This window comes from [Clostridium] symbiosum, from assembly GCA_036419695.1.
Lineage (GTDB): Bacteria > Bacillota > Clostridia > Lachnospirales > Lachnospiraceae > Otoolea > Otoolea symbiosa_A.
This window is the reverse complement of sequence record CP143946.1, coordinates 4,498,228-4,613,570: the sequence shown is the minus strand read 5'-3', so window position 1 is coordinate 4,613,570 and position 115,343 is coordinate 4,498,228. Positions and strand designations below refer to the sequence as shown.

The 115,343-nt window shown below is 46.1% G+C and carries 93 protein-coding genes and 1 pseudogene (2 of these 94 only partly in view); 67 read left to right on the top strand and 27 right to left on the bottom strand.

The window, feature by feature from the left end:
• From V3C10_20620 to V3C10_20570, 11 genes are all read left to right on the top strand, one after another.
• Positions 1-256 carry the 3' end of a peptidylprolyl isomerase gene (locus tag V3C10_20620; GenBank protein WVP61681.1) on the top strand. It extends 263 nt beyond the left edge of the window, so the window shows 256 of its 519 coding nt (coding positions 264-519); the start codon falls outside the window, past its left edge; the stop codon is at positions 254-256.
• Positions 257-283: 27 nt separating this feature from the next.
• A complete protein-coding gene (locus tag V3C10_20615; GenBank protein ID WVP61680.1) occupies positions 284-970 on the top strand; it encodes a GNAT family N-acetyltransferase in 687 nt (228 codons plus the stop codon).
• Between the two features lie 132 nt (positions 971-1,102).
• Complete coding sequence (locus V3C10_20610; GenBank protein WVP61679.1) at positions 1,103-1,783, top strand: YesL family protein; 681 nt, start codon at positions 1,103-1,105, stop codon at positions 1,781-1,783.
• Positions 1,784-2,933: 1,150 nt separating this feature from the next.
• Positions 2,934-3,824, top strand: a complete 891-nt coding sequence (gene ispE / locus V3C10_20605; GenBank protein WVP61678.1) for a 4-(cytidine 5'-diphospho)-2-C-methyl-D-erythritol kinase — start codon at positions 2,934-2,936, stop codon at positions 3,822-3,824.
• A gap of 21 nt (positions 3,825-3,845) precedes the next feature.
• Complete coding sequence (locus V3C10_20600) at positions 3,846-4,526, top strand: GntR family transcriptional regulator (protein ID WVP61677.1); 681 nt, start codon at positions 3,846-3,848, stop codon at positions 4,524-4,526.
• On the top strand, positions 4,523-5,749 hold the full coding sequence (locus tag V3C10_20595) for an aldo/keto reductase (protein ID WVP61676.1): 1,227 nt from the start codon (positions 4,523-4,525) through the stop codon (positions 5,747-5,749). Before V3C10_20600 ends, V3C10_20595 begins: the two co-directional genes overlap by 4 nt.
• 415 nt (positions 5,750-6,164) lie before the next feature.
• Complete coding sequence (locus V3C10_20590) at positions 6,165-6,812, top strand: TetR/AcrR family transcriptional regulator (GenBank protein ID WVP61675.1); 648 nt, start codon at positions 6,165-6,167, stop codon at positions 6,810-6,812.
• A 171-nt stretch (positions 6,813-6,983) separates the two neighbouring features.
• Positions 6,984-8,129, top strand: a complete 1,146-nt coding sequence (locus V3C10_20585) for an efflux RND transporter periplasmic adaptor subunit (GenBank protein WVP61674.1) — start codon at positions 6,984-6,986, stop codon at positions 8,127-8,129.
• Between the two features lie 12 nt (positions 8,130-8,141).
• The gene (locus V3C10_20580) at positions 8,142-11,189 is read left to right on the top strand and encodes an efflux RND transporter permease subunit (protein ID WVP61673.1); all 3,048 of its coding nucleotides are present in this window, start codon (positions 8,142-8,144) and stop codon (positions 11,187-11,189) included.
• A gap of 120 nt (positions 11,190-11,309) precedes the next feature.
• Positions 11,310-12,470: a TolC family protein gene (locus V3C10_20575; GenBank protein ID WVP61672.1), complete on the top strand. Its 1,161-nt coding sequence runs from the start codon at positions 11,310-11,312 to the stop codon at positions 12,468-12,470.
• 24 nt (positions 12,471-12,494) lie between these two features.
• On the top strand, positions 12,495-13,805 hold the full coding sequence (locus tag V3C10_20570) for a TolC family protein (GenBank protein ID WVP61671.1): 1,311 nt from the start codon (positions 12,495-12,497) through the stop codon (positions 13,803-13,805).
• A gap of 53 nt (positions 13,806-13,858) precedes the next feature.
• Here the strand turns inward: V3C10_20570 and V3C10_20565 are convergent, their stop codons facing one another.
• A complete protein-coding gene (locus V3C10_20565; protein WVP61670.1) occupies positions 13,859-14,689 on the bottom strand; it encodes a stage II sporulation protein R in 831 nt (276 codons plus the stop codon).
• 199 nt (positions 14,690-14,888) lie between these two features.
• Here V3C10_20565 and V3C10_20560 point away from each other — a divergent pair, with 199 nt between their 5' ends.
• From V3C10_20560 to V3C10_20450, 23 genes are all read left to right on the top strand, one after another.
• Positions 14,889-15,953: a D-alanine--D-alanine ligase family protein gene (locus V3C10_20560; protein WVP61669.1), complete on the top strand. Its 1,065-nt coding sequence runs from the start codon at positions 14,889-14,891 to the stop codon at positions 15,951-15,953.
• 248 nt (positions 15,954-16,201) lie between these two features.
• Positions 16,202-17,203, top strand: a complete 1,002-nt coding sequence (gene murI, locus V3C10_20555) for a glutamate racemase (protein WVP61668.1) — start codon at positions 16,202-16,204, stop codon at positions 17,201-17,203.
• 1 nt (position 17,204) lies between these two features.
• Entirely contained in the window at positions 17,205-17,651 is a 447-nt protein-coding gene (locus tag V3C10_20550) for a DUF1934 domain-containing protein (protein ID WVP61667.1), read from the top strand.
• 489 nt (positions 17,652-18,140) lie between these two features.
• On the top strand, positions 18,141-18,722 hold the full coding sequence (loaP, locus tag V3C10_20545; GenBank protein ID WVP61666.1) for an antiterminator LoaP: 582 nt from the start codon (positions 18,141-18,143) through the stop codon (positions 18,720-18,722).
• A 135-nt stretch (positions 18,723-18,857) separates the two neighbouring features.
• Entirely contained in the window at positions 18,858-20,000 is a 1,143-nt protein-coding gene (locus tag V3C10_20540) for an aminotransferase class I/II-fold pyridoxal phosphate-dependent enzyme (protein ID WVP61665.1), read from the top strand.
• Positions 20,001-20,054: 54 nt separating this feature from the next.
• Positions 20,055-20,720 carry a sugar transferase gene (locus tag V3C10_20535; protein WVP61664.1) on the top strand — a complete coding sequence of 222 codons (666 nt, stop codon included), beginning with the start codon at positions 20,055-20,057 and terminating at the stop codon, positions 20,718-20,720.
• Positions 20,717-21,895 (top strand): pyridoxal-dependent decarboxylase, encoded by a 1,179-nt coding sequence (locus V3C10_20530; protein ID WVP61663.1) that lies wholly within the window; start codon positions 20,717-20,719, stop codon positions 21,893-21,895. The genes V3C10_20535 and V3C10_20530 overlap by 4 nt, the downstream gene beginning before the upstream one ends.
• On the top strand, positions 21,855-22,880 hold the full coding sequence (locus V3C10_20525; GenBank protein WVP61662.1) for an ATP-grasp domain-containing protein: 1,026 nt from the start codon (positions 21,855-21,857) through the stop codon (positions 22,878-22,880). The genes V3C10_20530 and V3C10_20525 overlap by 41 nt, the downstream gene beginning before the upstream one ends.
• On the top strand, positions 22,880-24,088 hold the full coding sequence (locus V3C10_20520; protein WVP61661.1) for a glycosyltransferase family 4 protein: 1,209 nt from the start codon (positions 22,880-22,882) through the stop codon (positions 24,086-24,088). Before V3C10_20525 ends, V3C10_20520 begins: the two co-directional genes overlap by 1 nt.
• A 110-nt stretch (positions 24,089-24,198) precedes the next feature.
• Positions 24,199-25,101 carry a LicD family protein gene (locus V3C10_20515; GenBank protein WVP61660.1) on the top strand — a complete coding sequence of 301 codons (903 nt, stop codon included), beginning with the start codon at positions 24,199-24,201 and terminating at the stop codon, positions 25,099-25,101.
• Between the two features lie 96 nt (positions 25,102-25,197).
• On the top strand, positions 25,198-25,920 hold the full coding sequence (locus V3C10_20510) for an IspD/TarI family cytidylyltransferase (protein ID WVP61659.1): 723 nt from the start codon (positions 25,198-25,200) through the stop codon (positions 25,918-25,920).
• On the top strand, positions 25,914-27,272 hold the full coding sequence (locus tag V3C10_20505) for an O-antigen ligase family protein (GenBank protein ID WVP61658.1): 1,359 nt from the start codon (positions 25,914-25,916) through the stop codon (positions 27,270-27,272). The genes V3C10_20510 and V3C10_20505 overlap by 7 nt, the downstream gene beginning before the upstream one ends.
• 3 nt (positions 27,273-27,275) lie before the next feature.
• Positions 27,276-28,082, top strand: a complete 807-nt coding sequence (locus V3C10_20500) for a hypothetical protein (protein WVP61657.1) — start codon at positions 27,276-27,278, stop codon at positions 28,080-28,082.
• A gap of 9 nt (positions 28,083-28,091) precedes the next feature.
• Complete coding sequence (locus V3C10_20495; protein ID WVP61656.1) at positions 28,092-29,660, top strand: lipid II flippase MurJ; 1,569 nt, start codon at positions 28,092-28,094, stop codon at positions 29,658-29,660.
• A 4-nt stretch (positions 29,661-29,664) separates the two neighbouring features.
• A complete protein-coding gene (locus V3C10_20490; protein WVP61655.1) occupies positions 29,665-30,738 on the top strand; it encodes an NAD(P)-dependent oxidoreductase in 1,074 nt (357 codons plus the stop codon).
• Positions 30,735-31,772 (top strand): acyltransferase, encoded by a 1,038-nt coding sequence (locus V3C10_20485; protein ID WVP61654.1) that lies wholly within the window; start codon positions 30,735-30,737, stop codon positions 31,770-31,772. Before V3C10_20490 ends, V3C10_20485 begins: the two co-directional genes overlap by 4 nt.
• 84 nt (positions 31,773-31,856) lie before the next feature.
• The gene (gene gmd / locus V3C10_20480; protein ID WVP61653.1) at positions 31,857-32,897 is read left to right on the top strand and encodes a GDP-mannose 4,6-dehydratase; all 1,041 of its coding nucleotides are present in this window, start codon (positions 31,857-31,859) and stop codon (positions 32,895-32,897) included.
• A 36-nt stretch (positions 32,898-32,933) separates the two neighbouring features.
• Positions 32,934-33,875 (top strand): GDP-L-fucose synthase, encoded by a 942-nt coding sequence (locus V3C10_20475; GenBank protein ID WVP61652.1) that lies wholly within the window; start codon positions 32,934-32,936, stop codon positions 33,873-33,875.
• Between the two features lie 14 nt (positions 33,876-33,889).
• Positions 33,890-35,059, top strand: a complete 1,170-nt coding sequence (locus V3C10_20470) for a DegT/DnrJ/EryC1/StrS family aminotransferase (GenBank protein ID WVP61651.1) — start codon at positions 33,890-33,892, stop codon at positions 35,057-35,059.
• Between the two features lie 103 nt (positions 35,060-35,162).
• Positions 35,163-36,479 (top strand): sugar phosphate nucleotidyltransferase, encoded by a 1,317-nt coding sequence (locus V3C10_20465; protein WVP61650.1) that lies wholly within the window; start codon positions 35,163-35,165, stop codon positions 36,477-36,479.
• Positions 36,448-37,473 (top strand): type I phosphomannose isomerase catalytic subunit, encoded by a 1,026-nt coding sequence (locus V3C10_20460; GenBank protein ID WVP61649.1) that lies wholly within the window; start codon positions 36,448-36,450, stop codon positions 37,471-37,473. The genes V3C10_20465 and V3C10_20460 overlap by 32 nt, the downstream gene beginning before the upstream one ends.
• A 59-nt stretch (positions 37,474-37,532) precedes the next feature.
• Positions 37,533-39,236 carry a phospho-sugar mutase gene (locus V3C10_20455; protein ID WVP61648.1) on the top strand — a complete coding sequence of 568 codons (1,704 nt, stop codon included), beginning with the start codon at positions 37,533-37,535 and terminating at the stop codon, positions 39,234-39,236.
• 667 nt (positions 39,237-39,903) lie between these two features.
• Positions 39,904-41,541, top strand: coding sequence for an O-antigen ligase family protein (locus tag V3C10_20450; GenBank protein WVP61647.1), 1,638 nt, complete (start codon positions 39,904-39,906; stop codon positions 41,539-41,541).
• Positions 41,542-41,928: 387 nt separating this feature from the next.
• Here V3C10_20450 and V3C10_20445 read toward each other — a convergent pair whose 3' ends face one another.
• The 3 genes from V3C10_20445 to hisD are packed head-to-tail and all read right to left on the bottom strand — an operon-like array spanning position 41,929 to position 45,909.
• Positions 41,929-43,356, bottom strand: a complete 1,428-nt coding sequence (locus V3C10_20445) for an MFS transporter (protein WVP61646.1) — start codon at positions 43,354-43,356, stop codon at positions 41,929-41,931.
• A 29-nt stretch (positions 43,357-43,385) separates the two neighbouring features.
• On the bottom strand, positions 43,386-44,579 hold the full coding sequence (locus V3C10_20440) for a M20 family metallopeptidase (GenBank protein WVP61645.1): 1,194 nt from the start codon (positions 44,577-44,579) through the stop codon (positions 43,386-43,388).
• Positions 44,580-44,637: 58 nt separating this feature from the next.
• Complete coding sequence (hisD, locus tag V3C10_20435) at positions 44,638-45,909, bottom strand: histidinol dehydrogenase (GenBank protein ID WVP61644.1); 1,272 nt, start codon at positions 45,907-45,909, stop codon at positions 44,638-44,640.
• A 291-nt stretch (positions 45,910-46,200) separates the two neighbouring features.
• Here hisD and V3C10_20430 point away from each other — a divergent pair, with 291 nt between their 5' ends.
• On the top strand, positions 46,201-47,436 hold the full coding sequence (locus V3C10_20430) for a MerR family transcriptional regulator (protein WVP61643.1): 1,236 nt from the start codon (positions 46,201-46,203) through the stop codon (positions 47,434-47,436).
• A gap of 509 nt (positions 47,437-47,945) precedes the next feature.
• Here the strand turns inward: V3C10_20430 and V3C10_20425 are convergent.
• The 3 genes and pseudogenes from V3C10_20425 to V3C10_20415 form a co-directional block, all read right to left on the bottom strand.
• Entirely contained in the window at positions 47,946-48,263 is a 318-nt protein-coding gene (locus V3C10_20425) for a hypothetical protein (protein WVP61642.1), read from the bottom strand.
• Positions 48,264-48,283: 20 nt separating this feature from the next.
• Positions 48,284-49,825 (bottom strand): aromatic amino acid ammonia-lyase, encoded by a 1,542-nt coding sequence (locus V3C10_20420; GenBank protein ID WVP61641.1) that lies wholly within the window; start codon positions 49,823-49,825, stop codon positions 48,284-48,286.
• 30 nt (positions 49,826-49,855) lie between these two features.
• Positions 49,856-51,265: pseudogene (locus V3C10_20415) on the bottom strand (BCCT family transporter).
• Between the two features lie 12 nt (positions 51,266-51,277).
• On the opposite strand from V3C10_20415, the gene V3C10_20410 reads away from it, so the two are divergent.
• The gene (locus V3C10_20410) at positions 51,278-51,919 is read left to right on the top strand and encodes a sigma 54-interacting transcriptional regulator (protein WVP61640.1); all 642 of its coding nucleotides are present in this window, start codon (positions 51,278-51,280) and stop codon (positions 51,917-51,919) included.
• A gap of 69 nt (positions 51,920-51,988) precedes the next feature.
• Here V3C10_20410 and V3C10_20405 read toward each other — a convergent pair whose 3' ends face one another.
• The 3 genes from V3C10_20405 to V3C10_20395 all read right to left on the bottom strand — a co-directional run bounded on the left by V3C10_20405 (position 51,989) and on the right by V3C10_20395 (position 54,393).
• Positions 51,989-52,447, bottom strand: coding sequence for a hypothetical protein (locus V3C10_20405; GenBank protein ID WVP61639.1), 459 nt, complete (start codon positions 52,445-52,447; stop codon positions 51,989-51,991).
• 259 nt (positions 52,448-52,706) lie between these two features.
• Positions 52,707-53,498: a hypothetical protein gene (locus V3C10_20400; GenBank protein WVP61638.1), complete on the bottom strand. Its 792-nt coding sequence runs from the start codon at positions 53,496-53,498 to the stop codon at positions 52,707-52,709.
• Positions 53,488-54,393 carry a LysR family transcriptional regulator gene (locus tag V3C10_20395; GenBank protein WVP61637.1) on the bottom strand — a complete coding sequence of 302 codons (906 nt, stop codon included), beginning with the start codon at positions 54,391-54,393 and terminating at the stop codon, positions 53,488-53,490. Before V3C10_20395 ends, V3C10_20400 begins: the two co-directional genes overlap by 11 nt.
• Positions 54,394-54,656: 263 nt before the next feature.
• Between V3C10_20395 and V3C10_20390 the strand changes: the two genes are divergently transcribed.
• Genes V3C10_20390 through V3C10_20375 form a run of 4 tightly spaced genes read left to right on the top strand, consistent with a single transcriptional unit; the run spans position 54,657 to position 58,849 of the window.
• The gene (locus tag V3C10_20390; GenBank protein ID WVP61636.1) at positions 54,657-55,154 is read left to right on the top strand and encodes a TRAP transporter small permease; all 498 of its coding nucleotides are present in this window, start codon (positions 54,657-54,659) and stop codon (positions 55,152-55,154) included.
• Positions 55,154-56,437, top strand: a complete 1,284-nt coding sequence (locus tag V3C10_20385) for a TRAP transporter large permease (protein ID WVP61635.1) — start codon at positions 55,154-55,156, stop codon at positions 56,435-56,437. The genes V3C10_20390 and V3C10_20385 overlap by 1 nt, the downstream gene beginning before the upstream one ends.
• A 55-nt stretch (positions 56,438-56,492) precedes the next feature.
• Positions 56,493-57,653, top strand: coding sequence for a TRAP transporter substrate-binding protein (locus tag V3C10_20380; protein ID WVP61634.1), 1,161 nt, complete (start codon positions 56,493-56,495; stop codon positions 57,651-57,653).
• Positions 57,654-57,691: 38 nt separating this feature from the next.
• Positions 57,692-58,849 carry an enolase C-terminal domain-like protein gene (locus V3C10_20375; GenBank protein ID WVP61633.1) on the top strand — a complete coding sequence of 386 codons (1,158 nt, stop codon included), beginning with the start codon at positions 57,692-57,694 and terminating at the stop codon, positions 58,847-58,849.
• Positions 58,850-58,980: 131 nt separating this feature from the next.
• On the opposite strand, the gene V3C10_20370 is transcribed toward V3C10_20375, so the two are convergent.
• Together V3C10_20370 and V3C10_20365 are read right to left on the bottom strand one after the other, a co-directional pair.
• A complete protein-coding gene (locus V3C10_20370) occupies positions 58,981-60,546 on the bottom strand; it encodes an aromatic amino acid ammonia-lyase (protein WVP61632.1) in 1,566 nt (521 codons plus the stop codon).
• Positions 60,547-60,686: 140 nt separating this feature from the next.
• The gene (locus V3C10_20365) at positions 60,687-62,096 is read right to left on the bottom strand and encodes a sodium:solute symporter family protein (protein ID WVP61631.1); all 1,410 of its coding nucleotides are present in this window, start codon (positions 62,094-62,096) and stop codon (positions 60,687-60,689) included.
• 459 nt (positions 62,097-62,555) lie between these two features.
• Here V3C10_20365 and V3C10_20360 point away from each other — a divergent pair, with 459 nt between their 5' ends.
• The 9 genes from V3C10_20360 (at position 62,556) to rpoC (ending at position 79,779) form a co-directional block, all read left to right on the top strand.
• Positions 62,556-64,244 (top strand): sigma 54-interacting transcriptional regulator, encoded by a 1,689-nt coding sequence (locus tag V3C10_20360; protein ID WVP61630.1) that lies wholly within the window; start codon positions 62,556-62,558, stop codon positions 64,242-64,244.
• Between the two features lie 298 nt (positions 64,245-64,542).
• On the top strand, positions 64,543-65,385 hold the full coding sequence (locus V3C10_20355) for a MurR/RpiR family transcriptional regulator (GenBank protein ID WVP61629.1): 843 nt from the start codon (positions 64,543-64,545) through the stop codon (positions 65,383-65,385).
• Between the two features lie 292 nt (positions 65,386-65,677).
• The gene (locus tag V3C10_20350) at positions 65,678-66,979 is read left to right on the top strand and encodes a Na+/H+ antiporter NhaC family protein (protein ID WVP61628.1); all 1,302 of its coding nucleotides are present in this window, start codon (positions 65,678-65,680) and stop codon (positions 66,977-66,979) included.
• A gap of 240 nt (positions 66,980-67,219) precedes the next feature.
• Entirely contained in the window at positions 67,220-68,038 is an 819-nt protein-coding gene (locus V3C10_20345; protein ID WVP61627.1) for a carbon-nitrogen family hydrolase, read from the top strand.
• Positions 68,038-68,811: a serine hydrolase gene (locus V3C10_20340; GenBank protein WVP61626.1), complete on the top strand. Its 774-nt coding sequence runs from the start codon at positions 68,038-68,040 to the stop codon at positions 68,809-68,811. Before V3C10_20345 ends, V3C10_20340 begins: the two co-directional genes overlap by 1 nt.
• A gap of 214 nt (positions 68,812-69,025) precedes the next feature.
• Positions 69,026-70,123 carry an enolase C-terminal domain-like protein gene (locus V3C10_20335; protein WVP61625.1) on the top strand — a complete coding sequence of 366 codons (1,098 nt, stop codon included), beginning with the start codon at positions 69,026-69,028 and terminating at the stop codon, positions 70,121-70,123.
• Positions 70,104-71,282, top strand: a complete 1,179-nt coding sequence (locus V3C10_20330; protein WVP61624.1) for a M20 family metallopeptidase — start codon at positions 70,104-70,106, stop codon at positions 71,280-71,282. The genes V3C10_20335 and V3C10_20330 overlap by 20 nt, the downstream gene beginning before the upstream one ends.
• A 963-nt stretch (positions 71,283-72,245) precedes the next feature.
• A complete protein-coding gene (locus V3C10_20325; protein ID WVP61623.1) occupies positions 72,246-76,115 on the top strand; it encodes a DNA-directed RNA polymerase subunit beta in 3,870 nt (1,289 codons plus the stop codon).
• A gap of 19 nt (positions 76,116-76,134) precedes the next feature.
• Positions 76,135-79,779 carry a DNA-directed RNA polymerase subunit beta' gene (rpoC, locus tag V3C10_20320; protein ID WVP61622.1) on the top strand — a complete coding sequence of 1,215 codons (3,645 nt, stop codon included), beginning with the start codon at positions 76,135-76,137 and terminating at the stop codon, positions 79,777-79,779.
• 100 nt (positions 79,780-79,879) lie between these two features.
• Here the strand turns inward: rpoC and V3C10_20315 are convergent, their stop codons facing one another.
• A complete protein-coding gene (locus V3C10_20315; GenBank protein WVP61621.1) occupies positions 79,880-80,371 on the bottom strand; it encodes a DUF6773 family protein in 492 nt (163 codons plus the stop codon).
• A 174-nt stretch (positions 80,372-80,545) separates the two neighbouring features.
• Here V3C10_20315 and V3C10_20310 point away from each other — a divergent pair, with 174 nt between their 5' ends.
• A complete protein-coding gene (locus tag V3C10_20310; GenBank protein WVP61620.1) occupies positions 80,546-81,022 on the top strand; it encodes a hypothetical protein in 477 nt (158 codons plus the stop codon).
• A 94-nt stretch (positions 81,023-81,116) separates the two neighbouring features.
• Here V3C10_20310 and V3C10_20305 read toward each other — a convergent pair whose 3' ends face one another.
• From V3C10_20305 to asrA, 7 genes are all read right to left on the bottom strand, one after another.
• Entirely contained in the window at positions 81,117-81,965 is an 849-nt protein-coding gene (locus V3C10_20305) for a DMT family transporter (GenBank protein ID WVP61619.1), read from the bottom strand.
• 33 nt (positions 81,966-81,998) lie between these two features.
• Complete coding sequence (gene nhaC / locus V3C10_20300) at positions 81,999-83,405, bottom strand: Na+/H+ antiporter NhaC (GenBank protein WVP61618.1); 1,407 nt, start codon at positions 83,403-83,405, stop codon at positions 81,999-82,001.
• A gap of 36 nt (positions 83,406-83,441) precedes the next feature.
• Positions 83,442-84,167 carry a gamma-glutamyl-gamma-aminobutyrate hydrolase family protein gene (locus tag V3C10_20295; protein ID WVP61617.1) on the bottom strand — a complete coding sequence of 242 codons (726 nt, stop codon included), beginning with the start codon at positions 84,165-84,167 and terminating at the stop codon, positions 83,442-83,444.
• 301 nt (positions 84,168-84,468) lie between these two features.
• A complete protein-coding gene (locus V3C10_20290) occupies positions 84,469-86,484 on the bottom strand; it encodes a sigma 54-interacting transcriptional regulator (protein WVP61616.1) in 2,016 nt (671 codons plus the stop codon).
• 331 nt (positions 86,485-86,815) lie between these two features.
• A complete protein-coding gene (gene asrC, locus V3C10_20285; protein WVP61615.1) occupies positions 86,816-87,838 on the bottom strand; it encodes a sulfite reductase subunit C in 1,023 nt (340 codons plus the stop codon).
• 13 nt (positions 87,839-87,851) lie between these two features.
• Positions 87,852-88,652 carry an anaerobic sulfite reductase subunit AsrB gene (gene asrB / locus V3C10_20280; protein WVP61614.1) on the bottom strand — a complete coding sequence of 267 codons (801 nt, stop codon included), beginning with the start codon at positions 88,650-88,652 and terminating at the stop codon, positions 87,852-87,854.
• Entirely contained in the window at positions 88,645-89,703 is a 1,059-nt protein-coding gene (gene asrA / locus V3C10_20275; GenBank protein WVP61613.1) for an anaerobic sulfite reductase subunit AsrA, read from the bottom strand. Before asrA ends, asrB begins: the two co-directional genes overlap by 8 nt.
• A gap of 189 nt (positions 89,704-89,892) precedes the next feature.
• Here asrA and V3C10_20270 point away from each other — a divergent pair, with 189 nt between their 5' ends.
• The 11 genes from V3C10_20270 to V3C10_20220 all read left to right on the top strand — a co-directional run bounded on the left by V3C10_20270 (position 89,893) and on the right by V3C10_20220 (position 100,602).
• Positions 89,893-90,774: a LysR family transcriptional regulator gene (locus V3C10_20270; GenBank protein ID WVP61612.1), complete on the top strand. Its 882-nt coding sequence runs from the start codon at positions 89,893-89,895 to the stop codon at positions 90,772-90,774.
• A 145-nt stretch (positions 90,775-90,919) separates the two neighbouring features.
• Positions 90,920-92,035 (top strand): N-acetylmuramoyl-L-alanine amidase, encoded by a 1,116-nt coding sequence (locus V3C10_20265; protein WVP61611.1) that lies wholly within the window; start codon positions 90,920-90,922, stop codon positions 92,033-92,035.
• A 407-nt stretch (positions 92,036-92,442) separates the two neighbouring features.
• Positions 92,443-93,105, top strand: a complete 663-nt coding sequence (locus V3C10_20260) for a F0F1 ATP synthase subunit A (GenBank protein ID WVP64675.1) — start codon at positions 92,443-92,445, stop codon at positions 93,103-93,105.
• A gap of 51 nt (positions 93,106-93,156) precedes the next feature.
• Positions 93,157-93,381, top strand: coding sequence for an ATP synthase F0 subunit C (gene atpE / locus V3C10_20255; GenBank protein ID WVP61610.1), 225 nt, complete (start codon positions 93,157-93,159; stop codon positions 93,379-93,381).
• 22 nt (positions 93,382-93,403) lie between these two features.
• On the top strand, positions 93,404-93,922 hold the full coding sequence (gene atpF, locus V3C10_20250) for a F0F1 ATP synthase subunit B (protein WVP61609.1): 519 nt from the start codon (positions 93,404-93,406) through the stop codon (positions 93,920-93,922).
• A 5-nt stretch (positions 93,923-93,927) separates the two neighbouring features.
• The gene (gene atpH, locus V3C10_20245; GenBank protein ID WVP61608.1) at positions 93,928-94,431 is read left to right on the top strand and encodes an ATP synthase F1 subunit delta; all 504 of its coding nucleotides are present in this window, start codon (positions 93,928-93,930) and stop codon (positions 94,429-94,431) included.
• A gap of 5 nt (positions 94,432-94,436) precedes the next feature.
• Entirely contained in the window at positions 94,437-95,948 is a 1,512-nt protein-coding gene (atpA, locus tag V3C10_20240) for a F0F1 ATP synthase subunit alpha (GenBank protein ID WVP61607.1), read from the top strand.
• Between the two features lie 5 nt (positions 95,949-95,953).
• Positions 95,954-96,853, top strand: a complete 900-nt coding sequence (gene atpG, locus V3C10_20235) for an ATP synthase F1 subunit gamma (protein WVP61606.1) — start codon at positions 95,954-95,956, stop codon at positions 96,851-96,853.
• A gap of 2 nt (positions 96,854-96,855) precedes the next feature.
• Positions 96,856-98,256 carry a F0F1 ATP synthase subunit beta gene (atpD, locus tag V3C10_20230; protein WVP61605.1) on the top strand — a complete coding sequence of 467 codons (1,401 nt, stop codon included), beginning with the start codon at positions 96,856-96,858 and terminating at the stop codon, positions 98,254-98,256.
• Positions 98,257-98,258: 2 nt separating this feature from the next.
• Entirely contained in the window at positions 98,259-98,675 is a 417-nt protein-coding gene (atpC, locus tag V3C10_20225) for an ATP synthase F1 subunit epsilon (protein WVP61604.1), read from the top strand.
• A gap of 289 nt (positions 98,676-98,964) precedes the next feature.
• Positions 98,965-100,602, top strand: a complete 1,638-nt coding sequence (locus tag V3C10_20220; protein ID WVP61603.1) for a diguanylate cyclase — start codon at positions 98,965-98,967, stop codon at positions 100,600-100,602.
• Between the two features lie 134 nt (positions 100,603-100,736).
• On the opposite strand, the gene V3C10_20215 is transcribed toward V3C10_20220, so the two are convergent.
• The gene (locus V3C10_20215; protein ID WVP61602.1) at positions 100,737-101,840 is read right to left on the bottom strand and encodes an Mbeg1-like protein; all 1,104 of its coding nucleotides are present in this window, start codon (positions 101,838-101,840) and stop codon (positions 100,737-100,739) included.
• A 59-nt stretch (positions 101,841-101,899) separates the two neighbouring features.
• Positions 101,900-103,417: a BCCT family transporter gene (locus V3C10_20210; GenBank protein ID WVP61601.1), complete on the bottom strand. Its 1,518-nt coding sequence runs from the start codon at positions 103,415-103,417 to the stop codon at positions 101,900-101,902.
• Positions 103,418-103,599: 182 nt separating this feature from the next.
• On the opposite strand from V3C10_20210, the gene V3C10_20205 reads away from it, so the two are divergent.
• Positions 103,600-103,725, top strand: a complete 126-nt coding sequence (locus V3C10_20205) for a hypothetical protein (GenBank protein ID WVP61600.1) — start codon at positions 103,600-103,602, stop codon at positions 103,723-103,725.
• An 831-nt stretch (positions 103,726-104,556) separates the two neighbouring features.
• Entirely contained in the window at positions 104,557-105,309 is a 753-nt protein-coding gene (locus V3C10_20200) for a DeoR/GlpR family DNA-binding transcription regulator (GenBank protein ID WVP61599.1), read from the top strand.
• A 96-nt stretch (positions 105,310-105,405) separates the two neighbouring features.
• On the opposite strand, the gene V3C10_20195 is transcribed toward V3C10_20200, so the two are convergent.
• On the bottom strand, positions 105,406-106,299 hold the full coding sequence (locus V3C10_20195) for a glycyl-radical enzyme activating protein (protein WVP61598.1): 894 nt from the start codon (positions 106,297-106,299) through the stop codon (positions 105,406-105,408).
• Positions 106,300-106,634: 335 nt separating this feature from the next.
• Between V3C10_20195 and V3C10_20190 the strand changes: the two genes are divergently transcribed.
• From V3C10_20190 to V3C10_20180, 3 genes are all read left to right on the top strand, one after another.
• The gene (locus tag V3C10_20190; GenBank protein WVP61597.1) at positions 106,635-109,052 is read left to right on the top strand and encodes a glycyl radical protein; all 2,418 of its coding nucleotides are present in this window, start codon (positions 106,635-106,637) and stop codon (positions 109,050-109,052) included.
• A gap of 223 nt (positions 109,053-109,275) precedes the next feature.
• On the top strand, positions 109,276-109,953 hold the full coding sequence (locus tag V3C10_20185) for a fructose-6-phosphate aldolase (GenBank protein WVP61596.1): 678 nt from the start codon (positions 109,276-109,278) through the stop codon (positions 109,951-109,953).
• Positions 109,954-110,021: 68 nt separating this feature from the next.
• Positions 110,022-110,942, top strand: a complete 921-nt coding sequence (locus V3C10_20180) for an ROK family protein (GenBank protein ID WVP61595.1) — start codon at positions 110,022-110,024, stop codon at positions 110,940-110,942.
• Between the two features lie 63 nt (positions 110,943-111,005).
• Here V3C10_20180 and V3C10_20175 read toward each other — a convergent pair whose 3' ends face one another.
• From V3C10_20175 to V3C10_20160, 4 genes are all read right to left on the bottom strand, one after another.
• Complete coding sequence (locus tag V3C10_20175; GenBank protein WVP61594.1) at positions 111,006-111,455, bottom strand: hypothetical protein; 450 nt, start codon at positions 111,453-111,455, stop codon at positions 111,006-111,008.
• A gap of 28 nt (positions 111,456-111,483) precedes the next feature.
• Positions 111,484-112,347, bottom strand: a complete 864-nt coding sequence (locus tag V3C10_20170; GenBank protein WVP61593.1) for a hypothetical protein — start codon at positions 112,345-112,347, stop codon at positions 111,484-111,486.
• Positions 112,348-112,397: 50 nt separating this feature from the next.
• The gene (locus tag V3C10_20165) at positions 112,398-113,132 is read right to left on the bottom strand and encodes a DUF4825 domain-containing protein (protein WVP61592.1); all 735 of its coding nucleotides are present in this window, start codon (positions 113,130-113,132) and stop codon (positions 112,398-112,400) included.
• Between the two features lie 149 nt (positions 113,133-113,281).
• Entirely contained in the window at positions 113,282-114,202 is a 921-nt protein-coding gene (locus V3C10_20160) for a LysR family transcriptional regulator (GenBank protein ID WVP61591.1), read from the bottom strand.
• 216 nt (positions 114,203-114,418) lie between these two features.
• Between V3C10_20160 and V3C10_20155 the strand changes: the two genes are divergently transcribed.
• Positions 114,419-115,343, top strand: partial view of a TRAP transporter substrate-binding protein gene (locus V3C10_20155; protein ID WVP61590.1) — the 5' portion only. 167 nt of this gene lie beyond the right edge of the window; 925 of the gene's 1,092 nt are visible here — the first part of the coding sequence; it begins with the start codon at positions 114,419-114,421; the stop codon falls past the right edge of the window.

The following is a 115,343-nucleotide window of genomic DNA, read 5'->3' as shown; positions in this document are numbered from 1 at the left end:
AAAAGGCGTGCTGTCCATGGCAAGATCAATGGCTCCGGATTCAGCAGGTTCCCAGTTCTTCATCATGCATGACGACGCTCCGCACCTGGACGGTTCCTATGCAGCTTTCGGGAAAGTGACGGAAGGCCTTGATATTGTGGACAAAATTGCCGGAATGAAGACAGACTGGAACGACAGACCGATGAAAGAGCAGAAGATCAAGACAATGACGGTAGAAACATTTGGCCAGGAGTATCCGGAACCGGAGAAATGCTAAACCGGCTTTTCTGAAAAAGATAAGAGTATGACAATTATAAAGGAAGTTACAGTAGAAGGGAAACAATACCCGGTCACTGTTTCGGACGAGAACGAGGCTCTTCTGGCCGCAGCAGCGGCAGGAAGAGCCATTGTTGGAATATGGGATCCGGAACGTGGAGGTTCGGGGGCAGGATTTGACGCCTGCCTGTATCTGATCGGTGAACCCGGCGCGGCGGATGAAATGCTTTTAGAGCGCGCGGTAAGGAGGAATGCCGGGCTGCCGTGGGTTATCGCAGAGACGGACAGACTGCTCATACGGGAATTTACCTTAGAAGATCCGCTGGAACCGGAATCCCCGTACGACGGAGGAGGAGTATTTTCCGATCGGATTCTGAGAGAAAATTATATAGCCGGACAGTACCGCTTTCATGAATGCGGCCTGTGGGCGCTGGTGGAAAGACAAAGCGGAGCCGTCATCGGCAAGGCCGGTATCACGGATGGGGAACTGGGATATCATATCTATGGGCCGTTCCGGTCTCAGGGATACGCCCTGGAGGCCTGCGGCGCAATTATCGGATATGCCCGGGAAGTGTTGGGGCTGAGGCGGCTGGTGGTAAAAACCGGGAGTGAAAATAAGGCGTCGGCCAACCTGGCGCAGAAACTGGGATTTACGTTATCCGGAAGTACTGCGGAAGCGGAGGAAGGACTTCTGGTTTTTGATAAGTATCTTTGAGAACGTTAGGAAAAGGACTTTGAGAACTTTGAGCATAGATCTCTGAGAACATTTAGAAATACACAGAAAAATCCGGGTTTCTGGAGTAACTGGGAAGAAAGGCATTTTTTATAGAGAGAAAGGCAATTTACAATGGCATCCAAACTGTTCGATTATGACAATCCCTTCTTCATGCTGATGTCGAGGGTCTGGGATTTAATGATATTGAATTTTCTTGCGGTCCTGTTCTGTCTTCCGGTCATAACGGCCGGGGCGTCAGTGACGGCGTTATATTATGTTACCCTGAAAATGGCGGAGGATCGGGAATCCCATATATACCGGAGTTTTCTCAAGGCATTCAAAGACAATTTCTTACAGTCCACAGCCATTAATATTATACTCTGGCTGATAGGGGCTGTGCTCATGGTAGACTTCTGGTACGTCGTCCTTGGTGGGACAGGACTGCCGGTAAACCCGTCCACCGGTTTTGCTGGTTCAGGGGCCGCTCTGTCGGGAATCTTCTCAACAGGCAGCCCGGTGCGTCTGGCAATGGCGGTGATATTCCTGGCTCTGCTCGTGATGTACATGTTTACATCACTGTACGTATACGCCGTCCAGGCCCGGTTCGTTAATCCTGTACATCGGACGATCAGCAACGCCTTTATGATGTCGGTGCGCCATCTGCCGTCAACGGTATTGATGGTAATCCTAAATGCGGCATTTTTCTATGTTGCGGTTAATTATGCATCCTGGCTGGCCTTCTGGGCGCTTTCCGGGCCGCTTTATATCAATTCGGTCCTGCTTTGCAGGGTGTTCAAGAGGTATATGGTTTAGTTGGGATGGGGCGCTTTTGGCAGGAGCGCTCCGGGGGCGAGTTCTTCTGGGGTTTCAGTCCCGGTGGGGAGATAGTCGCAGGGGGAATCCGGGGGAAAAAATTCCTGCGGGGACCCGCTCCCGCTAGTGGAATGCGCAGCGGATGCTAGCTTCGTGGGAAACCTCAGCAAGCACCGGCGGATTCCAATGTCCCCTTCGGAAAGTTTTCCCCCTCCTTCCCCCCGGGGAAGGTTGCCGGCGGGACTGAAACCCGGAAGAGATCGCTGCCGCCCGCCATCCTGCCGCCGCTGTTTACCACCTTCGCCAAGTGCGGACCGGCGTATTGCCGCGGTTCTAAATGGTTTAGAATGCGCTTTTTTAATGACTGGCAGGGTAATTCTGTATCTTAGATATTGCTGTTTGATATGCGTACCAATAGAGCCAGAAACCGCAGCTTACAACTGCGGTTTCACATTATAACCAGAAGACCAGAAGATATAGTTAAATAACAAATTCAGTTCCTATTTTATATCCGTTAATTGAAAATATGCATTTTCGGAAAATCCTAATGATTGCTACAATACCTTTTCCGGAAAAGTATAGTGGCCGCGACAATACCTCTGCCCATTGAAAACAGAGGGATGCTCCTCTGATGCCGTCAGAGAACGGGATGGCCGATCACCTACGCGTCTTCAGCCCCGGCGTAAACCTTCCCGTGGGGAATCCGGGAGAAAAAGATTCCGGAGGGAACCTGGGAGTTCATTGGTACTTACCGAGGTTTTTTCGAGGTTAGTACCACTATGTACTCCAAAGAGCGCAAGCGTTTCCCGTAGGAACTTTTTCTGCCCGGATTCCCCACCCGCGACAACCTAAAATCCGGGACTGAAGATCCATACCCTCCCCTCCCCATCCCCTCTGCCCCCATCAGCCTCCCCATTTTTCAACTAAATGCAGATTCACACAAAAATACCAAGGAATACTATTGTATTTTGTATGTACGACGTATATAATATATTGTATACAAAATAATGCACGGATACAATCCACCTGATGCACCGTTTGAATTGTAATTACAGTTCACACCGGATGTTTCCCGCGGAGCGTTGTTACTGGGCACAGAGTGAACGGTAACGAATTGTATCCATCTATACCACAGACCGGAGGAATAGGAATGATAAAGCACCTGGGGCTTAAAGCCTATGGTAAGATTAATCTGGGGCTCGACGTGGTCAGGAAGAGGGAAGACGGTTACCACGAAGTGCGGATGATTATGCAGACGGTGCGCGTATACGACAAGATCGACTTAGAGCGCAGCGATCAGCCTGGAATCAGGCTGGAAACGAACCTTTACTACCTGCCTGACAACGAAAACAACCTGGGATACAGGGCGGCGAAGCTTCTGATGGATGAGTTTGGGGTCACCGAGGGAGTGGAGATTAAGATGAAGAAATTCATCCCTGTGGCGGCCGGCATGGCGGGCGGCAGCAGCGATGCGGCGGCGGTTATGTTTGGAATTAACAAGATGTTCTCACTTGGGCTTACGATGGAAGAACTGATGGAGCGGGGCGTTAAACTGGGAGCGGACGTGCCCTACTGTATTATGAGAGGCACGGCTCTTTCGGAAGGAATTGGGGAAATTCTGACGCCGCTGCCACCGATGCCGCAGTGTCAGATTCTGATTGCTAAGCCGCCAATCAGCGTTTCTACAAAATTTGTTTACGAAAACCTGAATTTACCTTCGCTTCCCCGGGATGCACACCCGGATATTGACAGAATTGCGAAGGCCATATCATCCAGAGATTTTTACGGGATTGCGGAGAATCTGGGAAACATATTGGAGACGGTGACGATTCCGGCCCACCCGATTATCCGTGAAATCAAGGAAAAGATGATGGAACTGGGAGCTGTGAATGCCCTGATGAGCGGGAGCGGCCCAACGGTGTTTGGACTGTTTGTAAATCCGGCTGCCGCCCAGGATGCATATGAGGAGATGCGCTACGGAAGCGGAAGCAATCTTGTAAAGCAGGTATATCTGACCAGCTTCTATAATGTTACAAAATAATTTAGGACAGGGGAATTATTTATGGGAAACGATTTTGAAGTAAATATGAATGAGTACCTCCCGCTCAGGGATGTCGTATTCAACACACTCCGGCAGGCCATTTTGAAAGGGGAACTGGCTCCGGGAGAAAGACTGATGGAAATACAGCTTGCAGAAAAGCTGGGAGTAAGCAGAACCCCAATCCGTGAGGCCATCAGAAAGCTGGAACTGGAGGGCCTGGTGCTGATGATCCCCCGTAAGGGAGCCGAGGTGGCCAAAATCTCCGAAAAGAGCTTAAAGGATGTTTTAGAGGTGAGACGTTCCCTGGAGGAACTGGCCATTGAACTGGCCTGCCAGAGAATGACGGACGCCGATCTGCTGGAGATGGAGAAGGCGGAAAAGGTGTTTCAGGACGCCGTTGACAATGGAAATGCCATGGAGATTGCCGAGACGGATGAGGCATACCATGATGTAATTTATAATTGCACCAGAAATACAAGGCTGGTACAGATTTTAAACAACCTGCGGGAGCAGATGTACCGTTTCCGTCTGGAATATATTAAGGATGAGGACAAGAGGCAGATTCTTCTGATTGAACACGAGAAGATTTTAAAAGCGCTCAGGAACAGGCATGTGGCCGAGGCCAGGGCGGCTGTGCGCGAACATATTGACAACCAGGAAATTACGGTTCTTAAGAATATAAAGGAGCAGGAAGAAGAATGACATTTAAAGAGTTATATTTGTCGGGCCAGATAGAGTTTGAAGAGATCGACCGCCATATTTCCAGATGGAACAATTCCGATGACGAGAGGACGCTGGCCAAATACCTCGGGCTCAACGCAGAGGAGGAGGACGTTTGGATCGAGGAAAGCGATGAGGCGCTCCAGGACATGCTGGATTCTTATGAAAAAGTCGCCGGAACTCCGGTGACGCTCGGGAGAACCGGAATTATCGTCAATAAGAACGGCTTTGGCGCTCTTCCGATGCAGAGAGTGTCGGTGGAGGCAGCCGGCAGCCTGCTTAAGAAAGCTTATGCAGCCGGAATCCGTTTCTTTGATACGGCGAGGGATTACACCGACAGCGAGGAAAAAATCGGATATGCGCTGAGTGACGTGAGGGAAAAAATTTATATTGCTACAAAGACATCGGCGAAAACAGTGGAGAAATTCTGGGCCGATCTTGAAACAAGTTTACATAATTTAAAAACAGACTATGTGGATATTTACCAGTTCCACAATCCTGCGTTCTGTCCGAAGCCGGGGGACGGCAGCGGCCTCTATGAAGCGATGCTGGAGGCAAAGGCTCAGGGGAAGATCCGGTATATCGGTATCACAAACCACAGAATGGCCGTGGCTGAAGAGGCGGTGGAATCGGGGCTATACGATACGCTGCAGTTCCCGTTTAACTATCTTTCCACAGAGAGGGAAATTGCACTGGCGGATGCCTGCCTGAAGCAGAATGTGGGCTTTATTGCCATGAAGGGCCTTTCCGGCGGACTTATTACCGATTCAGCCGTGATTTATGCGTGGATGCTCAACTATGAAAATGTACTTCCTATCTGGGGCGTGCAGCGGGAGAGTGAGCTGGACGAGTTCGTCAGCTATATTGGTAATCCCCCCGAACTGACGGAGGAGAGAAAGGCAGTGATTGAGAAAGACAGGAATGAGCTGGCTGGATCCTTCTGCCGCGCCTGCGGTTACTGTCTGCCGTGCCCGGCCGGAATTGAGATCAATATGTGTGCCAGGATGTCACTTCTTTTAAGACGCATGCCGCCGGAAGAATTTCTGACTGAAGAGGGGCAGGCAAAGATGAAGAAGATTGAGGACTGCATCCATTGCGGACAATGTAAGTCCAAATGTCCGTATGGACTTGACACACCCACCCTTTTGGAGGATAATTACAAAGATTATCAGGAAGTTCTGGCTGGAAAGTCGGTGAAAAACTGAGGATATACCTGCATTTGTACGCCTGACGGAGAATGATCGTTACAATAAAGTTAAAATTGTATAAACTTTTCATAAGCCTATTGACAAGGTGACAGGCTGTCACTATAATAAATGACAGCCTGTCACCTTTTTTAATTCATAGGAAATTATGTCCTAAGAATCGAAAAACGCTCCGCGGGGATGCACATGCCGCACAGAGGTAAATAGTTGCAGAAGCAGCCGCGCGGCAGCGCAGGAATCCCGAGGGCGGGATTCCTGGTTCCTGAGTGGCAATGCAAAGCTTGCGGAGGGTATGTTTTATTACTGCCGGCCATCTGCTGGTAAATACTACCGCTGGTAAAATTTACAGCATTGTGTTATTTTTACGCAGGGTGACGGCAGACGTTGAAAATATGAATATCAGGGGGGAAGGTTTATGCCAACAGAACGGTTTTACAGGCTCCCGGACGAGAAAAAGAGAATTATCTGCAGCGCAGCGGTAAAAGAGTTTGCGCGTGTTCCGGTTGATAAGGTGTCTATCAACCAGATTATCAAGGAAGCGGAGATCTCCAGGGGAAGTTTCTATACATATTTTGAAGATAAATGGGATCTTCTGGGCTGTATCTTTGAGGACAGCCAGAACAGGCTCAGGGAATTCTGCAGGGAAGCGCTGACGGAGTCGGATGGAGATATCTGGAAGATGCTTGAGAAACTGCTGCTGAAAACGCTTGACTATTGTTCCGGAAAAGAGCAGTTCGCATTTATCAAAAGCGTGATGTGCCACACGGGTTCGGAAGAGATCTTAAAGGGCTTTTCGGAAAGAATCAACAATGCATACGGGCATAAAAATGAAGAAATCGAGCATTGGATTTACGAAAACACTGACAAACGGCTTATGGCAGCCAGGGATTATGAAGAATTCCACTGCTTTTTCCAGCTTGCGATGTTCAATATCGCCATGGAAATAAAGTCTTATTTTGAAGAAGTGCCGGTGGAAAGGATTAAGGAGCGTTTTGCCATCAAACTGCAGATTCTGAAATACGGGATATGCAACAGCGGCTCGGAAGGACGGGCGGGGAATTGATGGAAAAAAGATAAACAGCCGGACGCCCGCTTTTTATAGTCATAGAAATCATAGAATACCAATAATTATATAATTTGGAACACCATAGAATTTTGAAACAGAGATTTTAGCAATCAAAGATTCAGAACAAAAATTTTGAAACAAAGAAAGAGGACGAAACAGGAGGACAACATGAAGAAAAAAAGTGTAATCATTACAGCCGTAGTGATTGTGGCAGCAGCGGCAATTATCGTGCCCAGGTTCTTAAAGCCGAAGGAGCAGGTGGTGGCAGCATCCATTCCACTGGTTTCCATACAGAAGCCTGAGATTGGAAATATTGAGCTGTTTACCGGGTTAACCGGTACCGTAGAACCATCTGACATCGTATATATTATACCGAAGGTAGCCGGAGAGGTCACCGATGTCTATGTAAAGGCAGGAGATTATGTGGAGGAAGGACAGAAATTGCTCCATATCGACACCAAACAGGTGGATGGCGCAAAGATCCAGCTGGATACCGCGTCGGTATCTCTCCAGGATGCCAATACAAATCTTCAGAGGATGAGCGTCCTGCTTCAGAGCGGCGATATTTCCCAGCAGCAGTATGAGCAGGTGCAGAGCAGTGCGAAGCTGGCAAAGCTTCAGTATGATGCGGCAAAGCTGGCCTATGACAACCAGATTGAATTCAGCACCATCACGGCCCCTATCGGAGGTCTTGTAGAAAGTTTTAATGTGGAAGTGCATGACAATGTGGCACAGTCCAATGTTCTCTGTGTTATTTCCGGAGAAGGCACAAAAGCGGTATCCTTTAATGTTACCGAGCGTGTTGTAAACGGCCTGAGCATGGGTGATCCAATCAGAGTAGAGAAAAACGGCAGTGAATACCACGGCGTGATCACGGAAATCAGTTCCATGGTAGATGCATCCACAGGCCTTTTCAAGGTAAAAGCATCCCTGGAAGGAGCCGATGCCCTGGCCACGGGAGCGCAGGTAAAACTTTATGTGACATCCAGCAAGGCCGAGAATGTCATGATGGTTCCGACCGACGCCATTTATTATCAGGGCGGAAATGCCATGGTTTATACATATAAAGATAACGCGGTACATGAAGTGCCGGTGGAAGTGGGCATCTACGATGCGGATAAAACAGAGATTACGGACGGCCTTACTGCGGAAGATGATGTAATTGTTACATGGAGTTCCGAGCTGTTTGAAGGTTCACAGGTAGATATCCTGGGAGAGACAGCCGGAGCGGATACTGCCGGCGAAGCAGACGGCGCATCAACAGACACGACAGAAAACACGACAGAAAACACGACAGAAGCAGATGCGAAATAAGGAGGCCATTAAATGGGATTAACAAGAAGCGTCCTGAAACGCCCGGTCACAACGATCCTGGCAGTTCTTTGTCTGATCGTATTTGGTATTTCATCCGTTTTTTCATCAAAACTGGAGCTGACTCCGGAGATGGAAATGCCGATGGTGGTAGTATTTGCTGTTTATCCGGGGGCCAACCCGGAGGACGTTGACCAACTGGTTACCAAACCGATAGAAGATGAGATTGGAACACTGAACGGCATTAAATCCGTAAACAGCTATTCCAATGAAAATATGTCCATGGTCCTTTTGCAGTATGAATACGGCACGGATATGGATAAAGCGTACTCCGACTTAAAGAAAAAGACGGATGCCATGAAGAACAGCCTGCCGGACGATGTGGATACCCCGACAATCATGGAGTTCAATATCAACGACCAGGCAACCATGTATCTGGCCGTCAACAATGACAAGGCAGATAACCTTTATAACTATGTGGACGAGAAAATCGTTCCCGAGATTGAGAAAATTTCTTCCGTTGCCAGCGTGGACATCAGCGGCGGACGTGAAGAGTACATCAAGGTGGAAGTGATTCCGGAGAAGCTCAAACAGTATCACCTGAACATAAATTCCCTGGTTACGGCCGTAGCATCCGCCAACCTGGCATATCCGGCCGGAAGCACCGAGGTGGGAAGTCAGAGCCTTTCCGTCACCACGGGTGTGGATTTTAAAGATATGGAGAGCCTGAAACGGATCCCGATCACACTTGGTAACGGCAATACCATTTACCTTGAAGATGTGGCGAACATCAACTCCACACTTAAGGACGCGGCCGGTATCGGACGCTATAACGGTAAGGATACCATTGCCCTTGGCGTAAAAAAACAGCAGAAAAGTTCGGCGATGGAGGTATCCAAAGCAGTTAACAGAACAATTTCTCATTTAACTGAAGTAAACCCAGACCTTGAAATCGTTGTAGTAAATGACAACAGTGATCAGATCAACAGTTCGCTGATCAGCGTGCTGCAGACGATGATAGCGGCAGTCATCATTTCCATGGTGATTATTTTCCTGTTCTTCGGAGACCTGAAGGCGTCCCTGATCGTAGGTACGTCCATTCCCGTGTCAATCCTGGCGGCTCTCGTCATGATGAGGGTAATGGGATTTTCGCTCAACGTTATCACGCTGGGCAGCCTGGTGCTGGGCGTCGGTATGATGGTAGATAACTCCATCGTAGTTTTGGAGAGCTGTTTCCGTTCAACAAAGGGAAAAGGATTCAACGAATTCCACAAGGCGGCCCTGGAAGGCAGCAGCATTGTGATTCAGTCCATCATCGGTTCGACGGCCACAACCTGCGTTGTATTCCTGCCGCTGGCATTCCTGTCCGGTATGACGGGACAGATGTTTAAACCGCTTGGCTTTACGATTGTATTCTGTATGGTTGCATCCCTGATTTCCGCTATGACCATCGTGCCGTTGTGCTACACGATGTACCGGCCGAAGGAACGAAATAACGCACCTCTTTCCGGTCTCGTGGAGAAGATGCAGAATGGATACAGAAACATCATGAAATCGCTTCTTCCGAAGAAGAAAACGGTTATGTTTACGACAGTCGGCTTGCTGGTTATTTCCATTTTTCTTGCAACCCAGCTTAAAATGGAGCTGATGCCTGCTAACGACCAGGGTACCGTCTCCATAACGGTAGAACTTAGGCCGGGGTTGGGAATTGAGAAGGCCAATGAAATACTGACCAAAGTGGAAGATTACGTCTCCAAAGACGAGGATGTGGAGTCCTACATGCTCTCCTACGGAAGCAGCGGACTCAGTATTGGAGGAGGTTCGTCGGCATCCCTGACAGCCTACTTAAAAGATGACAGAAAACGGACTACGAATGAGGTGGTGGATGAGTGGAGACCGGTTCTTACCATGATTCCGGACACCAATATTACACTGTCCTCCCAGAGCGCAATGAGCATGATGGGCGGTGGAAATGACGGAGTAGAGTATATTCTGCAGAGTACCCAGTATGACGAGTTGAAAGAGGCGTCGGATAAGATTGTCCAGGCGCTGAAGCACCGCTCCGAAGTTACAAGAATCCATTCATCCCTGGAAAACTCCGCGCCGGTAGTAAAGATTGATGTGGATCCGCTGAAGGCGGCGGCCGAGGGACTGACCCCTGCACAGGTGGGCGGTACGGTCAATCTGATGCTGAGCGGCAAGGAAGCCACCACGCTGGATGTGGACGGCGGCGAGATCAGTGTCATGGTGGAGTATCCCGACGGGGAATACGATGCCATCGACCAGGTAAAGGGTATCGTGTTAGACACACCGACAGGCGGTTCCGTAGCCCTGACCGACATTGCCGATATATATTTTAAAGACAGCCCGCAGAACATTATCAGAAGCGATAAAGAGTATCAGGTAACAATTACAGGCGATTTTGTAAAGGGAATTGCCAAAGATGATCAGGATGCACTTGAAACCACGATTTATAAAGAGGTGGTGCTTCCAAACATGTCCGAGAGCATTACAAGAGCCCAGAACAGCATGGATGAAGCGATGGCGGAAGAATTCTCCGCACTGGCAGGTGCGATTGCCCTTGCTATCTTCCTGATTTTCGTAGTTATGGCGGCCCAGTTTGAGTCACCGAAGTTCTCAATCATGGTTATGACGACAATCCCGTTCAGCCTGATTGGTTCATTCGGCCTCATGTTCCTGGCCGATGCGACCATCAGTATGCCGTCCCTTCTGGGATTCCTGATGCTGGTCGGTACGGTTGTTAACAACGGTATTCTCTATGTGGATACGGCCAACCAGTACAGAAGCGATATGGATCGTGATACGGCCCTGATTGAAGCCGGAGCGACAAGGCTCCGTCCTATCCTCATGACAACTCTGACGACCGTTGTAGCCATGATTCCTATGGCTCTTGCAATCGGTGACAGCGGTGAGATGATGCAGGGCATGGCCCTTGTAAATGTGGGCGGCCTGATGGCATCCACGACATTATCCCTTTTAATGCTGCCGATTTACTACACTCTGATGAACAGAGGCCACAGGGAAGAATTGGATGTGGATTAATGGTAAATGTGTGGTAAAATGGTAGCGTGGTAAGATGTTAGACTGCAGCCGCCCCTGTCGGGACGGCTGCACACAGATGGAAACCGTGGACAAAAAAGCTGCGGAGGTGAAAAAATATAAATGAAAAGAAGACGGAAACAGATAGCTGTAACGGCTCTTGCAGCCCTGACGGCAATATCTTTAACCGTTCCCGCTTATGCGGCTGCGGGGCCCTCGGGCCAGACCACTTACATAAACGGCGCAGGAGCCGGAGCAGAAGATACGGTTCTGGATTACAACGATATTGACAACAGGATTGCGAATTACAACGTGAATTACAAGCAGCTAAACTCCACTCTTGTAAACAGTTCGCAGTCACTGGATGCGGCGAGAGAGCTGAGAGAGGATGCGTCTGAGCTGATGGACGAGGCGGCCGAGCTGCGTTCCGACGGTCTGAATGAGACCAGCCGGGAATTGTACAACAGCTATAAAGAGACTGCCAAGGAACTCCGCAAGCAGGCTCAGAAGCTCACGAATGAAGAACTCAGTAAATCGGCCCAGAAAACGCTGAGGCAGATGAAGAGCAAGCTGGTGGCGTCGACGCAGCAGCTTATGATCCAGTACAGCGAGACGCTGGCCAAACAGGAGCTGATGAATAAGCAGATTGAGCTTGCGCAGGCGAATCTGGATGCGGCAAACAGGATGGCCGGAATGGGTATGAAATCGACCCAGGATATCCAGTCGGCCCAGGAGACGCTAAAACAGGTGGAGAGCGGCGCGGCCCAGCTGAAATACGGCCTCGATAATATGAGGCAGAACCTTCTGCTCCTGACCGGATGGAACCATGATTCAACGCCTGAGATAAGGCCGGTGCCTTCCGCTGATTTGGCAAGGATCGACCAGATGAACCCGCAGAACGATCTCAGCGCGGCGGTCGGAGCCAATTACGATCTGCAGGCGGTAAAGAGCGCTTCCGCTACCGGCTCATCGGCCAGGAACGTGAAGAAGAGAAACGTTGCCCAGTCCCAGCAGGATGTGGCATCCACTCTGCAGAGCCTCTATAATACAGTGATTTCCAAGCGCCAGTCCTACGAGGCGGCCCTCTCCGAGTACGGAGCGGCAGAGCAGAAAATGCAGGCGGCAGACAGAAAATATTCCCTGGGAATGATGGGAAAACTTGAATATCTGAGCGCCCAGGCGGAATACCTTACTTCAAAATCGAACAAAGAAATTGCAGACATAGAGTTATTTTCAGCCATGGAGAAGTATGATTGGGCGGTAAAAGGCCTGATCATGTCTTAAGGGAAGCGCAGAAGGAGAGTAGAAATGAAGCACAATAAGAAGGTCCTTTGTTATAAAAAAGCCCTTTGCAACAAAAAAGTTCTTTCGATACTGGCGGCAGTCTCACTGGCCGTAATGTCGCCGCTGCAGGTAATGGCGGAAAATCCGGAATTTGCCCATGACGAAGCGACCTGGGCCAGGCTCAGGGACAACGTGATGGAGTATGACGAACTTCAGATGCTGGTGGAGGAATATAACCCTACCTATATGAACAACCAGGTTTCCTATAAGGATTCCAAGACAAAAGACGATGCGGAAACCGTAAGACAGGATTTAAAAGATGCGGCCGACGATTTATCCAGCCAGGCGGAAGATATGAGGGATACGGCGGATTCCCTTCTGGATTTGGCAAATTCTCTTCAGTACATGTCCAAAGATCAGGCCGACGCCGTTCTCAAGCAGGCGGGAATCAGCAGTATCAACAGTCTGATGTCGTCCTACAATGCCATGTATATGGGCGCCGCCATGATGGATAACAGCGCTCTGAAGCAGAACATTTCGGCAGACAGCACTTACGACGACGATGAATCCAGGAAACTTAAATATTTAAAAACACAGAACGGCCTTATCATGTCGGTACAGACCATGTTCGCTTCCTACAATCAGATGAAAAGCAGCCTGGATGTCATCCAGAAAAACATCGAGATTATGGAAGCCGTGCAGCGTTCCACAGAAACAAGAGCCGGACTCGGTATGGCAACGCAGGCGGATATCCTGACGGCGAAGAAAAATGTACAGTCGCTCCAGTCCACCTACACCCAGACCCGCAGTTCTTTGGATTCAGTGAAACAGAGTCTCTGCATCGCTACCGGCTGGCAGTTTAATGCCGACCCGGATATCAGGGAAGTTCCGCCTATCGATATGAACAGAATCGCCGCCCTTAATCTGGAAGCAGACAAAAAGACGGCGCTGGAAAACAACTATGATTTAAGATACGACAACAAGATCTTAAAGAACATGACCGAAGGTTCCACAGACAAAAAGAACATGGAGCGGACGATCAAAAACCTGGAAGAGACAATCGGAGCCACAATGGTAAATCTCTATAATGATATTTACCAGAAGCAGACGGCTCTGGAGCTTGCAGACGCGGCTCTGGCGACCGAGACTACCGCCATGAATGCAATGGAGAGAAAGTACCAGCTTGGAATGGCAAGCCAGCTGGAATACCTCCAGGAGCAGGCGGCCTTCCTCGGCAAACAGATTGACCGCCAGACGGCAGAGATATCCCTGTTCCAGGCGCTTGAGACATATGACTGGGCGCTTAAGGGGATGATGTCGGGCGCCGGGCAATAGCCGGGAACCGGAGATGAAAATGGACACCGGTTTAAGCTTAAAGTAATGGATACTTAATTTCGCGATAACAGCTCCGCAAGGCGGAAACGGACGCGGACAGTGACTTCTGGTTCTGAAGAAGTTTCTGTCTGCGTTTTTTTGCCTGCGTCTGTCTGAGCTTTTTGGCCTGAAACGCTTACGGAATTTTTATCCGGGGGATTTGGGCTGGAGGCGTTCGTGTCGGAGGGCTTCGTCTCCCCGAAGACTACGCGGCGGTGTTTCATTAAGTCTCGGTAATCGTTTTCAGTCAGAAGATTTCTAAGCTCTTCTTTTGAAGAATCAGGTACCTCGCAGACGGATGCCTGTGAAAAACACAGCGGCGGATAGAGGACGCACCACCAGTTTTTTCCGCTGCCATTTCCCAGGAGGACGCGGACGGCGTCATATGTTCCGCAGGGAAATGTAACGTCACCGTAGATTTTGGTTGGAAAATAACACTGTTCGATCCGTATGTCCGCGGAATAATTAAAACCTTTGGAGAACATATAGGATTCGGCGGTATTTTCCAGCTCGGTTTTATGCTCATTTATATAAGAGATAAGCTCCTCTTTGGAGAGTTCCTCATTTTCCAAATCCTCGTACATGGTATCGATGAGAAGCTGTTTTACCTCTAATTTTAGATTCTGATCCGCTTCACTGTTGCTGTTGGCCAGCACATGAAAACGGAGAATCTGCGGCGCCAGCTCGCCGGAAAGCGTCTCCTCCGCCGTCCGCGCACAGTTCAGGGCGACGGGCACCGAAGCCAGCAGGGCGAGGGAAAGAGAGGCACTGAAAAGAAGGGCAAGTTTTTTTAGATTCCTTTTCTGTAATTGATTCATATAATATGTAATATGTGGGTGTGACATTGGGTTACCTCCTTGAGTGATATTTCAGTTACTGCTTTATTTCTTACAATTTATTTCATATTTCTATCTTACTTATCCCAAGTATTGACAGTTGTGATATAATCTAAACAGTTTGAAACGATATCCGGAAAAACGGAAGATAAGGTGAAGCGATCAACGATATCCGGCAGAATTCAACAGAAAGGCAGATCAAATAATTATGAAAAAAAGAATTCTTGTTATTTTCGGCGGACAGTCCTCGGAGCATATAGTTTCCTGCATGTCCGCAGTAAATGTAATCAACAATATAGACAGAGATACATATGAGGTTCTTATCGTGGGAATCACGGAAGAAGGGCGCTGGCTCCTGGTAGATTCGGTGGAGGCTATTAAGGATGAGAGCTGGAGAAACGGAACCGTGCAGGCTATCCTTTCACCGGATGCCACGGAGAAATCCGTGATTGTCATGGATGGAAGCAAAATAGAGAAGATAAAGGTAGACGGAGCATTTCCGGTTCTCCACGGCCTGTATGGGGAGGACGGAACGATCCAGGGGCTTTTTGAGCTGGTACAGCTCCCCTATGTAGGCTGCGGGGTGCTGGCATCCGCTGTTTCGATGGATAAATTCTTTACAAAAATCATTGCGGACCGGGTTGGTGTCCGTCAGGCGGCATATGAGCCGGTTATGAAAGAAGAGATTGCAGATGCAGAGGGAATGGAGGATGCCGTCAAGAGGGTGGAAACCCGTTTTTCCTATCCTGTATTCATCAAACCGTCCAATGCCGGTTCTTCCCGGGGTGTATCCAAGGCGGAGAACAGAGAACAACTTGAAAAGGGACTTGTGGAGGCAGCCCTTCATGACAGGAAAATTCTTGTGGAAGAGACGATTGTCGGCCATGAGATAGAGTGTGCAGTTTTTGGAAATGGCAAAGAACCGGTGATTGCATCCGGTGTCGGCGAAGTCCTGGCTGCCGCAGAATTCTATGATTTTGAGGCCAAATATTTTAATGCGGAGTCCAGAACCGTTGTAAATCCGGAGCTTCCTGGTGACAGCGCCGAGAGAGTCAGAAAGGCAGCGGTTGAGATTTTTAAGGCAGTCGATGGCTATGGTCTGGCCAGAGTGGATTTCTTCGTGACGGCCGACGGGGATGTTGTATTCAATGAAATCAACACAATGCCGGGATTTACGGCCATCAGCATGTATCCAATGCTGTTTGAGGCAGCGGGAATCAGCAAGACAGAGCTGGTTGGAAAGCTGATTGAGCATGGGCTTAAACGGTTTTAGTCTTGTAATAGGGCCTTGGGTTCGGCTCTAAGGGGAAGATGGCGGACAGTATGGTAATTCTGGGGGATGTCGGTTTGGGGAGTTGATTCAGGGGATGTCAGGGTGGAAAACTTATCTGGGAATGACAGGTTGGAAAACTTATTAGGGAATGTTAGGTTGGAAATCTCATCCTGAAAGCATCGCTTTGAGAATTTCATCCGGGGAACATTCCCCGGGGATGTCTGCCAGGACAAAAATGGAGGATATATATGGATAGAAATGCACCAATTGGAGTCTTTGATTCCGGTGTGGGCGGCCTTACTGTGATGAGGGAGATTATGCGCCAGATGCCGGATGAGAGGATTGTATATTTTGGAGATACGGCCAGGGTGCCTTATGGAAATAAATCGAAAGAGACGGTGATCCGCTATTCACAGCAGATTATCCGCTTTTTGCAGACCAAGGATGTAAAGGCGATTGTTATTGCCTGCAACACCGCGTCTGCCTGTGCCCTGGAGGCCGTGGAGAAGAGTCTGGACATCCCGATCATCGGAGTGATTTCCGCCGGCTCCAGAGCCGCCGTGGAAGCCACCAGAAATGGGAAAATCGGCATTATCGGAACAGAGGCCACGATTCGCAGCGGCGTATATTCCGAAGAAATGAAACGTTTGAGGGAAGATATAGAAGTGACGGGAAAACCCTGTCCTCTTTTCGTGCCATTAGTGGAAGAGGGACTGCTTCACGATTCCGTAACGGATGAGATTGCCTCCCGCTATCTGGCGTGTCTTAAAGGAAAGTATATAGACACACTGGTGATGGGCTGCACACATTATCCGCTTCTGCGATCCACATTCAAACGCCTGATGGGTGACGATGTTACACTGGTCAATCCGGCCTATGAGACGGCTGTGGAGTTGAGAGAACTTTTGGAAAAGAATGAGATGACGTGTACTGGGGAGAGTTTTGGAGATGGGAATGGTGAAGATGGAAGTAGCGGACATGGTGGCTTTGAGCATGGAAGCTGTGGACATGGAGGAAGTAAGCAGGGGAATTGTGGACATGGCGGCAGTGAGCAGGGGAGTTGTGGGCACGGTGACTGTGAACACGGGGGCAGTGAACAAGGCTGTCATGCACATGGGGCTGGGGAAAAACACAGAGATCAGTATCAGTTCTTTGTAAGTGACCTGGCCGAGAAATTCACGAATTTCGCAACATCAATTCTTCCGAAAGAGGTCAAAGAGACAAAAAAGATCAATATTGAGGAGTACTGATATGACAAAGGATGTACTTGTAAGCATCAGCGGAGCCCATATGGTGGACGGCGAAAGCGACGATGTATCCGTAATTACGGCGGGCACCTATTATCTGAAAAATGGGAAACACTATATTCTCTATGACGAGCTGATCGAGGGCGTAGAGGGAGCTATCCGCAACACGATCAAGGTTGGCGACGGGACGGTAGAGATAATCAAAAACGGAAGCGCCCGCTCCCACATGGTATTTGAGAAAGAAAAGACAAATGTCTGCTGTTACGCAATGCCGTTTGGACAGATGATGGTCGGAGTGAATACGGACGATATTGTAATAGAAGAAAGTCCGGATCGGCTGCTGGTGGAGATTGAGTATTCGCTGGAAGTGAATTACGAAACGGTTTCGCAGTGCCATATTGTGATTGATATACGGTCGAAGGCGAAGGCGGATTTGAGGCTTGGGGAATAGGTGTCTTGTAGGGAAAGAAGCGGTAAATACTGGGATTCAAGAAAAAATAAGAAAATATTAGGAATAACTTACTGTTAGAATGGGAGGGGGAATATTGACCTCCCATAAAATTGGTGTTATAATTTACGAAACTCAGAAGATTCTATAATATCGTATCGAAAGATGTCGCTTAATATATCTGTTAAGCGGCATACGTTTGAACAGCATTTGAAATTGAAATGCAGGATGCAGTTTCAGCATGGATGTTCAGCACGAATGCGGCTAGATTAATGAAGATACATCTTTTTGAGAATACAGGATTATAGGCAGATGACGTGAAGCATTGGCACACAGATTCCGGGCTATATGGTAATAGGGGATAACAACGGCAGTTGCACGCGCAATTTGTATTTTGCATTGCGTGCAAATGGCGAAGCTTACCCTATTTTACCCAAAATGAAACAACAGCTCTGGACGCTTCCGCTTGTGCGGGAAGGAAAAACGACAGATATGTGGTATGTAATACAAGTCCAGGGGGGACAGGAGGAGAAGACGGCGGAGCTGATCAAAAAGCAATTGACGCTCTGTGATGACAGCTTGAGGGAATGCTTTATACCGAAGAAAGAACGGGTGAAAAAATTTAAGGGGCGCTGGCAGCAGGTGGAAGAACTTTTATTTCCAGGATATGTGTTTGCCGATTCAGGGAATGCGGAGGAGCTGTACAGGCGGCTGAAGCAGGTTAGCAGATTGACGAAAGTTCTGCAGGACGGGAACTTTCTTTTTTTGTCCCTTTCAGAGGATGAAGAGCAGAGAATTAAAGCAATTGGGGACTGCCGCCATGTGACCAGGGTGTCTAAAGTCCAGGTTGTTGGGGGAGAGTACAGCGGTAAGATTGATGGAATTGACAGAGGAAAGAATGTAGTTGTCCGGGATGGGCCTCTGAAGGGGCTGGAAGGGCATGTGACCAAAGTGAATCTGCATAAGCGTGAGGTTACGGTTCAAATGCCATTTGCGGGGAGAATGATGGATGTGAAGCTTGGGATTGAACTGGTGGAGATTGAGAAGCCCACACGAGAAGAAATAAATAATTAAATATATTAAAATAAATGGATACGAAAGGCTGACCGGCATGCAATGTGCATGGGGGAGGCCTTTTTTCTATGAATTAAATAATAAAAATAGATTAATAAAACGAATGTGATGGTATTAAGGAAGAGAGGGTGAAGGATGGGAAAGCAAAAAAGAATATTTTTATCCAGTCCGACAATGAATGGGCATGAAATGGAGTATATCCAGGAGGCCTTTGATACAAACTGGGTGGCGCCCCTTGGAAAAAATGTTGATGAATTTGAAAATGAACTTGCGGCATATGTCGCCTCAAAGCATGCAGCAGCATTAAGCGCCGGGACGGCAGCACTGCATCTTGCAGTCAAGCTGGCAGGAATAGGGCCAGGGGATGTGGTACTTTCATCTTCTCTTACATTTGCCGCAACCTGTAATCCTGTTACCTATGAAGGAGGAAAGCTGGTTTTTATCGACGCGGAAAAGGATACATGGAATATGTCGCCCGAAGCGCTGGAAGAAGGCTTTCGGAAATATCCTGAAACAAAAGCCGTATTGCTGGCTCATCTTTACGGTACACCTGCTAAAATGGATGAGATTATGGGTATCTGTGAGAAACATGGCGTGCCGTTGATTGAAGATGCGGCGGAAGCGCTCGGCAGTACATATAAAGGAAGAGGATGCGGTACTTTTGGAAAGTACGGCATTTTTTCATTTAACGGAAATAAGATAATTACGACCTCCGGCGGCGGAATGCTGGTGTCAGATAGTGAAAAGGACATAATAAAGGCCAGATTCTGGGCAACACAGGCCAGAGAAGCAGCAAGGCATTATGAACATAAAGAGATAGGATACAATTACCGGATGAGTAATATCGTCGCCGGAATCGGCCGCGGGCAGCTGCTGACCTTAGATAAATATAAGGAGAAGAAGCAGCATATTTACCGAAGATATCAGGAGGCTTTTGCGGATATACCAGAGATTCGGATGAATCCATTGAATCCCGACGGTGAGGCTAATAACTGGCTGTCATGCATTACCCTGGAACCGGAATGTATCCAGAGGGGAATATCGCCGCTTGTTATTATGGAGGCGTTGGAAAAGGAAAATATTGAAAGCAGGCCGATTTGGAAACCGATGGATTTACAGCCGGTTTATCAGGAAAATGATTTTATACAGGTGGAGAGTTTCAATGGTAAGTCGATTGGCCAGGATATTTTTGACAGAGGGGTATGCTTGCCCAGCGATGTGAAAAATACGGATGAGGATATGGAACGGGTTATTGGAATCGTTAGAGAATGCTTTTAATTATTGTTTTGATTTGGAAAAGTGATTTTCGAATTAGATGTTCTGGAGGAATAGATGAAAAAGAGAAGAAACAAAAGAAAGCTACAAAAAACATGCTTTTTTTATAAAAAATATGGAAAAAGACTTATGGATATCATTCTTTCGTTTCTCGGAATAATTGTTCTATCGCCAATTATGCTGATAACGGCGTTTTTGGTCAGAATGAGGCTGGGAAGTCCTGTTATATTTCGCCAGAAGCGCCCAGGAAAAAATGAAAATATTTTTGAAATGTACAAATTCAGAACGATGACGGATACAAAAGATCAAGACGGAAATCTATTGCCGGACGATGTAAGACTGACAAGCTTTGGAAAGAAGCTAAGATCGGCCAGTATAGACGAGCTTCCGGAATTGTTTAATATTTTGAAAGGGGATATGAGTGTAGTGGGGCCACGACCGTTATTGGTAGAGTACTTACCTTTATACAATGAGGAACAGAAGCATAGGCATGATGTGAAACCGGGGCTTACAGGACTGGCACAAGTTAAGGGTAGGAATGCAATTAGCTGGGAAGAACGTTTTCGGTGGGACGTGTCTTATGTTCGCAAACTATCATTACGGATGGACCTGTTTATCCTTTTTGAATCAGTGAGGGTTGTTTTAAAACAGGAGGGGATCCATTCAGAGACAAGTGAGACAATGGAAGATTTTAAAGGATCATATAAGGAGAAGCTTTCGTGAAAACACCATACTATGTAATACATAAAAAGGAAATGGAACAGAATTTGGGAAGTTTGAAAAAAGCTTTAGACAAATATTGGATGAAGTCTATGATTGGTTACTCGTTTAAAACAAATTCACTTCCGTGGATAATTACTTTCATGAAATACCATGGTTCTTTAGCCGAAGTGGTATCAGAGGATGAATATGCACTTGCAAAAAAACTTGGGTATCGGGTCGATGAGATTATATATAATGGACTGGCTAAGAGCAAAAAAACATTTATTGAGGCTGTGAAAGGAGGGGCAATAGTAAATATTGATTCAAAGAGAGAACTTGAATGGTTAGTCGAGGCCGGATCTTCTCCCAATTATAATATTGGATTGAGGGTTAATTTTAATATAGAAAGTGAATGTATTGGAGAAACACAGTGCGGTAGTGAAGACGGAAGATTTGGCTTTTGCTATGAAAATGGAGAATTAGAACAGGCACTCATATACATGAATGATAGAAAAATTTCTGTTTCGGGACTCCACTTGCATTGTAGTTCCAAGACGAGAAGTCTTAATATTTATGCAGCTATTGTCAAAAAAACAGTCGATGTAATTAAAAAGTATAACTTAAAATTGAATTTTATAGATGTAGGAGGTGGATTTTTTGGTGGTCTTCCAGGAAAGCCGTCATTTGATGACTACTTAAAAGTAATATCGGAAGGCTTTTCGCCATTTGTGGATATAGAAGAAACGCTTTTAATTATAGAACCGGGCATGTCAGTTGTAGGAGCATATATTGATTATGTCACCTCTGTAATGGATGTCAAAGAGACTTTACATAATCGTTTTATTGTAACGGATGGAAGTAGGACGAATATAGACCCGCTCATGAATAAAAGTTCATATTTCTATGAAGTTTTGCGAAAGAATGAAGAGCGAAAGATTATCAAGAAGCAAACAATATCCGGATTTACCTGTATGGAACATGACCGTCTTTTTCAGCTGAAAAATGAAAAAGATATTCAAAGAGAGGATCAAATTATATATCACAAAGTAGGGGCGTACACGTTATGTCTGACACCCTTATTTATACAATTTTTTCCAACCGTGTATGTAGAGGAAAACGAAAAATATTATTGTGTCCGGCGTAAATGGACAGAGGATGATTATTTGGCAGGCAGTAGTTTATATGGTGAGGTTTAATAATAAAATGAATATTCTTATTTTAAGTTGTGGAACAAGAAACAAAATAGTTCAATACTTTAAGCATGAATTAAACGGTAGTGGAAATGTGATTGCTGCAGATTGCTGGGAACTGGCGCCGGCTTTATACGAGGCAGATAAACATTTTATTGTGCCTAAAATCAATGATGAAAAATATTTAGATATAATTTTAAAAATATGCCAAGAAGAGAATGTTAAAGGAGTTTTGTCGTTAATTGATCCAGAACTTAGCCTTTTATCAAAAAATAGAGATAGGTTTGAGAAAATCGGCGTCTCAGTTTTTGTATCAGATTATGAGGTGGTGGAAACTTGTTTTGATAAAGGAAGAATGTTTGATTTTTGTAGAGTTCATTCTATAAATACCGTACCAACCTATAAAAGCTTGTCGGAATTTATTGGCGAATATACAAAAGAAAAAGAAACATTTCCAGTGTTTGTAAAACCAATTCATGGAAGTTGCAGCGTACAGGCTCAAATAGTGACAGATATTAAGACATTGGAACTGCTTTGTGAAAGAGAGCCAGAAATGATGATACAAAGGCTGATGAAAGGGCAGGAATATGGAATAGATGTATATACAGATTTGATTTCTAAAAAGGTAACTTCAGTTTTTGTGAAGAAAAAACTTTTAATGCGTGCAGGAGAGACGGATAAAGCAGTATCAGTTGTACGAAGAGACATGTTTGACTTTGTAGAGAGATTTGTAAGCAAATTAGGGACTATTGGTCCGATTGATATAGATTTATTTGAACAGGATGGAAAGATGTATATATCAGAGGTTAATCCCAGATTTGGAGGCGGATATCCGCATGCTTATGAATGCGGTATTAATTTTATTAAATTAATGCTCAATAATATGAATGGTATAGAAAATAAGCCAGACTTAGGCAATTACAAAGAAAATATTTATATGATGAAATATTTAGATTTAAAATTGGTGAATGATCGGAAGCAGGTTCTTTAATGAAATGTAATAAAAAAGATATTATAATTATATCCCATTTTGTGGATTTTCCATGGGAAAAGGGAAATGATAGATTTCTGTATATTGCAGACATGCTTGTCTCTCAGGGAGCAGAGGTGGAAGTTGTAACTTCTGATTTTATTCATATTCAAAAAGAACATAGAAAACTGGAAAGAGTGTTGGCAGAAAAGGTAAATTTTAAAATAACGCTTCTACATGAAACAGGATACAGAAAAAATGTTTGTTTGAAACGGATAAAAAGTCATAGGGAACTAGGTGCCAGACTGCGCGAATATTTGAAAAAAAGAAGAAAACCAGATGTGATTTATTGCGCTGTTCCATCATTAGATTTGGCATGGGAGGCATCTGAGTATGCTAAAAAGAATAAAGTGGAATTTATTATTGATATTCAAGATTTATGGCCAGAAGCTTTTGAACTTGTACTGCCGTATCGCCCCCTTGGATCGATCCTCTTTTCATCGTTAAAAAGAAAAGCGGAAAAAATTTATTCGAGAGCAGACAGAATAGTTGCGGTATCAGAAACTTACCTTATTAGAGGAAAGAGGGTAAATACAAAAGAAAAAAACGGATTAAGCGTCTACTTGGGAACAGATTTAAAGAAATTTGAGCAATTCAAAGAAATACATAAAGTATTAAAAAATAAGGATGAAATATGGCTGGTTTATGTTGGGACGCTTGGCCATAGTTATGACTTAACAGGGGTATTAGATGCGCTGGAACAGCTTAATAATCCATGTATTCGATTTATGATATTAGGAGATGGACCACTAAAAAATAAATTCGAGGAATACGCAAAGGTTAAAAACCTTTACTGTACCTTTACTGGAAGGCTTCCATATCCACAGATGGTGTCGCTTTTGTGCCAGTGTGATATTGCAATAAATCCTATCATGAGCGGGGCAGCTCAAAGCATTATCAATAAAGTTGGAGACTATGCTGCAGCGGGACTTCCAGTAATAAGTACGCAAGAGTGTGAAGAATATAAAAATCTTCTTATAGAATATCAATGCGGTTTTACCTGCGAGAATGGAAATGTGGGAGAATTGGCAACAAGGATTAAGCTGCTTTCAGAAAATTCAGAACTGCGCAGTAGAATGGGGAAGAACAGTAGAAAACTTGGTATAGAAAGGTTTGACAGAGCTAAGACATACTTACAAATATGCCATTTAATGACAGATAAGATTTAGTTTAAAAGTTTTATGAATAATTATGTAAGAAGAATTTGTTATGTTTTCTTTTTAACTATTATGGTATTGTGGAGGATTCTGTAGCTATAAATGTTTAAGGGGGGAAACCAATGTCTTTTGACTATAAAGGTCTGCTGAATGAAATTTCAAAAAATGAAAGAGAGTTCAGAACCATAAGCGAAAATGAAAAAAAAGAATTAAAAGGTTGCCTTTATGAAATGGCATGTGACTTAGACAGACGGTGTAAAAAAAATGGTATCAAACTTTTTATGGTTGGAGGGACACTTTTAGGCGCTTTAAGATATGGAACCTTTATTCCTTGGGATGATGATATGGACTTTGGTTTAAGCAGAGCTGATTATTTAAAGATAATTGAAATTTTTGATGATGAATTTAGCGACAAATATGAACTACGTTGTCCTAATTCAAAATATCCGAACGGAAATAGATTCATGCAAATTTTTAAGAAGGGAACAGTGCTTCGCTCTCTTGGCGATAATAATCCATTTCAGCCAAAGAGCGTATATATTGATATTTTTCCGTATGATTTTGTACCGGATAATTTATTAAGCAGAATGGTAACAGGTAATACGGCTAATATGTTAATGGGAATTGCATCGTGTGTAATGGATTGGAAATATCCAGATAAACTTCTTTGTAAATATATGAAAAAAACAAAGTCAGGAAGGCAGATGCTGCTATTTAGGAATGTAATTGGAAGCTTTTTTAGTTTCCTCTCACCTGAAAAGTGGTTTGATTTAGTTGATAGAACTATCATGTATAAAAAGGAGACAGCCAAAATTACTAGTGCGACTGGTAGAAAACATTATTTCGGCGAAATTTATCCTTTGGATTGTTTCTTTCCGGTAGTAGAGATGAAGTTTATGGATCATAATTTTTATGCCCCCAGAGATATTAAACAGTATTTATCTGGTCTATACGGAGCAGATTATATGACTCCTCCACCCGATAAAGCAAAAGAAAGCCATTTTATTTCGGAGGTCAGATTATAATGAAAATAATTCAGTACTTACAGGAATAAATTACAATATTAAAAGGGAAGGAAAAGTGATGTTTTTTTATCATGAACATCAAACAAGTGATATAACGTGAACTATGTGATTATATTTGCTGGCGGTGTTGGCACCAGAATGAAAAGTGAAATGCCGAAACAGTTTCTCAATGTCGATGATAAGCCTATCTTGGTACATACTATTGAAAAGTTTGAGAATCATCCAGACATTGATGGAATAGTTGTGGTAGTCAATAAAGATTGGATTAACTTTAGCAAAGATTTAAAACAAAAATTTAATTTGAATAAAGTAAGATGTATTATACCAGGAGGCAAAACAGGTCAAAATTCTATTTATAATGGATTAGATTATCTAGTGACATGCACTAATTATGTTGAAGATAAAGATATTGTCCTTGTGCATGATGGAGTTAGACCTTTAATTACAGAAGAATTAATAACAAAAAGTATTGAGACATGTAGGAGATATGGTAATAGCATAGCAGTTTCAAAGGCCATAGAAACTATCATTCGTATTGAAAGAGATGGTAAATTAAGAGAAACAATTGATCGTTCTGAATGTAGATATGCCAAGGCACCACAATGTTTTAGAGTAGGGGATTTATATGAAGCTCATAAGTGGGCCATCACGTGTGGTGATAATTCATATATAGACTCTGCAACATTAATGTCAGCCAGAGGTTTTACTTTATATACCACAGAATGTGGTTCGGAAAATATAAAAATTACTACACCTAATGATTTTTATTCTTTTGAGGCATTATATTATGCTATGAAGAAAGGGAAAGGCTTATGCTGATAAATGATAGCAAAACCAAGTCTAATTATTTATTATCTTTGTTATTGTTCTGCTATTATGGCTTTGCCGCTGGCAGTTTTGGGGTGCGGAGCAGATATATTTGGCTTGCTACAGTGATAGGTACTGTTATTTTTATCTTAGGAAGCAGAAGATTACGAATAAAGGTAAGTACAGCAAGGCTAAGTTTTGTGGCAATGGCATTTATCATTTTGATTCAAATATTAAATCCTTTAGCGTTACATGATGGATATGTATTTAATATGATCATATATGTAATTTCCATGTCCATGGTTGTATTGTTTGCAGAGCTGAGCAATGTTGAGGTTGCGCGATTTTTTAAAGTTGTACAAATTGTTGGAATCTGTGTCGCCATGTATATTTCCTTCTTTAGAATTTATTCAACCCTTTATTTTAGGTTAATTGTCCCCCATTTAGCGCCAGATTTAGCAGAAAAAGTTCTTTTAAATTACAACTTTGGATATGGTCCTGCTATTGGAAATAGTTATACTTGGGGGGATTGCGTTATAATGCTTGGAGTTGGTGCAGTATTGGCTGACGACATAGCGAGCTATGGCCGTAAATTAATTAATAAATTAGTATTGGCTGTTCTAATAGCTGGACTGATATTGGAAGGACGAAAAGGAGAGTTGCTGTCTGCTATTGTTACAATTTTAATCACATATTCTATTTTTTTTGATTTTAAAAAGATAAAATATGCTAAAAATAAGGGCATCAATTTAATGATATTACTACCAGGAGTATTAATAGGGCTATTTGTATTTTATTCTAAAGGATATTTTGCAAGATTTCAAATTATGTTTGAAAGAATTCTACAGTCTAATGGTTCTGCTGGTATAGATTTTAGTAGTGGAAGGATTTTTTTATGGGAAACAGCTTGGAAGTTATTTTGTAATAATCCTATTTGGGGAATTGGTTGGGGAAGGTTTGCTAATTATACAACTGGAGAATTTCTACAGGTATATGCGGGACAAGAAATTCGGGAAACACATAATGTTTTGTTACAATTATTATGTGAGACTGGCTTTATTGGCACAGTGCTTATCACTTTTCCAATTATATTATTAATTTATCAGGCTATCCGAAAAATTTTATCAATTAAATATAAGAAAGCATATCCGGCGATTCTCAAAAAATTAATCATTTTTCCATTTGTAATTTTGGTATTTCATGTTTGTCTGTCTTTCATTGACCCTAATATGTATGGACAAAATTTTTGGTTTATGTTTGCTATGGCTGTTTTATGTGAGGATTATTTTTTTGTAATAGAAAAATGTATGCTAATGGAAACAAATGCAGTGAATTTGACTCATAAGTTACAGGAAGAGGAATAGAAAATGAAAGAAAAATTAGGAGTTTTTATTGATTCTTATGATAAAAATAGTGATTTATGGCAAAACTTTTTTTCTGTATTTAATTATTATTGGCCCGATTGTAAATATAGTAAATATCTGGTCACAAATAAAATAGATTATACAAATAATAATGTAAATATATTAAAAACGGGTAGTGATATGGGATGGTTTGACTGCACGTTAAAAGCATTGTATTTAGTTGAAGAAGAGTATATCTTATTTTTATTTGATGATTATTATTTTAGCAAACAAGTGAATAATTCCGATTTAGATGAAATTATTACTTTGATGGAAAATGAAGACCTGTATTTCTATAGATTGTCACCTGTTCGAGACTTTCATAAACAGTCAACAAGATGCTATGTGAATAGTGATTTTGTTTATGCAATTAATTTGCAACCAGCTATTTGGAGAAAAAAAGACTTTATCAATTATCTTGAATTATTAAGACAGAATGGTATGGATACACCCTGGGAATTTGAAAAATATTTTATTGAAAAGTTTTCTAAGTCAAAAGAAGTAAATCGAATTCCAGGCATAATGTATGATACAAGAGATATTATGGGATACAAAAATGCGGTTATTCAAGGTAAATGGGTTGGGCGTGTTATGAGATATTATAATAAAAAAACGGAATTAAAGCTTAATAAGGGGAGTAGAGAATGTATGGGAATAATGCTTGAGCTTTATGACTACGTAAAAACATCCGCTCACTCATTTATGAGTTATAAAACAAGAAAACAGGTCAAAAAACTTCTAAAATTGTTTGGCTTTAAGTTTGTATCTTAATGGTATTAAATGATGGTGAAAGAAAAGAAACGAAATAATACTGTTTTAAGCAAAAAGACTACAAAAAGTGCCATCATTATGAGTGCTGTTGTTTTAGTGGGTAAAGTCCTTGGGTTTGTAAAACAATCAGTAATAGCTTGGGCATTTGGAGCTTCTGTTGTTACAGATCTGTACTTTGCAGCTGATGGATTTATGTCTATGTTAGGTCAAATACAGTCCTCGGCAATATCATTAAGTTTGATCACAAAATATGTACAATTAAAAGAAAAGAAGAACCCTGATAGAGCCAATGCTTTGGCCTGTAATGCATTTGCTGTATTTACTGTGATAGCATTAATTCTTGTTATTTTGATTGTTCTATTTTCTGACAAGATATCCGGAGTGCTAGGTATATCTTATACAGTAGCAGAAAAAAAACAACTTGGTGAATTTTTAATATTTTTAACACCGGGTATAGTTTGTACCTGTATAATTGGCGTATCGCAAGGAATACTTGATGGCAATGAGCGATTTATTCCTTCAAAACTCCTGACACTATTTTTCAGTGTATCGATTGTTTTATCGATTGTTTTGTTTAATTCTACATTGGGTATTTATTCTTTAGTTATTGGTTTTTTAACAGGCTACTGTTTGCATGCTGTTTACGTACTTATTCTTGCTCTGAAGCACATAGATTATGTGTGGATTAATCCGTTAAAAAACAGGGATTTCAAGAAAGTAATTAAGGGTACATTGACACTGGTTATTGGAAATTCAATTATTGACCTTGGGAATTTGATAGATAGGATCATTGCATCTTCAGGAAAAAGTGGTTCCGTCTCATTACTATACTATGGTCAAGTTATGAGCAATGATATTGTAAATGCTACGATAATAACCACCTTAGGAACAATATTACTTCCGAAAATCACGAAAAGTATTTCACGAAAAATAGACAATGAAATCTTGATTCAGCTTATTAGAAAAATAGTAGACTCTTCCATTGCGATTATGGGATTGGTGGTTGCTTTATATTTAATAGAAGGAATTGATTTAGCTAAAATTTGTTTTGAAAGAGGGAATTTTCTACCTGGTGATACGAACACGGTTAATTTAGTGGCATGTTGCTACGCGTTGGGATTTCCTTTTATGATTTGTCGTGAAGTTTTTACGAAAATACTTTATGCGTATCAGGATACAATAACACCAATGAAAAACAGTATAGTAGGAATGTTAATTAACTTGGTTTTAAGTTTTTTGTTGGCTAAGAGATTGGGGATAAAAGGTATTGCACTGGCAAGTACAATATCGGTTTTTTTAATTACTTTAATGCTCGTAAAATCTATTAATAAATACTTAGGCAGAAAGCTTGTAACAAAGAATATAGCCTTCAACATACTAAAAGTAATTATTGCATTGATCGTGACTTTGTCAGCTGGTTATGTTTTTCGAAATTATTTTAGAGTCGAAAATACGTTTTTGAAATTGATGGTAACTGGGATATTGGAAAGCTTAGTCTACACCTTAAGCCTTTTTCTAACAAAACATAGTATAATAAAGTATTTTATTGAAAACATTTCTAGTAAAGGTGAGGAGTGAAGATATGGGATTTAATAATGAGAAGCACTTATATTTGCTTGATTATTTGAGAGAATCAGACTGGAAACAAATGAAAGGAAAAACAATCCTCATTACTGGTGGGACTGGTTTGATCGGAAAAAGCCTGATTAGAATTATTAAAGAGGCAGACATTGCTTATAGTTTGAGTCTTATAATAATAGTACCGACTAGGGATATTAACAAAGCAAAAAAAGAATTTGCTGAATATGATAATTTGATAATCATAAAGACTGATTTAACAAAACTACATACAATTAAAGAACATGTGGATTATATTATACACGGCGCCGGTCCGACTTCGAGTTGTTTTTTTCATAATTATCCTGTAGAAACAATCAAAACATTTTTACTTGGAACCTTATCAACTCTTGAATTGGCAAAGGCAAATGATGTTTTAAATATGGTTTTTTTATCAACCATGGAAGTTTATGGATTTCCGCAAAAGGGTAAAAAGGTTACTGAGGAACAAATAGGTTGTTTTTTACCAACAGTATGTAGAAATAGTTATCCACTAAGCAAAGTACAGTGTGAAAACCTTTGCTATTCATATTTTAAGGAATACGGAGTAAATACAAACATTATTAGGTTAACACAAACCTTTGGTCCGGGTGTTGAGTACAATGATGGACGGGTATTTGCCGAATTTATGCGATGCCTTGTGGAAAAAAAAGATATAGTTCTTAAAACAAATGGTGAAACAGAACGTTCTTATTTACATGTTACGGATGCAGCAGGAGCAATCGTGACTGTATTATTGAAAGGAATTCCAGGAGAAGTGTATACTGCTGCGAACGAAAACACATATTGCTCGATAAGGCAGATGGCGGAAACTGTCACTCAATTATCGGATAATGCAATACAAGTAAAGTTCTCAGATGTAAGCGAGAAAAACAGTGCCTATGCGGATATTTTATATATGGATTTAGATACAACAAAACTAAATTCACTTGGATGGAATCCAAAGTATGATTTAAAGGATGCCTATATTGACATGATTTCTAGTATAAAAAATTGTGCTGACACATGTAAGTTTAAACAAGAAGAGGATGAACGATGAATAGAAAAGTAGAGCGTGATACGATGCCTGAATTGCTGCGCCTTATTTCTATTTTTGGCATTATAATGATGCATTTATTTGGAATATATCGTTTTGAAAGCTCAGGTACTAATTTATTGTTTGGAATAGGTATCAATACTTTATTCAATTGTGGGGTATCAATATTTATTTTAATTTCAGGGTACTATGGGATAAAGTTTAGTGTAAATTCTATTGTTAAATTGTGGATTATTACCGTATTTTATTCACTAATGCAGGTGATTGTAAGTATGGTAATGATAACGCATGAATTTAACATCCGGGAACTCTGGTTAGCATTTTTTCCGTTTTCGACTAGAAAATACTGGTTTATTTCTTCGTATCTGTTATTGATGTTTTTTAGCAGGTTTTTAAATATGGCAGTGGAGTTTTTGGAAAAAAAGCAACTCGGTTTATTAATAGCTTCCTTGGCATTTGTTTTTTCTGTGTTACCAACATTGACGCAGTTGCAAGTAATGAATGACTGTGGAAAAGGTCCGCTTAATCTTTTATTAATATATTTCATAGGTGGCTATATTAAAAAATATGATGTTGATATGAATAAGAACAAAATAGTAACTACACTTTTAGGCCTTTTTTTTACTCAGTTTGTAATGAATTGTATTACTACCAAATATCGGGGAGGATGGTACCTTCCTTTTTCATATGATTGTTCTATGTTTATAGTCATTTCCAGTTCTTTGATTTTTTTATTAGCTAAGAAAAGTAATTATCAAAATCATTTTATTAATAAAATTGCAAAACGAACACTGGGTATATATCTGCTAGAAGGAACAATAGAAATATTAATGGAAAGTATAGGGGTGGTTTTTGATTTTTATTCTCCTTTATTACCATTATATATTACCATCGAAGCAATTGCAATTTTTGTGATTTGTCTCGTAATAGATTCTGTACGAGAAATATTAATGATACCATTATTTTTGATGCTTGATAAAATCAATGGTATTTTAAAGCCAATTATTAAGATAGTACATTACAGAATTTTAGATTAGAAGGGGCATTCCTTACTATGGAATGTACGACTGAAATCTGTCAATTATTTTCAGAAAAAAGTTTTATTAAGGGAGATTAACATAATGAAAAAAGCATTAATTACAGGAATAACAGGACAAGACGGCTCTTATTTATCAGAATTTTTACTGGACAAGGGTTATGAGGTGCATGGAATTATTCGCCGTGCATCTATTTTAAATACAGGAAGAATCAATCACATTATTAATCATATAACGTTGCACGACGGTGATCTTTCTGATTCTAGTAGTTTGATTCGGATTATCAATATTGTTCAACCAGATGAAATTTACAATCTTGCAGCACAATCTCATGTACAGGTCTCTTTTGATGTACCTGAATATTCAGGAGATGTTGATGCACTTGGTGTTCTAAGAATTTTAGAGGCTTGCCGTATTCTTGGACTTACTAAGAAAACGAGGATATATCAAGCGTCAACGTCGGAATTATACGGTAAAGTAGAAGAAATACCGCAGAAAGAAACAACTCCATTTCATCCTTATAGTCCGTACGCTATAGCGAAACAGTATGGTTTCTGGATTACAAAAGAATATCGTGAAGCTTATGGTATGTTTGCAGTCAATGGCATTCTGTTTAATCATGAATCTGAGCGTCGTGGAGAGAATTTTGTTACAAGAAAAATAACACTTGCGGCCGGACGCATTGCAGAAGGGATTCAAGATCGTCTTGAACTTGGAAACCTGGATTCTCTTCGCGATTGGGGGTATGCAAAAGATTATGTGGAGTGTATGTGGATGATGCTTCAACATTATACACCAGAGGATTTTGTTATTGCGACGGGAGAGCAGCACACAGTTAGAGACTTTACAGAGAGAGCATTTTTAGCAAATGGAATTACTTTAAGATGGGAAGGGACGGGCATTGAAGAAAAAGGCTATGATGCAGATAATGGCAGATTGCTTATTTGCGTAAACAAGGAATGGTTTAGACCTACGGATGTGGACAATCTTTGGGGAGATCCGACTAAGGCAAAGACGGTTCTTGGTTGGAATCCTCAGAAGACCTCTTATGCTGCTTTAGTCAATATAATGGCAAAGCATGATCGTGAGCTTGCCAAGAGAGAAAAGGCAATAAATAAGTTATAAGTATAGAAGAATCCCCATAAGGAGGATAGTGCAGTAATGATTGATAAAAATGCAAAAATATATATCGCGGGTCATAGGGGAATGGTTGGATCGGCAATTTATAGAAAATTTGTAGAAGAAGGATATACTAATTTTATATTTAGAACATCAAAAGAATTAGATTTAAGGAATCAAAGAGATGTTCAGGAGTTCTTTCAGAAAGAACGGCCAGAAGTAGTAGTTTTGGCTGCAGCTCGCGTCGGGGGCATTATGGCAAACATAAAACAACCGGCGACATTCTTGTATGATAATTTGACAATACAGAATAACGTTATTAATTCGGCATATGAAAATGATGTGAGAAAGCTTCTATTTTTAGGTTCTTCTTGTATCTATCCAAGATTAGCTTCTCAGCCCATGGTAGAAGAATGCTTGCTTGATGGTAAAGTTGAACCAACCAATGAGGGCTATGCAATTGCCAAGATTGCCGGTTTGAAATTATGTGAGTATTACAATAAGCAGTATGGAACGGATTATATCAGTGTCATGCCATGTAATTTGTACGGCTATGAAGATAATTTTGATCCAATTCGATCGCATGTGGTAGCAGCGACAATAAGAAAAGTCCATGAGGCCAAACTGAGGAATAATAAAGAAATTGTAGTATGGGGGACTGGGAATGCCAGGAGAGAATTGATGTTTGTAGATGATGCCGCAGATGCATGTTATTATCTACTAAACTCTTACTCTGGAAATGAATGGTTTAATGTTGGAACGGCAAAAGACTATAGCATAACAGAATTAACAGAAGTGGTAATGAAGGTAATTGGATATAAAGGAAAATTAGTATATGATACTTCAAAGCCGGATGGAATGCCACAAAAGTTATTAAATGTAGATAAGCTTGCCAATGCTGGGTGGCGTTATAAGACAGAGCTTGAGAGAGGAATAGAGTTGACATACAAGTGGTATTTAGATAATTATAATAGATTTAATTGATCGGAGGAATAAAGATGAGATTTCCATTATGTGACAACCCATGGGGAAGAGAAGAGATTGAGGCTATTAATAAAGTTATTGAGTCAGGAATGTTTACAATGGGGAAGAATGTTGCAAGTTATGAGAAAAAATTTGCAAAACATTTTGGGGCAAAAAATGCTATTATGGTAAGTTCAGGTTCAGCAGCTAATTTACTGGCCATTGCGGCACTTGTGTATTCAGGTAGAATTCCCAGAGGAGCAGAGGTTATTGTTCCTGCTGTTTCGTGGAGTACCACGTATGCTCCGCTTGAGCAATTTGGAATGAAATTAGTCTTTGTTGATATTGATAAGGAGACTTTCAATTTAAATATAGAAAGTGTCAAAAGAATTATTACTCCGAATACAAAGATGATTTTTGCTGTAAATCTTTTAGGCAATTCAAATGACTATGATGCATTGCTTGATATATGCGAAAATAATAATATAATTCTTATAGAAGACAACTGTGAGTCCCTTGGAGCAAAATACAAAGATAAGTATCTTGGAACAATCGGATTAATGGGTACATACTCAACTTTCTATTCTCATCATATGTGTACAATGGAGGGGGGAGTTGTTACGACTGACGATAATGAGTTGTATGAATATATGTTAGCAATACGAGCGCATGGCTGGACTCGAAATCTACCAGAAGGAAGTTCCATCTATAAGAAAAAAGAGGACCCTTTCTATGAGAGCTATAATTTTATAGTTCCGGGATTTAATCTCAGACCTCTTGATATGGAGGGAGCCATTGGCATTGAGCAGTTGGATAAGATTGATGGAATGATTGTGAACAGGAGAAAGAATGCCGAATATTTTATTGAAAAGATGAAGCAGTTTCCAGAGGTCCGAATACAGAAGGAGGTAGGCCAATCATCTTGGTTTGGATTTGGAATGATTTTGACGGGCAGTCTTGCAGGTAAAAGAAGTATTATCGTAGATAGATTGGGTAAATCAGAGATAGAGTGCCGCCCAATTGTAGCTGGAAACTTTACACGAAATAAGGTAATCCAATATATGGATTATTCTATTCCGGAAAGACTGGTCAATGCTGATGAGATTCATGATTGTGGATTTTTTGTCGGTAATCATAGTCAGAATAATAATAAGGAAGTAGATTACTTTATTGAGACATTATCTGAAATAATAAAAAATAGGTAGAAGCGATTAAACAGCTCAGAAACTCTTGAGAAAGTGTTCTGAGCTATTTATTTACTTAAATATTACTGAGTAAACTACAAAAGAAAGTAGGGGAATTCTATCGATGAATATAGTTTTACTCTCAGGAGGATCGGGTAAGCGCCTTTGGCCCCTTTCGAATGATATTCGTTCTAAGCAATTTATAAAGATTTTTAAAAGGGAGGATGGCTCCTATGAATCAATGGTACAACGTGTATACCGCCAGATACGAACGGCCGATAAAGATGCAAACGTTATAATTGCTACATCGAAAGCTCAGGTCTCAGCTATTTGTAACCAGTTAGGTGAAGATATTGGTATTTGCGTAGAACCTTGCAGAAGGGATACTTTTCCCGCAATAGCGCTGGCAACTGCTTATTTACATGATATAAAAGGAATGGGCCTTGAGGAGTCTGTTGTAGTCTGCCCGGTAGATCCATATGTGGAAGATGAATATTTTTTTGCATTAAAAAAATTAGGAGAACAGGCTGAAAAAGGAGAGGCAAATCTGGTTCTAATGGGGATAGAACCGACCTATGCAAGTGAGAAATATGGATATATTATCCCACGCGATTTGGCATCGACCAGCTTTGTTTCTACATTTAAAGAAAAACCAGACGTAGCGACTGCACAAAAATATATTAGGCAAGGTGCATTATGGAATGGTGGCGTGTTTGCATACAGAGTGGGTTATGTACTTCAGAAGGCCCATGAATTGATACAATTTACAGATTATGAAGATTTGTTTGCAAAGTATGACACATTGACAAAGATTTCGTTTGATTATGCGGTTGTAGAAAAAGAGGATAAGATTCAAGTGCAGCGCTTTAGAGGAAGTTGGAAAGACCTTGGGACATGGAATACACTTACGGAAGCTATGGCAGAGTCGAATGTTGGAGAAGCTGTGCTTAATGAAACTTGTAAAAATGTACATGTAATTAATGAGATGGGCGTACCTATAGTATGCATGGGGCTGAAGGATATTATTATATCTGCATCACCGGAAGGAATTTTGGTAGCAGATAAAGAGCAATCCAGCTATATCAAGCCGATTGTAGATGAGATTCACCAACAGATTATGTTTGCGGAAAAATCATGGGGGAATTTCAGAGTGTTGGATGTCGAAGAGGATAGTTTAACCATCAAAGTGACGTTAAATCCAGGTCAGCGGATGAACTACCACAGTCATGAGCGAAGAGACGAAGTTTGGACGGTTATGTCTGGTACAGGTAAGGTAATTGTAGATGGTATGGAACATCTAGTTGCTGAAGGAGACGTGGTTACTATGCAGGCAGGCTGTAGGCACACAATTTTTGCGGAAACAGAGCTGAAGGTATTGGAACTACAGATTGGTAAGGAAATTAGTGTCCATGATAAACATAAGTATGAACTCGAATACTGAGAAAAAAAAGATTCATCATGTCCCGTTTTTCTTATTACCGGCTGGAAAAGATTATCTTTGGGGGGGAACCAGATTGAGAGATGACTTTTCCAAGAATTTTAATTTGGATTCTTTGGCAGAAACTTGGGAATGCTCGACACATCCAGATGGACAAAGTATAGTTTGTTCTGGTGTTTTTACAGGACAGTTACTATCAGATGTTTTAAAGAGATACCCAGAACTAGCCGGAACTCATCCAAAAATGAATAATGGACTGCCAGTGCTTGTTAAATTCATAGATGCGAAATCCGATTTGTCTGTTCAGGTTCATCCTTCAGATGATTTTGCTGCATTATATGAAAATGGATCATGGGGAAAGACCGAGATGTGGTATATCGTCGAAGCTTCAAAAAATGCAGAGTTGGTGTATGGATTTCGACACGATATGGATAGAAACAGCGTATTGAAAAGTCTGCAGGAAGAGAATTTGGAAAAGTTTTTACAGAAAGTGCCGGTAAAAAAAGGAGACATTTTTTTTATTCCATCAGGTCAGATACATGCCATTTGTGCTGGTTGTTTGGTTGCGGAAGTGCAGGAAAGTTCGAACCTGACTTATCGCCTTTATGACTATAATCGTGTAGATAGAAATGGAAACAAACGAGAGCTTCACGTTGAAAAGGCATTATCTGTTGCTAATTTGAATGGAAGTATTGCACCAAGGCAGCCGATGAAAGTGATCCGTTTCCGCAGAGGAGCAATGATTGAGTTACTTTGCCGCTGTAAGTATTTCCAGGTTGAAAAAATTACCTTAGATACACAAAGATGCAGAGAACTGGCATGGTTTCAAACGGGAAGTAATTCCTTTCATGTATTGCTTTGTTTGGAGGGATGCGGCTGTATTCGGTGGGACGGAGGTGAACAGGATTTTTTTCGTGGAGATTGTATATTTGTTCCGGCAGAATCGGTAAAATTTAGCCTTCATGGAAAGGCAGAATTATTATGTGTCAGTTGTTGACGGCTATATCCTAAATATTTATAATAAAATGCTTTTCAAAAGATTAATGAGGTGATTAAATGGTGGCTATAAAAGACTATCATATTGAATATTTACGATGGATTAAGAAGGCGGTTGCTGATTTGGATGTTGCACAAGAGTTAAATCACATCAAGGATAATGATGCTGCAATTGAGGATGCATTTTATTGTGACTTATCATTTGGCACTGGCGGACTCAGGGGTGTCATTGGTGCAGGTACAAACCGGATGAATGTATTTACGGTAGCAAAAGCATCACAGGGTTTGGCAAATTATGTAAATAAGCATTTCCCTATTTTTAAACGGAAAATAGCAATTTCTTATGATAGCCGTATTAAGTCTGAACTGTTTGCTAAAACGGCAGCAGGTGTATTTGCAGCTAATGGAATTGATGTTGCTTTCTTTTCAGAGTTGATGCCGACGCCATGTTTATCTTACGCAGTTCGTACGCTTGATTGTGCAGCGGGAATTATGGTAACAGCATCTCACAATCCAGCCAGGTATAATGGATATAAAGTCTATAATTCAGATGGTTGTCAGATTACTACAAAAATAGCAGAAGAGATATCATTTGAGATTGAGAAGCTAGATATTTTTTCAGATATAAAACAATTGGATTTTGACACTGGCGTGAAAAATGGAAAAATTGGTTACATAAGCCAGGACGTATTTCGCAATTTTATTGAAGAAGTAAAGGCACAGTCGGTTCTGTTTGGAGAGGAGATTGACGAAGATGTCTCAATTGTATACTCTCCACTAAATGGTACTGGGTTGAAGCCGGTATTGACGACCTTAAATGAAGTGGGATTTACAAAAGTTACTGTGGTTAAGGAGCAGGCGCAACCAAATGGAGAATTTCCCACCTGTCCATATCCCAATCCAGAAATGAAAGAAGCTATGAAACTAGGAATGGAGTATGCAGAAAAAGTTGATGCGGAGCTGGTACTGGCGACTGATCCAGACTGTGATCGTGTTGGAATTGCAGTTCAAGACGCAGCTGGAGAAATGGTGCTATTAACCGGAAATGAAACTGGAATGCTTCTTTTTGACTATATATGTTCACAAAGAATAAAACACGGAAAGATGCCAGAAAATCCTATACTGGTAAAAACTATTGTGACAAGTGACATGGCAGAGAGAATTGCAGCAAAGTATGGTGTTCGTAGTATTAATGTATTAACTGGATTCAAATTTATAGGAGAGCAAATTGGGTTACTGGAAGCTGCAGGAAAAGTAGACTCATATATATTTGGTTTTGAAGAAAGTTATGGATATTTATCAGGGACTTATGTTAGAGATAAAGATGCGGTGAGCGGCACATATCTTATTTGCGAAATGTTTGCATATTATAAGAGTCGAGGCATCAGTCTGTTTAATAAGCTGGCTGAACTATATGATGAATATGGTTGCTATCTCAACACGCTTCATAGTTATGAGTTTGAGGGGATTGCTGGATTGAGCAAGATGCATAGTATTATGAAGAAATTTAAAAATGGTATAGAAAAGATAGGGCCTAAAAGGGTTATTAAGATTCTAGATTATGCGGAAGGTCGGGACGGGTTACCAAAATCTAATGTTTTAAAATATATGCTCGAAGATGATTGCTCTGTTGTGATACGTCCATCTGGAACTGAACCAAAGATGAAAGTATATATTAGTATAAGTGCTGAGGATAGAGGGGCTGCTAAATTGATGGAAGAAAAGATTGTGAAAGTATTAAATACGTACTTTGTATGCAATTAAAAGGCTGCATACTATATGATATTAGTTATAAAAATCTTGATTCATGAAGTGTTAGTATTTGTTTAGGTGTAATAATAAGTCGTTTTTATTATATGCTATCATCACAATTGGCTTTATACTTTATGGTCAAAGTAGTAAAAAAGAATTCCATCTCTGCCGTGTAGAGGTCCATATTATATGGGGCTCTTCCCGCTATGGCGAAAGTTAAGAAAGGGGTGCGCCCATGTTATGGGACAAGTTGTCTCAAGAAAGATCATTCCGGAGATATCAGGCTTCGGATATAATGGTTTATATTTAATGCTATCTGCTACTTCAATCTGTTTATTTGTGTTAAATTTACCTGATATTTTTAAAGGGAACATAAGGATTATTATAAATTGGTTTGGTTCTTGCACAATGGGGATATATTGTCTACATCTGCTAACAGGTAAAACGCTAAATATATTGATGCTCAATAGCTATTCCAAGAAACCTTACTGTTTGACCTTATTATTTTAGTATTAGGAATAGTGGGAACAGTAATTATCAGAAGCAATTTTAAATCCACCAACAAGAAATGGCTATCTTATATGTTATAAAATAAGTGATAAATTCATGTTTGACTATAATATTATTTATAATAAGTCCTGCAAATAAGAACATTCAGAACGTGAAGGAGACTGAAGAAATGGAAAAATTTACAGAAGGAAAAGAGTCTACTGTGCTGTCTGAAGTGGCTGGGAAAGTGTTTTCCAGAGTCATTGTGGTATTTACATGCATTATTTTGGTGGTCTTTCCTTTATATTATGAGAATTATTATTTTAATATATTAAAGGCGAAGTATAAGTTTTACTGGATTACAGTCCTTACTATGATTGCAGTATGTATTTTATTAGGAATTGTATTTTTGTTTGTAGATCGCTTAGAGTACAATGGACTGAATATGAAGAAGTTTTTCTCCCATTTACGGCCGAGTACTCTGAAGAACCAGCCCATTGAGTACAAGGCTTTGGCAGCATTTTGGATATTTGCGGCGTTGTCAACAGCCCTATCAGATTATAAATTTGAGTCTTTTTGGGGAAATGAGGGACGATTCAGCGGACTATTTTTAATTACGCTGTATGTACTCAGCGTGTATTTTATTGGTAAGTTAGGGAGGTTTAAAAAATGGCATCTGGATCTGTTTCTTATAAGTGGTATATTCGTTTGCCTTTTTGGAATTACCGATTATTTTCAAATGGATATTCTTGGTTGGAAGAATAATGTGGCACAGGAACAGGGGAATTTCTTCACTTCGTTTCTAGGAAATGTAAATACCTATACAGCCTATGTGGCAATGCTTATGGGAACATCCTGTGGCCTTTTCGTAGCAGAAAAAAATATATTGCGATGCATTTGGTACTATGTAGTACTTCTCATCAGCTTTTTCGCAATCATTATGGGACAGAGTGATAATGCCTACTTGGCTCTGGGAGCTCTATTTATATTTTTACCGTTTGTGCTTTTTAGGAGCAGAAGAGGAGTGATGCAGTATATAATACTGGTGGCATCCTTTATGAGTACCATTCGCATAATTGCAGATATTAATATAAAGATGACGGATAAGGTTATCGGCCTTCATGGAATCTTTGACTATATGGCAGGATACGAGAAGCTGGGAGTGATTCTTATTATACTATGGGGGAGCGTGGTGTTGCTATTTGCATCAAGCCGTGCGGGTACGCTAAAGAAGAACGACAGAATCGGGGCATGGCTACGCATTATTTGGCTCCTTATTGTACTATCTGCAGCAGTTCTGATTGTCTATGTACTGTACGATGCTAATTTTGGTGATAATCCGGAACGATATGCAGCCCTTTCACGATATCTTGTATTTAATGATAATTGGGGTTCAAATCGGGGATACTGCTGGCGGATCGGTTTGGAATCATACATGAAGCAGCCGATGATACATAAACTTTTTGGCTTTGGACCTGATACCTTTGGGCTCTTAACATGGGATTTTCGGGAGGAGACCATCGCTCTTCAGGGAGTGTTCTATGAGAATGCCCATAATGAGTATTTGCAGTATCTAGTAACTATGGGACCTTTTGCAGTCATCGCATATCTACTGTTTGTGGGGGGAGGGCTGGTACGTATGCTGCGTATTTATGAGGAAAGACCCTTCATTCTTGCTCCGATAGCGGCTGTTCTTTGCTATAATGTACAGAATATTGTGAATATTAATCTTCCTATTGCGACGCCAGTTATGTGGACGTTGTTGGCAGTTGGTCTGGCTTTAAGTCGGGAAGCAGAAGGCATTCGAGTAGTAAAGAGAAAGAACTGATAGAATGTTTCTATAGGTAAAGTAGTTATTTGGCGTTGCCATTATCTGAATTATAAGCAAGATTCAGGGCAAGTCCCGCGCAGTCCTGTGTTTCCGGAATTCGGTTTTTAACCCACTTAGACGTTTCTCAAAAAAATCTTGAACTGTAGCTTCAGCCCTGTCGAATCTTTTTCTTGTCGTAAAGTAAACCTCCAAACTGAGTAAGAGTTTATTACTTAAGTTTAAAGGTTTACTACCTTTGGGATAGTCGACATCATATTCAGTAAAGTTTTCGAGCATTTCTGGAGTAGCTTCCAATTAAATTTCCATCGATCACTTAATTTCGGCATTCAGGCACTCAATCCAGTCATAATAAAATTTCGAAGCCCCAGTGCAGCCCACCTCCTCTTACAGCACTTTCTCCAACCCCTCTGTCCGATATTCCAGCCCACTTTCCTTTGCCTCCGTTGCCGCCAGCAGCAACCCGTATTTTTCCTTTGTCAGCGAATACAGAACAGCAGCGATCACAGCAACAGCCAGCATCCCGGCCGGAACAAAGCCAAAGGCCAGTTTCAGCTTTGCTATCGTATCCGCCGCCTGCTCGGCGGCTTCGGCGTTAAAACCGATTGCGCTGAGAACGATACCGGTAATCCACATGCCGATTGCGCTTCCGGCTTTCATGAAAAAGCCTATCATTGAGGTATACAGGCCATCCGGTGAATTGCCGGATTTAAACTTTTCGATCAGAGCCGTATCGTAGGACATCGAGTAGATCAGAGTCCAGTAAGTGGCATTTCCAATTCCGTAGAACAGGATATAAAGATAAGCGGTAAAATCGCTTGCCGGAAGGAACGCCATGATAAGATAGCAGGCGGTGTAGCAAACCATTCCACCGAGCATCATCTGTTTTTTGCCGAATTTATTTGCAATCACACCGGCCATGACGGTAGTGAAAAGCAGAAAGAGTGTTGTCACAAGCAGCATGAAGGATGTTTTCGTTTCAGTATAGTGAAAGACGTAGGTGTAGAGAAAAATCATCAGGCTGGATCCTGCTCCGACGGCAAAATTAACGCAGAATGTGATAACCAGCAGCTTGTTAAAGGGTTTTACCTTCAACGCATCCAGATAATTGGAAAGGACGGATTTAAATGATAATTTCTCCGGTATATATCCTTCCTGCAGATTTGGGTTTTCCGGCTCAAAGCTCCGCACGGAAAAGCAGCAGAAGTTATAGACGAAAACGATGATTATCGCAAACAGCACTCCCGTTGCCGTCCAGCCCATGCTTTCGCTGCCAAAGATTTTTGCAAAAAATTGTACAATCATGAGTGAGCCGCTAATTGCGATAAGCATACCGATATTCATCAGAAAATTTGCGCAGGTCCGCAGAGTGGTTCTCTCCTCGAAGTCATCGGTCAGCTCGGAGCCTAATGCGATATGAGGGATAACGGCGGAGGTCAGGAACGTCCAGTAGGCAATGTTAATGATGATATAATATCCTACCTTTGCACCGGCAGGCAAGTCGATATTGATAAACATAAGCGCCAGTGAGATTCCGAGGAAGATAGAGCCATATTTGATAAATGGCGTCCTTCTTCCTTTTTTGTTTCGGCAGCGGTCGGACATGGAACCGATAATCGGGTCGGTAATCGCGTCCCAGAAGACTGCGATGAGGGAGACGGTTCCGGCGACGGCCGGATTGACTCCGGCGATATTGATCATAAAAAATATAAAATAACTGTAGAAAAAATTATATCCAATTCCTTCTCCTATAGCTCCCATGCCATAAGATAGAGATTTCTTAAGTCCCAGTTTCTGTGGTTTTTGATTACTCATAGTAGCCCTCCTTGCACAAGCCGTGTTATTTAACTTATGAATTCATATCCAATCAATGCATAAGTTTTCATCGCAGTAATAAATTCCTCAATCAGTACATATTCATCCGGCCGGTGGGCCTGGAGAATGCTGCCAGGGCCATAGATAACTCCGGGGATTCCCTGGTTGGCGATCATTTCAACTTCGGCGTAAGCCCGGAACAGAATATCCTCCGGCTGTTTTCCTGTGACGGTTTCATGACACCGGATTGCAGTCTGCGCGACCGGATGTTCCTTATCTACTTTCCAGTAATTAAAATACTGGTTGCAGGTCAGCTCGCTCTTTGCGCTGTATTTGGAACAGACACCGTCAAAAATTGTCCTGATTTCATTGATTGCCTCCTGCATGTCTTCGCCGGGAAATACCTGGCGGTCAAAATGCATTTCACAGTAATCGGGAACAAGAAGAACATCCACGCCGCCCTGGATAGAGCCGACATTCAGGCTGGGATTGACGGGAAAGCCCAGAACAGCGCCTTTCTTTTTCAGCTTTTCATTTAACGCGTTCAGCTGGGTTGCGAAATCGGCCATTGGTATTATCGCATTGATCCCGTTCTCGGCCATACCGCAATGGGAGGCCTTTCCATAAGTTCTGGCTGTAAATTCTGCGGCGCCCTGAAGACTGGTGGCAATACATACGGAGGTGGGCTCGCTGATATAGGCGCGGGTACATTTTTTTAATTTTCCGGCATCGATCAGGGCCTGTGTACCCTTGAAAAATACCTCCTCATCGATGACAGCCGTAAATAAAATACTTTTTTTAGGAGCGATTCCGCTTTTGACAATGGCTTCTATCGCAAAAATCATTGCGGCCAGTCCCGACTTCATGTCGCAGGAACCTCTTCCGTAGAGTTTACCGTTTTCAATCTGGCCTCCGAGAGGAAGCTTTGTCCAATGCTCAGGACTGCCGATTTTTACCGTGTCCATGTGGCCGTTAAAAAGAAGCTGCTCGTCGTTTTCTCCCGGAAGCAGGCCGAGCACATTGAAACGTCCTTTTTCCACTTCCTGGATTTCGGTTACCAGTCCGATTTCGTCCAGCTTTTCCTTGATCATCTGGGCAACAGACATCTCATTTCCCGGAGGATTCTGACTGTCCGTCTGAACTATTTTCTGTAAAAATTGAATGGCTCCTTCCACATCAACCAGCTCAAGTAGCTGTTTTTCCCGATCTGTAGCTTGGTACATCTGAAAATCTCCTTTCTTTGACAGTTTCCAATCATATCTGTGACTACGATTTCTCCCCTTAGTCCAGCAGCTCTTTTCTCACCTCCGCTGCCCGTGCATGTCCAATCAGCCCCTCCCCCCTGGCCATCCGTGATACCAACGGTGCGGTTTCTTTCATAGCAGCCCTGTCATAACGCTGATAAGTACAGGTTTTCAGAAACGTCCCGACCCAGACGCCTCCGGTATAGCGGGATGCGCGGACGGTGGGCAGCGTATGGTTCGTGCCGGACGCGTAGTCTCCGAACACTTCCCCGGTTTCCTGGCCGATGAAGAGAGAGCCGAAGTTATGGAGTTGATCCAGAACCGCATCGGGATTTTCCAAAATGACCTCCAGATGTTCCGGTGCGTATTCATTTGCCAGGGCAACAGCCTCGGTGAGGTTATCGGCAAGTACGGCCTCACCGTAGGATTCCCAGGAGGCACGGGCAATCCGGGCTGTTTCAATGGTTTCAAGTTCTGCTTCAACGGCCCGGATGACTTCGAGGCCAAGTTCCCTGTCGGTCGTGATAAGGATACCTTTTGCCATTTTGTCGTGCTCCGACTGAGCCAGAAGATCGGCAGCTAAGATGGCGGGATTGGCACTCTTGTCGGCAATCACCAGGACCTCGCTGGGACCCGCGATGAAGTCGATTCCAATCTGGCCGTAACACTGGCGTTTCGCCTCTGCCACATATTGATTTCCAGGTCCTACGATGATGTCAACCGGGGAAATCTGACGTGTGCCGTATGAAAATGCGGCAATGCTGTGCGCTCCGCCCATGACATAAATCTCATCCGCACCGGCAATATCCATGGCAGCCAGTGTCAGCGGATGAATACATCCGGTTTCTTTGACTGCAGGAGCACAGGCCGCTACCCGCCCGACGCCGGCTGTTTTTGCCGGAATAATCAGCATCAGGGCGGAGGAATAAAGCGGATAGCCGCCGCCTGGAACATAGCAGCAGCAAGAGGTTACCGGAATAATTCTGTGCCCGAGAACAGCGCCTGGGATGGTGGAAAAGTTATCTAACGGTTTCAGGCATTCTTTCTGAGCCTGGGCAAATGCTTTGATATGTGCGGCGGCTTCACGCATGTCATGCAGGCTCTGCGGCGGCACAGCGTCATAGGCGGCTTTTATTTCCTCAGGAGTCACGCGGAAATTCTGTCTTGTATTGCCGTCAAAACGCGTATTGTATTCAAGAATGGCAGAATCACCGTTTTCACGTACATTACGGATAATTTCCGCCACATTTTCCGTCAGCGCCCGGCTTTCCTGTGTTGAACGTTTAATTGATTTTTTCAGGTATTCCATATGTTTAATCCTCCCTTAAGGTTTGTTTAGTAATTGATACGGCCTTATGGACAGGCCCTATGTTATAGGAACAGGTCTTTTGTTGAGCGGCAATGAAAAGTTCGCGATGCATGCTTTTCGTTGCTTTATAAACAGGAAAATAGGAATTATTTTTTCCGATGACCTTGATAAGTTATTAATAGTATAAATTCAAGACCAAAGTTAATGTCAATACTGAAAATTCAGTCTTTTTATTAAAAACCTTGACTGGGGTCTAAATCCATGATAGTTTTGGAAAAAGGGGGAATAGATATGAAGATAGGACAGGCAGCTAAGAAATTTTCGGTACCGGTGACCAGTATTTATTATTATATTAAACATGGTCTTTTAGTCCCGCCTGTTAACCGTGGACAATATATCTTTGATGAAAAAACACTGGGTGATCTGGAATGGCTTTTGGAGCTTAAAAAGATGGAATTTCCTCTTGAGGTAATTCACAGGCTGCTATCTCTCAGACGGATTTCCGGCCTGGTTCCCCAGGAGGACAGGGCGGAGGTGCTGAGGCTGTTTGCGGAACAGGACACCGCGCTGGGCGAACGCATCGAGACTCTTGCACGGGCGCAGCAGGTACTCCGTTCCTCAATGAGTATGTTCCGGGCAGGAGACGGGGAGGCTGTGAACACGGGGGTGCCTCTTAAAATGCTGAGACTGCTGGTTTGTCCGGTATGCGGGGGAGAACTGCGCGCCCAGAACGCATCAATGGACAGCAGATATATTTTTGAGGCCGAGATGAGCTGCCGTTGCGGTTACAGCGCCAGGATACAGGATGGCATTCTGTTAACTCCAAACAGGAATACCAGTTTTTATGACAAACCTGATACGATACGGGAACTCTACCGTGACCTGCCGTCCGCCACTCTCAGTCTCTTTGAGCGTTCCTACAACTGGCTGGGTGAGAGCCTGATAAAGGCCGGGACTGCGGGCAAGGTGATGTGGGAAAGCTACGTTAACGCCTGGTTTTTTCTCCACAATCATATGGAGCTTTTGAATGAAGGGACGGAACTGATTGTTACTGACAAGTTTCCGGAAACACTGGCTGCTTATAAAGAGCTGATTGACAGGAGCGGCCGCGGCTATGATATTCTCTATATCGCAGATGCCGGGGTGGCGCCGCCAATCAAAAGAAAGAGCGTGGATATAGCAGTTGATTTTTTTGCAACGAATGAACATAATTTTTATCACGATGATTTTTGGCCGGATTATATGTATTCGTATTTAAAAGACGGCGGCCGCGCGGCCGGAGTGTATTTCTATTTTGACGGGGGAGAGCGTTCACGGAGAAATTTATTGAGAAGTTATCCCGAGTCAAGCTCTAATAATTTTAACCGCAGCTTTTTCCAGAAAGGAATTTGCTCAAATTATCAGTTGTTATCACAGTTTGACTGTGGTTACTCCACCGATTCAGGGGCAAATCTGGGACTGGGATTCCATGAAAAAGGGGATAAGCTGCATTTGCTGGCATATGAGGCGGTAAAGAATAAAAAATAGTGTTTTTTGTGTTCTCCTAAACTGGCTCTATGTAGAGCGCGGAAAGACCAATGAACAGAGCAGTTGCGGATTGCATAAGAAGATTTAACAAATTATGGGGCTGTTTGACAATAAATGCATTAGGCATAGTCTGATAAACATATAACGAGAATGCCTTTGAAAAAGAACTGGGTGTAATTGGAATTTGGAGGTGATTGAATGTGTTTTTTTGAGCATCCCGTGCAAGTGGTTTTAGCATGCATATTGGAATAAGACGCCAATACTTATTAGAATAAGATGTCCATACGATATAAGTAAATCAATTGTCGGTATGTTGTTTTTTGTTTAGGCTGCACTATCTGACGGAAGGGAAAGAAAAGGTGTATGGAACGATCCTTATCTCATAACCTTTGATAGTGTTCAAATAGTGCAGCTTTTGGCAGACTTCCAAAATAAACATAAAAGTGCCATACTCCGGACATCGCAGCGGATCTGTTTAACGTGTTTGCCAGGGATGTCTGGTCTGAGTTTCAGTTTTTTGATTCAACCTTCATTTTAACAAAGCTCTGGCAAGTGCCGGGTTGATTTTTTCTGAACATTGAATATTCCTCTTTCCGGAATAACCCTCTCAGCAGAACCACCCATCCCCAGGAGATGGACAAAGCCGGAAGACAGGAAACCGCAATGGCCCTCCAGGGTGAGACATCGGTGAAGCAGAGAGGACCAAAAAAGAGGATAAAAACAATAAGCATCATAGAAAAAAGAGTGATCTTCTCTTTTCTGGTATTCGGCGGTGTGGTAAAAATGCGTATCAGGTCGATTTCTACATATTTAACGGATGTTTTCATAGAATCTCCTTTCAGGGCATTCAGAGCAGTTCCCCCACGGCTTCCTCGGCGATGCTAAGGATTTCTCCGCTGTGGATAAATTCTTTCAAATAGCAGATATAAGGATGGAAAAACATATCCTTGTCTAAAGCCGGTATATGCAGGGACATCTCCTTCAGAAGAGCTTCGGTCGCCTTTCCCGGTTTCACTCCTTCCTCCATAAACTGATGAGCCGCAAAGACCGATAAAAGTTCATAGGCGAGAACGGATTCCAGTTTCCCGGCGACGGTGACGGCTTTCTTTGCCGCATTATATCCCATGGATACATAATCTTCCTGGTTGCCGCAGGTTGGGATACTGTCTACGGTGGCGGGGGCGGACAGGATTTTCATATCGTTCAGGATAGCCGCCTGGGAATACTGGGGAACCATCATTCCGCAGTTGAGGCCCGGCTGTTTTACCAGAAACCAGGGGTAGCCGGACATATTGCCGTCTATCATGTGGGTATTTCTGCGCTCGGACATCTTGGCGAGCATGGTGGCGGCGATGCAGCTTGAATCCATGGCAAGTCCTACATAGGAAGCGTCACAGTTACAGCTGGAGAGAATATCGGGATCGCTGATATCGGGCCATACAAAGGGATTGTCGTTGCAGGAGTTAAGCTCAACCTCTAAAGTTACTCTTGCATCCTCCAGCGTTTTTTTAGCAGCCCCGTGAAGCTGGGGGATGCCGCGCAGCGACAGCGGATCCTGCAGGTGATGTCCCTGGGCGGAGGCGCTGAACGCAGAGGCGGAGAGGAGCCTGCGCACGTTTGCGGCCGTTTCTGCCTGATGGCGATGCGGCCGGACTTTTGAGACACGTTCATCGAAGGCGGGTAGCTGCCCCCTGGATATTTCCAGGGTCATGGCGCCGATGATATCAGCGGCTTTTGCCGCTTTTTGCATGTCATACAGAGCCAGGGAAGCCAGAGCGGTGGGGGAGGCCGTCCCCGAGATCAGGGACAGTCCCTCCTTGGATTCCAGGGTAATCGGTTCCAGGCCCGCCAGTTTCAGCGCTTCGGAGGCATCCATCAGTTGATCGCGAAAATACATTTTACCGGCTCCGTACAGAGTTCTGGCCAGGTGGGCTTCCGTGCAAAGATAGCCGACGGAACCTTCACGGGGAGCCCATGGAGTCAGTCCGCGGTTTAAAAATTCACGGTACATTTCAAGCACTTCAAGACGCACCCCGCTGTAACCGCTGCCCAGGTTCTGAAGCACCGCAACCATGACGGCGCGCGACTGTTCAACGGTGTAAGGTTCCCCTATGGAAGTTGCGGAAGATTCGATGACATTTTTCTGGAGCAGGGACGTCTCTTCCGGTGAGATAAGCTTGTCACATAGGATACCCAAACCGGTGGTAATGCCGTACATGACCCGTTTTTCCCGCGTCCATTTTTCAACCAGCTCTCTGGCGCTTTTTACCCTGTCTTTATATGTTTCCGAGAATTCAACGGTGGCATTGAACCTTGCAATGGCAACCAGTTCTTCTATCGTTATTCTGTCTCCGAGAGTTACAGACTCAATTCTATTAGCAGTATTCATAAATGTGTTACCTCCAATGTTACCTATAATTTAGCCGATTGTTTCGGCCTCCGTATGGATACCGGTATCCGGTTCTTCAAAGTTTTCCGGCTTCTCCCCACTGTCTGCGTCCTCAATGTCCTTCTGCGTATTTTTATCGAAAAAGAATACTTTAATTGTAGAAAATATCTGAAGGATAAACACACCCAGGACGGCAAAGGCGCCGCAGGCGGATAAATATTTTACACCGTTAATTCCCTGTTCTCCACCTCCGAAGGCTACCATGATGGCGGCTATCAGGCCGATGGTAACGCCCCAGAGGACTTTTTGCCAGAGTGCGGGTTCCTCATCATGTCTGGCTCCCTTGGTACAGACGGCCGCGATCGTGGTGGACATGGTGTCGGCCGTGGTGGCGAATGCGGCTATCAGCGTTATCATGACCACCGGGATAATGATAAATCCCAGGGGAACTGCCTTTAAAAATTCCCAGAGTCCGGCCATTGCACCGTTGGCCTGGATCGCGGCCACCAGATCGACCTTTCCCGACATCTGCCAGTCAAGAGCAGTACCGCCCCATACGGCAAACCACACGCCGCCGAAGACGGAAGGGAGAATCCAGTTGATGACGAGGAACTGCCGGACCGTCCTGCCATAGGCGATCATGGCAAAGAAAATTCCCATAAGAGGGGCATATGCAATCCACATGGCCCAGGCGTACATGGTCCACCACATAACGAGAGGTTTTCCTCCTGCCAGATAGGGATCAAATCCCCAGGTCCAGAAATGATCCATCCATTCACCGATACCCACGTTGGCGAGATTCATAATGTAGAGCGTGGGGCCGATGATAAAAAGGACAAACAGCAGGATATAGAAAATTTTCGAGGTAAGGCCTGCCAGCCATTTGATTCCCTTATCCAGGCCGGATACGGAAGCAATGGTAAAGGTAACGGTGATGACTGCGGCCAGAAGGAACCACAAAACCGGTCCCTGCGGGATTCCGTAAACGGCGTGAAGGCCACTGCCAATCAGTGCAAGTCCGGCTCCCAGGGAAGCGGCGAGGCCGAGTCCGATGGAGAGTACGGAGAGCGTGTCCACCAGCCCTCTAAAGAATCCTTTTGTGACGGCATCGCCAAAAAGGGGAGTCAGGGAGGCTGAGACGGACAGCTCTTTCTGGCGGTTAAAATACATGTAGGCGATGATTAAACCCGATAAAGCGTACATTGCGTAGGGGATAAACGTCCAGTGGTAAAAGACCCTTCCCATGGAAAAGAACGCCGCTTTGTCGGAAAACGGTTCGATGCCCATTCCACTCAGTTCTCCCCACACGTCCCCGTAATAAACGAGCACTTCATTTACTCCGTATGTGATAAGGCCCGTGGCGATTCCTCCCGTCAGCGTCATGGCAAACCAGCTCCCGAAGGAGTACTTGGCCTTGGCATTCGGGCCGCCGAAACGGATTCTTCCATATCCATGAGCATGGCGATGCAGTCCAAACTTCTGCGGGTTATCCAGGAAGGGACATTCCGCAGAGTGGGAGGGACTAAGGATATTCCTTTCAATGTGCGGATTATTTCCTCTTGCAACGAAAATCCCTATACCCTGCTGGAGAAGAATTTATTGCGCAAGGATCTTTTTTACCGCCTGTCCACAATCACGATCAATCTCCCTCCGCTCAGGGAACATCCGGAGGATATTGAAGAGCTGGTTTATTATTATATCGGACAGAATTCATTTACCTATGCAAAAGCGATCCGTCATATCAGCCCCGAGGTGGTGGAGCGGTTCATATCCTACAACTGGCCGGGAAATGTGAGGGAGCTGTTTCACGTTCTGGACTATGTGCTGAATGTGATCGACGATGATACAATCCGCCCGGAGCACCTGCCGGACTTCCTTTTTAACGAGAAGGGAGTGGAAGAGAAAGCTTTGCCCGCAATGCAGCGGGAATATGCACATCAGACACTCCAGGAAACTATGGATGAATTTGAAGGGAAGGTGCTCCGGCTGGCGCTGAAAGAGTATAACTACAATATCACGCAGACCGCCCAGGCGCTCGGAATCCACCGGCAGGGGCTGCAGTACCGGATTAAAAAATATGGTATTATAATCTGAGGGATTAAAAAAGAACTGCCGTCAGCAGATTTACCATCTGCGCGGCAGTCCTTCTACGTCTGTTATAAATTAACTCTTTTTCTCGCTCTTATCTTTCTTAAACCGGGCGAAGAATCCCTTCTTCTTTGGAATCGGCGGGATACCACCGCGGACGCTCTTGACATCCGTTATGTACAAGCCGCTGATTACAACTTTGGCTTCTGTCTTTACAGGGAGCTGTAAAAATGCCTTGTCATCTGCAATAAGTGTTAAGACCTTCGGTCCGACTTTTGCCTTGACAATCGGGAGCTTGGCTCTTTTCATATACCAGGGAGTCTGATCGATTACCGTCTTAGGAAGACCGGACTCTTTAACTTTCAGCTTCTTCTTATCAATAACGAGAATCGAAACCGTCTGTTTTGCAGCTTCCATCATGGTCTGCTGCTCTGCCTGACGCTTTTCCATCTTCCTGCCGAAGTAATAAAGTACTGCCAGAGCGATGACTGCAATGACCAGGATGATGAGCACTACGTTCAGAATTGTCTGCATAAAAATACCTCCGTAAATTATAGCGGTGGGATATGGCGAAAATAAAAAGCGACAGGAAAACAGCCCCTTTCCGTTGAAAACTACAGCCTGTCCTTAAACACCATAAAAAATAACCGCACTTATCGCTATTATAGCATCAGAAGGTGGAATTGGCAAGGAAAATAAGACCGGCACAACTTAGCCGGCACAACTTATCCCTAACGCCCTCTGGCAGTATACCGCGGAGTGTTTCCATGCATATTTTGTATGAAATCCTGAGTTACACATCCCTGTTGGACACAAGCTGGCTCATTGCGGAACGCAGTATAATGCTTTTCATATTTTTATCTTTATACGTTGTTTTCTCCGGGCAGATGGGCTCGCGGACGGCGCAGAGCCTCTGTTCCAGCTCTTTAAAATGAGTATAGAGCGTCTCCCCGTGTTTGGCCTGATGGAATGAGACTAAGAGCTCATCCAGCTGCACAGTGAAGTAATCGAACAGCGTTTCATTGACCTTTTTTATCATATTGCAGGTGGACTCGATGGAGACCACGCGTTTTGCTCCGATTGTCATCACATTTTCCCGCAGACAGCCCCGGTATTTTTCCGACCATAGCACGGCGTCCAGAATCCGGTCCACCCCGATGATATATTCCGCTTCGGACAGATAGTGTGTCAGAACTTCCTCTGAAAGTGATGCATAGGGGACCGGGATATAGTGATACTGGTTCAGCCCCATTTCACAGCAGCGCCCGATCAGGGAATCAATATAGGGCTGCCGGTTATTAAAAACATAAATATCCGATCCGGCCGGTATGGAAGTGATTTGCAGATAAAACTGGGCGGAGGGCTGCATATCCAGTAATATCACCTTTTCAGGACTGATGTGGCGCAGGATATGTGGCATTTGTGACTGGTTGCATACGTAGAGAACCCCGTCCGTCCTTGCCGTCAGTTCGCCAAGAGGGCAGGCATAGACCGGGATATGGTCCTGCAATATCGAAGTGAGCGCATCCTTTAGTTCATCCGCCAGAATCTGGTTACTGCCCACAGTATATAATTTATATGTCATAAAACTGCCTCCCTGTAATGAAATCTTCCAGTTCACGGTGGAATAACTGCGCATGTTCCGAAAGCTCCTGCCCTGAAAGAAGATAAATATTGATTTCCCAATCCGGTATCTCGATGGGAGCCGGACTGTAGTCTTCAAAAAAATCAAGAAGAAAGTCGGGAACCAGGGCCGCGCATTTACCCTGTCTCAAAAGTTCTGCGGTAATGGAGAAATTACCACTGTAGGATAGGGTTACCGGCTTGCCCATGTTTTGGAAAAAGGCGGCCGCCTTCCTGGTAAAGGTATATCCGGGGCTCATCAGGATTATCTGCTCCGGTGCCCCAGTTTTTTTCGGTGTCCTGGCATTCTCCATAGCCATGGCTTCCTCCGGCTGGCTGCGGCACACAGCGCACAGTTTGCCGGACAGCACGGGCTTTGCCGCCAGCCTGCCGGAGTGGAAGGAATCCGAATCTCCCAGACCGATGCCGACCTGGTATCCCTCGCGTTCCAGCGCCGCCTGGATCTCAGAGCAGCTGCAGTAGAGGCAGCTTAGCCGGATCTGAGGGTATTTTTCCTGAAAAGCGCGGCGTCCCGGCAGAAACACAGGAAGAGCCAGACATGAATCCACTGCCGTTTTGAGCACCTGACGCTTCTGTTCCTTCAATTGATTCATCTGAAGCAGAATATGATCCACATCATTTAACACCACTGATACATGGCGGTAAAAAGTCTGCCCTTCTGCAGTCAAATCTACATTCCGTTTCGTCCTGTTAAAAAGTTTAATTCCCAATTCGTTTTCCAGATTATTAATCGCGTTTGTGATGGCGGGCTGAGAAACAAACAGCACTTCCGATGCCCGGGTAAAACTCTTGTGCCTGCACACGGCGATAAAGTATTCCAGTTGTCTAAACTCCATATTAAATATTCCTCCCCCTTTGCCCATTGTACCATATGAAAATTCTGATTTCATTTATTTTATCATCACTTTTTCTTATTAATAGATAGATAATTGTTATGAAAAATATATTTATAACTATAATAATGTTTCGTTATTAGACAATTTTTCCCGGTTATGATTTAATTAGGCTAGTTTCCATGATACGCGATGAACTGCAGCAGATCAGATGGAAAAATAAGGAAAAAACACTTGAATACAGTAATTAAGAAAGGAAGACATCTATGAACGTACTTACAAAACAACTCAGATGGATGAACAGTATTTTCATGAAGCTGATAAAGTGGATCTCAATTGCCGCCTTTGCCGTCATGCTTGCGGCGGCGAGTCTTCAGATTATCATGCGCTTTGTATTTCAGACGCCCCTTGCATGGACGGATGAGGTGGCTCGGTACTGTTTTATCTGGTCAACCATGCTCGGCTGTGCCTACCTCGTCCAGAAGGGCGGCCATTCCAGCGTGGAAATTTTGGGAAATGCCCTGACCGGACAGGCTAAATGTTATCACGGAATCCTGGTGGATTTACTCTGTCTGTTCTTTTATGCAGTTGTTGTCAAAGGAGGAATTACTCTGGTGCAGGCGGGAGCGACGTCCAATTCCGTGGCGTGCAGTATTCCGATGGCTCTTGTTTATTTAATCGTGCCTCTCTCGGGGGTGTTGATGTTCTTATTTCAATTTCAGGTACTGTTAGAGAAAATGATACGAAAGGGGAGTGATTTATAATGGCTGTTGCAATTCTATTTCTCGTTCTGATCCTGATGCTGGCTCTGGGAGTGCCCATTGCCGTGGCTCTTGGGCTGGGAACGATCGCCGCAATCTTTGTGGACGGGACTATTCCGATTGCACTGGTGGCACAGAGGATGTTTACCTCCAATGATTCCATCTCCATGATGGCGGTTCCCTTCTTTATGTTGGCCGGTTCAATTATGACGGCCGGAGGCATTTCCAAACGTCTGGTGGATTTTTCAAATACACTGGTGGGATGGATTACCGGCGGGCTGGGAATGGTTGCCACGCTGACCGCCATGTTTTTTGCCGCCATCTCGGGTTCCTCCAGCGCCACCGCTGCCGCAGTGGGAGGCACCCTGATACCGGAAATGAAGCGGGAGGGCTATGACACCGAATTTTCGGCCAGTGTAGTGGCGGCTGCTTCCACCACGGGCATCGTTATTCCGCCCAGCGTCAGTATGGTTCTCTATGCCGTGGCTGCGGGAGTCTCTGTCGGAACTCTGTTTTTAGCCGGTTTTATTCCGGGAATTCTCATGGGTGTGGCGGTTATGATTGTGCTTCATCACCAGGCGAAAAAGCGCGGCTATCCTGCATCGGAGAAGAGTAGTCCCAGGGAGATTGTACGGACCTTCTTTTCAAGCGTATGGGGACTTCTGACTCCCGTCATCATTATCGGCGGCATTTACGGCGGGATTTTTACTGCTACGGAGGCTGCTGCGGCTTCCTGTATTTATGCCCTGATCGTCAGCGCCTTTATCTACAGGGAACTGCATTTAAAAGATTTGCCCAAAATCTTTATGGATTCCGTTTTATCTACTGCCGTTGTTATGTTCGTGATGAACGCAGCCGGACTTTTCAGCTGGCTCATCACGGCATACCGGGTTCCCCAGCTTGTGACCGCATTCTTTTTGTCGGTGACGGATAATAAATATGTAATGCTTTTCCTGGTAAATATTTTGCTGCTGATTGTGGGAACCTTCCTGAATGCATCGTCCGCCGTGATCATTCTGGCGCCGATCCTGGTTCCGCTACTCAGCGCGATGAACGTTGATCCGATTCTGCTCGGCATTATCATGGTGGTCAACCTGGCCGTCGGTTGTATCACGCCGCCGGTGGGAGTGAGTTTGTTCGTGGTCCAGACAATCTCCGGGACGCCGTTTAACGTGATATGTAAAAATATTGTTCCCTATTTGATTGCACTGATTCTGGTTTTACTGCTGATTACCTATGTGCCGGTACTGTCTCTGGGACTGCCGAAACTGCTCGGTGCTATGTAGGGAGGAATTAAATTTAAGCATAAAATATAAGTTTAATACGAAAAAGGAGAAAATCATGAAAAAATGGAAAAGAAACTCATTGGCAATTGTTCTGTCATGTTTGTCCGTTGCGATGACGGCCTGCGGAGGAGCGGGAGAGACTCGGGAAGAAAACGGCCAGGAACAGGGGACTGCGCCAAAGCAGCAGGAGGAGCAGGCTAAAAGCAGCAGCGGCCAGGATTCCCAGTCGTCTGCCGCTGATAAAGCAGGCTCAGCATCCGGGCAGGACGCCGAACTTTCGGCAGCCGTAGATTCAATGAAGTCCGTTACTCTTAAATTCGGCACTAATCAGGCGGCAGGCTCCCCAGCCCTGGACGGCTGTAATTACTGGGCTGATCTGGTGGCGGAAAAAACGGACGGGAAGATTAAGATCGAAGTTTATGAATCGAATACACTCGGCAGCCAGGCCGATATGCTGGACGGCTTAAAAATGGGAACCATCGATATCAGCTACAATTCACCGGCCACGATGTCCGCAGCCGTTCCATCTGTAGCGATTCTGGATCTGCCCTACATTTTCCAGAGCCGGGAACATGCCTACAAGGTGTTGGACGGTGAAATAGGCAGGGAAATCTTCAAAAAAGCGGAAGAGCAGGAAGGATATTATGTACTGGCCTCTTTTGAGGGAGGATTCCGACAGTCCATTAATTCGGTCCACACGATAGCGGATTTGGCTGGTTACTCCAAGCTCAAATTCCGGGTTCCCGAGAGCAAGGTATATCTGGGATTATACGAGAAGCTCGGAGCGATCCCGACAGCCATGGCCATGGGTGAACTGTTTACGGCGCTGCAAAACGGGACTGTGGACGGCATGGAGTCACCGATTGCAACGATAGCCAGCAACCGTTACTATGAAGCAGCCAAATACCTGACCATTGACAATCATATTTATGCAGCGAACCCGATTCTCATCAGCAAAAAAACATTGGATCAGTTTCCGGATCCGGTACGGCAGATGCTTTACGATACCTGCAGAGAGGCCTGCGAATGGGAACGCGTACGTTCCGCAGAAGAGGAAGACAAATTAATTGAGGAAATGAAAGCGGCTGGAGTGGAAGTGACGGAGCTTTCAGATGATGCACTTCAGGAGATAATCAAATCTGTCAAACCCATGTGGGATGATTTTGCCGGGACAGTTGGAGCAGATATGATAGAAAAAGTGGCCGGGGCGAATTAGACGGATACCCGAAGTAAACGAAAGGAATATAGAAAATAATGAAGATTATCAGCATCAAAGAAAAAACGATTCCATTTGGCACGGCCATTGCCAATGCGTATATTAATTTCAACCAGATGACGGGAAGCATTGTGGCAATTGAAACGGATGTAATCAGAAATGGGAAGCCGGTGGTCGGCTACGGATTTAACTCAATTGGCCGATATGCGCCCACCAGTATCCTGAGGGACAGGATGATTCCCAGACTGCTGGATGCCGTTGATATCTATACGGAGGACGGTTCAAACCTCGATCCGTTTAAAATTAACCAGATCCTCAAAAGCAATGAGAAACCGGGCGGCCATGGGGACAGGGCCCACGCGGTCGGAGCCATCGATATGGCGGTCTGGGACACAGTGGCAAAGATAGAGGGAAAACCCCTGTGGAAGCTCCTCTCAGAACGCTTTAACAATGGCAGGTACGATGAAAAAATCTATACATACGCTGCCGGGGGATATTATTATCCGGACAGCAGCATTGATAAACTGAAGGATGAAATGAAGAGCTACCTGGATCGTGGATTCAGACAGGTCAAAATGAAGATTGGAGGAGCGCCGCTTGGTGAGGATCTTAAACGTCTGGAAGCCGTCGTCTCCGTGGTGGGCAGCCCTTCCGATGTGGCGGTGGACGCTAACGGCCGGTTCTGCCTGGAAGAAGCCCTGGCATACGCCAGGGCGCTGGAACCGTATGGCATCAAATGGTATGAAGAACCGCTGGATCCCCTCGACTTTGCTTCTACCGCCATTGTTGCGGAACATTTCAGCGGCTCTCTGGCAACGGGGGAGAATATATTTTCTCTCCAGGATGCCCAGAATATGATACGTTACAGCGGCCTGAGGCCGGACCGTGATTACATCCAGATTGACTGTCCCCTGAGTTATGGACTGGTGGAATATATGAAAATTCTGGATATGCTGGATATCCACGGATGGAATAAGCGGCGCTGTATCCCTCACGGAGGCCATATGTTCTGCCTGAACATTGCCGGAGGCATGGGGCTGGGAGGAAATGAGTGCTATCCCGACGTGTTCCAGCCATTCGGCGGCTTTGCCGATGATGTGCCTGTGGTGGATGGGTATATTACGCTGCCCGATGTGCCGGGAATCGGTTTTGAGCTGAAGAGCAATTTGTATGAGGTGATGAGAGGTGTCTGCTGAACCGTTTAGGCAGGAAAGCCGATGTAACCCAATATACCTGACCGCTTTATCATATACCAGAAGGAACGGGGAAACTGCCGCAGCAGTTCCCCCGTCCTTCTGAAGTATGAAATTAGCAGTATGAGAGTTTTTTAAAGGTTGATCGCTCCCGTTTCCTCTTCAACGAGCTGAATCAGGGTACCATCCTTGACAAGCGAGTAAATGTATTCGATATCCGGATAAAAGAACCGGTCATTTTCGGCAAAGGCAACTTTTTCGCGGATAAAATCATGAATTTTCGCGGTTGCTTTTCCCTGTTTCAGCGGTTTCAGGAGGTCGATGGCCTGCAGGGAAACCATGATGTCGATTGCGATGATGTACTGGAGCTTCCGTACCGCCTCACCAGCTCTTTTTGCGGCGTTATACGCCATGGAGACGGGATCTTCCTGTCCGGCGCAGGTGGGAATGGAGTCGATGGAAGCCGGGACGGCCAGCAGCTTGATTTCGTTCTGCAGCCCGGCGGCCGTATACTGAGGAATCATGAAACCGTTGTTCAGGCCCGGGTTTGCAACGAGAAAAGCGGGAAGACCGTCATTTAAGTTGCGGTTTACCATGCGGTCGATACTTCTCTCGGCCTGGTTTCCGGCGATTGCAGCCGCCATTCCAATCATGTCTGCATGGGAACCGACAAAGGAACCGTCGAAGTTGCCGCACATCAGGGCCTCGCCCCTTCCGTCTTCCGTATCAAAGATCTCCGGATTGTCGCTGACGGAATGCATCTCCTCTAAAATCACTTCATATGCCTCCTTGACAAGCCGGTAAGCGGCGCCGTGGATATGAGGCATACCTCTCATCACATAGGCGTCCTGAACCTTGGAGTCTTTATGTGTCTCACTGATTTCACTGCCTTCCAGCATGCGCAGCAGGTTAGCGGCGGATGTTCTCTGTTCATCATGTTCCTTGTTGTTGTGGATTCTTTCATCCAGGGCCTTTGTCGTGCCGCGCAGCGCCTCAAAACAAAGGGCGCCTGCGATCTCCAGGTTCTTCATCGAGATGATGGAGTCGTAGGATGCCAGCAGGGCAAGGGCGGTAACGGTGATAGTGCCGTTTAACATGGACAGTCCCTCTTTACACTGAAGTTCAATGGGGGCCAGTCCCTTTGCGGCCATTGCCTGGATCGCCGGAATTTTTTCTCCGTTCTCAAGCACATGGCCTTCTCCAATATAGGCCATGACAAGATGCGCCTCCACTCCGAGATACCCTACGCTTCCTTCGCCGGGGGCAAAGGGAACCAGGTTGTTGTTGAGAAAATCGCGGATCAGTTCAAGGGTTTCCAGACGGATGCCGGAATGGCCGTGGCCCAGGTTGATGATTGTCATGAACATGACGGCTCTGGCCTGTTCTTCGGTAAGCGGAGTCCCAACGGCGCAGGCGTGGGAGCGGACAATATTTTTCTGTAGAGTCCTGGCATCCTCTGGTTTGATTGTATACCTGACATTTTCGCCGAAACCGGTGGTTACGCCGTAGATAATACGCCCTTCCTCCAGAAACCGGTCGATCAGGCGGCGGTTGGCTCTGATTTTTTCACAGAACTCTTCCGAAAAAGTAACTTTTGCGTGGAAACGGACAACGGCCATAAAGTCGTCCAATCCCAGTTTCTTGCAGTCTGTAAGAGTGATTTCCTTTAATGCGGATGGATTTTTCAATTCGATTTTCATAATTCAGGCTCCTTTAATAATTTATTTGTATATAGTCCGGCGCGTATCCTGACTATCCGGACACGGCGCCGCAGGTTTTTAGAACTGCTGCCCCGGAGACAGTTCCGTTATATTCCCGCCATAGTCCCGTTCCATTTAAGCTATTTTTCTGCAGCGGCCGTTCCGTTTTTTTCCGGCCGGTAGGTTAATAATGAAACAATGGCAAAGATAATCACGGAGAAAAAGCAGCTCATGATATCGGACGGCACGCCGAAAACGGAAAAGCCGTTCATTCCCAGGACTACGAACAGCAGACCGCCTGCCAAACCGGCGAATGCCCCCTCTTTTGTTGCCTTTTTCCACAGGAGGCCGCCTACGACCGGGGCAAATACGCCGGCGGTGTAAATGGTGTAGGAAAGTAGTAACAGGTTCAGGATATTCGGCAGCATCAGAGCGACAAATACGGAAATCAGGCCGATAATCAGCGTCCAGAGACGGGACATTTTAAGCAGTTTTGCATCGTCGGCCGCCTCTCCCCTCAGGATAAAGCGCAGGTAGACGTCGCCGATTACATGGGAGGTGGCGGCTGTCAGGATGGAGTCGGCGGTTGAGAGGATGGCCGCGATAACGGCTGCCAGCGTAATTCCGCCCAGAGCAGGAGGCAGTATGGTGGAAATAATCTGCGGAACCACCAGGGACGGATTGGCAAGCTCCGGGAACAGGGCCTTGCCCGCGATACCCAGAAGAACCGGGAAAAAGGTGAGGATCCCCACAATCACGCATGCCATGATTCCGGCCTTTTTGGCTGTGCCTGTGTCTTTCGCGGCAAATAATCTCTGGTAAACGTCCTGTCCAATCAGGGTGTAGATGAACATCGGAAGGATCAGGTAGAGAATATAGGAAGGTTCAACGCCCTGTGTCATTGTGAAATAATTCGTTGTTGTCTGTGCATTCACGGCATCCACCAGGCCGCCCCATCCGCCCAGGTGATGAATCGTGAAAAAGGTTGCGGCAATAATTCCCGCTCCGGCTACGATAATCTGGATAAAATCCGTAATCGTGACGGCCCACAGCCCTCCGACTACGGTGTAGCCGATAAAGAATGCGGCGGCGATGAGCCCTCCCACAACCGGGCTGCCGATACCGATGGAAGAAAGAATACTTCCGGCAGAGTTTACCTGTCCGGCCAGAATTCCAACCAGGGCCAGGAGCGACAGCATCGCGCAGAGAAAACGGAGCAATGGGCTGCCGTATCTTGTCTCCAGAATTTCAGCAACCGTGTAAAGCTGCATACCCTCCATTTTCTTAAGTACCAGGCATACGGCCAGGATGCCGACGGCTCCGGCCAGCCCGTTGTACCATGCAATCATTCCCGACGAATAGGCCTCGGCACCGAGGCCTACCACATAACCGCCTCCGAAGTAGGTCGCAGCCAGGGTAAATGCGGCCAGGAAAACGCCCAGCCGCCGCCCGGCGAGCAGGAAGTCCTCGGTGGAAGAATTGAACTTGTTTGCCCACACGCTGACACCAAACATGATTACCAGATACGAGATTAGAATTACCGTTAACATGAAAGATTCCTCCTTTGAATTTATACCTGATTAATAAGCAAGAGGCGTGCCAGAATTTTTGGAATGATGAAAAAATATAAAAAAACTTTACAATTGTAAAATGCAAGGCGGATGAAGGCATATCGGGAAAACGGTGTCCGTTGGCCGGATAACCGGAGACGGAAGGCGGAAAATAGGTGTCCAAATGAATGAAAGGTATCATAGGACAACAGAAATAAAGATTTAAAAAACAGGAAAATTCGCATTATGTTAAGAAAAAATACAAGGCATTCTCTAAATATGAGAGCGATATTCTCCAAATATAAGGGCGGCATTCTCCAAATATAAGAGCGAAAAAAAGTCTCTTGTTACCTAAAACTGCAAAAAAATTTTGCAATTGCATAAATATTTTGCAGTTGAGATGGACAAAACATGGCAGTTATGCTAAGTTAAGACCAAAGAACAGGCGGAGGTGGAGATATGGCAGATTTGTATGATATCAGTCTTCTTACGGATTCCGAAGGCAGACTGCTCAGAATCCGTTGGGAGAACGGAGCGCTTGAAAAGAAATATAATTCGTTTTGGAGTAAATATACGGGACGTCCCCTGGAGACCCTGACTGAGTTTTCATGGAACAGGGAAGAGGAGAGCGTCACCTGGCACAATGAACTTTTCCAGTATCAGACGGAGGAACTGGAGGAGGGCAGGCGTCTCTTTCTGCTGAAGAGGGGACTGGGCAGGCGTTTGCTTTATGAGAAGGTGTTTGATACACTGGACGAGAGCATTCAGATTTATGATGAACATGGCAATATTCTTTATTTTAACAGTGTGGCGAGAGAGATTATTGAAAATGACGGGGCGGTGGAAGGAAAACATCTCCTGGATGTGTTCGACGTGGAGGCCGACGACAGCACGACCCTGGAGGCCCTTCGCATGGAGGCGCCGGTGAGGTACAGATTCAAGCATTACTATTCCAGAAAGGGGACGGAACTGTTTACGGTTAATTCTGCTTTTCCGGTAAAAATGGATGGGAAGACAATTGCGGCCCTGGCCCTGGAAGAAAATATTTCAGTCATTTACCGCAAGGCGGAACAGCTTGAAAAGCTTCAGAATGCGGTGAAAGAGAAGGTCTCCGAGTCCTCCGATTACCGCCGGGACACCGGATACAGCTTTGACAATATGATAGGCCATCATCCCGGAATTAAAAAGCTGAGAGAACTGGCGAAAAAAGTGGCGTATCAGAATAATAATGTCCTGATCGTTGGCGAGACAGGAACGGGAAAAGAGATTATCGCACAGAGCATCCACCGGGCAAGCGCCAGGAAGAAAGCGCCGTTTGTAGCCCTCAATTGTGCGGCCATACCGGAGGGCCTGATAGAAAGTATTTTATTTGGGACGGCAAAAGGCTCGTTTACCGGAAGCGCCGATAAAAAAGGCCTTTTGGAAGAAGCGGATAAAGGTACCCTGTTTCTGGATGAGCTGAATTCCATGAGCCTCAGCATGCAGGCCAAGGTACTGCGCGCCCTCCAGGAAGGGACGTATAGACGGGTGGACGGAAGCAGGGAATACAGGACGGATGTGAGGGTGATCTCAAGCTGCAACGAGAATCCGTTTCTGCTGATGGAGCAGCAGAAGCTCCGCTCCGACTTATTTTACCGTCTGGCAACCATTATTCTGGAAATACCGCCTCTGCGTGAGAGGCCGGAGGATATAGAAGAACTGATCCTGTACCATATTGCCCAGATTAAAGGGGAGTATGCCTTCCCGTTCAACGAGATAGAACCGGCGGTGCTCTGGCAGTTACAGCAGTATTCCTGGCCGGGCAATGTCCGGGAACTGTTCCATGCGGTGGATTACGCGATGAACGTGGCCGCGGACCGTGTATTCCGCCTGGAATATCTTCCGGCGTATTGTTTCCGGAAAACAGAGACGGGTGCGGCTCGGGGAACGGAAGAAACGGCGCGGACAGGAGAGGCAGCGCCGGGAAGCGGGCGGCCCGGGAAACTGGCCGGAGGCACGCTCCAGGAACAGATGGAAGACTATGAGTCGGAAATCATCACGGAGACGCTGCGCCATTACTGCGGAAACGTCACCCAGGCAGCCAAAAAACTGGGACTTAAACGTCAGAGCCTGCAATACCGGATACGGAAATATGGGATTATAAATTAAAGTAATGCAGAAGCGCGGGATCAGGAAAGAATGGTGGGATAAACGCGAAAATGTGAAAAAGGGCGGTTATTATGCTCAGGGAACATGGTGGTTTCTCTGAATCATAACAGCCGTCCTTTTTTGCGTGTCGGCCGGCCTCGAAATAAGTTGAAAATTGAGCCGGACAACCGAAAGCTTACATAATGGCAAGAAGGGGATGAAAAATGATTACCATAATAATTAAAAAATGAAAATAAATTTACATTTCTATTGACTTTCAGATACATAGTTTTTATAATGAAACCATGGAGGAATACAGATGGAAAAAAACGTATTGAGTATCATAGGTGAAAGCTATGAAAACCTGACTAAAACTCAAAAAAAGCTGGCTGATTTTATAAAAGATAATATACATATACTGCCGTTTTTATCGATCACGGAACTGGGTGGGAAGACTGGGGTCAGTATGGCCAGTATCACCAGATTCACCAGAGAACTGGGCTTTAACGGCTACTCGGAATTCCAGAAAAGTGCGGCGGATTTGATCCGCAAGGATGTAGTGCCGATGCGGGAGCTGAAGCACTCGATCACGGAGGAGGGGGAGGAGGACATTCTCAGCCGGATGATAAGACTGAATATCAACTCCTTGGAAACTCTGAACAGCGAAGATTTGAAAAAGAATTTTCAGGAATCGGTGGAACTGATAACAAATTGCCGGAAACTGTATATTACAGCAGCACGTTCCTCGTACAGCGTGGCTTATTACCTGTATTTTATGCTGAAAGAGTTCATGGAGCAGGTGGAACTGCTGACAGAGGGAACGGGAGATATTTCAAATAAGCTTCAGTATATAGAAGAAAATGACTGCCTCATTGCAATCAGCTATGAGAGATATACGCGGGCGACCTATAATATTGTGTCATACCTGAATAAAAAGGGATGCAAAATTATCGCGATCACGGACAGTCATTCATCACCGATCGCGCTCAAAGCGACAAATGTCCTTTTGGCAAAACACGCGGTGGACACTTATTCTTTTGTTAATTCAATGACGGTGGCTAACGCTCTGATAACGGCGGCAGGAAGGAGGGATAAAGAGAATACATTAAAGAAATTAGAACGCCAGGACGAGATAGCACTCGAGTATGGATTATATTTGTAAGAAAGAAATATAACATTTTCAGAATATTCAGGACAATAAAGGAAGGAACTAATAAAGCGCTGCATGTTGGCCCATTCAGACAATCTTTAAAGAGCTCCCCCCCTTCTTTTAGTATACGCTAAAAACAGGCAAATTGCAAGAAGCCGGGCGGTACTGTCTTAGAAGGTTTCCATCGTCTGACGGAAGCCGGTATTTCCCTGAAAAAGTTATAAATAAAACTGAATAGGAACCGATTTCACCACGGCAGAAAGCCGTGGTGTAAAAAGATGGGGTAGTGGAAGGAGATGCTGTAATGATTTTAGGGTTACCGCCTATTTTAGGATTTTTGCCTTTGATTCTCTATATCATCCTGATGATGAAGGGAAAAGATATGAACCTTTCCGTCTTGATTTGTGTCATTCTTGGCGCTGTCATGACGGGGGAGACTGTGAGTGGATTTGGAACCGTACTCCAAAACTCACTCAGTTCATTTTTGTCACTGATTGGATTTATCATTGTACTTGGCTCAGGACTGGGCGAGGTACTTACCAAAACAAAAGTTGCACACAATATTGTCCACCTTGTCATTGGAAAAGCAAAATTAAAATCCCAGAAGCAGGCAATTTTAATTGCGATGTGCACGTCGACGCTTCTTGTTTCCATGCTTGGGACACTTTCCGGTTCCAATGCAATCATTGCGCCGATTCTGATACCAATCATGGCCAGTCTGGGCATTACTCCCAGCACACTCGGCGTTATTCTGCACGGAGCCGGTGCCGCCGGACTGCAGATTGGCCCTTTTGTTCCTCCGGTTGCAACTGTGATGGGGTTAACGGGGCTTAATTACAGCCAGTATATGAAAACGGCCGGACTGCCGTTGGGACTGATCATATGGGTCTGTACTTTTTTTGTGGCCTGCCGCACCCAGAAACTGACGGAAGGAAAAATTACTTATAATAAAGAAGATTCAGTCGCCGAAGATTTTCAGGTGACACCGGAGATTAACAGGGCAACCTGGGCATTTGGAATCACAATGCTTATCATGCTTATTTACGGCGTCATGGTAAAGGCGGGAGCTTCTTATGCCATTGTGGTAATGCTGGTGGCTTCTCTTGTAACGGCGATGGCGTCGGGAATGGGAATTGCACAGGGGCTGACAACTCTTGTTCAGGGAGCGTCCAAGATGTTCTGGATGTTTTTCATGTTTATTCTCTTTGATCCGTTCCTCAACTATGTGGCCGCATCCGGGGCATTTGACGCGATTGCCGGATACATGCAGCCGCTCATCGATGCGGGTGGAGTTGTGGTATTCCTGATGTTGAGCACCGCGATCGGCGTGTTTGGAATATCGGGAGCCGGTGTTGCGCAGGCAAAGATGATTCACGATCTCTTCCTGCCTCTCGTAGTAGTACTCTCTGTAAAAATGGATATTTGGGCGCTGGTCGTGCTGGTAGGCTGCCAGATCACATTTTTTGTCACCCCGACGGTCGACATGGTTGGAAATATGGGACTCGCCAGATCAAAGGACATCAAGGCAATGCTGAAAAACGGCTGGGTTATTACGATCATTACATTTATCTATGTGTTGATTCGGGCTGTAATGTATAATGGATGACAAAAAAAGTATGACATGGCTGTTCAAGCGGCGGCATTTTGCGTGGTGGAAGCTGCGATGGTATTGAACATCCGGAGAATTTTAAACGAGAACTGCATCAGGGGATCGGGGAACTAGCTGGGGAGCAGAATCCCCGGTCCAAATTAAAAGGAAGTAGTCCGGAATGCCTCTGAAGGCGCCGGATCGTGGCCAGGAATTGAGTTTAAAAACAACAGAAGGAAAGGTATAAAAGGGGATAAAATGACAAATTTTGCATTACTTCAGACAGATATTAAATTTTGTGATTTTGAATATAACGCCGCGCATGTAACTGATTTAATTAATACGGCAATGAAGAAGACGCCGAGACCTGATGTGATCGTGCTGCCGGAGGACTGGTCCTCGGGTTTCTCAGATGAAATGTTTCATCACATGGGAGATTATATCGAAACAATTGACGGTCCTGCAGTCACCGTATTAAAAGAATGTGCAAAAAAACATTCTGTATGGATCGTGGCAGGCTCAATCGGAATTCAGTTTGACGACGGTATGAGAAATACGACGTTTCTGATTAACCGGGAGGGAAAAATTGTAGGTGATTACAGTAAAATGCATCTATACAGCGATATGGATGAGGATGTGCCGTATCTGCATGGCACAAAGACGGAGGTTTACGATACGGAGCTGGGCCGGGTCGGCTTTATGATCTGTTACGATATCCGGTTCTGCGAGCTGTCCCGCACCTATGCGCTGAAGGGGGCAGAAATGGTGATCGTCACATCCAATTTTCCCAATCCCAGGGTATCTCACTGGAGAACGCTTTTAATGGCAAGAGCCATAGAAAACCAGATGTTTATTGTGGCCTGCAACCGTGTGGGGGAAAGCCCGATGGGCACCTACTGCGGCCATTCAATTATCATTGATCCTTGGGGAACGGTGATTGCGGAGGGAGGAGACGGTGAAGAAATTATTACCGGAACGGTGGATCTTTCCGCGGTAAAAGAAATACGTGAAACCATCCACATGTTCCGCGACCGCAGACCGGGAAGCTACGGTGAGATTCTGGCCGGGGAGGAGTAATGGGAATGGATGCGGTAAAGCTGGAAAAAGAGATTACAAACCTCTGTTCCCGTGTGTCCGGAAGTAAGTCCGTCATTGTCGAAAACATGAGAACCGGAGAGAAAATTGAAATAAACGGGAATGAAATTTTTCCGGCCGCCAGTCTTATCAAGCTTCCGATACTCTTAACATTATTTTCGATGGCGGAAAAAGGGCAGATCGTTTTGGAAACCCGCGTAGAGGTGACAAAAGACTGCCATGTGGGGGGATTCGGGGTGCTCAAAGATTTGGAAAACGGTCTTAACCCGACGATCCGTGATTTAGCCGTGTTGATGATCACCCTGAGCGACAATATTGCCACGAACCTCTTAATTGATAGGATAGGAATGCCTGAGATCAATTGTGAAATTAAAGCACTGGAGATGAATGATACGGCTCTTCTCAGGAAGATGATGGATGCGGAGGCAAAAAAGGTGGGACTTGACAACGACACAAGCGCCGCGGATATCAGGAAGATTCTGAAGGCGGTTTTAAAGAGCCCATTCAGGGAGGAGATTCTGGATATCCTGTTCCGTCAGCAGTGCAATAATAAACTCCCGGTTTTTATGGGAGAAGAAATCCGCTTTGCACATAAGACCGGGGATTTGCCGGGAGTGGAACATGATGCGGGTATTATATGTGCAAATGGGGAAGAAATCATCGTTATTGTGCTTACAAAAGATCTTGCCGACAATCAGGAGGGGATTTGGCTGAATCAGGAAATCGGGAAATTGCTCTACAGGAATTTATATTAGAAGACGGGCTGAGTGATTAAACGAGAGGTTTTGTTATTTTCAAACAAGAGAAGGGATAAAAAGAAGCTTTAAATATTAAAAGAAGCTGCAAAGAAAGAAGCTGCATAGAAAGAAGGTAAAAATAAGAAGGCACAAATAAGAAGGCACGAAAGAAGAGGGTATAAAAAAAGAAAGTATAAGAAATTTTAATGTAAAAGAATAGAGGAATAAAAACATGAACAGAGGAATCATAAAAAATGTGGAAATCAAGGTTCTGGAACTTCCGCTGAAGAAACAGTGGAAAATCTCGCTGTACGAGCAGAGCACCAGGGCCCATGGCGTAATTAGAATCACAACGGAGGACGGCATCGTAGGATTCGGAGAAGCGGCTCCGTCGCCGGCCTTTATGGGAGAAACAGGCTATACGATGGAGGTGGCCGTCAACCGCTATCTGAGGGACGCGCTGATCGGAATGAATGTTTTTGATACGGAAGTAATTCATGAAAAAATGAATTTTGCCATATACGGAAATTATGCGGCGAAGTCGGCGGCAGACATGGCACTATACGACATCATGGGAAAAATGCTGGATGTCCCGGCATATCGGCTGCTCGGAGGATTATACCGGGAGAAAGTGGCCCTTAGCTGGGTGGTTGGTATGCAGGATTTAGATGCATCCATCCAGGAGGCCAGGGAAAAACTGCAGGAGGGATACCGTGTTCTGAAAGTAAAAGTGGGAAAATCACCGGAAGTCGATATAAAATTGGTAAAACGCATTCGTGATGAACTGGGAGACGGCTTTCCGCTGCGTCTGGATGCCAACCAGGGATACAATTACAGCGCCGCGTATCAGACATTTCAAAGGCTGGAAGAGTTCGGCCTGGAGAGCATCGAACAGCCGGTAAAACGGTGGGATATCCAGGGCATGAGAATGCTGCGTGAACGCCTGAAAACTCCCATCATGGCGGATGAGTCGGTTTCAGATTACCATGCCGTAAACACGGTGATCCGCGAAAAAGCCTGCGACAGTGTAAACATAAAGGTCGGAAAAGTTGGAGGTCTGACAATGGCGAAGAAGATTGCCGCATGCCTGGAGGCGGAAGGCCTGTCTGCAACGGCAGGAAGCAACCTGGAAGTGGGAATTGGATCGGCCGCCAGCATCCATTTTGTGGCCAGCACGCCGAATGCGGATATTCCCAATGATTTACTGCTCGGGGGTCCGCTGCACCAGCATGATATTATAATAGAAGATTTTAAAGTCAAGGATGGTTTTGTAGAAGTCCCCCAATTGCCAGGCCTGGGAATCGAAGTAGATGAAAGCATTTTTAAATAATCCGCAGATACAGGCATTTTTGCAGGAAATTCTCCCTGGTGTCAGAACGCTCAGGCGGGAAATCCATGCGCATCCGGAACAGGGTTATCGGGAGACGGGGACTACTTCGCGGATAAAACTGTTTCTGGAAGAATATGGAGTGCCATTTTACGGATTCGAAAATATGACCGGCGGCTATGTATGGATCAATTGCCGGAAAGAGCGCACGGTCGGCTTCCGCGCCGACATTGATGCCCTGCCGATTGAGGAAAAAAACGAGATAGAATTTAAATCCGTCAACATGGGCGTCATGCACGCCTGCGGCCATGACATGCATGCATCCATCGCAGCGGGACTCTCCGTAATTCTCTGGAAATTCAGAGCTTTTTTAAACGTAAACGTGCTGCTCGTATTCCAGCCCGCGGAGGAGTGCAACCCCACCGGGGGCGCCAGGGCCGTAATCGCCCGTGGAATATTTGAAAAATACGGTGTAACAGAATTCTACGGACTGCACATGTGGCCAGAACTGAGAGTCGGGGAAATCGCCGTAAAACCAGGCCCCATCATGGCATCATCCGATAAACTCCTGATTCAGGTGACCGGCAAAAAAGCGCACGCTGCCGAACCGCAGAAAGGGGTAGATGCCATCTCAATCGCAGCAGAGATCATCAGCGCGGTGGAACATAAAATCCGGCGTGAAATCAGCCCCTTTGAAACTGTGCTCATTTCAATCGGTTCCATCAAAACATCGGGCCGTTACAACATCATATGTGATGAGGTGCTGATTGAGGGAACAATCCGCAGCCTGAACCCGGAAATCCGGTTATTCATACACAAAAGAATAGAAGAACTGGCCCATAACATAGCGACGGCCTACCGCGGGACCACAACCGTCACCATAGAAGACGGCTATGCCCTGGTAAACAACGACACCCGCCTCACAGCCAAATTCCGGGACGCCGCCGAAACCATACTGGGAAAAGATTCTGTCCACACAGAAATCTCCCCCAGCCTAATCGGCGAAGACTTCTCCTTCTACGGCCGGATCCTTCCAACCATGTATTTTTTCATGGGCTGCGAAAGTGAATACCCACTGCACAACGAAAAATTCCTCCCCAAAGAAGCCACCCTGAAAGAAGCCCTGGCCCTGCTGGGGGAATATTTCATAAACTATGTTTAAAACTAAAAGCGCCGAAACATGGCTAAAGGTGAGAACAAACATAACAGTATAAGAACAAAACATAGTAAATAGAAATGGAAGATAGCTAAAAAACCACTTATACAAAAGAAATAAAACAATACTAAATAAAGTCAAAAAACTCAATAAAACCGAATCAAGCTTAATAAACCCAAAACGGACCTTAAGAACAACCACAGCCGGAAACAAAATCACGAACAGCCGGCCGCTGCTTTTCATTAAGGTCTGTTTTGCAAATTCTCAAGACTTCTTTCTATAATAAATATAAAACATAAATAAATATAAAACATAAATAAATATAAAACACAGACAGATAAAGTATGAGCGACAAGCCGGTTTATAAATATAAGCAACTACATAGATGAATCATTACGTAGATGAATCATTATATAGAGGAACGATTACACAGCCGAACCACTACATATAAACCATTACGGACAAATTCGACATAGACATTATAAATCATCCAGCCACCCCCTTTTTATTTCTACAAAACCTACGCGATCTCGACAAATACCTTCCCCATGAAAAAGAGGACAACCAGCCGGATTGCATGGAAGGACGGTCCTGCGAAAACTTAGTGGAGGGGGAGAAGGGCAGATATGATTATGCAGGGAACCTTGAAGTCCGTCTGCACTTGACGAGGTATTCCACGAGTCTAGCGCAGCTACGCACTTCACCGAGCGAAAGCGTTTCCCGGAATAATCATATCTGCCCTTCTCCCCAGCGCTCCCCCTTCCCAAGGACCGCCCATCCATGCCAATCCAGCGTCCGGCCTTTTCATCCCCCACCCGCATAAATACAGGAAATCTGGGCAAAAATTTCCTTGACACACAAATTATTTCATGATAAGATGAAAAATGCACTATTGTGGTAAGCTAGGCTCATAAGGCCGTAGTATGCCCAAAATTAAACCATAGAAAGAAAACAGGGGTGAAACGTCGAATGGAGAAAAGCAGGATGCGTCCGGTGAAAGCCGGTAAAGGTGTAAGAATGACCTTCTCAAGACAAAAAGAAGTTCTGGAAATGCCGAACTTGATTGAGATTCAGAAAAACTCTTATCAGTGGTTCCTCGATGAGGGCCTTCGTGAAGTGTTTGCTGACATCTCCCCGATTGCAGACTTTGCCGGGCACTTGAGTTTGGACTTTGTAGATTTTACACTGTGTAAAGATGACATCAAATATACGATCGAAGAGTGTAAGGAACGTGATGCAACTTATGCTGCTCCTTTAAAAGTAAAGGTTAGACTTTGCAATAAGGATAAAGACGAGATTAATGAACATGAGATTTTCATGGGCGATCTGCCGCTTATGACCGACACCGGTTCCTTTGTAATCAACGGCGCTGAGCGTGTTATCGTAAGCCAGTTAGTACGTTCCCCTGGTATATATTACGGTATTGCACATGATAAGGTTGGTACGGAGCTTTACAGCTGTACAGTTATCCCGAACCGTGGAGCATGGCTTGAGTATGAGACGGATTCCAACGATATTTTCTATGTCCGCGTGGACAGAACGAGAAAAGTTCCGGTTACCGTCCTGATCCGTGCCCTGGGTTATGGAACCAATGCAGAGATCATTGAGCTGTTCGGTGAAGAGCTGAAGCTGGAGAAGAGCTTTGAGAAAGATCCTTCCAGCAACTACCAGGATGGCCTTCTGGAATTATATAAGAAGATCCGTCCGGGCGAGCCTCTTTCCGTAGACAGTGCAGAGAGCTTATTAAACAGCATGTTCTTCGACCCCAGAAGATATGACCTTGCAAAGGTAGGCCGTTATAAATTCAATAAGAAACTTCATTTTAAAAACCGTATTTCCGGCCAGACACTGGGTGAAGATGTCGTAGACATGTCAACCGGTGAAATTCTTGCGGAAAAAGGTACGGTAGTTGATAAACAGCTCGCAACCGATATCCAGAACGCAGCCATCCCTTACGTTTGGATTCAGGGCGAGAGAAAGAACCACAAAGTTCTCTCCAATATGATGGTAGACCTTGCTTCCTATGTGGATTTCGATCCGGAAGAGGTTGGCGTTACAGAGTTAGTATTCTACCCAATCCTCGAAGGTATTCTGGCAGAAGCTGGATCTCAGGAAGAATTAAAAGAACTGATTAAGAGGGATATCCACGATCTGATTCCAAAGCATATTACGAAAGAAGACATCATTGCTTCCATCAACTATAATATGCACCTGGAAGGCGGCATCGGCAACGCGGACGACATTGACCATCTGGGCAACAGACGTATCCGTGCCGTAGGTGAACTCTTACAGAACCAGTACCGTATCGGTCTCTCCAGAATGGAGCGTGTGGTTCGTGAGAGAATGACCACACAGGATATGGAAGGTGTTTCCGCACAGTCCTTAATTAATATCAAGCCGGTAACTGCAGCAGTGAAGGAGTTCTTCGGAAGCTCCCAGCTGTCCCAGTTCATGGATCAGAATAACCCTCTGGCCGAGCTGACACATAAGAGACGTCTTTCCGCATTGGGACCTGGCGGTCTTTCCAGAGATCGTGCCGGATTCGAGGTACGAGATGTTCACTATACACATTACGGCCGCATGTGCCCTATCGAGACCCCCGAGGGTCCGAACATCGGTCTTATCAACTCCCTTGCAACCTATGCAAGAGTAAACCAGTACGGATTTGTAGAGGCGCCTTACCGTGTCGTTGACAAGACAGATCCTCACAACCCTGTCGTAACAGAAGAAGTTGTATACCTGACGGCAGATGAAGAGGATAACTTCGTTGTCGCACAGGCGAATGAGCCGTTAGACGAGGAAGGCCACTTCATTCATAATAACGTATCAGGACGTTTCCGCGAGGAGACATCTGAGTTCCAGAAGAAGAGAATCGACCTGATGGACGTTTCTCCTAAGATGGTATTCTCTGTTGCTACGTCCATGATTCCTTTCCTGGAGAACGACGATGCCAACCGTGCGCTGATGGGTTCCAACATGCAGCGTCAGGCCGTTCCGCTTCTTAAGACAGAGGCGGCAGTCGTTGGTACAGGTATCGAGGGAAAAGCGGCGGTTGACTCCGGTGTCTGCGTAGTTGCAAAGAATGCAGGCGTGGTTGAGCGTTCCGCATCCAACGAGATCATTATCAAGAGAGATTCCGATGGAAACAGAGATGTTTACCATCTTACAAAATTCAAGAGAAGCAACCAGAGTAACTGTTATAACCAGAAACCGATTGTTTACAAGGGTGATCATATCGAGGCTGGAGAAGTTATCGCAGACGGCCCGTCCACAGACAACGGTGAGATCGCTCTGGGCAAGAACCCGTTAATCGGATTCATGACCTGGGAAGGTTACAACTACGAGGATGCCGTTCTTTTAAGCGAGCGGCTGGTACAGGAAGATGTCTATACTTCCGTCCATATTGAAGAATATGAGGCAGAAGCACGTGACACCAAGCTGGGACCGGAGGAGATCACAAGAGATGTTCCTGGTGTCGGCGAGGACGCATTAAAAGATCTGGACGAGAGAGGTATCATCCGTATCGGTGCCGAGGTCCGTGCAGGGGACATCCTAGTGGGCAAGGTTACTCCAAAGGGAGAGACGGAGCTTACCGCTGAAGAGAGACTGCTGCGTGCCATCTTTGGTGAGAAGGCCAGAGAAGTGCGTGACACTTCGTTGAAGGTACCTCACGGCGCTTACGGTATTATCGTAGATGCCAAGGTATTTACAAGAGAGAACGGTGATGAGCTTTCTCCAGGCGTGAACGAGACAGTCCGCATCTACATCGCACAGAAACGTAAGATTTCCGTAGGTGATAAGATGGCCGGCCGTCACGGTAATAAGGGTGTTGTTTCCCGTGTGCTCCCTGTAGAGGATATGCCGTTTCTTCCGAACGGACGTCCGCTGGATATCGTTCTTAACCCTCTGGGCGTGCCTTCACGTATGAATATCGGACAGGTTCTGGAAATCCATTTAAGCCTTGCTGCAAGAGCGCTTGGATTCAACGTGTCCACACCGATTTTCGACGGCGCAAACGAGATAGATATTCAGGATACCCTGGAACTGGCCAATGACTATGTCAACAGCTCCTGGGAGGAATTTGAAGAGAAATACAAAGATAAGGCTGATCCGAAGCTGATGGAATACCTGGGAAGCCATCTGGAACACAGAGCGCTCTGGAAAGGCGTGCCTCTGGGGCGCGACGGTAAGGTGCGTCTGCGCGACGGCCGTACAGGAGAATATTTCGACAGCCCTGTAACAATCGGACACATGCATTACCTCAAGCTCCACCATCTGGTAGATGATAAGATCCATGCACGTTCTACCGGACCATACTCCCTCGTTACACAGCAGCCTCTGGGTGGTAAAGCTCAGTTCGGCGGCCAGCGTTTCGGAGAGATGGAGGTTTGGGCTCTCGAGGCATACGGTGCATCCTACACACTGCAGGAGATCCTGACAGTGAAGTCTGATGACGTTGTAGGCCGTGTTAAGACTTATGAGGCAATCATCAAGGGTGAGAATATCCCTGAGCCTGGTATCCCTGAGTCCTTTAAGGTACTTCTTAAAGAGCTTCAGTCCCTGGGCCTGGATGTCAGAGTCCTCAAAGAGGACGGTTCCGAAGTGGAACTGGCCGAAACAATCGACTATGGCGATACAGATATCCGTTCTATCCTTGAAAGTGACAGCAAACATTACTCCCAGAACGAGTCTCTCGGAACCCTTGGTTACCAGGAGCAGGAATTTAAGGACGGAGAATTAGCGGCTGTAGAAACTACAGATGACAGCGACGACTTTGCAGAAATTCAGGATGATTTTGACGACGTTCAGGACGATGATTATTCTGATGATGAAGAATAAATAGGAGGGAGTACTGTTCATGCCAGAGACAAACGAAACTTATCAGCCATTGACATTTGATGCAATCAAGATTGGTTTGGCATCCCCTGAGAAGATCCTTGAATGGTCCCACGGCGAGGTAAAGAAGCCGGAGACCATCAACTACAGGACATTAAAGCCGGAGAAAGACGGTCTGTTCTGTGAGAAGATTTTCGGACCCAGCAAAGACTGGGAGTGCCATTGTGGTAAATATAAAAAAATCAGATATAAAGGTGTAATCTGTGACCGATGCGGCGTAGAAGTAACAAAAGCCAGTGTCCGCAGGGAGCGCGTGGGCCATATCGCCCTCGCGGCGCCTGTTTCCCATATCTGGTATTTCAAGGGAATCCCAAGCCGTATGGGCCTGATTCTCGATATATCTCCAAGAACACTGGAGAAAGTTCTTTACTTTGCTTCCTATGTTGTACTGGATCCGGGCAAGACCAGCCTTCAGTACAAACAGGTATTATCCGAGAAGGAATACCGCGATGAGCTTGAGAAATACGGCTACGGCAATTTCCGTGTGGGAATGGGAGCCGAGGCGATCCAGGAACTTTTACAGGCCATTGACCTTGAGAAGGATTCCGAAGACTTAAGAAAGCAGTTAAAGGATGCCACAGGCCAGAAGCGCGCCCGTATCATCAAGAGACTGGAAGTAGTTGAAGCATTCAGAAACTCCGGCAACAAACCGGAGTGGATGATTATGACCGTGGTTCCGGTTATTCCGCCGGATATCCGTCCTATGGTACAGCTGGACGGCGGCCGTTTTGCAACATCCGACTTAAACGACTTATATAGAAGAATCATCAACCGTAACAACCGTCTTGCACGCCTTCTGGAACTGGGCGCTCCCGACATCATTGTCAGGAACGAGAAACGTATGCTCCAGGAAGCAGTCGACGCACTCATCGACAACGGCAGACGGGGCAGACCTGTTACAGGTCCTGGAAACAGAGCCCTCAAATCCCTCTCCGATATGTTAAAGGGTAAACAGGGCCGTTTCCGCCAGAACCTTCTGGGCAAACGAGTTGACTATTCGGGACGTTCCGTTATCGTCGTTGGACCGGAACTGAAGATTTACCAGTGCGGCCTTCCGAAAGAGATGGCGATCGAGCTGTTCAAGCCGTTCGTTATGAAGGAACTCGTTTCCAACGGTACGGCGCACAACATTAAAAATGCAAAGAAGATGGTAGAGCGTCTCCAGCCCGAAGTCTGGGATGTACTGGAAGACGTTATCAAGGAGCATCCGGTTATGTTAAACCGTGCCCCTACACTGCACAGACTTGGTATTCAGGCTTTCGAGCCGATTCTGGTAGAAGGTAAGGCGATCAAGCTTCATCCGCTTGTTTGTACCGCTTTCAACGCCGACTTCGACGGTGACCAGATGGCCGTCCATCTGCCGCTGTCCGTAGAGGCCCAGGCAGAGTGCCGTTTCCTCCTCCTGTCTCCTAACAACCTGTTAAAACCGTCGGATGGCGGACCTGTAGCCGTTCCTTCACAGGATATGGTTCTTGGTATCTATTACCTGACACAGGAAAGGCCGGGAGCAAAGGGCGAAGGCATGGCCTTCAAGAGTGTAAATGAGGCGATTCTGGCTTATGAGAACGGTGAGGTTACACTTCATTCCAAGGTTAAAGTGAGAGTGCAGAAGAGAATGCCGGACGGTACCGTTAAGACCGGTATTATCGAGTCTACCGTAGGCCGCTTCATTTTCAATGAGATTATTCCTCAGGACCTCGGTTTTGTGGACAGAAGCATCGAAGAAAATGAGTTAAAGCTGGAAGTTGACTTCCACGTAGGCAAGAAGCAGTTAAAACAGATTCTTGAAAAAGTTATCAATATTCATGGAGCAACACAGACAGCCGTGACACTTGACGATATCAAGGCAATTGGTTACAAATACTCCACAAGGGCGGCCATGACCGTATCTATTTCTGATATGACCGTGCCGGAGAGCAAGAAGCAGCTCATTGAAGATGCCCAGGCTACCGTTGACCAGATTGCCAAGAACTTCCGCCGTGGCCTTATCACAGAGGAAGAGCGTTACAAAGAAGTTATCGAGACATGGAAGGCGACCGATGATCAGCTGACCCACGACCTGTTAACCGGACTTGACAAGTACAACAACATCTACATGATGGCCGATTCCGGAGCCCGTGGTTCTGATAAACAGATTAAACAGCTGGCAGGTATGCGTGGACTTATGGCCGATACAACAGGCCATACCATCGAACTTCCTATCAAGTCCAACTTCCGTGAGGGTCTTGACGTACTGGAGTACTTTATCTCCGCCCATGGAGCGCGTAAAGGTCTGTCCGATACGGCGCTGCGTACGGCCGACTCGGGTTACCTGACAAGACGTCTTGTAGACGTTTCACAGGATCTGATCGTACGTGAAGAGGACTGCTGTGAAGGAAAAGAAATCCCATTCATGGAGATCAAAGGCTTCATGGACGGACAGGAGACGATCGAGGCGCTTGAAGAGCGTATTACAGGCCGTTTCATCGCAGAAACAATCACGGATCCCGATACGGGAGAAATTGTTGTTAAAGCAAACCATATGTGCACTCCGAAGCGTGCGGCAGCCGTTATGGCGGCACTCAGGAAACAGGGAAGGGACAGCATCAAGATCCGTACCGTCCTGACCTGTAAATCCCATATCGGTGTATGTGCGAAGTGCTACGGCGCCAACATGGCGACGGGACAGCCGGTCCAGGTAGGTGAGGCAGTCGGTATCATTGCCGCTCAGTCCATCGGTGAGCCTGGTACACAGCTGACCATGCGTACGTTCCATACGGGCGGTGTTGCCGGCGGCGATATCACACAGGGTCTTCCCCGTGTCGAGGAGCTTTTCGAGGCACGTAAGCCGAAGGGACTTGCAATCATTGCTGAATTTGCAGGCATTGCAACAATCAAAGATACAAAGAAGAAACGTGAGATCATCATTACAGATAATGAGACAGGAAATTCCAAGGCTTATCTGATCCCTTACGGTTCCAGGATCAAGATTCAGGACGGCGCTTACCTTGAGGCCGGCGATGAGCTGACGGAAGGTAGTGTAAACCCGCATGATATTCTGAAGATTAAGGGCGTCCGCGCCGTTCAGGATTACATGATCCAGGAGGTTCAGCGAGTTTACCGTCTGCAGGGTGTAGAAATCAACGATAAGCATATCGAGATGATTGTACGCCAGATGCTGAAGAAGATTAAGGTCGAGGAGAGCGGAGACGCCGATGTACTTCCGGGAACCTCTATGGACGTTCTGGATTACAACGATATGAACGAGGCTCTGATCGCGGAAGGCAAAGAACCGGCAATCGGCCGTCAGGTTATGCTCGGTATCACAAAGGCTTCCCTGGCTACGGATTCCTTCCTGTCGGCCGCTTCCTTCCAGGAGACGACAAAGGTTCTGACAGAAGCAGCCATCAACGGTAAAGTTGATAAGCTGATCGGTCTGAAAGAGAACGTTATCATCGGTAAGCTGATTCCTGCGGGAACCGGTATGAAGAGATACCGTTCCATCAAGCTGAATACAGATGTGGAAGAAGAGGATGAGATTATGCTGGCCGACGATGAAATCGACCTGGATATTCTCGACGAAGCAGACAGAATTGTTCTGAATGAGGATGATTTGAGCGAAGAATAAAATAAACGGCAGGCCGGATGTTCAGTCCGGTCTGCCGTTTTTTGCACTTCAAGATGATAAGTTTTTTCTGCAAAATTAGCCCGGTCCCTTACAACAACTTCTAATCCTCAGTGTCTTCATATTTCTGCTCCAGTTTTTTTCTCTGCTTTTGGGTCAATGTTCCGACCAAAGTAAGGGCTGCAAAGGCAAAGCAAAATATAAATATCATAAATATGCCGGAAGACAGGAGTATATCCGAAAACGGCAATACTTTGCCGGAGGCCGACAGACGGATATACTGTAGTATCGTAAAAATAATGGAAGCAATAACTGCCGAACCTGCCGACCAGAACAGATAAGACTTGATTCCCGGCTTCATGTGGGTAAAGTCCTCCCATTCGCCCCTGCGTATATCGGAAATAATTAAATAAATGCCACCAATCAGCAGGATCGAAAATTCGGGGGCATAATAGGCAAACGGTAGATTCAGTAACCAGGACTGTATGATTAGAGATGCGATTAGCAGTGTGTAAAAGATCCAGCATGTTATTTTTCTTGACTGAAGCATTTCCAATGTTTGTCTTTCATCCATGTTATTCTTAAATAATTTCATTTATCTTCCTCCTCCCAGAATAATTCGTCCAATGTTTTGTGAAGCGTCTGGCAGATACTGATACACAAATTCAATGAAGGTTTGACACCGGAGACGTGAGTGATTAGAATGAATAGAGACGGAATAATAGGAGGGTAAGTGTCCCATTGCGTAATATAAGAGAGGAGGGGGAGTATGGATGCACGGGAATTAAGATATGTAGTTGAACATCGTTTTTTGCCGGATGAACTGTTCCGGGATCCGGCGCAGATAATTGGCACACTGTCACATAAAAAGGAAGAACTTATCTGGAAACTGTATGATATTCTTTCCAACGCAGAAAAGATAGAAAATCCTTATAAAAAAGAAGATTTCTCCGTCCGGCTTTACAGGCTGGAGGAGCCGTGGTTTATGGCACAGATTATAATGCCCGAGCCTGGGTCGGAGCCTCTTTGCAGCAGAGTGTACATTGTATTCGGGGAAGAATTTAAAAAGGTTTACTATTTCACTGTTGAAAAGGGGGGCGCGCTCCCAAAAGGCGGTAAGGATGAATGGTTTTTATGCAGATGGACGGACAAAAAGGAACATGAAAATTACGGCAGAATTTCCGGAGATGAGAAGGAAGAGATCGCAAGGATTATGGAACTGATCAATAAAGACAGTGAGGCCTGACGGAGAAATGACCGGAGGCTGACGCCATCAATAAAAACCAGCGGACCGGACAAGTGGAACCGGGCTGCTGGTTTTTATATAATGGAATAAAATCTCAGGCCGTGAGAATCCGGCGTTTGTCATTTTGAATGCCGTAGAGAACGCGGGCCGTAACGGATATGAGTACGATGAAGGCTCCAATCATGGAGCGGAACCCGGGGGCTTCTCCGAGAAATAAGAAGACCCATACCGGATTCATCACCGGATCAATAATCGGCAGCAGAACGGTTTCAAGAGCGGAGAGTCCCGTGCTGGCGATGGCATAGAGGGTGTAGGTAACGGCGCATAAGGTTCCGGCCAGAAGCAGGAAAAGGATGCTTCTGGTATCAGGCATTCCGGCGAAGCAGACAAAGGGGATACCGATGACACCGGAAATCACATTTCCGAAAAACATGGCCAGCGCCGGGCTGCCATCCTTTTCAAGACGGAGAAAGATGGATATTCCGGCAAAGGTGACTCCGTTTAACATGGCGATCAGCTTTCCCATCAGGCTCCCGCCGCCCGCAGAGTCGGTAAAAAACAGGATCATTCCGCCAAAAACAAAGACCATGCTGAAAATATCCGCTTTTATAATCCGCTCCCTTAGAAAGATCCAGGCCAACACCGCTACGTAAATCGGGGCGGTATACTGCATCATGATGGCGATGGCGGAAGAAGCCAGTTTTGTCGAAACGATAAAACTGTAGTTAAAGGCGGCATAGCAGACGGCGCCGCCGACGACATAACGGCTGATATGCAGATTTTTCTTTTTTAGAATGAGGGGAGCAAGCAGTACAGAGGCAATAATACTGCGTCCGGTGGCAATTGCATAGGGACTCCAGGCGATCATTTTGATATTCCATCCGGCCAGGCTCCACAAAAGGGCAATAATACAGGTCAAAAGCATAGCTTTTTTATGGTTCATGATGTTACGTTCCTCCGCACATATCGTGTTATTTTATGAAATTTCTTCGTTGTCTTTATATCTCGCAATCCCCCAGCCGGTAAAACCGCAGAACAAGCCAATCAACGGGGTCAGGTAGCACAGGAAAATGTACGGCAGGTATTCCATAAAGGGTACATTGATGGTGGCGACAATATAAAGCGCCGTGGAACTCCATGGAATCATAGTGCCTCCAATGGTATTACAGTCTTCCATGAGTCTTGATAAGTTTTCAGGTTTTAAACGTTTTTCTTTGTAGATATCGAGCATGGTGGACTGCAGCATAACGTCGGAAAAATAATGGGAACCGGAAAGCATCTGGGCAACATATGCAATTATTTCCGATATCAGTATCAGGCTCCCGGTGGAACGGATTAATTTTGCCAGCTGGGTTACAATGACGTGGATGACGCCCATTTCCTTCATCATTCCGCCGATGCCGACACAGAAAATAATCGTCATACAGGTCCCGAGCATGCTGGTAATGCCTCCGCGGTTCAGTAAGGAAGCGAGAAACGGATTTTCAAATTCTCTGCTAAAGCCGTTGTAAAGACTGTTGAATGCCAGCGGAGTGGTGGAACCCTGGTACAGAATGGCAACGAGAATTCCGGCAAAGGAACCGGCCAGCAGGGCCATGGTCGGATTTTTACGCATGAGGAGCAAAATGAGTACAATGGCAACGGGAATCATAACCGGAATACCTAAATGAAAGTTGGCGGCAATGCCTTCCTGGGTAGCCAGAATTAAAGAGGTATCCAGGCTGCTTGTCTGAGACACCCGGAGTCCTAAGACGGTGAAAAGGCCGAGCGTGATGAGGTAAGAAGGTCCCGTCGTATACATCATATGGCGGATATGGGTGCTGAGAGGAGCGCCTACGATGGCAGCCGTAAAATTGGTGGTATCGGACAGCGGGGAGATTTTGTCTCCAAACCAGGCGCCGCAGATAGCCGCACCTGCGGTCATTCCGGCAGGAACACCCAGACCGGCCCCGATCCCGACGAGGGCAACACCCATGGTTCCCAGCGTCCCCCAGGAAGTTCCGGTTGAGACCGAAACGATGGAACAGAGAATCAAAGAGGCGGGAAGAAAGAATTTGGCGCTCATGATGTTCATTCCGTAATAAACGATGGAAGGAACGGTTCCGGATGCCATCCAGGTGCCGGTCAGGCCGCCGATGGCGAAAATAATAAAGAGCGTGGTCAGGATACCGGAAAGGCTTTCTGCCGCTTTTTTCTCCAGGATGTCATAGCTGAAACCGAGCGGAACCGCCAGAACGGTCATCAAAAGCCAGTTTAAAAACATAATAACGTTTAAAGAAGCCCCGAAAAGCTTCATGCCCGCGAACGTGCTGACCGCCAGGGCAAGAAGCACAAAGAGCGAATACTGAAATGATGGTGTCTTAAAAGTTTTTTTGTTTTCCATAAAAAGATCCCCCAATAGATTGATTATAGTAGATGCTTAGCGGCACAGGCCGATAAAATTTTTGAAGAGGCACAGTGATTCTTCCGATTTCAGCAGAAGCATTTCAGGATGCCACTGAACTGCGGTTATTTTTTTACCCGGAACCCAGAGCCCCTCCGCAACACCGTCGGGAGCTATGGCACAAAGCTTTACGCCTGTTCCGGGATCCTTCACCGACTGATGGTGGATGCTGTTGACTTCAAGTTCCGTGCGGCCATAAATCCGGTGGAGCGGTGAGCCTTCTTCTAATGTAACGGTATGTACGGCATCACTTCTGACATGGGCGAAGGAATGGCCTCCGCAGCCCGGGCATTGGGCGGGAATATCCTGATAGAGTGTGCCTCCCAGAGCAACGTTAATCAGCTGCATCCCGCGGCAGATTCCAAGAAGCGGCTTGTCGGCCCTAATCGTTTCCTGAATCAGGGCTATGTGGGTGCGATCCATCTCTAGATCAAAACTGCCGCATTGAGAATGGGGAAGTTCATGATAGAGGATGGGGGATACGTCCATTCCCCCGGTTACGAGTATTCCGTCGCACAGTTCAATATAGCGTCGGATTTCCGGTAATCCGCATACCGGGGGCAGGGAAATGGGAATTCCTCCGGCTTTGATAACGGCATCTATATAGTCGGTGTTGACAGACGCCTTGGGTATTCCATTCAAAAAAGTATCTTCCATAAACATTCTGGCCGAAGTCAGGCCGATAACAGGTTGCTGGTTCATTTGTAAAATCCTCCAAATCTAATTTCAATTAAAATAAAAACGCGTTTGTCTTATAAGAAAAGCAATTTACGTGCCAAAAATATTGTGAAAATTAAAAGAAATAGAATTTTGTAAAGTAAGGCTCGGATTTTTCTTGTAATATCAAGGGGGAATAGAATGGCGTTTTTTCGGGAAAAAAGGAAAAAACAGTCGTAAAAAGATAGAAGGGGAATGTGAAATAAAAACAAATAGCTTGCAAATTGTTTAAAAAATAATTTGCAAGCTATTTATAAACAATTTATAAATAATTATGAAGGGAAGATTAGCAGAGTGTTTTGAAGTCAATACCGGCATTATTGAAGTGCCGTTTGCCGGATTCCGTCAGATAAATTCCGCTGCGTCCTCTGCTGCGGGTAATATAACCGGAATCCAGAAGCATTTTAATAAAATACTCCATTCGCTTCTGGCTGATGGTAAATCCCCTCTTCTCCATTTCCGTGATAAGCCCGGTCCGTCCGATGGTCTGTTTAAGTCCGTTAAAAGTGCGGACGATATCCAGAATCTGATCGGTAATGCGGGTGGGGGAAGAGGCATCCACCGGTATGAAGGCAGCCTCAGATTCTTCGGCCGCTGGGAGGCATTCCAAATTCCCCATCAGCTGGTAGTAATTCGCCGCGTTCCGGAGTTCTCTGACGTTGCCGGGCCACCGATAGGAAAGCAGCCGGTTTTTTATTTGCGGCTCAAGCGCCTGTGACTCGATGCCACTTAAAAATGAGAACAGCGGTATAATATCTTCTTTTCTCAGGCGGAGGGGAGGCAGTGAAAGCGGAAATACGTTCAGACGGAAATAGAGATCTTCCCGGAACTTTTTTTCTTTTGTCAGTTCCACTAAATTACAGTTGGTGGCAGTTAAAACCCGTACATTGATATTGATGGCGCCTCCTCCTCCGATGCGTACAATCTGCTGTTCCTGAAGTACACGGAGAAGACGGGACTGCAGGGAATAGGGCATATCCCCGATTTCATCCAGAAACAGGGTGCCGCCGTCAGCCTGTTCAAAAAGTCCCATTTTACCGCCGCGCCGTGCTCCTGTAAAAGCGCCTTCTTCATATCCGAACAATTCACTTTCCAGGAGACTTTCGGGCAGAGCGGCACAGTTTACCGCTACAAAGGGACCGTTTTTTCTGGATGAATAATTGTGGATGGCCTGGGCGAAGAGTTCTTTTCCCGTGCCGGTTTCACCCGTGATCAATACGGTGTAATCGCTGGCCGCCACCCTTTTTGCAAGTGTAATGCAGTGTTCCATGGCGGGACTGTTATAAATAATATCGTCAAAATAATACCTGGCGGAAAGCCCCTGGTTGCGCAGCCTCCGGCTCAGCTCACTTCCGCTTTTTCTGATCTGGGAAGCGGATTCAAAGGTAAGGCAGTAGCCGGAAACCTGGCCCATTGTATGCAGGGGGATACGGCTGATCATAAAAGAGCTTCCGCCCAGGGTGAAGAGATCATCGGTAAAAGAGGAGGCGGTTAAACGCCCCGCAATATCGGCAGGAAGACAGAGGGAGAGGTTAAGATGGTTTCCCGGAGTTTTTTCCAGAATACGTTCCGCCTCGGTATTCCAATAGCTGATATGATACTGGGCATCCGTAACAATAATTCCCGATTTCTGGAGACTCAGAATTTGAGTCAGTGTTTCACTGAGCATGTAATTTTGGATATAGCGCTTCTTAATTCCCGTATGCAGTTCAAGCTTATTTTCCGAGTACCGGATTAGAGCCTGGCTGATAGAATCCGAACTGAGGTTTAACAGAGGGAGCATATCCAGAAAGGTCTGCATATCCAGGCGGCGGTCTCCGATATCAATGATATTGGGAATAGAGCGGGGAATCATCCGCGCCTCTCCTGGAGTGACGGCAAACTGAATATCGGAAAAGTCGGCCTCCGCATCCAGGTAGGGAATCAGTTCCAGATGGGCGATTCCGAGCTGGCAGAGCATGGCTACCGTATCGGCCGTGGTCTCACGGGAATCATTTACGACTAAAACGCGGGACCCTGCGGGAATATCGTAGAGCTGGTAGACGGCATCCTCGGATATAGTGCGGGTTACGAGCACCACCTTACCGGGATCCGGCAGGTGATTCTGGAGAAGCTTCATAATACCCGGACGCATAATAAGGATGACGTCACTGTTTAACTGTTCCTTTTCTTTTAGTTCACTGCTGTATATTACGGATATTTCGACGGCGTCACCAAACACAAGCCGCAGATCCCGGGTCAGATTGGGAACCAGGCTTGGTGATACCGGTGCGTTAAGAACGATAGATATTTTTTTCTTCATGATAGTTTCCCTTTTCAATGGAAATCACAGTTAAGTTATACTGATTGTATCATGAGAATGAGGACGATGGAAGTCCGGAAAATGTAGCAGAGGACGGGAAAGTGAGAAGGGCAATAAAGGAATGGCGAAAAAGGAATAACAGTAAAGGAATAAGAAACAACAGTAAACATAAAAACGACCAGCCGTTTCTGGTTGATCGCTTTTATGTTTGCTATATAAGAAAAATTTACATGAAAGGAAGAGCGCTCACATCGAATCCCACAGCGGGCTGCCTCCGGCTGCCCTCTCACGATAAAATCATACAGGAATCAAAGACTCAAACATCAATTCCTTATCTCACCGTCTCATGCATTTCCAGCGGTTTAACATGAATATTGCTCCGGTATTCTGTCTCCGCCCAGTTGATTGTCTCCGCAATATACGCCTCCGGATTCAGTGTTACGCCCTCCAGCATAAAGTCTTTGAACTTCTGATACCCGGCCCTGTCAATCAGATGGCCGCCGTGAAGGTAGACGGGTTTGCCGCCCAGAACCCACTCGGAGAATTTCGGCCAGTTGCTCATGATGGCCAGAACGCTTTCCTCCGTCAGCCAGTTTGCAAACATTTTTCCCATTCGGGGATACTGCTTGCCGGTTCTTCCGCCGATGACAATCTTATAAAAGTCTTTATTGGGGCGTCTCCATGCTCCGGCGGGACAGGCGATGACACATTCACCACAGCCCACGCAGCAGCAGGGATCTTTATCAACCTTTCCTTTATCGTTCAGTGAGAGAACCCGGGTTGCGGCTCCTTTGCACTTGTCGACGCAGGCTCCACAGCCGATACACCGGTCGATATCGTAAATCGGCTTCGTGCAGCCGATGATTCCAAAATCCTGGAAATGGCCTTTGGCGCAGTCATTGGGACATCCCGCTATGGAAACTTTGATATGGTACGGATTGGGATAGATTAGTTTTTCAATCTTATGCGCCATTTCCTGCGTATTTACATTACCCTTGATACAGTGGATGCCTCCGATGCAGGCCATGATATTTCTTGGCCCGATGAAGGGGTAGCCATTCGACGTATCCATCTCCACATCGCACATATCACACTCAATTGCATCCAGATAAGGACGTATATATTCATTTACCGCCGGAATATTTTCCGCTTTGATGCCGGGAATATTCAGGGTCTGGCGCATTCCCAGATGGAAAGAGCCGTTGCCCCAGGTATTGCATACGTGACTGACAAGATCCAGCCATTTTGCATCAATCACTGCTCCCGGTACACGAAGCTGCAGCATGAACTCGCCTGCAATCTTGGACTGACGGAAACAATTATTTCTCAATTTACCTATATTGATATCGCTCACCGCAATTTACCTCCTAATCTACCAGCTTTTTGCCAATCGTGTAATTGAATACAGGACCGTCTAAACAGACATAAGTTTCATCAATTCTGCAGTGTCCGCATTTACCGATGGCACAGGACATTTTCCGCTCAAAGGACATCCAGATTTTATCTTCAGGAACCTGGTGATCCAGCAGGCTTTTGGCGGCGAATTTCATCATAATGGGAGGTCCCACTACAAGACATTCATAATTATCACCAAAGGAGCCAAACGGGATATCCTTCACAAATTCGGTGACCATTCCCTTGTTCCAGCCCGGATAGTCCTCATTGTCAAGAGTACGGATAACGTGGAAATTCGGGGCTGTTTTCCATTGTTCTATCTCATCCGTAAACAGAATGCTCTGAGAATTCTTAAAGCCGAGAATTAAATAGATTTCCTCTGCATAGCCAGGTTCGGAGTAAAGCTGGTTGATCAGGCTCTTAACAGGTGAAACGCCGGTTCCGCCCGCAATAATTACAACATTTTTTCCCTTCAGCTGTTCCGTCGGCCAGCCATTACCGTAGCATCCTCTGACAAAAATGGTGCCGCCCTTTTTTAAACTGAAAAGTTCATCCGTTACCTTTCCAACTTTTCGGATTGTAAAGTCGGCATATCCATCGCCAAAGCCGCTGATGGAGATGGGGGCCTCGCCGATTTTAGGCAGGGAAAGCTGCATGAACTGTCCATGCCTGATGGGGAGTTCATTTTCGATCCGGAAGGTCCATTCTGCTTCCGTCTGCTTAAAAATATCTATAATTTTATGTGCCTGTGGTTTTACCGGATTATTAAGCATGGCAAACTTCCTCCTCTTGCTTTATTTCTTCAATTGCCCTTGACAGCTTATTCAGTGTTTCGGGATATCCGATGAGCTGCGGACACCTGGCCGAACACCTTCCGCAGCCCACGCACATCGGGCCGGTATGGAACCGGGCGTCATGTCCATATACTTTATGTAAGATTTTATAGCGGTATTTTTCAGATATTTTGTGTCTGAAACAGGCCCCGCCGGCCATACGGTCAAATCCATCCACCATACAGGAAGAGCAGGTCCTTCTTCTTTCGCCGGCTTTCCCGTTCTGCGTATAAATAATATCGGTGGTTTCAAAACACGTACAGGTGCTGCACGCTACGGTACAAGCCCCGCAGGCGATACATCTGGCGTCGAACTCCTCCCACATCGGATGTTCCTTTAATTTGTTCGCCATGTCGAGAGAATCAATCACCGGGAAATCGACTTTCAGCTTATTTTCCATCGGGAAGGTGATTTCGTAATCGCTTTCCTCACATCCTGCAAAATAATTGTCGAAGCTCTCATCTTTTACCTCAATATAAGCCCCTTCTTCCCCAAAGGAAAATGCAATGGAGTGCATGTCTGTGACATTGGAACCCACGCTGCAGCAGAAGCAGCCGTCAAATTCTTCCGTACATTCCATCAGAGCAAACTTTACTTTTTCCCTTCTTCTCTGATAGAAAGGATCTGTGATACCGCCGTTTTCACAATAAATCTGGTCCTGAATTTTTACTGCATTAATATCGCAGGCTCTTCCAAAAATGAGAAAATCTCTTGTTTCCTCCAGCTTGCTTTCCCTGAACTCATCGTCGGTAAAATAAAATAATGTCTGTGTAATCGGCGTGATAACCTCTTTCATTGCATAAGTGGATCTCTCGCGGAACTCAATATCTTCATACCGTTCAATTTCTTTGTAGAGAATCGAGTCCTGTCCGGCATATCTCCCTCCGGAGGGAATTCTGACAGGTGCATAAATAGCATATTTTTCTTTCAGCGCATCAAAAAGTTTATTTATATCTGCTGATTTGAGCTGATAGGTTTTTGAGCTTCTCATTTCTTTTACTTCCTTTCCTGTTTTTGCCCTGCGGGCTGAAGTGCAATGGCGGTTCAAGATTAAGCTGGTATTAACAGCTATTATAAGTCTATTATAGGGCTTGCCCTGCCATTCGTAAAATGCTAAACTTGTTATAAACTCATAGCAGATTATCTATGTATTGCAGGGGGACACAAAGGAGAAGAGATAATGACAATCCGTGATTTTGAAATTTTTATCGCTGTGGCCGAAACAGGGCAGATGGGAGTAGCATCCAGGAAGCTGTATATTACACAGCCGACGGTCAGCCATGCGATTATGCAGATAGAAAAAGAATATCATGTCAAATTATTTGAACGGCTTTCCAAGAAACTTTACATAACGGAAACGGGACGGGAGTTTCTGGAATATGCAAAACATATTACCACGACCTATCAGGAGCTGGAGCAGTTTCTGTACCATGCATCCAGCCAGCAGTGTATCCATGTAGGCGCGTCCCTGACTGTGGGCAGCTATTTCCTGAGTGATATCATCACCGGATATGAGGCGGAAAACCCGAATGTGAGCATACGTGTTTATATAGATAATTCTATGAATATCATCCGTAAGATTTCCGAGGGAATTCTGGATGTCGCCGTGATCGAAGGAAAAGTCAAGACAAAAAATGTGATATTTAAAGATGTGTTCGAGGATGAAATGGTTCTGATTTGCGGAAAAACGCATCCGTTTGCCGGTATGTCCTCGGTAAACCTCACTGATTTGGAGGGAAAGGCTTTCGTACTAAGGGAAGAAGGCTCCGGCACAAGGGAATTTTTTACCGATTTGATGGAGGAACGGGGGATATCCTTTATAGAAAAATGGATCTGCCACAGTTCAGACTCCATTATTAATATCGTCGCCTCGGGCCAGGGCGTTTCGATTCTTTCGAAGTCACTGCTGAGGCATCATGAGGAGGTTAATCAGATCACGATCAATGATTTTCCGCTGAAAAGAAGCTTCAAAATCGTCTATCACAAAGACAAATTCCTGTCTACCGGGCTGAAAAAACTGATTGCGGATATTGAAAACAAGTTTCACGGCAATGAATGGTGAGCATCCGGTTCCGGCGTCATAAAATCGTAAGGAAGCCTTCGCCTTTAGACGCTTGAAACCGCCTTCCGAATGCATTATACTGGAAAATGTGCAGCATGAATCATATGGCCGGGGCTTTTTCCGGCTCTTATAAGGAGAGAATTGAATGAATCGTAAGAACATATCGGGAACAAAGTTAAAGTGGACGGCTGCCCTCGTAACAGCCATGCTGCTTGCCGGTCCGGCCCAGACGGTTTTTGCCGGGGACACGGTTTATGTAAACTGTGACGTACTCAGGTGCCGTTCGTCGGAAGAGATTAAAGACAGCAATATTGTAACAAATTTCCATTATGGAGATAAGCTGGAGCGCATTTCCACGAATGGGGACTGGACCGTGGTTTTGGTAAACGGACAGAAACGCTATGTGGCAACCGCCTATCTGAGCACCTCACAGCCTGCCGGAAAACCGTCCGGCCAGAGTACATCATCCGCAGGAACCGAGACCGGAGCTTCGGCATCCACTTCATCGGGAACCGAGATCGGCTTGTTCAGCGGGTATAAATATGCGGATTTTTCCAAGATCAACAGTGGGAAGGCCATCCTCTATAAAAGTACGGCGGCTTCCAGAAAGAATAAGACGGTCTGTGTCAACGCGGGCCACGGAACAAAGGGCGGCGGCAGCGTGAAGACCCTCTGCCATCCGGACGGAACCGCGAAGGTGACAGGCGGCACGACCAGTGCAGGAGCAACCACAGCCGTTGCCGTTTCCAGCGGCATGACATTTGCAGACGGTACGGCGGAGAGCAAGGTGACTCTGGCGATGGCGAAGATCTTAAAAGACCGTCTCCTTGCACAGGGGTACGATGTGCTGATGATCCGCGAGTCGGACGATGTACAGCTTGATAATATTGCGAGGACTGTAATTGCCAATAACAATGCGGACTGCCATATTGCCCTGCACTGGGATTCCACCAGCAGCAATAAGGGGTGCTTTTTCATGAGCGTTCCAAACAACGCCTCTTACCGGGCCATGGAGCCGGTGGCCTCCCACTGGCAGCAGCACAACAAGCTGGGCGAGGCGCTGATAACGGGACTGAAGGGCGCGGGAAACAAGATTTTCTCGGGCGGGAGTATGGAGATGGATCTGACACAGACTTCCTTCTCGACGATTCCGAGCATTGATATCGAACTGGGTGACAAGGCGTCCAGCCATTCCACGGATACGCTGAACCAGCTGGCGGACGGGCTGGTGTCCGGCGTGAATTCATTTTTCGGATTTTAAGAAGTAAATTAAACAGAGAGCATCGTAAAATGCCTTAAGAAGTTTGTCTTCTCCGGCAGGAACGATGCTCTTTTTCCGCTTTTTGTGTTAACAGGGCGTTAAAAATTACTGGGATTGTATGGAAATTTGTACAAAATGCTTAATTTTGTTGGATTTTACAACCAAATTTCTTTCCAAATGTTATTGCATTTCTCGGCTTAAAGTAACATAATATGGGAAAGCGAAGAAACAAGAGACCTTTTCCGGGAATCCGATTACAGGAAACCGGCGGAGGTTTTTTTTATTTCACCAAAATAAGACTTCCGGTGAAGTAAAAAACTCTGCTAAAAGAAAAATTCTTATTGACGCGCTTTAAAAATATTCTCAAAGGGGAGGGATATAAGACGGACACACTTTCAAAGGCCCTGATGGAAGAGCTGAACGCTAAAGTCGCATTTACGATACCCGTATTTGGAGGAATCCCGATTTACGAGTCCGTGGTGGCTACATGGTTTATCATGGCGGTTCTGGTTCTCCTTTCCATCATCTTTGTAAGAAATCTCAAGGTTGAGAACCCCGGGAAGCTTCAGTTGTTCCTGGAAACTTCAATCGGGTTTTTAAGAGATTTCTTCCTGGATTTGGTCGGGGAAGAAGGAAAAGGGTACATTCCTTATCTGATTTCAACGGCGCTATTTATCGGCGTAGCCAACCTGATTGGCATCGCAGGCATCACACCGCCCACGAAGGATTTGAATGTAACTGCCGCACTGGCTGTCATCAGCATCGCGGTAATCGAGTATGCCGGGTTTCATAAGAAAGGCATGAAGGGATTCATGAAGAGTTTTGCAGAACCGGTGGCGTTTATACTGCCAATCAATATTATGGAGATTGCCATTCGTCCCGTGTCTCTGTGCATGCGGCTTTTCGGCAACGTGCTGGGCTCATTCGTAGTAATGGAATTAATCAAATTGGTGGCCCCGCTCATTGTGCCGATACCGTTCAGTTTTTATTTTGATATTTTTGACGGTCTGATTCAGGCGTATGTATTTGTCTTCCTGACCGCCCTGTTTATTAAGGAACAACTGGACTGATAACAGTCCGGAAAAAGAGTAAAGAAAACAATTAAAAAGGAGAGTATTATTATGTCTACATTAATCGCAATCGGAGCAGCAGTCGCTGTACTTACAGGTATTGGAGCAGGTATTGGTATCGGTATCGCAACTTCTAAAGCAGTGGAAGCCATTGCAAGGCAGCCTGAGGCTGAGAGTAAAATCAGCAAGGCCTTACTTCTTGGATGTGCTCTGGCAGAGGCTACCGCTATTTACGGTTTCGTTATTGCCCTTGTAATTATCTTATTCTTAAAATAAATGTGAAAGGCAGGTGGGAGAAGTGTTACAGTTAAACTGGAGCCTTGTCTTTGAAATCATTAACCTGATTATCCTCTGTCTTCTACTTAAAAAATTTCTGATTAAACCTGTGACTGCCGTTATGGATAAGAGGCAGGCGGAGATTTCCGAGGGGCTTTTGAACGCCAGAAACAGCGAGGCCCAGGCAAATGAGCTTAAGGGCCGTTATGAAGATGCCCTCAAGAATGCCAGAAGCGAGTCCGGACGCATGATTGAAGAAGCGAAAAAGCGTGCACGGGAAGAATCGGATCGGATTCTTAAAGAGGCCGGTGATCAGGCGGCAGACATTATGAGGAAAGCAGAGAAGAATATCGAAAGCGAAAAAGAAAAAACCATGGCTGACCTCCAGTCCCGCATTGCAGAGCTGGCTTTGGCCGCAGCCAGAAAAGTGGCCGGGAGTACGGAACGTGAGGCAGATGACATGCTTCTGTACGATCAGTTCCTGAATAATGCAGCAATGGATGCGGTGATGAAACCCGAAGGTAATGGCGAAAGCAGGTGAGAAATATGAGACAGACATCCGTTAATTATGCCCGCGTTCTGGCAGACCTGTCTGTTCCGGTGGAAGATTTAAGAGAGGCTGTGAGGCTGCTTAATGAGACACCTGCTTTGAGACGGATTCTGGAAAGCCCATTGGTTTCCCGGGACAAGAAAGAGAGGGTGATTGACCGGATATTTCCGGAGCCTGTCAGAAATTTTCTGAAGGTGGCCTGTCTGCATGAAAAGACAGGACAAATTGAGGAAATTTTTGAATGCTACGAGGAATATTTAAGGCAGCAGGAAGGAATCATGAAAGTCCTGCTTACCTGTGTGACACCTCCTTCCAAAGAGCAGCTTCAGGGAATAGAGAAGTTTCTGTGCAGTAAATATCAGAAAAAAGACGTGATTTTTGAGATTAAAAAGGATCCGTCGCTGCTGGGCGGTTTTGTCCTGAAGGCCGGAGATTATGAATATGATTACAGCCTGGACGGACGGCTTAAGAGGCTTAAACAGCAATTAACGCGGAGGTGAGAAAAGTGAGTTCGATTAATTCAGATGAAATTATTTCCATACTGAAAGAGGAAATAGCAAATTATGACGATATATGCAAGGAGCAGGAGACGGGAACCGTCATCTCCGTGGGCGATGGAATTGCCAGAATTTACGGCATGGATCATGCCATGTATGGCGAGGTCGTAACTTTTGAGTCGGGCCTCAAGGGAATGGTGCAGGATGTCCGCCAGGACAGCATCGGCTGTATCCTGTTCGGCAAGGATACCGAGGTCGGCGAGGGAACCCGCGTTGCAAGAACCGGTAAGAAAGCCGGAATCCCGGTAGGGGATGCCTGCATCGGCCGTGTTATCGACGCCCTGGGAGCTCCGATTGACGGCAAGGGTGAGATAAAGACGGATGACTACCGTCCCGTAGAACAGGAGGCTCCGGGAATTATCGACCGTCAGGCGGTCAACCAGCCCCTGGAGACCGGAATCCTGTCCATCGACTCCATGTTCCCCATAGGAAGGGGACAGAGAGAGCTTATCATCGGTGACCGCCAGACCGGTAAGACATCGATCGCCACCGATACGATCCTGAACCAGAAGGGGAAGGATGTAATCTGTATCTATGTGGCAATCGGACAGAAGGCGTCCACCATTGCAAAGCTGGTATCCACCTTTGAGAAATACGGAGCCATGGATTACACGACGGTTATGGCCTCCACGGCCAGCGACTGTGCGCCGCTTCAGTACATTGCGCCCTATGCGGGAACTGCTCTGGCGGAGTATTTTATGCATAAGGGAAAAGATGTGCTGATTGTATACGACGACCTGTCCAAACATGCGGTGGCATACCGCGCCCTGTCCTTACTGTTAGGACGTTCACCGGGACGTGAGGCATATCCGGGTGACGTATTCTACCTGCATTCCAGGCTGCTGGAGCGTTCCAGCCGTCTGAGCGAGGCTCTGGGCGGAGGTTCCATCACGGCCCTGCCCATCATCGAGACGCAGGCTGGAGATGTGTCGGCCTATATTCCGACCAACGTTATCTCCATCACCGACGGCCAGATCTTTCTGGAGAGCGATCTGTTCTTCGCAGGCATGAGGCCGGCGGTAAACGTCGGGCTTTCCGTATCGCGTGTCGGCGGAGCCGCACAGTTTAAGGCGATGAAAAAGGCGTCGGGAAGTATCCGTATCGATTTGGCCCAGTACCGTGAGATGGAAGTCTTTACCCAGTTCAGTTCTGATTTGGACGCATCAACGAAGAATCAGCTGCAGTACGGAAAATCTCTGATGGAACTTTTAAAACAGCCGCTTTACCATCCGCTCAGCCTTCACGAGCAGGTCATCACGCTGTGTGCGGCCACTCACAGGATTTTTATGGATGTGGAAGTGAAAGAGATTAAACCGTTTCAGGAAGATATGCTCCGCTATTTTGAGGAGATCCATCCCGAGATTGTAAAAGAAATAGATGAGAAGAAGGAACTGCCGCAGACGCTGATTGACAGAATCGCAAAAGCGGCGGAGGAATATAAAGCTGACAGAGGCAGGTGATACAGATGGCAAGTATGAAAGAGATCCAGACCAGGATGAAGAGCATCCAGGATACGATGAAGATCACAAATGCCATGTACCTGATATCCTCATCCAAGATGAAAAAGGCGAAAAAGACGCTGACGGATACGGAACCGTATTTCTTTGGCGTGCAGCGCGCAATGGACAGATTGCTCCGCCATCTTCCCGAAAATGAGAAGGAGAACCGGTATCTGGATCAGCGCCCCGAAATTCCACCGGAAGAACGGAAATTCGGACTGATTGTGGTCACTGCCGATAAAGGATTAAACGGAGCTTACAACCATAATATCATTAAGATGGCCGAGGAGAGGCTGAAACTTCCGGGACACAGGAAACTGTATGTGCTGGGAGTCGTGGGACGGCAGTATTTCGACAAGGTGAAGGGCGTGGACATGGACGGCAGTTTCAGGTATACGGTCCAGAAACCGACGATGCACCGGGCGAGACTGATATCCGAGACCATGGTCGACGGCTTCTTAAACAGGGAGCTGGATGAGGTGTATATCCTGTTTACGGAGATGGTCAACTCGATGAAGGAAGAACCGAGGCTGAAACAGCTGCTTCCGCTCAAAAGGGCTGATTTTGAACCGTCCCAGATGCTGACGGGAGTCATGCAGGAGAATATCAGCCTGTTCCCGTCTGCGGACGAAGTGATGGACAATATGGTGCCGAACTATCTGACCGGCATTATCTACGGCTGCCTGGTGGAGGCATACGCCAGTGAGCATAACGCCCGTATGATGGCAATGCGCTCTTCCACGGACAACGCGGGGGAGATGCTTAAAGAACTGTCGATCCAGTATAACCGGGCCAGACAGGCCGCCATCACCCAGGAAATCACGGAAGTTGTCAGCGGTGCGAACGCGCAAAAAAGAAAGGGATAATTATGGACACAGGCAGAATTATTCAGGTCATGGGACCTGTTGTGGATGTTTCATTTGAAGGCGGTGTTCTGCCCCACTTGAGGGATGCCCTGAAAGTTCAGAACGGGGACAGAACCTGCATCATGGAGGCCGCCCAGCATATGGGCAATAATGTGGTCCGCTGCATTATGCTGGCCGCCAGTGAGGGCCTTCATAAAGATATGGAAGTAATTCCTACGGGACAGGGAATCAGTGTTCCGGTAGGAGATCATAACCTGGGACGTCTTTTCAATGTCCTTGGGGAGACTATCGACGGAGGAGAAGGGCTGGATGGCGAGGAGCACTGGGTAATCCACCGGGATCCGCCGTCATTTGAGGACCAGAGCCCGGTAGTTGAGGTTCTGGAGACGGGAATCAAGGTAATCGATCTTCTGGCTCCCTATGCAAAAGGCGGAAAAATCGGTCTGTTTGGAGGGGCCGGAGTCGGCAAGACAGTTCTGATTCAGGAGCTGATTCAGAATATCGCCACGGAACACGGCGGCTATTCTATATTCACCGGAGTTGGAGAGCGTTCCAGGGAAGGCAACGACCTCTGGGTTGAGATGAAGGAGTCGGGAGTTCTCGAGAAGACGGCTTTGGTATTCGGACAGATGAACGAGCCGCCGGGAGCCCGTATGAGGGTTGCGGAGACCGGTCTTACGATGGCTGAGTATTTCCGTGACAAAGAGCACCAGGATGTGCTTCTGTTTATTGATAATATTTTCCGTTTCGTCCAGGCGGGCTCCGAGGTTTCGGCGCTGCTCGGCCGTATGCCGTCGGCAGTAGGCTACCAGCCGACGCTTGCCAATGAGATGGGAGAACTGCAGGAGAGAATTGCATCGACGAAAGAAGGTTCCGTAACAAGCGTCCAGGCGGTTTATGTCCCTGCGGACGATTTGACCGACCCGGCGCCGGCCACGACATTCGCCCATCTGGACGCCACGACGGTACTTTCCAGAAAGATTGTGGAGCAGGGTATCTATCCAGCGGTGGATCCACTGGAATCCACCTCCCGCATTCTGGAGGCGGAGGTAGTCGGTGAGGAGCACTATGAGACGGCCAGACGCGTCCAGGAGATCCTCCAGAAATATAAAGAGCTTCAGGATATTATTGCTATCCTTGGTATGGAAGAGCTTTCCGAGGAAGATAAGATAACGGTTTACAGAGCCAGAAAAATCCAGAAATTCCTTTCACAGCCGTTCCATGTGGCTGAGACATTTACCGGTGTACCGGGAAAATTCGTGCCGCTGAAGGAGACGATCAAGGGATTCAAGATGATCCTGGACGGTGAGATGGATGAGTACCCGGAAAATGCATTCTTCAACGTTGGTTCCATTGAGGATGTGAAGGCAAAAGCGGAGCAGGAGAAGACGGGAGGGCAGTAAGTATGGAACAGATATCCACATTTGGCCTAGAACTGTATTCCAGCACGCAGATGTTTTATAAAGGGAGGGCGCGTTTTATCAACCTTCCGGCAACGGACGGCGGGCATACCTTCCTGCCTCACCATGAGAATGTAATCGTTGCCCTTGTACCGGGTACGACGACGATTATCACGGAGAACGGGGAGGAGATCACGGCTGTCACGGGTTCCGGATTTGCCGAGATGATCAACAACCGTGTCCAGGTTTTTGTCCATTCGGCAGAATATCCCGATGAGATTGATATCAACAGGGCCAGAGAGGCCAAGGAGCGTGCCGAAGAGCAGCTGCGCCAGAAGCAGTCCATTGCGGAGTACCACAGAAGCAAGATGGAGCTGGCAAGAGCCATGTCCCGTATCAGCGAGGCCGGGAAACGCAAGTGACGAGAGAGTTTAAGAAAAAGCAGATATGAAGATATCTGCTTTTTTTTGCCCGGATTCTCCATCTGCGACAACCCAAAATCCCGGGACTGAAGACTCATAACCTTCTTAACACCATCCCGAACTCCGGCGGTACCGGCGCCGTTCCCATTCCTCAACTTGCCCGGTGATTGCAGTTGAGTGCACCGATAAGATATGATAGAATGAAATCAACAGGAATAGGAACATACCTGGTGAGTGTATTTTCAAATTGAGCATTGCAACGGCACGTTGTGATGGGAACAGGAACCTTATGAAATCAGAGAAGCTGCAGACAAAAATAAATAAGTATTTTACAGTATTCATTATCTGCATCATTATAACGGTGTCGGCGGTGATAGGCTTATACTCAAGCTATAAGCTGCAGACAGAAACAGGTGAAAACCTGACTGAAATGGCCGGGCAGATTTCGGTGCAGCTCGATCAGTTTATGTGGAATCACTACCATCAGCTGGATTTGCTGGAAGCGGCGAATTCGCTTGTCTCCGACGGAGATTATGAGATTGCATCGGGGCTGATTAATCAGCTTCACGAATCATTCCCGTCTTTTTCCTGGATTGGAATCACCGATGCGGATGGTATAGTTAAGGCGTCCAGCGGTGGCATCCTGCTGGAATCGGATATCTCAGAGAGGCCGGTATTCATCGAAGGGGCAAAGGGGGAGTTTATTGGTGATGTCCACGATGCCAAACTGCTTTCCGATTTACTGCCGAATCCGTCGGGAGAACCACTCCGTTTTGTTGATATCAGCACGCCGCTTTATGATAAGGAGGGGAACTTCAATGGCGTTTTGGCCGCCCACTTAAATTGGGACTGGGCCCAGGAACGCGTTGCAATGACGACCGAATCTTTTAGCGACAGCAAAAAGATGGAAGTGCTTGTGCTCAGTAAGGATTTCGATGTTTTGCTGGGGCCGGAAAAGCTGATTGGCCGGTCACTGGCACAGATGTTTTCACAAATAAGCGAGGATGGCAATTCTCATTGGGCCTCAATAACATGGCCGGATCATCAAAAATATCTGACGGGTTTTGTCACTTCAACCGGTTACGATGACTATAATGGTCTTGGATGGACCGTTGTGGTACGCCAGCCGATTAAGATTGCCTATAAAGATATTGCTCAGCTGATGTTTCTGGTCTTTGCAAGCGGAGGGGTTCTTCTGTTCCTGTTTATTATTCTCGGTACGATTATAACTAAAAAACTCACCGAACCTTTGAACCGGCTATCTGAGGTGGCCACGCTTTTAAAGTCGGGACAGAAGGCGGCTATGCCTGACCATAACGGCATTTATGAGCTGGAAAATCTAGAATCGGCCCTGTCAAATTTGTTCAGTGATTTGAATCTTACCGATGCTGCACTGAGCAAAATGAAGACTATAGCAATCACCGACCCGCTGACTGGCCTCAAAAACAGAAGAGCCTTTGAAAATGATATCGATGAGTGCAGCAGGACGTTTGACCGTTCGGCACACTCTCTGGCGATTCTTTATTTGGATTTAGACGGATTCAAAGTCGTGAATGACCAATATGGCCATGATATTGGAGATAAATTACTTTCAGAGGTGTCGAACCGGCTTAAAAAAGCCGTACAGAGCGATGAAATCCTTTCCAGGATCGGAGGTGATGAATTCCTGATTGCACTGACCGTTCCGACGGATGATACGGCTTCGGCCGTGGAGTATGCAGCCTTGCGGATTATTAAAGAAATCAATTATCCTTTCTTTTTGGAAAACAATGAAATCCACGTTGGATGCAGCATAGGGGCATCCATTTATCCGGAGGACAGCACAGAGCTTCAAACGGTCATCAAATATGCTGACAAGGCGTTATACTATTCAAAATCCCATGGTAAAAACATATTTACCGTTTATTCAGCCATCACAGTTGAGTGAGAATCAAAAAGAACCGGAAGAGCATCCATACTCTTTCGGTTCTTTCTTTTTATTGAAAGCCGCAGAGCTTGCATTGAAGGCCGCAGGGCTTGCGTTTTTCCGCCCTCTGTTACGGTTTATCAGGCTGCATCCGCTTATAGCTGGATTTCGCCCAGATAAAAGGAGGCCAGTGTTTCACCGGCGGCCCTCACAAGCGCCATCAGGGGAAGAAGGATTTTGTCGAGTGTCACCTCGGGAGACTCCTTAAGAAGGCTCTTCGCTATTTCCAGGATGTTGTCGGGGAGCAGCAGTTCCCCGGTACGGCTGGCTCCGGAGGATTGGAGAATTTCATAGACAGTGTCCACAAAGGCCTCGCGCTCCCGGGGGGAGAGGGAGGTAATCCATTTCTTTAACGCCTGATCCACCAGGCAGCTCTTCTGTGTGACTTCCCTCAGCCGGACAAAACCGCCGTCTTTTATTTCCCAGGAATAGGGATCGTGCTGCATCAGCCCTTTCCGGTTGCTTAAAACAACCGTATAGCATTCTTCATGTCCCAGAAGCATTCCGATTACCGAGGACTGAGGGACAAAGGTGCGGATGAGAGGCAGAATATCGCGGTAGCCGGAGGTGGAGAGCACCGCCTGGCTGAGCCCCGGACCGTCATAGTTGTACACGGCTATCAGTCGGTCCATAATGCCGGGTGAGGCACATGCGGCTGCAAATACGGCCAAATTGCCGCCTTTGGAATGGCCGCCCACCCACAGGGAACCGGGGACGAGGGCCGCCATGTGGGACAGGTAATTGCAGGCCTCCCATTGCCCCGGCACGGTATCGAGAAAACCCAGGTTGAAATCTTCCTTCCAGCCGATGAGCGTGCCGTCGGTGCCGCGAAACACGACAAAGGCGTCGTTCCCCATCAGAACGGTGAGTGCGGAAAACTGCATTTCCAGATCCGGTGATTTGATATCCCTGAAACCGGTCAGCCTGAGGCCGGAAAACCGGGCGCTTTCGGCCATGGCTTCGAGTAACTGCTGATGTTCCAGGGAGCGGACCCGTGCAAGGCGTTCTCTCTCCGGCAGCGAAGCGATGGTATCCGCGACTTCTTTTACAGTCGGGGCCTGAGCGGGATTGTCTGGTATCAGGCCGTCGAGATGAATGTACGACATTGCAGAAAAAACAAGGCCGTCCACGGCGGACAATGGAGATTCGTCCAATGTCTGGCTGCCCTGGGCGGCGATATAGTCAATTAAACCGGGCATAATTATCCCTTTTTCTTTTAATATATGTTGCAGACAGGTCTTCGGTTAACCTGCGTCCGTTATAAAACCTTCCTGGCGTCTTTCAGGAATGAAGCGATAATCAGGACGATAATCACTGCAATGGGAAAGGCGGCGATGATTGAGACCGTCTGCAGGTTTGCCATGGAATTATCACTGAATACCAGGGCAATCGGCAGCAGAATCAGCATGATGGACCAGAATACTTTGATTCCCATGTAAGGTTCTTCATCGTTGTCCAGCTCCTTGTAAGAGTAAGACGAGGCAACCAGGGCAATGGCGTCGAAGCTGGTTGCATAAAAAGCGATCATTGTGAGCGCCAGGAGAATCAGCACCAACGGAGCCAGGGGCAGGGTGTGGATGATGGCGATAATCGTCGTGTAGAGATCTCCCGTAGAGGCATAGAGTCCCATCACATCCAGTTTGCCGAAGACCTGCAGGCCCAGGCTGTAATTGCCGAGGATGATAAAACTGGTGAAGGTGCCGCCGAGGCCGAATATATAACCGCCCAGAATGGTCTGTTTCACGGTGCGTCCTTTGGAGATGTTGCCGATGAAAAACGGAGCCGCAACACACCACACCATCCAGTAGGCCCAGTAGAATATGGTCCATGTCTGGGGGAATGAGGTGGTTCTCTGGGGATCGGTAAAGGTGGACAGGCTGAAGAAATTCTGCACCAGGTTTCCGATGGAAGAAAAACCGGTCTCAATAATGTATCTTGTCTCACCCCCGAAGAGAAGGACATAGGCAAGCAGGGCGAAGAACAGGTAAACGCAGGATGCGGCGAGCTTCATAATCCCGTGCATTCCCCGGACCACGCAGAAAGTGTAAACAATGCAGGTGACGACCAGAATGGCAATCGTAATCCATTTGGAGCTTGGGAGTCCCAGCAGGCTGGACGCGATCTGGCTCATCAGCGGAGTCGCCAGACTGAATGTGGTGGCTGTGCCGGCCATCAGCGCGAATACGGCGATAAGGTCAATGATTTTTCCGGGAATCCCGTCTGTTTTATTGCCGAGCAGAGGACGGCAGGCCTCGGAAAATTTCTGTTTGTGGCAGCCACGGACATGCAGCATGAAACCAAAGGATACGGCCAGGACAACGTAAAAACTCCACGGTATCGGACCCCAGTGGAACAGCGGATATGTACCGGACCATTCCTGGATGGAACCAATCTCGGCCATGTGGGGATCCTGTGCATAGAGAATCCACTCACAGAGTGAGTAAAAAAGAATATCGGCCGCCAGTCCGGAAGTAAACATCATGGAACCCCAGGCAAAATTCGAGTATTTCGGCTTCTCATCCTTCTTTCCGAGCCGGATGCCGCCGTATTTGGAAAAGGCCAGGTAAAGTGAGAGGAGAAAGACTCCAAGTCCAACGGCCAGGTAATAGGTACCCAATTCCTCGCCCAGGAAAGTTCGGATCCCTTCAATAATTCTTTTGGAAGAATCCGGCAGGAACACAAAGCTGATGCAGAGGAACAGGATGATAATAAATGGAATTATCATTGTGATCCAGTCCAGCTGCCGTTTTACATTTTTATTAGTGGTGTCATTCATAGCTGCCTCCTTGATGTTCAATTTTTACAATTTATATTAAATAATGAACACATTATATCATTGAACTTTTAGAATTACAAGAGGTATTCTGAGAAAATATGATATCATGACGGGGATGAGGATTTAGTTGAGATGCGAGGACGCCTCTGTAAGACGGCGGACGGGGGAGTGGGAGGTTATTTATGAGTCTTCAGTCCCGGTTGGTAGGTTGTGGTGAGGGGGAATCCAGGAGAAAAAATTCCTACGGGGACTCGCTCCCGCTTGTGGAGCGCACAGCGGATGCTAAGACGTCAAAGAACGCCGTCTAAGCACCGGCGGGCTCCAAGGCCCCCTTCGGAAAGTTTTCTCCTTCCTTCCCCGGGCAGGCTGTCGACGGGACTGAAGACTCAGCGAAGGTTGTCGCCCTGTCCGTCGGCTTCAGGGGCTGATTGTCTCTTTCGTCAAGTAAGGGGGGGGTATTGTCTCGGCCACTATGTAATCGTGAACCTTTTACCTTTTGAAGGTGTTTCGGGCTGAATTCAAAGATAAATCCAAAGCTAAATTTTATGATTAATCTAAAAATTCAATGGTAATTCAAGGACAGGTCAGGCACTAAAACTAAGACTCATCAATTTAATACCAAACGTGAGACATTCTCCTAAAATCGAGAAAACGTAGTGGCAGCGACAGTACCTCTCCCCCCTGAAGGAATAAGAATAAATCAGCGGCCGCAGGCCGGGGTTCGGGATGGCGAAAACCTCGGCGTCTTCAGTCACGGTCCATAACCTGCCTGTGGGGAAGAAGGGAGAAAAAGATTCCGCAGGGAACCTGAAGTTCATCGGCACTTACCGAGGTCTTTTCGAGGTTAGTGTCCGTTATGCACTCCAAAGAGCGCAAGCGTTTCCCGCAGGAACTTTTTCTGCCCGGATTCCCCACCCGCGACAACCTGCAAGCCGGGACTGAAGACTCACAACCTCCCTCTCACCATCCCGCCCCCCGACCGTCCCGGCGGCGTTCTCATTCCTCAATTAAATCCCTATTTACGGATGAAAGTCTGATATGTTATACTAAAAAACAACAGGCACAGAGCGGAAGAGGGCGGCCGCGATTTGTGGCACATAATACAGAAAGGAGAGCGGCATCTGCCGCAGGGAGTGATAATGACAGAACGCCATACGAAAATACTTGATATAGTCAGCGAGGAGAAAAAGGTGGAGGTAAACCGGTTGTCGGAACTCCTGGGCGTTTCACAGGTGACGATCCGCAAGGATCTTGATATGCTGGAAGAGAGAGGGCTTCTTTCACGTGAGCATGGCTATGCAGTCATGAAGAATGTAGATGACATCAACAACAGAATGGCGGTCCGCTACGATACGAAACTGAAAATTGCAAAAGAGGCGGCAAAGAGCGTCGTGAACGGTGAGACGATCATGATCGAATCCGGTTCCAGCTGTGCACTTTTGGCGGAGCAGCTGGCCGTGGATAAGAAGGATGTGACGATTATCACCAATTCCGCATTTATAGCCAATTATATAAGGGAGATATCCGTAGGGAGAGTCATCCTGCTGGGGGGAGAGTATCAAAAAGAGTCCCAGGTCATGGTCGGTCCTCTTGTCAGGCAGTGTGCCGGAGAATTTTACGTAGATAAGCTGTTCGTGGGAACGGACGGTTTTGTGCCGGAGATCGGGTTTACCGGCGGTGATATGATGAGGACCGAGGCCATGAAGAGCATGGCGCAGTCGGCAAAGAAAGTAATTGTAGTCACGGATTCCAGCAAGTTCTGTAAACAGGGCGTGGTCGTGCAGTTCAAACTTTCGGAGGTCCACAGCGTCTATACGGACAGCGGACTTTCAAGGGAGGCGAAGGAACTGCTGGAAGAGCAGGGACTGAAAGTGTGCCTGGCAGGCGAGTGATATAATAAGAGAATAATATAATGAAAAATACGATAAAAAAGAGCAGGCGCTTTATCCGGTGGAGGGATAAGGCGCTTGCTCTTTTAGGAATGCCGGCTACATGGAAACATCCAGCCCGGCTTCTTTAAATACGTTGAAATACTCGGTTAAATCTTCCGGGTGAAGAGCTTTTACGTCTTTCAGCTCATACGGGACCTGCAGCTCCTCATACTTTTTCTCGCCAAACTGATGGAATGGAAGCAGATTAACCGTATCTACCCTGTGTGCTTTGAGAAGTTTTACAAACTCCCTCGCATCATGCAGGCTGTCGTTGATATGCGGGATGACCGGGATACGGGCGATCACCGGAACCTTCATTGCGATGGCAAAATCCAGGTTTTCCAGGATGGACTGGTTGGAGACGCCGGTGTATTTGATATGTTCCCTGTCACTGTGGTGCTTGATATCCAGCAGAAGTAAATCCGTTCCTGCAATCACCCTGGAGAAGACAAGAGGGGTTGCGAATGCCGTGGTTTCCAGTGCGGTATGGATTTTCTGTTCCCTGCACTTCTTTAGAAGCTCGGCGGCAAAAGCAGACTGCATCAGGACCTCTCCACCCGAGAGTGTGACGCCGCCGCCGGATTCCTGGTAAAAATCCATGTCTTTTAATACTTCTTCCATCACCTCATCCACTTCCATCATATTGCCGACGAAAGTCAATGCCCTTCCGGGACATTGGGTAATGCAGCTTTTACACCCGGTACAGTGCTCCGGGTCAAATACCAGATTGTTGTTCTTGAAGCTGATACAGCCGGCGGGGCATTTGACCTCGCACAGATGGCCGTACAGACATTTCTTTTTGTCCCAGAGTATCTGAGTAGGGCGCTGCTGCGACTCAGGGTTCGAACACCAGGGACATCGTAAGGGACATCCTTTGAAAAATACGACCGTCCTGATTCCCGGACCGTCATGGATACTGAATTTCTGGATATTAAAGATATTCGCCTTCATATTGGTAAGCTCCTGCTACTCTTAACAGTTAATGTACGTATGAAAAACAACTATTGCATACTATAGCACAACCGAATTCAAAAGTAAATAAGTTTCAAATGAAAATATAATATTGACAAAATGAAATAAAGAGCGTAAACTGAAATCATTAAAAAGAAAAAAAATCGGCAAAATGTCTTTGCTGGATTGAGTAAAACTGTTTTTATAGGCAAAGTGCCTGAATGAAAGGGAGCGCAGTGAAACAGCTTCTTTCATATGAAGAAAAAACGGCAGGAAAAAATAATTTAAAAAGAGATGTTAAATTTACATAGTGCGGTTTTGAGGAGGATATGACCATGGAAAACAATCATTTTGGAAAGCTGACGGAGCGTATGCATCATTTCAGAGAAGAACTTCTCGATGCCAGGCCCTATGTCTGCGCGGAGCGGGCCGTCCTGACGACGGAGAGTTACAGACAGCATGCGGATAAACCGGTTGTCCTTAAGAGGGCTTACATGCTGCAGAACATTCTGGAGCATATGACCATTTTTATCGAGCCGCAGACGCTGATTGCCGGGAACCAGGCATCCGCGAACCGTTCGGCCCCCATTTTTCCCGAATACGCGATGGACTGGGTGATTGATGAACTGGATCAATTTGAGCAGAGGGACGGGGATGTCTTTTATATCACGGAGGAGACCAGGAAAGAGCTCAGGGAACTGGCTCCATACTGGGAGCATAACACGACAAAGGACAGAGGCCTTGCGGCAATGCCGGAGCAGAGCCGGATCTTCTATGACCTTGGAATTATCAAGGCGGAAGGAAACATCACCTCGGGTGACGCCCATCTCGCAGTAGAGTATGAGAAAGTGCTGAAACTCGGTCTGAAAGATTATGAAAAACGCACCCGGGAGGCGATGAAGAGTCTTGAGCTGACCGAGATGGAGAGTCTGAAGAAATTCTATTTCTATCAGGCCATTTTAATTGTCATAGACGCCGTCAGGAATTTTGCCGCACGGTATGCAAAGCTCGCCCTCTCACAAGCCGAAGCGCTGGAGGACAAAAGAGAGCAAAAGAGAGCCGGGGAGCTTAGGGAGATGGCGCGTATCCTTACCAAAGTGCCCTATGAACCGGCGGATACGTTTGCCGAGGCGATTCAGTCTATGTGGCTCGTCCATCTGGTGCTCCAGATTGAGTCCAACGGCCATTCCCTTTCCTATGGAAGAATGGATCAATATCTGAACCCATTTTACCAGAGGGATCTTGAGAGTGGCAGGGTAACGGAAGAATCGGCCTGTGAACTGATGACAAATCTATGGCTTAAAACATTTACAATTAATAAGATTAGAAGCTGGTCCCACACCCAGTTCAGCGCAGGAAGCCCGCTCTACCAGAATGTTACGGTCGGAGGACAGACAGCCGGGAAACAAGACGCGGTCAATCCGATGACCTATCTGATTCTCCGGAGTGTGGCACAGACGAGGCTGCCCCAGCCGAACCTGACCGTGCGCTATCATGCCGGCCTGAGTGAGGAATTCATGGAAGAATGCATTGAAGTGGTGCGCCTGGGCTTTGGAATGCCCGCCTTTAATAACGATGAGATTATTATTCCATCATTTATTGAAAAGGGGGTAAAGGAGGAGGACGCTTATAATTACAGCGCCATCGGCTGTGTCGAAACGGCGGTTCCGGGAAAATGGGGATACCGTTGTACGGGAATGAGCTTTCTTAATTTCCCCAAATCACTTCTGATTGCACTGAACGACGGAGTGGATCCGGAGTCGGGAGTGAAGCTGTGCGAGGGGGCCGGACATTTCAGAGATATGACATGTTACGGGGACGTGGAGCGGGCCTGGGATAAGATTATCAGAATCTTCACAAAACACAGTGTCATTATTGAAACCTGCTGTGATATGGTCCTGGAAGAAAACGTGCCCGACGTGCTCTGTTCTTCCCTGGTGGAGGACTGCATCGGCAGAGGAAAGACCTTGAAGGAAGGCGGCGCCGTTTATGACTTTATCAGCGGCCTCCAGGTGGGAATTGCCAATATGGCGGACTCCCTTGCCGCCATTAAGAAATGTGTGTTTGAGGATAAAAGCTTTACGGCCGGGGAATTGTGGGATGCCCTGATGAACAACTTTGAGGGGGAGAGGGGGAACTGGATCAGAAATCAGCTTCTTGCAGCCCCGAAGTACGGCAATGACGAGGATTATGTGGATTCCCTGATCCGGAGCGCCTACGACGTCTATATTGACGAGATTAAAAAATACCACAACACCCGCTATGGCAGAGGTCCTGTGGGCGGTGTCTACTATGCGGGAACCTCCTCCATATCGGCCAACGTGGGCCAGGGCCTGGGGACGTTAGCCACACCGGACGGAAGGAAAGCCAGGGAACCGCTGGCGGAAGGATGTTCCCCGAGCCATGGGATGGATCGGAAAGGACCGACGGCCGTTTTTAAGACCGTTGCCAAACTGCCCACAAAAGAGATTACCGGCGGAGTTCTGTTAAACCAGAAGATAACGCCGCAGCTCCTCTCAAAACCGGAAGACAGGATGAAGCTCACGATGCTTTTGCGCACATTTTTCAACCGCCTCCACGGGTATCATGTCCAGTACAATGTTGTATCAAAGGAGACACTTAAGGCAGCGCAGAAAAATCCGGAAGAGTACCGCGACCTGATCGTCCGCGTTGCCGGGTATTCGGCATTCTTTAATGCATTGTCACGTCAGACGCAGGATGATATTATAGAGAGGACGGAGCAGAGTCTGTAAGGACCGGATGCAGCCGGCAAAAAACGTTACTGTTCACCCCCCAGCTAAAAGCAGCTGTGCTGCGAACAATAACACGCTTCGCGATGCACAGAAACGACAAAAAATGCCGTTTCGCGCGACACAACTCGGGATTTTCACGAAAAAACGTGAAAACACCTCGCGGAATACATCCTGTGTGAACAGTAACGAAATAACACAGATCAAAGCGGAGGATACAGAAATCATGGAATTTTTATTTGATACAGCCAATATCGAAGACATCAGAAAATACAGCGCCATCTATCCGATCACGGGCGTTACCAGCAACCCCTCTATCATTAAAAAGGAAGGTAAAATCGATTTTTACAGCCATTTCAGGGAAATCCGGTCACTGATCGGCATGGAACGCTCCCTGCATATCCAGCTCACGGCGCCGGATGAGGCGACGATGATGAGGGAGGCCGACGCCGTCCTGAACCGGGTGGATGACCGGGTATTCATCAAAGTCCCCACGAATGAGACGGGACTGAAGGTGATGAGGGCTCTTAAAAATGAAAAAGCCGGAGTGACCGCTACGGCCGTGTACTCGAAAATCCAAGGTTATCTCGCGCTGGAGGCAGGGGCCGATTTCATAGCGCCTTACTATAACCGTATGGAAAATCTGGACATTGACTCCTTTGGGACCATTGCGTCCCTGGCGGAACAGATTAGAAATTACGGTTATAAGACGAAAATACTGGCGGCCAGCTTTAAAAATATTGCACAGGTAAATGCGGCTTTCGCAGCTGGCGCCCAGACGGCGACGCTCCCTCCGGAGCTTCTGCATGAGGCGATGGGAATGGCGGCCATCGGAAAGGCCGTGGATGATTTCCATCATGACTGGGAGAGTGTGTTTGGAGACAAGGATTTGACACAGCTGTAAAGGTATGCCGCCGTCCGCGGCACCGCGTTTTAAACATGTGGCTGAGGCGTAATAAAAGGGGAGACAGGATGAAATATCTTGTGATAGACATTGGGGGATCTTTTATAAAATATGCGCTGATGGATGAGGCGTACAACGTGATGATGACCGATCAGCTTCCCACTCCGAAGGAGGGGAGGGAGGCTCTGATCGAGGCCGTCGGAGGACTTTACGATAAGTTTGCCGGGGAGATAAGCGGCATGGCGCTGGCGGCTCCGGGAATTATCGACAGTGAAAAAGGTTATTTTTATACCGGGGGAGCGCTGCGGTATAATGAAGGTTTTGCAATGAAGGAGGCGCTTTTAAGACGCTGTCCGACCAGAATCCATATTGAGAATGACGGAAAGTGCGCCGCTATGGCCGAGGCGGAGCTGGGCAGCCTGTCCGACGTGGAAAACGGCGTCGTGCTTGTGCTCGGCACAATGATAGGCGGAGGGATTATCGCAGGCGGAAAGCTCTACAGAGGAAGCCATTTTTCGGCCGGAGAGGTTTCCTTTGTCTGCACGGCAGGGACGGAGCGGCCCGGCGCCGGAAATATTTGGGGCAACCGCTGCGGGGGCGTGTCCCTGGCAAAGAGAGTGGCGGAGAAAAAGAAGATTCCATACAGCGAGATGGACGGAAAAAGGGTTTTTCAACTTGCCGGGGATGGGGACGAGGAAGCGCTGCAATGTCTGGATGACTATACAAAAGAGATTGCAGTCCAGATATTTAATCTCCAGAACATCCTGGACCCTGAGCGGTTCGCCATTGGAGGCGGCATCAGCGGCCAGCCTCTGCTGATGCAGTATATTGAAAAGAACCTGGACGAGATATACAGTGGGTTTACCTATATTGTCAGAAGAGCGGAAGTAGTGGCCTGCCAATATCTGAATGCATCCAATCTGCTGGGCGCTCTTGTTTGTTTCCTGAAAGAGGAACAGGAATCAACAGGAAGAAGTGGGGGAAAATAGAAAAGAATAGAAAAAACAGGAGAGGCGCAGACTGCAAAACAACCTGGACCTCTCCTGTTTTTTCTATTCTTTTCTTTCCGCCATATAGCGTTCAACTTCGCCGGCAGTCAGTTTCCGGATCCTGGTGTGCGGATATTCCCGATATTGATCCGCCGTATAAACAGGTTCCATTCGTTCGCATGTCTTGTCTTTGTTCTTTTGAAGGTAAAGACGCAGGCTTTCGGCGTCCTCAAAAATCTTATAGGAGGCCCTGCCTGTTTTGCTTTTAAGCTCATAGACACCACAGGGCTTTTTGGACGTGTAATCTGCGGTGCGAAGGTAAAGCGCTGCGATTTCGGCGGACTTAAACGGGAAATTCCACCTCTGTAAATTCCGGATCGGATCATGTTCGATACAGATACAGCGGCCGCAGGTCCCGCAGATGTACTGCGTATGGTTTTGTAGACAGTCGAACGGTTTCAAAAGCGGAGTAATCCTGTTTTTTTCGGAATAACATTCCTGACATCGGGGCATAGCATTTCTCCATTCTGTACTTGTCGTACTATTTTTTACGGAAATGTTTTCGAAGCCGGATCCCCAGGGCAATACTGATAAGGAAGATTACGGCAAAAATGGCGATAAGCGGCCAGAAATTGGAATGGTAACTTCCTTCCCCGGTTTCTCTTGTCCGGTTATCCTGTCCGTCTGCGGCGGCCATACTTTCTTCCGTTCTGTCAGATGCTGAGACATCCTGGCTTTCCGGTGTTCCGTCAGCCTCTGCATCAGAAGTATCCGCCGCCTTTTCCCAGACGGTTTCTTCCACAGTGGTTCCATCCTCCTGGCGTATGTACGCGGCGATCCTATCACTTTCGATGGATTTAAAGTCGTTTATGGCTCCGCCGGAATGGATAAAAACTTCCCAGGCGGCCGCCGTGCCGCCTTTTTCTTTTTCGGGCAGAAGCTCCAATGTGTTTGGATCGGTTCCGCTCACCTCATAGGGGCCCCAGACGGCGTCCCAGATATCCCCCTTTTTGTCCAGGGAAAGAAGAACGAAATCACCCTTTTCCGGCCGGGTTTTGCCATGGTAAGAAATCAGATAGGAGAAAATTTGTCCGTCATAGCCGGTCAGGTCGGCGGTCAATGAGGCCGGAATTTCATCAACCGGCAGCATACGGTCTATTACATTTTTCTCAGCGCCCTCCGGGCCGCAGGTGAATGCGTGGTTTACCGTCACCCGGCACAGGGTTCCATCTATCTCTTCAACTGTTCCGATGATAAGCGCATTCTGCTCTCCGTGCCACATCCCGTACTCGGCGTCGTGGGCCAGGGCGGTCAGTGTAAAGACAAGGCACAGCAGGAGAATGAGGGGCAGGGCGGTCAAACTTCTTACCGCTTTCCTGCGGGAGGAACTGGTGGGAAATACCATAAAATCACGTTTCCTTTCTCTGCTAACGGCAGTTATCGGCAATGATCGGGTCAGCGGTTAATCTCGGGCAGACGGCAGAGCGTATCAAGAAGCTGTGACAGTGATTCCTCGCTTTTACCGTATTCCGCAATATGTTCAATGCCCAGAAGTTCTTCGGCGCTTTCTGCGGTGAGGCTTTTGCTCTCTTTGACTCCGCCGCCGTCGGACGGATAATCCCAGCGGACTTCCCCGCAGTTCTCAATCAGAGCCAGGAGGCAGCCTGCGGCCTGATACATGCGTCTGGTATCCGGTTCGCTTTTAAAATGAATTATGTACGTGTAAGGTTCCTCCGAGGTCTGAAGTTCGGTGGTTCTCTCTTCCCCTATGTTAAAACAGTCGGACAGCAGGCCGAACAGACGGCCGTCCGCAGAGGCGTCGCCGATATACTTATTCTTTGCCTGGTAAAGTTCTTCGCTGTACAGAGGGGGCAGTCTGTAAACCGCAAAGACAGTCCCCAGTGAGGCAGGTTCCCCCTTTTCCACCTTCCCGTTCCATACGATGCGGGCGGTGTCACCCGGTTTCAGATCGGGAACCTCATTGGTGGAGAGGACGGTGTCCGAAAGCGCGATGACGGACGCTTTTTTTAGAATCGCTTCCCCCTTGAACGGTTCCACGGTGTATCCGTCTTCCGTAACTTTCGTGACCACGGCATTAAAATACTCGTCTCCCTTTTCGGAGCAGGCCGAGACGGACAGGGCTATAAGTACCCATAGTACGGACAGGACGGCAGCTTGTTTCAATTTCATATCTTAACACCCCTTTCGGCCGGCAGAACCGCTGCAGCGGGTACCGGTAAATACATATTGCTATTTTAAACGATTTGAGGCCATGATCCTATTACGGCCGTCCTAAGAATTCTTACATTTCCTTTTCAGTTTATCGTTTTAGGGCGCGGTTATAATCCGGTGGCATTGTGGTATTCTTCTTTCACCTCCTGGATAAAACGCTCAATTTCCGGAATTGCTTTATCTGCAAGCTTGTTGTAAGCCAAATAGACAGGCAGCTTGCAGTCTCCAATCGAAATAGGGCACAGCGACTGAGTGATATCAGGACGGCTGTATTTCAGCTGGCTGAAGATCACGCTGGTGAGTCCTACGCCTTTTGCTGCCAGGTCAAGGGCCAGAGGGGCCGACGAGGCCTTAATGGTAGTTTTCGGCGCGTAGGATTTCTGGCGTAAAGCGGCCTCTGCATAGCTGGCCTTATATTGGATCATGGGTATATCATTCAGCTCGGAAGGATTTATGAAGATGGGATGATCGATATCCGCATGGGTAATGTCATAATTTTTCAGCGCCGGATGATTTTTTGCTCCGATAAGCAGCACCGGCTCGTACAAGAGCAGTTCGACCATAATGGAGGGATCGGTGTTTGGCGCGGCAACACAGGCAATATCTATCTTCTGGGCAGCCAGCTGATGGTACAGGTTATAGCTGTAGTCGGAAATAGGGTCAATCCTGATAGCCGGATAATTTTTTGCCATCCGTGGCAAGATGCGTGACAGAATATAATCTCCACTGATATGGGGGACTCCGACTCTGAGAATCCTCTCTCCCAGGGCGTTCTGTTCCTGAAGATCCCGATACAGGGATCTTTCCAAACTGAGAATCTTTTTACCATAATTGCAGAAAATTGTCCCGGACTCTGTTAATTGGACAGGGGTTGAACTTCGATCGAACAAGTTCGTTCCCAATCTTTTTTCCAGTGTGCTGATGTAGCGGCTCAGGGAAGGCTGAGAGACATAGAGAATTTCCGCCGCGCGGCTGAAACTTCCACATTGTGCGACGGTCAGAATATACTGGAAATCTTTTTCATTCATGAAAATTGCTCCTTTTCCGGTAACGAATGACGTACCAAGGCAAATAATGTGACATTTTACTAAACAAGTTACGGCATAAGTATATCATACCAAAAATGGTATGTGAAGCATGGCAGAAAATATATTGGACGATTTGCATATTTTTGTGTATTTTTAATAAAAAGGGTTGAGAAATCAGCTAAATGATTTCACCTAAAAAAAGAGAGGGAGAGAAATATGAAACGAAAAATGCGTCAAATCTTTTCTGTTACCATGTCAATGGCAATCCTGTTATCTTTAACTGCCTGCGGCGGCAAAGCGCCCGCAAGTAACAACGGAGGCGGAACGTCTCCTGCAAGCGAGGCTGCAGGGGAAGCTTCCGGTGAGAAAGTCAAGATCAGCATTGCCACCACCAATGTGGACGGCGATCCCATGCAGGATCTGATTTACTATTTTGAGGAGCAGGTGGACGAAATTCTGCCAGGCCGTGTGGAGTGGGTTAATTATACCAACAGCTCGATGGGTTCCGAGCGCGAACTTGGTGAGATGGTTATGAACGGAGGCCTGGATGCCTCTCTGCAGGGACCGTCGAATATCACGGCTTTTGCGCCTATGAACGCGGTCCGTCTTCAGGACGTTCCTTTCCTGTTTAAAGATCAGGACGAGCTGTATGCCGCCACCAACGAGTGGTACCGGGATATGATCAACAAAGAATGCGAGCCTTACGGATTTACCACGATGTTCTTTGAGTATTTCATGGGACAGGAAATTGAGAACACAAAACGCCCTGTCACCACTCCCGAAGATATGGTCGGGTTAAAAATCCGCGTGTATGATTCTCCGGGCCCGTACAACTTCGTGGAGGCCTGCGGCGGCCTGCCCGTGGCAATGGCTTTCAGTGAGGTCTACACAAGCCTGCAGCAGGGAGCCATCGACGGCACCTATACCACGACTTCCAGCTTTGTGGCTGATAAGCTGTGCGAGGTTACCAAGTACCATACGAAGATGAGTATTACAAACCTCGGCATGACGCTGATTTGGAATTCAAAATCCCTCGAAAGCTATCCGCAGGATTTGAAGGACGCTCTGGCGGAGGCCGCTAAACGAACGGAAGAGCATTGCCAGAAGGTGGTAAGCCCGGAGGTTAAGGAAAGCGTCTACG

Coding starts and splice junctions, on each gene's coding strand:
- V3C10_20615 (WVP61680.1), top strand. CDS start 284: ATGACAATTATAAAGGAAGTTACAGTAGAAGGGAAACAATACCCGGTC.
- V3C10_20610 (WVP61679.1), top strand. CDS start 1,103: ATGGCATCCAAACTGTTCGATTATGACAATCCCTTCTTCATGCTGATG.
- ispE (WVP61678.1), top strand. CDS start 2,934: ATGATAAAGCACCTGGGGCTTAAAGCCTATGGTAAGATTAATCTGGGG.
- V3C10_20600 (WVP61677.1), top strand. CDS start 3,846: ATGGGAAACGATTTTGAAGTAAATATGAATGAGTACCTCCCGCTCAGG.
- V3C10_20595 (WVP61676.1), top strand. CDS start 4,523: ATGACATTTAAAGAGTTATATTTGTCGGGCCAGATAGAGTTTGAAGAG.
- V3C10_20590 (WVP61675.1), top strand. CDS start 6,165: ATGCCAACAGAACGGTTTTACAGGCTCCCGGACGAGAAAAAGAGAATT.
- V3C10_20585 (WVP61674.1), top strand. CDS start 6,984: ATGAAGAAAAAAAGTGTAATCATTACAGCCGTAGTGATTGTGGCAGCA.
- V3C10_20580 (WVP61673.1), top strand. CDS start 8,142: ATGGGATTAACAAGAAGCGTCCTGAAACGCCCGGTCACAACGATCCTG.
- V3C10_20575 (WVP61672.1), top strand. CDS start 11,310: ATGAAAAGAAGACGGAAACAGATAGCTGTAACGGCTCTTGCAGCCCTG.
- V3C10_20570 (WVP61671.1), top strand. CDS start 12,495: ATGAAGCACAATAAGAAGGTCCTTTGTTATAAAAAAGCCCTTTGCAAC.
- V3C10_20565 (WVP61670.1), bottom strand. CDS start 14,689: ATGTCACACCCACATATTACATATTATATGAATCAATTACAGAAAAGG.
- V3C10_20560 (WVP61669.1), top strand. CDS start 14,889: ATGAAAAAAAGAATTCTTGTTATTTTCGGCGGACAGTCCTCGGAGCAT.
- murI (WVP61668.1), top strand. CDS start 16,202: ATGGATAGAAATGCACCAATTGGAGTCTTTGATTCCGGTGTGGGCGGC.
- V3C10_20550 (WVP61667.1), top strand. CDS start 17,205: ATGACAAAGGATGTACTTGTAAGCATCAGCGGAGCCCATATGGTGGAC.
- loaP (WVP61666.1), top strand. CDS start 18,141: ATGTGGTATGTAATACAAGTCCAGGGGGGACAGGAGGAGAAGACGGCG.
- V3C10_20540 (WVP61665.1), top strand. CDS start 18,858: ATGGGAAAGCAAAAAAGAATATTTTTATCCAGTCCGACAATGAATGGG.
- V3C10_20535 (WVP61664.1), top strand. CDS start 20,055: ATGAAAAAGAGAAGAAACAAAAGAAAGCTACAAAAAACATGCTTTTTT.
- V3C10_20525 (WVP61662.1), top strand. CDS start 21,855: ATGATTATTTGGCAGGCAGTAGTTTATATGGTGAGGTTTAATAATAAA.
- V3C10_20520 (WVP61661.1), top strand. CDS start 22,880: ATGAAATGTAATAAAAAAGATATTATAATTATATCCCATTTTGTGGAT.
- V3C10_20515 (WVP61660.1), top strand. CDS start 24,199: ATGTCTTTTGACTATAAAGGTCTGCTGAATGAAATTTCAAAAAATGAA.
- V3C10_20505 (WVP61658.1), top strand. CDS start 25,914: ATGCTGATAAATGATAGCAAAACCAAGTCTAATTATTTATTATCTTTG.
- V3C10_20500 (WVP61657.1), top strand. CDS start 27,276: ATGAAAGAAAAATTAGGAGTTTTTATTGATTCTTATGATAAAAATAGT.
- V3C10_20495 (WVP61656.1), top strand. CDS start 28,092: ATGATGGTGAAAGAAAAGAAACGAAATAATACTGTTTTAAGCAAAAAG.
- V3C10_20490 (WVP61655.1), top strand. CDS start 29,665: ATGGGATTTAATAATGAGAAGCACTTATATTTGCTTGATTATTTGAGA.
- V3C10_20485 (WVP61654.1), top strand. CDS start 30,735: ATGAATAGAAAAGTAGAGCGTGATACGATGCCTGAATTGCTGCGCCTT.
- gmd (WVP61653.1), top strand. CDS start 31,857: ATGAAAAAAGCATTAATTACAGGAATAACAGGACAAGACGGCTCTTAT.
- V3C10_20475 (WVP61652.1), top strand. CDS start 32,934: ATGATTGATAAAAATGCAAAAATATATATCGCGGGTCATAGGGGAATG.
- V3C10_20470 (WVP61651.1), top strand. CDS start 33,890: ATGAGATTTCCATTATGTGACAACCCATGGGGAAGAGAAGAGATTGAG.
- V3C10_20465 (WVP61650.1), top strand. CDS start 35,163: ATGAATATAGTTTTACTCTCAGGAGGATCGGGTAAGCGCCTTTGGCCC.
- V3C10_20460 (WVP61649.1), top strand. CDS start 36,448: ATGATAAACATAAGTATGAACTCGAATACTGAGAAAAAAAAGATTCAT.
- V3C10_20455 (WVP61648.1), top strand. CDS start 37,533: ATGGTGGCTATAAAAGACTATCATATTGAATATTTACGATGGATTAAG.
- V3C10_20450 (WVP61647.1), top strand. CDS start 39,904: ATGGAAAAATTTACAGAAGGAAAAGAGTCTACTGTGCTGTCTGAAGTG.
- V3C10_20445 (WVP61646.1), bottom strand. CDS start 43,356: ATGAGTAATCAAAAACCACAGAAACTGGGACTTAAGAAATCTCTATCT.
- V3C10_20440 (WVP61645.1), bottom strand. CDS start 44,579: ATGTACCAAGCTACAGATCGGGAAAAACAGCTACTTGAGCTGGTTGAT.
- hisD (WVP61644.1), bottom strand. CDS start 45,909: ATGGAATACCTGAAAAAATCAATTAAACGTTCAACACAGGAAAGCCGG.
- V3C10_20430 (WVP61643.1), top strand. CDS start 46,201: ATGAAGATAGGACAGGCAGCTAAGAAATTTTCGGTACCGGTGACCAGT.
- V3C10_20425 (WVP61642.1), bottom strand. CDS start 48,263: ATGAAAACATCCGTTAAATATGTAGAAATCGACCTGATACGCATTTTT.
- V3C10_20420 (WVP61641.1), bottom strand. CDS start 49,825: ATGAATACTGCTAATAGAATTGAGTCTGTAACTCTCGGAGACAGAATA.
- V3C10_20410 (WVP61640.1), top strand. CDS start 51,278: ATGAGCATGGCGATGCAGTCCAAACTTCTGCGGGTTATCCAGGAAGGG.
- V3C10_20405 (WVP61639.1), bottom strand. CDS start 52,447: ATGCAGACAATTCTGAACGTAGTGCTCATCATCCTGGTCATTGCAGTC.
- V3C10_20400 (WVP61638.1), bottom strand. CDS start 53,498: ATGACATATAAATTATATACTGTGGGCAGTAACCAGATTCTGGCGGAT.
- V3C10_20395 (WVP61637.1), bottom strand. CDS start 54,393: ATGGAGTTTAGACAACTGGAATACTTTATCGCCGTGTGCAGGCACAAG.
- V3C10_20390 (WVP61636.1), top strand. CDS start 54,657: ATGAACGTACTTACAAAACAACTCAGATGGATGAACAGTATTTTCATG.
- V3C10_20385 (WVP61635.1), top strand. CDS start 55,154: ATGGCTGTTGCAATTCTATTTCTCGTTCTGATCCTGATGCTGGCTCTG.
- V3C10_20380 (WVP61634.1), top strand. CDS start 56,493: ATGAAAAAATGGAAAAGAAACTCATTGGCAATTGTTCTGTCATGTTTG.
- V3C10_20375 (WVP61633.1), top strand. CDS start 57,692: ATGAAGATTATCAGCATCAAAGAAAAAACGATTCCATTTGGCACGGCC.
- V3C10_20370 (WVP61632.1), bottom strand. CDS start 60,546: ATGAAAATCGAATTGAAAAATCCATCCGCATTAAAGGAAATCACTCTT.
- V3C10_20365 (WVP61631.1), bottom strand. CDS start 62,096: ATGTTAACGGTAATTCTAATCTCGTATCTGGTAATCATGTTTGGTGTC.
- V3C10_20360 (WVP61630.1), top strand. CDS start 62,556: ATGGCAGATTTGTATGATATCAGTCTTCTTACGGATTCCGAAGGCAGA.
- V3C10_20355 (WVP61629.1), top strand. CDS start 64,543: ATGGAAAAAAACGTATTGAGTATCATAGGTGAAAGCTATGAAAACCTG.
- V3C10_20350 (WVP61628.1), top strand. CDS start 65,678: ATGATTTTAGGGTTACCGCCTATTTTAGGATTTTTGCCTTTGATTCTC.
- V3C10_20345 (WVP61627.1), top strand. CDS start 67,220: ATGACAAATTTTGCATTACTTCAGACAGATATTAAATTTTGTGATTTT.
- V3C10_20340 (WVP61626.1), top strand. CDS start 68,038: ATGGGAATGGATGCGGTAAAGCTGGAAAAAGAGATTACAAACCTCTGT.
- V3C10_20335 (WVP61625.1), top strand. CDS start 69,026: ATGAACAGAGGAATCATAAAAAATGTGGAAATCAAGGTTCTGGAACTT.
- V3C10_20330 (WVP61624.1), top strand. CDS start 70,104: ATGAAAGCATTTTTAAATAATCCGCAGATACAGGCATTTTTGCAGGAA.
- V3C10_20325 (WVP61623.1), top strand. CDS start 72,246: ATGGAGAAAAGCAGGATGCGTCCGGTGAAAGCCGGTAAAGGTGTAAGA.
- rpoC (WVP61622.1), top strand. CDS start 76,135: ATGCCAGAGACAAACGAAACTTATCAGCCATTGACATTTGATGCAATC.
- V3C10_20315 (WVP61621.1), bottom strand. CDS start 80,371: ATGAAATTATTTAAGAATAACATGGATGAAAGACAAACATTGGAAATG.
- V3C10_20310 (WVP61620.1), top strand. CDS start 80,546: ATGGATGCACGGGAATTAAGATATGTAGTTGAACATCGTTTTTTGCCG.
- V3C10_20305 (WVP61619.1), bottom strand. CDS start 81,965: ATGAACCATAAAAAAGCTATGCTTTTGACCTGTATTATTGCCCTTTTG.
- nhaC (WVP61618.1), bottom strand. CDS start 83,405: ATGGAAAACAAAAAAACTTTTAAGACACCATCATTTCAGTATTCGCTC.
- V3C10_20295 (WVP61617.1), bottom strand. CDS start 84,167: ATGAACCAGCAACCTGTTATCGGCCTGACTTCGGCCAGAATGTTTATG.
- V3C10_20290 (WVP61616.1), bottom strand. CDS start 86,484: ATGAAGAAAAAAATATCTATCGTTCTTAACGCACCGGTATCACCAAGC.
- asrB (WVP61614.1), bottom strand. CDS start 88,652: ATGCTTAATAATCCGGTAAAACCACAGGCACATAAAATTATAGATATT.
- asrA (WVP61613.1), bottom strand. CDS start 89,703: ATGAGAAGCTCAAAAACCTATCAGCTCAAATCAGCAGATATAAATAAA.
- V3C10_20270 (WVP61612.1), top strand. CDS start 89,893: ATGACAATCCGTGATTTTGAAATTTTTATCGCTGTGGCCGAAACAGGG.
- V3C10_20265 (WVP61611.1), top strand. CDS start 90,920: ATGAATCGTAAGAACATATCGGGAACAAAGTTAAAGTGGACGGCTGCC.
- V3C10_20260 (WVP64675.1), top strand. CDS start 92,443: ATGGAAGAGCTGAACGCTAAAGTCGCATTTACGATACCCGTATTTGGA.
- atpE (WVP61610.1), top strand. CDS start 93,157: ATGTCTACATTAATCGCAATCGGAGCAGCAGTCGCTGTACTTACAGGT.
- atpH (WVP61608.1), top strand. CDS start 93,928: ATGAGACAGACATCCGTTAATTATGCCCGCGTTCTGGCAGACCTGTCT.
- atpG (WVP61606.1), top strand. CDS start 95,954: ATGGCAAGTATGAAAGAGATCCAGACCAGGATGAAGAGCATCCAGGAT.
- atpD (WVP61605.1), top strand. CDS start 96,856: ATGGACACAGGCAGAATTATTCAGGTCATGGGACCTGTTGTGGATGTT.
- atpC (WVP61604.1), top strand. CDS start 98,259: ATGGAACAGATATCCACATTTGGCCTAGAACTGTATTCCAGCACGCAG.
- V3C10_20220 (WVP61603.1), top strand. CDS start 98,965: ATGAAATCAGAGAAGCTGCAGACAAAAATAAATAAGTATTTTACAGTA.
- V3C10_20215 (WVP61602.1), bottom strand. CDS start 101,840: ATGCCCGGTTTAATTGACTATATCGCCGCCCAGGGCAGCCAGACATTG.
- V3C10_20210 (WVP61601.1), bottom strand. CDS start 103,417: ATGAATGACACCACTAATAAAAATGTAAAACGGCAGCTGGACTGGATC.
- V3C10_20205 (WVP61600.1), top strand. CDS start 103,600: ATGAGTCTTCAGTCCCGGTTGGTAGGTTGTGGTGAGGGGGAATCCAGG.
- V3C10_20200 (WVP61599.1), top strand. CDS start 104,557: ATGACAGAACGCCATACGAAAATACTTGATATAGTCAGCGAGGAGAAA.
- V3C10_20195 (WVP61598.1), bottom strand. CDS start 106,299: ATGAAGGCGAATATCTTTAATATCCAGAAATTCAGTATCCATGACGGT.
- V3C10_20190 (WVP61597.1), top strand. CDS start 106,635: ATGGAAAACAATCATTTTGGAAAGCTGACGGAGCGTATGCATCATTTC.
- V3C10_20185 (WVP61596.1), top strand. CDS start 109,276: ATGGAATTTTTATTTGATACAGCCAATATCGAAGACATCAGAAAATAC.
- V3C10_20180 (WVP61595.1), top strand. CDS start 110,022: ATGAAATATCTTGTGATAGACATTGGGGGATCTTTTATAAAATATGCG.
- V3C10_20175 (WVP61594.1), bottom strand. CDS start 111,455: ATGCCCCGATGTCAGGAATGTTATTCCGAAAAAAACAGGATTACTCCG.
- V3C10_20170 (WVP61593.1), bottom strand. CDS start 112,347: ATGGTATTTCCCACCAGTTCCTCCCGCAGGAAAGCGGTAAGAAGTTTG.
- V3C10_20165 (WVP61592.1), bottom strand. CDS start 113,132: ATGAAATTGAAACAAGCTGCCGTCCTGTCCGTACTATGGGTACTTATA.
- V3C10_20160 (WVP61591.1), bottom strand. CDS start 114,202: ATGAATGAAAAAGATTTCCAGTATATTCTGACCGTCGCACAATGTGGA.